The 115,343-nt window shown below is 60.4% G+C and carries 99 protein-coding genes, 6 tRNA genes and 2 pseudogenes (1 of these 107 running past the window's edge); 46 read left to right on the top strand and 61 right to left on the bottom strand.

Translation table 11 applies throughout. The annotated features are described in order from the left end of the window. Together araG and AACQ95_RS16455 are read right to left on the bottom strand one after the other, a co-directional pair. Window positions 1-919 carry the 5' portion of an L-arabinose ABC transporter ATP-binding protein AraG gene (araG, locus tag AACQ95_RS16460; protein WP_241279081.1) on the bottom strand. Its footprint begins 578 nt before the window's first position, so only the first 919 of its 1,497 coding nucleotides appear in the window; it begins with the start codon at window positions 917-919; its stop codon lies beyond the left edge, outside the window. A gap of 74 nt (window positions 920-993) precedes the next feature. Then, on the bottom strand, window positions 994-1,977 hold the full coding sequence (locus AACQ95_RS16455; protein ID WP_011705778.1) for an arabinose ABC transporter substrate-binding protein: 984 nt from the start codon (window positions 1,975-1,977) through the stop codon (window positions 994-996). 361 nt (window positions 1,978-2,338) lie between these two features. On the opposite strand from AACQ95_RS16455, the gene AACQ95_RS16450 reads away from it, so the two are divergent. Genes AACQ95_RS16450 through araA form a run of 3 tightly spaced genes read left to right on the top strand, consistent with a single transcriptional unit; the run spans window position 2,339 to window position 6,238 of the window. Further along, window positions 2,339-4,030, top strand: coding sequence for a ribulokinase (locus tag AACQ95_RS16450; RefSeq protein WP_241279080.1), 1,692 nt, complete (start codon window positions 2,339-2,341; stop codon window positions 4,028-4,030). Then, window positions 4,027-4,725, top strand: a complete 699-nt coding sequence (locus tag AACQ95_RS16445) for an L-ribulose-5-phosphate 4-epimerase (protein WP_241279079.1) — start codon at window positions 4,027-4,029, stop codon at window positions 4,723-4,725. Before AACQ95_RS16450 ends, AACQ95_RS16445 begins: the two co-directional genes overlap by 4 nt. A 13-nt stretch (window positions 4,726-4,738) precedes the next feature. Further along, window positions 4,739-6,238, top strand: coding sequence for an L-arabinose isomerase (gene araA, locus AACQ95_RS16440; RefSeq protein WP_241279078.1), 1,500 nt, complete (start codon window positions 4,739-4,741; stop codon window positions 6,236-6,238). 7 nt (window positions 6,239-6,245) lie between these two features. Here the strand turns inward: araA and AACQ95_RS16435 are convergent, their stop codons facing one another. Beyond that, window positions 6,246-6,449, bottom strand: a complete 204-nt coding sequence (locus tag AACQ95_RS16435) for a hypothetical protein (RefSeq protein WP_241279077.1) — start codon at window positions 6,447-6,449, stop codon at window positions 6,246-6,248. Window positions 6,450-6,458: 9 nt separating this feature from the next. Here AACQ95_RS16435 and AACQ95_RS16430 point away from each other — a divergent pair, with 9 nt between their 5' ends. The 4 genes from AACQ95_RS16430 to AACQ95_RS16415 all read left to right on the top strand — a co-directional run bounded on the left by AACQ95_RS16430 (window position 6,459) and on the right by AACQ95_RS16415 (window position 10,275). After that, window positions 6,459-7,019, top strand: coding sequence for a transporter substrate-binding domain-containing protein (locus AACQ95_RS16430; protein ID WP_241279076.1), 561 nt, complete (start codon window positions 6,459-6,461; stop codon window positions 7,017-7,019). A 263-nt stretch (window positions 7,020-7,282) separates the two neighbouring features. Next, on the top strand, window positions 7,283-7,999 hold the full coding sequence (locus tag AACQ95_RS16425; RefSeq protein ID WP_241279075.1) for a metallophosphoesterase: 717 nt from the start codon (window positions 7,283-7,285) through the stop codon (window positions 7,997-7,999). Between the two features lie 189 nt (window positions 8,000-8,188). Continuing rightward, window positions 8,189-9,616, top strand: coding sequence for an exodeoxyribonuclease I (gene sbcB, locus AACQ95_RS16420; protein ID WP_241279074.1), 1,428 nt, complete (start codon window positions 8,189-8,191; stop codon window positions 9,614-9,616). Window positions 9,617-9,768: 152 nt separating this feature from the next. Further along, on the top strand, window positions 9,769-10,275 hold the full coding sequence (locus AACQ95_RS16415; protein WP_241279073.1) for a hypothetical protein: 507 nt from the start codon (window positions 9,769-9,771) through the stop codon (window positions 10,273-10,275). A gap of 72 nt (window positions 10,276-10,347) precedes the next feature. Here the strand turns inward: AACQ95_RS16415 and AACQ95_RS16410 are convergent, their stop codons facing one another. Next, window positions 10,348-12,057, bottom strand: a complete 1,710-nt coding sequence (locus tag AACQ95_RS16410) for a glycoside hydrolase family 36 protein (protein WP_241279072.1) — start codon at window positions 12,055-12,057, stop codon at window positions 10,348-10,350. A 191-nt stretch (window positions 12,058-12,248) separates the two neighbouring features. Here AACQ95_RS16410 and AACQ95_RS16405 point away from each other — a divergent pair, with 191 nt between their 5' ends. The 3 genes from AACQ95_RS16405 (at window position 12,249) to cdd (ending at window position 14,369) form a co-directional block, all read left to right on the top strand. Beyond that, window positions 12,249-12,605: a CidA/LrgA family protein gene (locus AACQ95_RS16405; RefSeq protein ID WP_042035460.1), complete on the top strand. Its 357-nt coding sequence runs from the start codon at window positions 12,249-12,251 to the stop codon at window positions 12,603-12,605. Continuing rightward, on the top strand, window positions 12,602-13,288 hold the full coding sequence (locus tag AACQ95_RS16400) for an LrgB family protein (protein ID WP_241279071.1): 687 nt from the start codon (window positions 12,602-12,604) through the stop codon (window positions 13,286-13,288). The genes AACQ95_RS16405 and AACQ95_RS16400 overlap by 4 nt, the downstream gene beginning before the upstream one ends. 187 nt (window positions 13,289-13,475) lie before the next feature. After that, window positions 13,476-14,369 (top strand): cytidine deaminase, encoded by an 894-nt coding sequence (gene cdd, locus AACQ95_RS16395; RefSeq protein ID WP_241279070.1) that lies wholly within the window; start codon window positions 13,476-13,478, stop codon window positions 14,367-14,369. A gap of 67 nt (window positions 14,370-14,436) precedes the next feature. On the opposite strand, the gene AACQ95_RS16390 is transcribed toward cdd, so the two are convergent. From AACQ95_RS16390 to AACQ95_RS16380, 3 genes are all read right to left on the bottom strand, one after another. After that, the gene (locus tag AACQ95_RS16390) at window positions 14,437-16,101 is read right to left on the bottom strand and encodes an AMP-binding protein (protein ID WP_241279069.1); all 1,665 of its coding nucleotides are present in this window, start codon (window positions 16,099-16,101) and stop codon (window positions 14,437-14,439) included. 97 nt (window positions 16,102-16,198) lie between these two features. Continuing rightward, window positions 16,199-16,477, bottom strand: coding sequence for a YfcL family protein (locus tag AACQ95_RS16385; protein ID WP_042872229.1), 279 nt, complete (start codon window positions 16,475-16,477; stop codon window positions 16,199-16,201). A 123-nt stretch (window positions 16,478-16,600) separates the two neighbouring features. Further along, a complete protein-coding gene (locus AACQ95_RS16380) occupies window positions 16,601-17,716 on the bottom strand; it encodes an ATP-NAD kinase family protein (protein WP_241279068.1) in 1,116 nt (371 codons plus the stop codon). A 108-nt stretch (window positions 17,717-17,824) separates the two neighbouring features. Here AACQ95_RS16380 and AACQ95_RS16375 point away from each other — a divergent pair, with 108 nt between their 5' ends. Beyond that, window positions 17,825-18,556: a TerC family protein gene (locus AACQ95_RS16375; protein WP_043136098.1), complete on the top strand. Its 732-nt coding sequence runs from the start codon at window positions 17,825-17,827 to the stop codon at window positions 18,554-18,556. Between the two features lie 59 nt (window positions 18,557-18,615). On the opposite strand, the gene AACQ95_RS16370 is transcribed toward AACQ95_RS16375, so the two are convergent. The 12 genes from AACQ95_RS16370 to pspA form a co-directional block, all read right to left on the bottom strand. After that, complete coding sequence (locus AACQ95_RS16370; RefSeq protein ID WP_098983874.1) at window positions 18,616-19,104, bottom strand: OmpA family protein; 489 nt, start codon at window positions 19,102-19,104, stop codon at window positions 18,616-18,618. Between the two features lie 2 nt (window positions 19,105-19,106). Beyond that, complete coding sequence (locus AACQ95_RS16365) at window positions 19,107-20,375, bottom strand: diguanylate cyclase domain-containing protein (RefSeq protein ID WP_241279067.1); 1,269 nt, start codon at window positions 20,373-20,375, stop codon at window positions 19,107-19,109. Further along, entirely contained in the window at window positions 20,372-20,920 is a 549-nt protein-coding gene (locus AACQ95_RS16360) for a YfiR family protein (RefSeq protein WP_241279066.1), read from the bottom strand. The genes AACQ95_RS16365 and AACQ95_RS16360 overlap by 4 nt, the downstream gene beginning before the upstream one ends. Window positions 20,921-21,120: 200 nt before the next feature. Then, window positions 21,121-22,668, bottom strand: a complete 1,548-nt coding sequence (tyrR, locus tag AACQ95_RS16355; protein WP_043136086.1) for a transcriptional regulator TyrR — start codon at window positions 22,666-22,668, stop codon at window positions 21,121-21,123. A 134-nt stretch (window positions 22,669-22,802) separates the two neighbouring features. After that, window positions 22,803-22,895 carry a 4a-hydroxytetrahydrobiopterin dehydratase gene (locus AACQ95_RS16350; protein WP_420866512.1) on the bottom strand — a complete coding sequence of 31 codons (93 nt, stop codon included), beginning with the start codon at window positions 22,893-22,895 and terminating at the stop codon, window positions 22,803-22,805. A gap of 28 nt (window positions 22,896-22,923) precedes the next feature. Continuing rightward, on the bottom strand, window positions 22,924-23,262 hold the full coding sequence (locus AACQ95_RS16345; RefSeq protein ID WP_277604380.1) for a 4a-hydroxytetrahydrobiopterin dehydratase: 339 nt from the start codon (window positions 23,260-23,262) through the stop codon (window positions 22,924-22,926). 53 nt (window positions 23,263-23,315) lie between these two features. Further along, window positions 23,316-24,110 carry a phenylalanine 4-monooxygenase gene (phhA, locus tag AACQ95_RS16340; RefSeq protein WP_241279065.1) on the bottom strand — a complete coding sequence of 265 codons (795 nt, stop codon included), beginning with the start codon at window positions 24,108-24,110 and terminating at the stop codon, window positions 23,316-23,318. Window positions 24,111-24,274: 164 nt separating this feature from the next. Next, a complete protein-coding gene (locus AACQ95_RS16335) occupies window positions 24,275-25,318 on the bottom strand; it encodes a YcjF family protein (RefSeq protein ID WP_241279064.1) in 1,044 nt (347 codons plus the stop codon). A gap of 65 nt (window positions 25,319-25,383) precedes the next feature. Continuing rightward, on the bottom strand, window positions 25,384-26,790 hold the full coding sequence (locus tag AACQ95_RS16330; protein WP_241279063.1) for a YcjX family protein: 1,407 nt from the start codon (window positions 26,788-26,790) through the stop codon (window positions 25,384-25,386). Window positions 26,791-26,904: 114 nt separating this feature from the next. Continuing rightward, window positions 26,905-27,309: an envelope stress response membrane protein PspC gene (gene pspC / locus AACQ95_RS16325; RefSeq protein WP_043136068.1), complete on the bottom strand. Its 405-nt coding sequence runs from the start codon at window positions 27,307-27,309 to the stop codon at window positions 26,905-26,907. Then, window positions 27,306-27,542, bottom strand: a complete 237-nt coding sequence (pspB, locus tag AACQ95_RS16320) for an envelope stress response membrane protein PspB (RefSeq protein ID WP_241279062.1) — start codon at window positions 27,540-27,542, stop codon at window positions 27,306-27,308. The genes pspC and pspB overlap by 4 nt, the downstream gene beginning before the upstream one ends. 3 nt (window positions 27,543-27,545) lie before the next feature. Then, window positions 27,546-28,220 (bottom strand): phage shock protein PspA, encoded by a 675-nt coding sequence (gene pspA / locus AACQ95_RS16315; RefSeq protein ID WP_042872202.1) that lies wholly within the window; start codon window positions 28,218-28,220, stop codon window positions 27,546-27,548. Between the two features lie 194 nt (window positions 28,221-28,414). On the opposite strand from pspA, the gene pspF reads away from it, so the two are divergent. The 6 genes from pspF to AACQ95_RS16285 all read left to right on the top strand — a co-directional run bounded on the left by pspF (window position 28,415) and on the right by AACQ95_RS16285 (window position 35,064). Next, the gene (gene pspF / locus AACQ95_RS16310) at window positions 28,415-29,446 is read left to right on the top strand and encodes a phage shock protein operon transcriptional activator (protein WP_241279061.1); all 1,032 of its coding nucleotides are present in this window, start codon (window positions 28,415-28,417) and stop codon (window positions 29,444-29,446) included. Between the two features lie 209 nt (window positions 29,447-29,655). Beyond that, window positions 29,656-31,251 carry an ABC transporter substrate-binding protein SapA gene (gene sapA, locus AACQ95_RS16305; RefSeq protein WP_172955437.1) on the top strand — a complete coding sequence of 532 codons (1,596 nt, stop codon included), beginning with the start codon at window positions 29,656-29,658 and terminating at the stop codon, window positions 31,249-31,251. Between the two features lie 2 nt (window positions 31,252-31,253). Beyond that, window positions 31,254-32,213: an ABC transporter permease gene (locus tag AACQ95_RS16300; protein WP_043556854.1), complete on the top strand. Its 960-nt coding sequence runs from the start codon at window positions 31,254-31,256 to the stop codon at window positions 32,211-32,213. Window positions 32,214-32,248: 35 nt separating this feature from the next. After that, window positions 32,249-33,142: an ABC transporter permease subunit gene (locus tag AACQ95_RS16295; protein ID WP_043556853.1), complete on the top strand. Its 894-nt coding sequence runs from the start codon at window positions 32,249-32,251 to the stop codon at window positions 33,140-33,142. Window positions 33,143-33,224: 82 nt separating this feature from the next. Then, window positions 33,225-34,223, top strand: coding sequence for a peptide ABC transporter ATP-binding protein (locus AACQ95_RS16290; RefSeq protein ID WP_043136052.1), 999 nt, complete (start codon window positions 33,225-33,227; stop codon window positions 34,221-34,223). A gap of 55 nt (window positions 34,224-34,278) precedes the next feature. Then, the gene (locus AACQ95_RS16285; protein WP_043556852.1) at window positions 34,279-35,064 is read left to right on the top strand and encodes a peptide ABC transporter ATP-binding protein; all 786 of its coding nucleotides are present in this window, start codon (window positions 34,279-34,281) and stop codon (window positions 35,062-35,064) included. 157 nt (window positions 35,065-35,221) lie between these two features. Here AACQ95_RS16285 and miaE read toward each other — a convergent pair whose 3' ends face one another. The 8 genes from miaE to lrp all read right to left on the bottom strand — a co-directional run bounded on the left by miaE (window position 35,222) and on the right by lrp (window position 45,391). Then, window positions 35,222-35,980 carry a tRNA isopentenyl-2-thiomethyl-A-37 hydroxylase MiaE gene (gene miaE, locus AACQ95_RS16280; RefSeq protein WP_241279060.1) on the bottom strand — a complete coding sequence of 253 codons (759 nt, stop codon included), beginning with the start codon at window positions 35,978-35,980 and terminating at the stop codon, window positions 35,222-35,224. Window positions 35,981-36,180: 200 nt separating this feature from the next. After that, complete coding sequence (purF, locus tag AACQ95_RS16275) at window positions 36,181-37,701, bottom strand: amidophosphoribosyltransferase (RefSeq protein ID WP_042869861.1); 1,521 nt, start codon at window positions 37,699-37,701, stop codon at window positions 36,181-36,183. A 21-nt stretch (window positions 37,702-37,722) separates the two neighbouring features. After that, a complete protein-coding gene (locus AACQ95_RS16270) occupies window positions 37,723-38,211 on the bottom strand; it encodes a CvpA family protein (RefSeq protein WP_042869859.1) in 489 nt (162 codons plus the stop codon). Window positions 38,212-38,398: 187 nt separating this feature from the next. Beyond that, window positions 38,399-39,694 (bottom strand): serine--tRNA ligase, encoded by a 1,296-nt coding sequence (serS, locus tag AACQ95_RS16265; protein WP_241279059.1) that lies wholly within the window; start codon window positions 39,692-39,694, stop codon window positions 38,399-38,401. A gap of 386 nt (window positions 39,695-40,080) precedes the next feature. Then, window positions 40,081-41,418 carry a replication-associated recombination protein A gene (locus tag AACQ95_RS16260; RefSeq protein ID WP_241279058.1) on the bottom strand — a complete coding sequence of 446 codons (1,338 nt, stop codon included), beginning with the start codon at window positions 41,416-41,418 and terminating at the stop codon, window positions 40,081-40,083. A gap of 76 nt (window positions 41,419-41,494) precedes the next feature. Further along, window positions 41,495-42,103, bottom strand: a complete 609-nt coding sequence (lolA, locus tag AACQ95_RS16255) for an outer membrane lipoprotein chaperone LolA (RefSeq protein ID WP_241279057.1) — start codon at window positions 42,101-42,103, stop codon at window positions 41,495-41,497. 72 nt (window positions 42,104-42,175) lie between these two features. Next, window positions 42,176-44,698 carry a DNA translocase FtsK gene (locus tag AACQ95_RS16250; RefSeq protein ID WP_241279056.1) on the bottom strand — a complete coding sequence of 841 codons (2,523 nt, stop codon included), beginning with the start codon at window positions 44,696-44,698 and terminating at the stop codon, window positions 42,176-42,178. A 201-nt stretch (window positions 44,699-44,899) separates the two neighbouring features. Then, on the bottom strand, window positions 44,900-45,391 hold the full coding sequence (lrp, locus tag AACQ95_RS16245) for a leucine-responsive transcriptional regulator Lrp (protein WP_005300047.1): 492 nt from the start codon (window positions 45,389-45,391) through the stop codon (window positions 44,900-44,902). Window positions 45,392-45,541: 150 nt separating this feature from the next. Here lrp and ald point away from each other — a divergent pair, with 150 nt between their 5' ends. The 3 genes from ald (at window position 45,542) to AACQ95_RS16230 (ending at window position 49,094) form a co-directional block, all read left to right on the top strand. Continuing rightward, window positions 45,542-46,657 carry an alanine dehydrogenase gene (ald, locus tag AACQ95_RS16240; protein WP_241279055.1) on the top strand — a complete coding sequence of 372 codons (1,116 nt, stop codon included), beginning with the start codon at window positions 45,542-45,544 and terminating at the stop codon, window positions 46,655-46,657. Window positions 46,658-46,838: 181 nt separating this feature from the next. Next, window positions 46,839-47,789, top strand: coding sequence for a thioredoxin-disulfide reductase (gene trxB / locus AACQ95_RS16235; protein ID WP_241279054.1), 951 nt, complete (start codon window positions 46,839-46,841; stop codon window positions 47,787-47,789). 57 nt (window positions 47,790-47,846) lie between these two features. Continuing rightward, window positions 47,847-49,094 (top strand): diguanylate cyclase, encoded by a 1,248-nt coding sequence (locus AACQ95_RS16230; protein WP_043135955.1) that lies wholly within the window; start codon window positions 47,847-47,849, stop codon window positions 49,092-49,094. A 104-nt stretch (window positions 49,095-49,198) separates the two neighbouring features. Here AACQ95_RS16230 and AACQ95_RS16225 read toward each other — a convergent pair whose 3' ends face one another. Further along, entirely contained in the window at window positions 49,199-49,669 is a 471-nt protein-coding gene (locus tag AACQ95_RS16225) for an outer membrane lipoprotein (RefSeq protein ID WP_241279053.1), read from the bottom strand. A gap of 19 nt (window positions 49,670-49,688) precedes the next feature. Between AACQ95_RS16225 and aat the strand changes: the two genes are divergently transcribed. The 3 genes from aat (at window position 49,689) to infA (ending at window position 51,396) form a co-directional block, all read left to right on the top strand. Then, window positions 49,689-50,396 carry a leucyl/phenylalanyl-tRNA--protein transferase gene (aat, locus tag AACQ95_RS16220; RefSeq protein WP_241279052.1) on the top strand — a complete coding sequence of 236 codons (708 nt, stop codon included), beginning with the start codon at window positions 49,689-49,691 and terminating at the stop codon, window positions 50,394-50,396. Next, window positions 50,393-51,109, top strand: a complete 717-nt coding sequence (locus AACQ95_RS16215) for an arginyltransferase (protein WP_241279051.1) — start codon at window positions 50,393-50,395, stop codon at window positions 51,107-51,109. The genes aat and AACQ95_RS16215 overlap by 4 nt, the downstream gene beginning before the upstream one ends. Before the next feature lie 68 nt (window positions 51,110-51,177). After that, the gene (infA, locus tag AACQ95_RS16210) at window positions 51,178-51,396 is read left to right on the top strand and encodes a translation initiation factor IF-1 (protein WP_005300033.1); all 219 of its coding nucleotides are present in this window, start codon (window positions 51,178-51,180) and stop codon (window positions 51,394-51,396) included. 67 nt (window positions 51,397-51,463) lie between these two features. On the opposite strand, the gene clpA is transcribed toward infA, so the two are convergent. Both clpA and clpS read right to left on the bottom strand, forming a co-directional pair. Further along, on the bottom strand, window positions 51,464-53,716 hold the full coding sequence (clpA, locus tag AACQ95_RS16205; RefSeq protein WP_043556842.1) for an ATP-dependent Clp protease ATP-binding subunit ClpA: 2,253 nt from the start codon (window positions 53,714-53,716) through the stop codon (window positions 51,464-51,466). A gap of 60 nt (window positions 53,717-53,776) precedes the next feature. Next, on the bottom strand, window positions 53,777-54,094 hold the full coding sequence (clpS, locus tag AACQ95_RS16200) for an ATP-dependent Clp protease adapter ClpS (protein ID WP_005310725.1): 318 nt from the start codon (window positions 54,092-54,094) through the stop codon (window positions 53,777-53,779). A 229-nt stretch (window positions 54,095-54,323) separates the two neighbouring features. Here clpS and cspD point away from each other — a divergent pair, with 229 nt between their 5' ends. After that, entirely contained in the window at window positions 54,324-54,542 is a 219-nt protein-coding gene (gene cspD / locus AACQ95_RS16195; protein WP_005300025.1) for a cold shock-like protein CspD, read from the top strand. A 110-nt stretch (window positions 54,543-54,652) separates the two neighbouring features. Here the strand turns inward: cspD and folD are convergent, their stop codons facing one another. After that, window positions 54,653-55,516, bottom strand: coding sequence for a bifunctional methylenetetrahydrofolate dehydrogenase/methenyltetrahydrofolate cyclohydrolase FolD (folD, locus tag AACQ95_RS16190; protein ID WP_098983861.1), 864 nt, complete (start codon window positions 55,514-55,516; stop codon window positions 54,653-54,655). Window positions 55,517-55,719: 203 nt separating this feature from the next. Between folD and AACQ95_RS16185 the strand changes: the two genes are divergently transcribed. The 4 genes and pseudogenes from AACQ95_RS16185 to AACQ95_RS16170 all read left to right on the top strand — a co-directional run. Beyond that, window positions 55,720-55,796, top strand: a tRNA-Pro gene (locus AACQ95_RS16185). Between the two features lie 37 nt (window positions 55,797-55,833). Beyond that, window positions 55,834-55,910, top strand: a tRNA-Arg gene (locus tag AACQ95_RS16180). Between the two features lie 52 nt (window positions 55,911-55,962). Next, window positions 55,963-56,038, top strand: a tRNA-His gene (locus AACQ95_RS16175). A gap of 83 nt (window positions 56,039-56,121) precedes the next feature. Next, a pseudogene (locus tag AACQ95_RS16170) lies at window positions 56,122-56,814 on the top strand (integrase core domain-containing protein); the annotation flags it as partial. A 164-nt stretch (window positions 56,815-56,978) separates the two neighbouring features. Here AACQ95_RS16170 and AACQ95_RS16165 read toward each other — a convergent pair. Continuing rightward, window positions 56,979-57,494, bottom strand: a complete 516-nt coding sequence (locus tag AACQ95_RS16165; protein ID WP_157774635.1) for a hypothetical protein — start codon at window positions 57,492-57,494, stop codon at window positions 56,979-56,981. 27 nt (window positions 57,495-57,521) lie between these two features. Between AACQ95_RS16165 and AACQ95_RS16160 the strand changes: the two are divergent. Next, a pseudogene (locus AACQ95_RS16160) lies at window positions 57,522-57,659 on the top strand (IS5/IS1182 family transposase); the annotation flags it as partial. Window positions 57,660-57,781: 122 nt separating this feature from the next. On the opposite strand, the gene AACQ95_RS16155 reads toward AACQ95_RS16160, so the two are convergent. The 27 genes from AACQ95_RS16155 to dauA form a co-directional block, all read right to left on the bottom strand. Next, window positions 57,782-58,180, bottom strand: a complete 399-nt coding sequence (locus tag AACQ95_RS16155) for a hypothetical protein (RefSeq protein ID WP_156995020.1) — start codon at window positions 58,178-58,180, stop codon at window positions 57,782-57,784. A gap of 5 nt (window positions 58,181-58,185) precedes the next feature. Next, the gene (locus tag AACQ95_RS16150; protein ID WP_157774634.1) at window positions 58,186-60,873 is read right to left on the bottom strand and encodes a glycoside hydrolase family 19 protein; all 2,688 of its coding nucleotides are present in this window, start codon (window positions 60,871-60,873) and stop codon (window positions 58,186-58,188) included. Window positions 60,874-60,912: 39 nt separating this feature from the next. Next, complete coding sequence (gene tssI, locus AACQ95_RS16145) at window positions 60,913-62,961, bottom strand: type VI secretion system Vgr family protein (RefSeq protein WP_098983860.1); 2,049 nt, start codon at window positions 62,959-62,961, stop codon at window positions 60,913-60,915. A gap of 11 nt (window positions 62,962-62,972) precedes the next feature. Beyond that, window positions 62,973-63,260 (bottom strand): type VI secretion system PAAR protein, encoded by a 288-nt coding sequence (locus AACQ95_RS16140; protein ID WP_042869831.1) that lies wholly within the window; start codon window positions 63,258-63,260, stop codon window positions 62,973-62,975. A 291-nt stretch (window positions 63,261-63,551) separates the two neighbouring features. Next, window positions 63,552-64,982: a VasL domain-containing protein gene (locus tag AACQ95_RS16135; protein ID WP_241279050.1), complete on the bottom strand. Its 1,431-nt coding sequence runs from the start codon at window positions 64,980-64,982 to the stop codon at window positions 63,552-63,554. Between the two features lie 44 nt (window positions 64,983-65,026). After that, window positions 65,027-68,524 (bottom strand): type VI secretion system membrane subunit TssM, encoded by a 3,498-nt coding sequence (tssM, locus tag AACQ95_RS16130; protein ID WP_241279049.1) that lies wholly within the window; start codon window positions 68,522-68,524, stop codon window positions 65,027-65,029. Window positions 68,525-68,565: 41 nt separating this feature from the next. Then, the gene (tssA, locus tag AACQ95_RS16125; protein ID WP_241279048.1) at window positions 68,566-69,996 is read right to left on the bottom strand and encodes a type VI secretion system protein TssA; all 1,431 of its coding nucleotides are present in this window, start codon (window positions 69,994-69,996) and stop codon (window positions 68,566-68,568) included. An 8-nt stretch (window positions 69,997-70,004) separates the two neighbouring features. After that, complete coding sequence (vasI, locus tag AACQ95_RS16120) at window positions 70,005-70,634, bottom strand: type VI secretion system-associated protein VasI (protein WP_241279047.1); 630 nt, start codon at window positions 70,632-70,634, stop codon at window positions 70,005-70,007. After that, window positions 70,634-72,172: a sigma-54 interaction domain-containing protein gene (locus AACQ95_RS16115; RefSeq protein WP_103470579.1), complete on the bottom strand. Its 1,539-nt coding sequence runs from the start codon at window positions 72,170-72,172 to the stop codon at window positions 70,634-70,636. Before AACQ95_RS16115 ends, vasI begins: the two co-directional genes overlap by 1 nt. A 2-nt stretch (window positions 72,173-72,174) precedes the next feature. Then, a complete protein-coding gene (gene tssH / locus AACQ95_RS16110) occupies window positions 72,175-74,817 on the bottom strand; it encodes a type VI secretion system ATPase TssH (protein ID WP_241279046.1) in 2,643 nt (880 codons plus the stop codon). Window positions 74,818-74,838: 21 nt separating this feature from the next. Next, a complete protein-coding gene (gene icmH, locus AACQ95_RS16105) occupies window positions 74,839-75,618 on the bottom strand; it encodes a type IVB secretion system protein IcmH/DotU (protein ID WP_241279045.1) in 780 nt (259 codons plus the stop codon). Between the two features lie 22 nt (window positions 75,619-75,640). Continuing rightward, window positions 75,641-76,975, bottom strand: a complete 1,335-nt coding sequence (gene tssK, locus AACQ95_RS16100; protein ID WP_043556105.1) for a type VI secretion system baseplate subunit TssK — start codon at window positions 76,973-76,975, stop codon at window positions 75,641-75,643. A gap of 2 nt (window positions 76,976-76,977) precedes the next feature. Further along, entirely contained in the window at window positions 76,978-77,493 is a 516-nt protein-coding gene (gene tssJ / locus AACQ95_RS16095) for a type VI secretion system lipoprotein TssJ (RefSeq protein ID WP_042869816.1), read from the bottom strand. Next, the gene (gene tagH / locus AACQ95_RS16090) at window positions 77,493-78,731 is read right to left on the bottom strand and encodes a type VI secretion system-associated FHA domain protein TagH (protein WP_241279044.1); all 1,239 of its coding nucleotides are present in this window, start codon (window positions 78,729-78,731) and stop codon (window positions 77,493-77,495) included. The genes tssJ and tagH overlap by 1 nt, the downstream gene beginning before the upstream one ends. 40 nt (window positions 78,732-78,771) lie before the next feature. Further along, the gene (gene tssG, locus AACQ95_RS16085) at window positions 78,772-79,770 is read right to left on the bottom strand and encodes a type VI secretion system baseplate subunit TssG (RefSeq protein ID WP_098985110.1); all 999 of its coding nucleotides are present in this window, start codon (window positions 79,768-79,770) and stop codon (window positions 78,772-78,774) included. Then, the gene (tssF, locus tag AACQ95_RS16080; protein ID WP_241279043.1) at window positions 79,734-81,500 is read right to left on the bottom strand and encodes a type VI secretion system baseplate subunit TssF; all 1,767 of its coding nucleotides are present in this window, start codon (window positions 81,498-81,500) and stop codon (window positions 79,734-79,736) included. Before tssF ends, tssG begins: the two co-directional genes overlap by 37 nt. Before the next feature lie 3 nt (window positions 81,501-81,503). Then, window positions 81,504-81,935: a type VI secretion system baseplate subunit TssE gene (tssE, locus tag AACQ95_RS16075; protein WP_241279042.1), complete on the bottom strand. Its 432-nt coding sequence runs from the start codon at window positions 81,933-81,935 to the stop codon at window positions 81,504-81,506. A 6-nt stretch (window positions 81,936-81,941) separates the two neighbouring features. Continuing rightward, window positions 81,942-83,420, bottom strand: a complete 1,479-nt coding sequence (gene tssC / locus AACQ95_RS16070) for a type VI secretion system contractile sheath large subunit (protein ID WP_241279041.1) — start codon at window positions 83,418-83,420, stop codon at window positions 81,942-81,944. Window positions 83,421-83,457: 37 nt separating this feature from the next. After that, window positions 83,458-83,961 (bottom strand): type VI secretion system contractile sheath small subunit, encoded by a 504-nt coding sequence (gene tssB / locus AACQ95_RS16065; protein ID WP_042869806.1) that lies wholly within the window; start codon window positions 83,959-83,961, stop codon window positions 83,458-83,460. A gap of 692 nt (window positions 83,962-84,653) precedes the next feature. Then, entirely contained in the window at window positions 84,654-86,024 is a 1,371-nt protein-coding gene (locus AACQ95_RS16060) for a tetratricopeptide repeat protein (RefSeq protein WP_241279040.1), read from the bottom strand. A 138-nt stretch (window positions 86,025-86,162) separates the two neighbouring features. After that, window positions 86,163-86,708 carry a DUF6630 family protein gene (locus AACQ95_RS16055; RefSeq protein ID WP_098983848.1) on the bottom strand — a complete coding sequence of 182 codons (546 nt, stop codon included), beginning with the start codon at window positions 86,706-86,708 and terminating at the stop codon, window positions 86,163-86,165. 122 nt (window positions 86,709-86,830) lie between these two features. Then, window positions 86,831-87,820: a PoNi-like cognate immunity protein gene (locus tag AACQ95_RS16050; protein WP_241279039.1), complete on the bottom strand. Its 990-nt coding sequence runs from the start codon at window positions 87,818-87,820 to the stop codon at window positions 86,831-86,833. Between the two features lie 9 nt (window positions 87,821-87,829). Continuing rightward, complete coding sequence (locus AACQ95_RS16045; protein ID WP_241279038.1) at window positions 87,830-89,149, bottom strand: hypothetical protein; 1,320 nt, start codon at window positions 89,147-89,149, stop codon at window positions 87,830-87,832. Between the two features lies 1 nt (window position 89,150). After that, window positions 89,151-91,382 carry a type VI secretion system Vgr family protein gene (gene tssI, locus AACQ95_RS16040; RefSeq protein WP_241279037.1) on the bottom strand — a complete coding sequence of 744 codons (2,232 nt, stop codon included), beginning with the start codon at window positions 91,380-91,382 and terminating at the stop codon, window positions 89,151-89,153. A 284-nt stretch (window positions 91,383-91,666) separates the two neighbouring features. Further along, window positions 91,667-92,185 carry a type VI secretion system effector Hcp1 gene (gene hcp1, locus AACQ95_RS16035; protein ID WP_043141097.1) on the bottom strand — a complete coding sequence of 173 codons (519 nt, stop codon included), beginning with the start codon at window positions 92,183-92,185 and terminating at the stop codon, window positions 91,667-91,669. Window positions 92,186-92,914: 729 nt separating this feature from the next. Then, window positions 92,915-93,002, bottom strand: a tRNA-Ser gene (locus tag AACQ95_RS16030). A 183-nt stretch (window positions 93,003-93,185) separates the two neighbouring features. Then, window positions 93,186-94,922: a C4-dicarboxylic acid transporter DauA gene (gene dauA / locus AACQ95_RS16025; protein WP_241279036.1), complete on the bottom strand. Its 1,737-nt coding sequence runs from the start codon at window positions 94,920-94,922 to the stop codon at window positions 93,186-93,188. 580 nt (window positions 94,923-95,502) lie between these two features. On the opposite strand from dauA, the gene AACQ95_RS16020 reads away from it, so the two are divergent. From AACQ95_RS16020 to AACQ95_RS15965, 12 genes are all read left to right on the top strand, one after another. Further along, window positions 95,503-95,578 (top strand) — tRNA-Asn (locus tag AACQ95_RS16020). A gap of 2 nt (window positions 95,579-95,580) precedes the next feature. After that, window positions 95,581-95,656, top strand: a tRNA-Asn gene (locus tag AACQ95_RS16015). 213 nt (window positions 95,657-95,869) lie between these two features. Then, window positions 95,870-96,334: a hypothetical protein gene (locus AACQ95_RS16010; RefSeq protein WP_192895780.1), complete on the top strand. Its 465-nt coding sequence runs from the start codon at window positions 95,870-95,872 to the stop codon at window positions 96,332-96,334. 231 nt (window positions 96,335-96,565) lie between these two features. After that, complete coding sequence (locus AACQ95_RS16005) at window positions 96,566-97,051, top strand: YqhA family protein (RefSeq protein ID WP_241279035.1); 486 nt, start codon at window positions 96,566-96,568, stop codon at window positions 97,049-97,051. Between the two features lie 121 nt (window positions 97,052-97,172). Further along, complete coding sequence (locus AACQ95_RS16000; protein WP_241279034.1) at window positions 97,173-97,622, top strand: hypothetical protein; 450 nt, start codon at window positions 97,173-97,175, stop codon at window positions 97,620-97,622. Between the two features lie 4 nt (window positions 97,623-97,626). After that, the gene (locus tag AACQ95_RS15995; protein WP_241279033.1) at window positions 97,627-100,605 is read left to right on the top strand and encodes a hypothetical protein; all 2,979 of its coding nucleotides are present in this window, start codon (window positions 97,627-97,629) and stop codon (window positions 100,603-100,605) included. Next, entirely contained in the window at window positions 100,605-101,429 is an 825-nt protein-coding gene (locus AACQ95_RS15990) for an FTR1 family iron permease (protein ID WP_241279032.1), read from the top strand. The genes AACQ95_RS15995 and AACQ95_RS15990 overlap by 1 nt, the downstream gene beginning before the upstream one ends. A gap of 108 nt (window positions 101,430-101,537) precedes the next feature. Next, window positions 101,538-102,956, top strand: coding sequence for an NAD(P)/FAD-dependent oxidoreductase (locus tag AACQ95_RS15985; protein ID WP_241279031.1), 1,419 nt, complete (start codon window positions 101,538-101,540; stop codon window positions 102,954-102,956). Between the two features lie 33 nt (window positions 102,957-102,989). Further along, window positions 102,990-103,550, top strand: coding sequence for a hypothetical protein (locus AACQ95_RS15980; protein ID WP_241279030.1), 561 nt, complete (start codon window positions 102,990-102,992; stop codon window positions 103,548-103,550). Window positions 103,551-103,750: 200 nt separating this feature from the next. Then, window positions 103,751-105,022, top strand: coding sequence for a hypothetical protein (locus AACQ95_RS15975; protein ID WP_241279152.1), 1,272 nt, complete (start codon window positions 103,751-103,753; stop codon window positions 105,020-105,022). A gap of 117 nt (window positions 105,023-105,139) precedes the next feature. After that, window positions 105,140-106,786: a 6-pyruvoyl-tetrahydropterin synthase-related protein gene (locus tag AACQ95_RS15970; protein WP_241279029.1), complete on the top strand. Its 1,647-nt coding sequence runs from the start codon at window positions 105,140-105,142 to the stop codon at window positions 106,784-106,786. 157 nt (window positions 106,787-106,943) lie between these two features. Then, window positions 106,944-108,134 carry a Bcr/CflA family multidrug efflux MFS transporter gene (locus tag AACQ95_RS15965; protein WP_043556132.1) on the top strand — a complete coding sequence of 397 codons (1,191 nt, stop codon included), beginning with the start codon at window positions 106,944-106,946 and terminating at the stop codon, window positions 108,132-108,134. 110 nt (window positions 108,135-108,244) lie between these two features. Here the strand turns inward: AACQ95_RS15965 and AACQ95_RS15960 are convergent, their stop codons facing one another. After that, the gene (locus AACQ95_RS15960) at window positions 108,245-108,712 is read right to left on the bottom strand and encodes a DUF4357 domain-containing protein (protein WP_043141117.1); all 468 of its coding nucleotides are present in this window, start codon (window positions 108,710-108,712) and stop codon (window positions 108,245-108,247) included. Window positions 108,713-108,909: 197 nt separating this feature from the next. Between AACQ95_RS15960 and AACQ95_RS15955 the strand changes: the two genes are divergently transcribed. From AACQ95_RS15955 to AACQ95_RS15940, 4 genes are all read left to right on the top strand, one after another. Next, a complete protein-coding gene (locus AACQ95_RS15955) occupies window positions 108,910-109,590 on the top strand; it encodes an ABC transporter ATP-binding protein (RefSeq protein WP_241279028.1) in 681 nt (226 codons plus the stop codon). A 27-nt stretch (window positions 109,591-109,617) separates the two neighbouring features. Next, window positions 109,618-112,053: an ABC transporter permease gene (locus AACQ95_RS15950; RefSeq protein WP_241279027.1), complete on the top strand. Its 2,436-nt coding sequence runs from the start codon at window positions 109,618-109,620 to the stop codon at window positions 112,051-112,053. Continuing rightward, window positions 112,050-113,117 (top strand): lipocalin-like domain-containing protein, encoded by a 1,068-nt coding sequence (locus tag AACQ95_RS15945; RefSeq protein ID WP_241279026.1) that lies wholly within the window; start codon window positions 112,050-112,052, stop codon window positions 113,115-113,117. The genes AACQ95_RS15950 and AACQ95_RS15945 overlap by 4 nt, the downstream gene beginning before the upstream one ends. 314 nt (window positions 113,118-113,431) lie before the next feature. After that, the gene (locus AACQ95_RS15940; RefSeq protein ID WP_241279025.1) at window positions 113,432-113,797 is read left to right on the top strand and encodes a hypothetical protein; all 366 of its coding nucleotides are present in this window, start codon (window positions 113,432-113,434) and stop codon (window positions 113,795-113,797) included. An 80-nt stretch (window positions 113,798-113,877) separates the two neighbouring features. On the opposite strand, the gene AACQ95_RS15935 is transcribed toward AACQ95_RS15940, so the two are convergent. Next, window positions 113,878-114,819, bottom strand: coding sequence for a hypothetical protein (locus AACQ95_RS15935; RefSeq protein ID WP_339357911.1), 942 nt, complete (start codon window positions 114,817-114,819; stop codon window positions 113,878-113,880). A gap of 58 nt (window positions 114,820-114,877) precedes the next feature. On the opposite strand from AACQ95_RS15935, the gene AACQ95_RS15930 reads away from it, so the two are divergent. Continuing rightward, window positions 114,878-115,252, top strand: coding sequence for a hypothetical protein (locus AACQ95_RS15930; RefSeq protein WP_241279023.1), 375 nt, complete (start codon window positions 114,878-114,880; stop codon window positions 115,250-115,252). The last annotated feature ends 91 nt before the right edge of the window (window positions 115,253-115,343 follow it).

The raw sequence follows: 115,343 nt of genomic DNA, 5'->3' as shown, positions 1-115,343 counted from the left end.
CCTTCTCGGCGCCGAAGATGAGCTTCATCAGCTCGCTGCGACCAGCTCCCACCAGCCCGAAGATGCCGAGGATCTCCCCCCGTTTCACCTCAAACGAGATGGGCGCCTTGAGGCCAGGTCCCATCAGGTTCTCCACCTTGAGGCCCGCCTCGCCGAGCGGCCTTGGGCTGTAACCATAGATGTCGGTCAGCTCGCGCCCCACCATGGTCTTGACCAGCAGATCCCGGCTGACCTCTGCCATGGAGGCGAAGGTGCGCACGAACTGGCCATCCTTGAAGACGGTGATGGCGTCGCACAGGGCGAAGATCTCGTCCATGCGATGGGAGACGTAGAGAATGACCTTGCCCTCGTCGCGCAGCTGACGGATGACTCTAAACAGCTGCTCAATCTCGCGGGACGAAAGGCTGCTGGTCGGCTCGTCGAAGGCGATGACGCTGGCATCCCGGGTCAGGGCCTTGGCGATCTCCACCATCTGCCATTGCCCGAGCGACAGGTACTTGAGCGGCGTCTCGGGGGAGACATCCATGCCGAGGCGCGCCAGCTGCCTGGCCGCATCCTGATAGAGCTTCTCCCGGTCGATGACTCCGCGCCGGGTCGGCAGCTGACCGAGGTAGATGTTCTCGGCGATGGTCATCTCGGGCACCAGGTGCAACTCCTGATAGATGATGGCGATCCCGCACTCCAGCGCATCGACCGTGCTCTGAAAGACCCGCTCCTGGCCGGCCAGCTTCACCACCCCTGTGGTGGGGGCCTGAAAGCCGCTCAGGATCTTGAGCAGGGTGGATTTGCCCGCGCCGTTCTCCCCCATCAGCGCATGCACCGAGCCCTGCTGGCAGGAGAAGGAGACGTTTTGCAGCGCCTTGACGCCTGGAAACTCCTTGCTGATGCCGCAAAACTCCAGATAAGGAACTTGATTCATGTGTTCACTCCAGCCAACCGGCATGACGCCACTGCGTCATGCCGGTATCGATGTCAGGGGTTGGACGGCGCCTGTCACAGACCTTTCTTCTGCAACTCGACCTTGAAGTTGTCGCGGGTGATGAGCACAACATCGGTCACCTCGGTGAACTTGGCCGGCTCTGCGCCATTGACCACCCAGTCATGGAGCATCTGGATGCTCTTGTAACCGTGCACGTCCGGGCTTGGCAGCAGGGAGCCGAGGAAGCCGGTGGCGCTGGACTTGGAGAGCTCGTTCACCGCATCCACCCCGTTGATGCCGATGCCGATGACGTTCTCGGCCTTGAAGCCCTGCCCTTCGGTCGCGCGCACGCCGCCGAGCACAGTGTTGTCATTCATGCCGACGATGAGCCAGTTCTTCACCTCGGGGTGCTGCACCAGCATGGAGTTGGCGGCATCCAGCGCCCCCGGAATGTCGTTGGCCTTGGTGGGTGAGCGGTAGATCTGCCCCTCGGGGAAACCGGCGGCCTTGAGCGCGCTCAAGGAGCCCTCGACCCGGCGACGGGCGGTGTCGAGCTCGTCGGCGGTGATGGCGAGCACCCCGGTCGCCTTCACGTCCCACTGACGCTTTTGCATCTCCTTGTAGAGCTCCTGGCCCTGGCGTTCACCAATCTTGGTGGCGGCCATCATCACCAGCGGCACCTGCTCCATGGGCTGGCCCTTGGCGTTGACGAACTGGTCATCCACAGTGATGACCTTCAGATCCATGCTGTTGGCCTTGGCCATGATGGCGGCCCCGAGCTTGGGATCCGGGGTACAGATGACGAAGCCCTTGGCGCCATTGGCCGCCAGGCTGTCGATGGCATTGAGGGTCTTTTCGCCATCGGGGACGGCTATCTTGATCACCTCGAAACCGAGATCCTTGCCCGCCTTGTCGGCGAAGTTCCATTCGGTCTGGAACCAGGGCTCCTCCGGCTGCTTGACCAGATAACCCAGCTTCAGCGCCTCGGCCGAGAAAGCAGAATTTGCCATACCGAGGGCAAACCCCATTGCGATCATGCTGTTAACGATTTTGTTCATGCGAGTGTCTCCAGGTGTTCTATCAATCCATGTATCCACGCAGTGCTGCTCCTTGAGTCAATCAAGTCGCAGCCATATAAAAACATGCTTAAACAGGACGTTATTGTTGTTGCTAGTTGAGCGAACCAAGTTGTAATCGTTTTCACATGGAAAAATGGAGAGCAGGATCACGCCATGAAATTGCAGCCGTTTTGTCTATGTTTTCAGCAAAATAATCACATAGCCGATCTTCGATGGCCGTCACCCTCTTGCTGGCATAGCGTTTAAATCCATATTTCCAGCAGCCAATGGCTAACCGCCCGTGCGGTCCATCTCCTATGGTTCCTCACCAGTCACCCCTCATTGATGGTCAGGAGCACTTATGTCTGAGCACCCCAGGTCCGAGCAGATCACCATCGGACTCGATTTCGGCAGCGATTCGGTCAGGGCACTCGCCGTGCGCTGCCAGGACGGCGCCGAGCTGGCAACCCAGGTCGTCTATTACCCGCGCTGGCAGGCCGGTCGTTACTGCCAGCCGGTCACCAACCAGTTCCGCCACCACCCCCTCGACTATCTGGAATCCATGGAGCAGGCGGTGGTGGCAGTGGTGAGCCAGCTCACCCCGAGTCAGCGCGCCGCCGTGCGTGGCATAGGGGTGGACAGCACAGGCTCCACGCCGGCCCCCATCGACAAGGAGGGGCGTGTGCTGGCCCTGCGCCCGGAGTTTGCCGACAACCCCAACGCCATGTTCGTGCTGTGGAAGGATCACACCGCCATCGAGGAGGCCGAGGCCATCACGGCGCTGTGCCACGGCGGCCAGTTCCCGGACTACAGCCGCTACATAGGCGGGGTCTACTCCTCCGAGTGGTTCTGGGCCAAGATACTGCACGTCTCCCGCAGTGACGCGGCGGTGCGCGCCACCGCCTGCAACTGGGTCGAGCTGTGTGACTGGGTCCCCGCCATCCTGAGCGGCACCCAGGCCCCGGCCGACATCCGACGCGGACGCTGCGCCGCCGGCCACAAGTCCCTCTGGCACCCGAGCTGGGGCGGCCTGCCCCCCGCCGATTTTCTCAACGCGCTGGATCCGCTGTTGACCCAGGAGCTCGACTACCCGCTCTTTACCGACAGCTGGACCGCCGATCTGCCGGTCGGCACCCTGACCCCCGAGTGGGCGGAGCGACTGCACCTCTCCTGCGAGGTGGTGATCGCCGGCGGCGCCTTTGACTGCCACATGGGCGCGGTGGGGGCCGGGGCCGGCAACAATGCGCTGGTCAAGGTAATAGGCACCTCCACCTGCGACATCCTGATCGCCGACGAGGCCACCATAGGTGATCGCGCCATTGCCGGGATCTGCGGCCAGGTGGACGGCAGCGTGGTGCCGGGTATGGTGGGGCTGGAAGCGGGACAATCAGCATTCGGCGACATCTATGCCTGGTATCAGCGCCAGCTCGGCTGGCCGCTGGAGAGCCTCGCCGCCCAGTACCCCGAGCTGCGCACCGCCATCGAGGCCCACAAGCGGGAGCTGCTGCCAAGCCTCGCCGCCGCCTGGGAGCAGCAGCGCGATCTGGCCCACCTGCCGGTGGTGCTCGACTGGTTCAACGGTCGCCGCACCCCTTACGCCAACCAGCGCCTGCAAGGCACCCTCACCGGGCTCAACCTCGGCACCGATGCACCCGATCTGTTCGGTGCCCTGGTGGCCTCCACCGCCTTCGGGGCCCGCAGCATCATGGAGTGCATGACCCACCAGCAGGTGCCGGTGGAGCAGGTGATCGCCCTTGGCGGCATAGCCCGCAAGTCGGCCACAGTGATGCAGACCTGCGCCGACGTGATGAACAGGCCCATCCAGGTGGTGGCCTCGGATCAGTGCTGCGCCCTGGGGGCGGCCATCTTTGCCGCCGTGGCGGCCGGGATCCACGCCGATGTGGCCAAGGCCCAGCGCCACATGGCAAGCGCCGTGGAGCGCACCCACCAGCCTGACCCTGAGCGTGTCGTCGAATACGAGCGCCTCTACCAGCGCTACCTCGCCTGGGGCGCCGCCGCCGAGCCGCTCTACAACCGGGGAGCACAGGCATGAACCTCAAGACGCTCAAGGAACAGGTGCTCGTCGCCAACCTGGATCTGCCGCGCCACGCGTTGGTGACCTTCACCTGGGGCAACGTCAGCGGCATCGACAGAGAGCGCAATCTGGTGGTGATAAAGCCGAGCGGCGTCAGCTACGAGCGGATGCAGGCCGAGGACATGGTGGTGCTGGATCTGGCCGGCAAGCAGCTGGAAGGCGCCTTGCGCCCCTCCTCCGACACCGCCACCCACCTGGTGCTTTATCGCGCCTATCCGGAGCTTGGCGGCGTGGTGCACACCCACTCCACCCACGCCACCGCCTGGGCCCAGGCAGGGCGCCCCATTCCCATTTTCGGCACCACCCAGGCCGACTACTTCCACGGCGAGATCCCCTGCTCGCGCCTGCTCACCCCGGGTGAGGTGGAGGAGGATTACGAGGGGCTGACCGGTCATCTCATCGTTGAGACCCTCAAGCAGACCCCCATCCTCACCATGCCGGGGGTGCTGGTGGCCAACCACGGCCCCTTCAGCTGGGGCAAGAGCGCCGAGGACGCAGTACACAACGCCGTGGTGCTGGAAGAGGTGGCCCGCATGGCCTGGCTCACCGGCCAGATCAACCCCGCAGCCCGCCCCCTGCCCGATTACCTGCTGGAGAAGCACTACCAGCGCAAACATGGCAAACACGCCTATTACGGCCAGACAAAAGCATAAAGAGGACACCAAGATGGAATTGATGAAACAGCTGGAAGTGTGGTTCCTGGTCGGCAGCCAGCACCTGTATGGCGCCGCCACCCTGAAGCAGGTGGCCGATCACGCCCACACTATCACCAGCCAGCTCAACGAGCGCGCCGGCCTGCCGGTCAAGATAGTGCTCAAGCCCACCGGCACCACCCTCGACGAGATAAGCGCGGTAGCTCGCGATGCCAACCACGACCAGCGCTGCATCGGGCTCATGGTGTGGATGCACACCTTCTCCCCCGCCAAGATGTGGATCCCGGCCCTCAGCCAGTTGCAAAAACCCCTGTTGCAGTTCCACACCCAGTTCAACCGGGATCTGCCCTGGAGCGAGATCGACATGGACTTCATGAACCTGAACCAGACCGCCCACGGCGGCCGTGAGTTCGGCTTCATGGGGGCCCGGCTGCGGCTGCCACGCACCGTGGTGGTCGGTCACTGGCAGGATGAAGAGGCCCACCGCAAGCTGGGCAACTGGATGCGCGTCGCCGCCGCCATTCACGACAGCCGCCACCTGAAGATCGCTCGCTTTGGCGACAACATGCGCAACGTGGCGGTCACCGAGGGCGACAAGATTGAGGCCCAGATCCAGTTCGGCTATCAGGTAAACTACCACCCGGTCGGCGATCTGGTGAAGGTCATCGACGCCGTGCCAGCAAGCGACATCGAGACGCTGCTGGCCGAATACGAAGAAACCTACACCCTGACCGAGGCGGTGCAGGCGGGCGGGCCGCTTCGCACCTCCCTCTATGAAGCGGCGCGCCAGGAATTGGGGATGAAGAAATTCCTCACTGACGGCGGCTTTGGCGCCTTCACCACCACCTTTGAAGATCTCCATGGCCTGCACCAGCTGCCGGGGCTCGCCTGTCAGCGCCTGATGCAGCAAGGCTTCGGTTTCGGGGCGGAGGGGGACTGGAAGACCGCAGCCCTGCTGCGCACTCTCAAGGTGATGGGGCATGGTCTTGCGGGCGGCACCTCCTTCATGGAGGACTACACCTACCACCTGGAGGCGGGCAACAACCTGGTGCTGGGGGCCCATATGCTGGAGGTGTGCCCCTCCATCGCCGCCGACAAACCCGTGCTGGACGCCCAGCATTTAGGGATAGGCAAGAAGGCCGATCCGGCCCGCCTGCTGTTTGCAGCCCCCGTCGGCAAAGCGGTCAATGCCAGCCTCATCGATCTCGGCAACCGCTTCCGCCTAGTGGTCAATCAGCTGGAGGTGGTGGATTTGCCAGAGGCCATGCCCAAGCTGCCCGTCGCCAGCGCACTGTGGAACCCCATGCCGGACCTGCAAACCAGCGCCGAGGCCTGGATCCTGGCGGGCGCCGCCCACCACTCTGTGTTCACCCAATCGGTGGATATAGCGCAGCTGCGCACCTTCGCCGACCTCATGGGCATAGAGTTAGTGGTGATCGACGAGCACACCCGGATCCCCGAGCTCAAGCAGAGCCTGCAGTGGAACGAGGTCTACTACAAGATCTGCCGCTAACGCCTTCTTAGGCCAGCGGCCACCAGCATGACAACAGCCCCGCCAGCGGGGCTGTTGCTTTGCTTGCGCGGACAGATGTCACCCCGCCAGACGAGGCGCTGACAGCGATCAGGGCGCTGACCCCCTCCCCCATGCGAGCCAGTCCCTCTCCGATGAAGGGCAGCAGCCGCTCGGCGGCCGGGGTCAGGCTCAGGCAGCGGGGGCCGCGCACGAACAGCAGATGACCGAGGCGGGCCTCCAGCTGGGCAAGTACGACGCCATCATGTCCTCCATGAACATCACAGACGAGCGGCGCCAGAAGGTGGACTTCAGCCAGGTCTATTACATGATGCAGAACCGCTTCGTGGGGCGCAGCGACAAGGCCACCACCTTCGCCGACGACCAGGCGCACTTCAAGGACAAGGTGATAGCGGTGCAGGAGGGGACGCCCCAGGACAACTTCATCACCGCCCGTTACGGGGAGGTGGCCAAGATCAAGCGCTACGTCAACGCCCAGTCCCCCATGCTGGATCTGCAGTCCGGCCGCGCCGATTACACCTTCGGCAACATAGTGCAGCTGAAGGTCGTCTTCCTCGACAAGGAGATGGGCAAGCAGTTCGCCTTCGTCGGCCCCCAGTTCAACGGCACCCAGGACAAGACCCTGGGTGAAGGGGTGGCGGTGGCGCTGCGCAAGAACGACGCCAAGCTCAAGGGCCAATTCGATGCCGCCATCGACAGCGTCAAGGCCGATGGCACCTTCGACCAGTTGCTCAAGAAGTACCAGCTCGAAGACCTGCTCTGATCCCGACGCCGGGCATCCGTCAGGCCATACCTTGCATGCCAGTCGACACCAACTGGCATTTTTTACCCGGGTTCTGCCGGCAACGCGGCAAACCGCCCTCCTTTATGCGGCCGCCTGTCACCTCGACGGGGGAGAGCCTCCCCCACCTGCCTCTACTATGGCGAGGCAGAGCATGCCATGCTGCACTTGTCCACGAGCCCCCGATCCCCCATCGGTCATCCGGCGGCGCCGCGAGCCGGTCACACCAGACAAGGAGGCAAGCCATGAACCCGTCCCCGCTGATCAGACGCTTCGCCCGCAATTCTCTGGGGCGGGATCTCGCCGTCGGCGATATCCACGGCTACTTTTCGCGGCTGGAACAGACCCTGAACCAGGCGGGATTCGATCCCGCTCGGGATCGCCTCTTCTCAGTGGGGGATCTGACGGATCGCGGCCCCGACTGCCCCCAGGTGCTCGAGTGGCTGGCCAAGCCCTGGTTTCACCCTGTCTGTGGCAATCACGACGACTACGTCTGCCGTTACGAGAGCTGCGATCGGGAGAACTGGATCCAGAACGGCGGCGGCTGGTTTCAGCAGCTGACCCCGGACGAGCAGAGGGCGTTCGCCGCCCACTACCGCACCCTGCCTATCGCCATCGAGGTGGCCACTCCGGCCGGCCCGGTCGGGCTGCTCCACGCCGATTGCCCCTTCTCCTCCTGGCAGGGGCTGCTGGACCAACTGGATGCGGGGGTAAGCGGCGGCCAGCTTAGGGCCATCAAGAACGTCTGCCTCTGGTCAAGGCGCCGCATCGAGGGGCTGGACGAGAGCGGCGTCGAGGATCTTGTCGCCCTGGTGGTGGGCCACACCCCTGTGGGCCGCCCGGCCCGCCTTGGCAATGTCTACTACATAGACACAGGCGGCTGGTATCCCGACGAAGGCGGCTTCTTCACCTTGCTGGACCTGCACACCCTGATGCCGTTGCCCCCGGGTACAGCCCGATAAGCCCCCATCCAGCCGCAATCATGCACAGCCCCCCTGGGCCGACGTCCTTGAGCGTTCAATAAACCGGCAGCCAGGGCGCCCGGGCTTCGCTCTGCCTGCGCTATGGTTTACCATGCTGGCAACTGCGGTGCATGGCACCGCCCACCCAGGCGCCATGGCGCCGCCATCGGACATCTCACCTCGAGCAACATGAGCGAAATAGCACAGCCCGGCAGCGAGCCCACCTTCTACTTCCACGATTACGAGACCTTCGGCATCAGCCCGGCCAAGGACAGACCGGCGCAGTTCGCCGGCATTCGTACCGATGCGGATTTCAATCTCATCGGCGAGCCGCTGGTCATCTATTGCAAGCCGCCGGCGGACTATCTGCCGGAGCCGGAGGCCTGCCTCATCACCGGCATCACGCCGCAAAAGGCGATGAAGGACGGGCTGTGCGAGGCAGATTTCATTGCCCAGATCCACGAGCAGTTTGCCACCCCGAATACCTGCGTGCTGGGCTACAACAGCATCCGCTTCGATGACGAGGTGACCCGCTACACCCTCTATCGCAACTTCTACGACCCCTACGCCTACAGCTGGCAGAACGGCAACTCCCGCTGGGACATACTCGACATGCTGCGGGCCTGCTATGCCCTGCGCCCGGAGGGGATCGAGTGGGCCTTTGACGAGGAGGGCAAGCCGAGTTTCAGGCTGGAGAAGCTGACGGTGGCCAACGGCGTGGCCCACGCCAATGCCCACGATGCGCTCTCGGACGTGCTGGCCACCATAGAGATGGCCAAGCTGGTGAAAAAAGCCCAGCCCAAGCTGTTTGGCTATCTGTTTGAGCTTCGCAACAAGAACAAGGTCAAGGCACTGATCGACGTGGTGACCATGAAGCCGCTGACCCATGTCTCCGGCATGTTCTCCCCCTGGCAGGGGTGCGTCAGCTGGGTGTCACCGCTCGCCTGGCATCCCAGCAACCAGAACGCGGTGATCATGGTGGATTTGACCCGCGACCCCACCCCGCTCATCGAGCTCACGAGCGACGAGATCCGCGAACGACTCTATACCCGCAAGGACGAGCTGGGGGATCTGGCGGCCATTCCGGTCAAGCTGGTACACATCAACAAGTGCCCCGTGCTGGCGCCGGCGGCCACCCTGACCTCCGAGCGTGCCGACGAGCTTGGCATAGACAGGGAACAGTGCCGCAAGAGCCTGAACCTGCTGCGGGCTCACCCCGAGGTGCGGGAAAAACTGGTGGAGGTGTTCAATCAGGAGTTTGCGGGCAACAACGACTCGGATCCGGATACCCAGCTCTACGCCGGCTTCTTCGGTCACGGCGACAAGGCCACCATGGATCTGGTGCGTGCCACCCCGGCCGAACTGCTGGGGGAGCGGGAATTTGCCTTCACAGACGCGCGTTTGCCCCAGATGCTGTTCCGCTACCGCGCCCGCAACTGGCCGCACACCCTGAGCGAGGCGGAGCAGAAGCGCTGGCGCCTGCACTGCAGCGACTACTTCAGCCGCCGCCTGCCGGACTACGCCCCCCGCCTCGAGGCGCTGGCCGAGCAGAATCAGGGTAACGAACGGAACTTTGCGATTCTCAAGAGCCTCTATCACTACCTCGAAGATCTGTGAGATGTGATCGGTTTCACAGTTAAATGTCGGTATGCTCCCCTCGCCCAAGACATAATGGGAGGGGGAGCAAAGACTCCTGAAGTTTCAATTATTTGTGCGCTAACATTGCATTAACGGCCTTTGGCTATCGACCCTTGGGGATGCCTCATCTGATGCGTTCAGGATTATCCGGTTTCGGTTTGCTCGTCTGCTCCCTGCTGCCTTCGGCCAGCATGGCGGGCGTGCGTTTTGATGTCCCCGACTATTTGCTGCAATTGCCGCAACAGACTTATCAGCTGATCGAGAGCAACTTCAGCCGCCTCTATCAGCAGACCGACTTCACTCCCCAGATCACCAACAGCTATTTCAACCGATCTGATCTCTACAACTTCGTCGGTGTGCCGCTGGCCATCACCCCCCAGGCGGGTTTTCAGCTGGAAGTGTTCGGTCAGCTTTTCAATCGTGCCTCCCAGAGCTATGTACACATGAGCCAGGACATGTCGCTCTATCGGATGATCCGGGCCGACATGATTGGCAACACCAACGATGAAGTGGCCATCGGCATGGGGCTCGGCATTCCCCTCAGCCCGCAGCTCACCTTCAAGGCGCTGCTCTCCAGCAACGAGATCCCGGGCTATGGCGCCGCCAACTACGCCATCGGCTTCGAGTGGCGTTACTGATCCACTGCATATTTGCCCCTCTACGAATAACTCAGGCTCCCATGGGAGCCTGAATCATGATCGTCAGCGTGCTCAGCGGTAGCGGATCACCCGCCCCTCGCCCCCTTGCAGGGTGATCGCGGTGCCGACCGCACCCTCATCCCAGAAATCCTGGCCGCCCGCCGGCAGCAGGAACTCCTGAGGCTGCCCCTCCCAGTTGAAGAGGCAGAGCAGGGTACCGCCCTCGGGCAGGCTCACTTCCCCACAGGCAAACTCCATCGACTCGAAGCGGGCTGAAGGGGCCCGGGCCGCGCACAGGGCCAGCAATTTGTGCAGTTGCGCCGTCTGTGCTGCATCGAGATCCTGCAGCCGGTCACCGGCCAGCATCATGCCGCCGCTCGCCACCAGCGCCGCCAGATGAAAGCGGTACTCTGCCGGGCTGGCCTGCTGACTCGGCAGATCCCGCAGGCAGATGCAGTCGGGATCCAGCGCCCACAGCCGGTCGTTTTGCCAGGCGCGGCAGAAGGCCTCGCGGGCAATCTGGCGAAAACGGTGGCCATTGCGCTCCACGTCATCGCTCACCCGCATGCCGTGCACCAGCCCCAGGCTCGGCCAGATGGGGGCGTTGCAGCCGAGCAGGAAGGCGCCCTCGCCCGCCCCGCGCAAGATGGCGGCCATGCCGCGCCGATAGGCTTCGACCCGGGTGGCGGAAGAGTCATGGAAACGGCCGCCGTGAATGGCGCCCCAGAAGTTGGCATCCAGCTTGAAGTAGTGAATGCCCCACTGCTGGCGCAGGGTGCGGAATACCTGCTCAAGGTGAGCCTGCACCTCGGGGTGGGTGCCGTCCAGCACATACCAGGGGGTGCAGCGCCAGCCGCCATAAGTAACCCGCTCTGAGGGGAGCGGCAGACCGTCATCCCCCTTCACGAACCAGTCGGGGTGCTCCTGAAACACCTGTGAGGTCGGCTCGGCAATAAAGGGGGCGACCCAGAGCGCGGGCTCGCAGCCGGCACTGCGGATCTCCGCCGCAAGGGCCGCCACTCCCTGTTCGAACTTGGGCGAAGGGGTGAGCCAGTCCCCCATCTTCGCCTGATAGCCATCGTCGATCTGCACGTAGCGCAGGGCCGGAAAACGCTCGGCCCGCACCGCCAGATTCTCGCGAATATCGGTGGCGCTCACCTGTGCATAGTAGTGATACCAGGAGCACCAGCCGCTGGGGCGGCTCGCCACCTCGGCGATCAGGCTGCCGTGTTCGGCCTCGATCATGCTCGCCAGTTCGGCCAGCAACGCCTCGCGATCAGCCCCCTCCAGACAGATCAGCGCCTCGCTCTGCCAGTGCTGGCCGGCAGGCAACAGACGATCTTCGCAGTTCATCAGGATTTGCAGACGACCATCGGGATAGAGGCGGAACTCGCCGCCAAAACGGTGGCAACTGGCGAAGGCGAGCAGCAGCCAGCCCTTGCCGTGTTCCACCAGCAACAGGTTGTGGACCGTGTGATAGCCGTCGTCGTCGCTGATGCGATAGACGCCGGCATCGGGACAACGGCCAACCGGCTGCGGGGCCTGCCAACTGCCCATGGTCTGAGCCAGCATCTGGAATCCTTCGCCATAGATAGCGCACGCAGGCGAGAGGCCGAGCTTGCCGTCAAACAGCACCCAGCGGCCGACCGGCACGGCCTCAGGGCCTGTGTTGTCGAGCCTGACCCGGCACGCAGACCCGTCCCACTGACGGGTTTGCAACAAATCCGGGGGCAGGCCGCTATCGGCCGCCAGTTGACGCACGCGGGACAAGAGGGATGTCATGGCTACTCCTTGTAATTCATAAACAAAACAAACAGTTCAGAACCTGGTCGTTCGAAAAGTGCATCGAGTCAGAAAATCTTCAATCAAATCAGCTTCAAACGAACTGATTTCAGCTGTTATTGTTTTAATGCCGCGCCCCTGCCTCTCTGGTAAACTGCCAGTTCATTCACAGTTACCAAGTTGGGGCTCACGTGATCGCGCAACGTGCCTTGCTGTACCTTCGTGACTTCATGGTCATAGTCGCCTGCCTGCTGGCGGGCAAAACCCTGGCAGCCATACTGCCGTTCGCCTTCCCCGGCAGCATCATCGGCATGCTGCTGCTGTTCGTGCTGCTCTCCTTGCAACTGGTGAAATTGCACTGGGTCGAACTCGGCGCCGGCCTGCTGCTGCGCCACATGGGCGTGCTGTTCGTGCCGGTGGCGGTCGGGCTGGTGGCCTGGCTGGAGCCGCTGCGCCAGTCGTTCGGCCTCATCATGCTCTGCATAGTGCTCGGGATAGTCTTGATCCTCGGCACGGTCGGCCGGCTCTACCAGAGGATGAACCGATGATCTTCTGGCTTGCCATCCCCCTGACCCTGGTGCTCTACTTCGCCACCCGGGCCCTCTATCGCCGCCTGCCCTGGCCCATCATCAATCCCGTGCTGGTGCCCACCGCCGTCATCATAGGCCTGCTGCTCTGGCTCGATCTGCCGCTGGATCAGTACGAGAGCGGCACCCGCCCCATCACGGCCCTGCTGGAACCCGCCGTGGTGGCGCTGGCCCTGCCGCTCTACCAGCAGGCCCGCCAGATCCAGGCCAGGCTCAAGCCCATCCTAATCAGTACTCTGGCCTCCGTCTTGATCTCGGTCTGCACAACCCTGCTGATCGGTCATTTTATGGGCGCCGATCCGGCATTGCTGGCCTCGCTCGCCACCAAGTCCATCACAACCCCGCTCGCCATGAGCGTCAGCCAGTCCCTCGGCGGCATTCCGGCCATCGCGGCGGCCGTGGTGGTGGTGGTCGGGATTGTAGGCGCCCTCATCGGCTACCCGCTGCTCAAACTGATGCGGGTGACCGACCCCGAGGCCCAGGGGCTGGCCATGGGAGCCTGCGCCCATGCCATCGGCACCGCCACCTCCGCCGAGAAGGGCATTACCCAGGGGGCCTTCTCGTCGCTCGCCATGGTGGTGTGCGGCATCCTCACCGCCGCCGTGGCCCCCCTGCTGTTTGCCATTTACCACTGGTTGAACTGAGTCGTACCGATTTTCGGTTGTGCGGGCCTGGCGGCCCGCCACAGTGCGAGCTGACGCACAGTTTGCGCAAGACAAACGTTTCCTTTACCATCCCCCTCCTTTTGCCCGTCAGGGCGTGAGCGCGCTCACACATTTTGCCGAGCTTGCTCCCTACAATGGCCCCCCAATTGGCCTTTGAGGACACACTATGCATCCCCGTTTTGCCAAGCCACTCGATACCCTGCCCGCCCCGCTCAAAGCGGCGCTGCTGCCCATGCTGGATCCCGAACAGGGCGGCGAATTCAATGCCCGTTTTACCCCTGAACAAGTGGCGACCCTGAAAGCCGCCACAGGTCTCGATGATCGCTCCCTGCGCCTGGCCCTGCTGCCACTGGCCGCGTCCTGCTCTGTGGCCCCCATCTCCAAGTTCTTCGTCGGTGCCATCGCCTGCGGCCTGAGCGGCACCTGGTATTTCGGCGCCAACATGGAGTTCGCAGGACAAGGGCTGTTCCACTCGGTCCATGCCGAGCAGTCCGCCATCTCCAACGCCTGGCTGGGCGGTGAGACAGGGATCAGCGAGATCACCGTCAACTACACCCCCTGCGGCCACTGCCGCCAGTTCATGAACGAGCTGAGCACCGCCAAGATCCTGAAAGTCTCTCTGCCGGACGACCTGAGCGCCCTGCAATCCTTCCTGCCCCACTCCTTTGGCCCGGCGGATCTCGACATCACGGACGCGCTGATGAGTCCGCAAGCCCATGACGAGCTGACGCTTGAGAGCGAGGATCCGCTCTGGCAGGCCGCGCTGGCCGCCGCCCGCCAAAGCTATGCCCCCTACAGTCAGGGCTATGCCGCCGTGGCGCTGCAGTTTGCCGATGGTCGCCTCTTCTGCGGCCGCTACGCCGAGAACGCCGCCTTCAACCCCAGCCTGCCGCCGATGCAGATGGCCTGTGCCCATGCGGTGCTGAACGGTGAAGATCTCGCCACCATCCGCCGCGCCGTGCTGCTGGAGAGCAAAAACGGCCAGATCAGCCAGCGGGACTCCGCCCAGTCCACCCTCAAGGCGCTGGGGTCGGTCGAGCTGGAATACCAGGCCGTCTGAGGTCAAAAACGCCCAACAACAAGGGGAGCCACCGGCTCCCCTTGTTGTTTATGCTGCTAGCTGAGACTCAGGATTCCCAGATGATGCTCTGGGAGGAGGACCAGGCCTCGCCGATGTCCGCGTATTTCTGCTCCAGCAGGTGGCGGCGGATCTTCATGGTGGGGGTGAGCACGCCGTTCTCTATGTTCCAGGGGCTCTTCACCACCAGGATACCGCGAATTCTGGCGTGGGATTCCAGCTGCTCGTTGACCCGGTTGCGCGCTGCCTCCAACTGGGCGTTGATGGCATCCCGATTGCCCTTCATGGCACTCTCGGCCAGTTGCACCAGGGCAACCGGCTGGGGCATGCCGTAACCTATCACGCACAGCTGCTCTATGATGGGTTCCTGCCCCAGCAGCCCCTCGATGGGCACAGGCGCCACGTACTTGCCCTTGGCGGTCTTGAACACGTCCTTCATCCGGCCCGTGATGGTGAGGTAGCCCTCCCTGTCCAGCTTGCCCATGTCGCCGGTGTGGAGCCAGCCATCACCGTCGATGGCCTCGGCGCTGTGCTCGGGATCCTTGTAGTAACCCAGCATCATGCCGTCGCAACGGCAGAGGATCTCCCCCTCATCCGAGATGCGGATCTCGACCCCGGGCCCCGCCTTGCCGACCGTGCCTATCTTGTCGGCGCGGAAGGGACAGTTGAGGGTGGAGAAGGCGTGGTTCTCGGTCATGCCCCAGGCTTCGGTGATATTGACGCCTATGCTGTAGTACCACTGCAGCAGGGCAGGTGACACTGGCGCCGAGCCGCAACCCAGCACCCGCGCCTGATCCAGCCCCAGCCCCTTTTGCAACTTGCGTTTGATGAGACCCGAGACAAACGGGATCTTGAGCAGCAGCTCGAGCTTTTTCTGGGGCAACTTCTCGTGGATCTTGATGCGGAACATGGCCCACAGCCGGGGCACAGAGATAAAGACGGTAGGACGGCAACGCTTGACGTCATCGATAAAGGTGTCGAGGGATTCGGGGAAGGCGATGGTGGCGCCGCTAAACAGGCTGCCACCATAGATGTAGACCCGCTCAGTGATGTGGGCGAGCGGCAGATAGGAGAAGCCGCGATCGGCGGCGGTCAGCCCCACCGCCTCCACCAGTTTCTCGCACGACCAGGCATAACGCTCGACGCTCAGCATGGCGCCCTTGGGCTTGCCTGTGCTGCCGGAGGTGTAGACCAGGCTCAGCAGGGCGTCCGGCACCTGCGCCGGGCTGTCAGCAATGGGCTCGTGCGCCTCCAGCAGATCGTCCCACTGATGGCTGGCGGGCATGGTCTCATAAGGCAAGGCGATGCGCATCAGATCGGCAGGCACGCCAGCCTCCTGGCTCTTCCAGTCATCCAGCTTGCCGACGAAGATCGCCTTGGCCTCGCTGTGGCGCAGCACATATTCGATGGTGTCGACGTTGGCGGTCGGGTAGATGGGCACGCTCACATACTGCCCCATCTGCATGGCCAGATCGGCGATGAACCACTGGGCGCAGTTCTTGGAGAGCAGGGCCACCTTGTCACCGGGCACCAGCCCCAGATGACGCAGTGCCGTCACCATGCGGCGCGCCTCGTCGGCGACTTCACCCCAGGTGAAGTCGACGTATTCGCGGTGGATGGTTTGACGAAGGTAGACTCGGTCAGAACACTGCCGCTCCCAGTGATAGAGCATCTCGAGCGGCAGTTTGTTGGCAATGCGTGATGAGGAGGCCATAGTTTAATCCCTGAAACAAAAGGCGAAACTTATTATTAACCTTTCACTAACTTCAGGGAAGAATAAACTCAAACTTCTGTTTGAAATGTGTATCCGATCAAGCTTCTGCTTGTTGCTGCAAACGAATCCACATTGCCTGTACCAGCTTCTCATCTTCTTCGGAGAGCTCACCCTCCAGAATGGCCTCGTTCAGGCTGCGCAGCACATAGCTCTTCACATCCCGCACCAGGTTCTTGCCCTCCAGCTCGGCGCGCGCCACCGCCAGCGAGATGTGGCCGCGCAGATAGCCCCCCGCAAACAGCTCATCTTCGGTCGCCGTGGCCACCATGCTGTCTATCAGTCCCAACAACTTGTGCTCAAAATCATGAATCGTCATGTAACGCAGCCTCATTTTCAGAGTGGCTGGCAAAAAATTGCCGGCAAAATAATTCGGGGGAGTGGAACCGCGATCCGGTTGATCACGGCTCTCTGGCGCCAGGCCAGCCGCATCCTTGATGCCCTATTCCGGGTTGGCCACCGGGTAGATGACCTGATCCTTGTATCCCGTGGTTATGCGCAGATAACCACTTAACGACCGGTTCAGTGCCGGGTCATCGGTGTCCACCAACAGTGGCCTGCCCGCGAGGGCCGCCAACTTGGCCTTGGTGGCCAGGACCTGGATCTGGTCCCGCCCGACAGCCCGGATCACCTCTGGACTCAATTGCTGATTTCCGCGCCCGAACAGATGTCCCTGTCCGCCGATCAGGGTAATGATCAGCCGGCAGTGACGACCGCGGATCCGGGTCAGGATCTCGGCGGCGGACAGATCCTGCCCGATAAGCTGGCCGTTTTCCACCAGATCCACACCGAGCAAGGTATTTTCCAGGCCTAGCTCTGCCATGCAGGCGGCGACCGTGCTGCCCGACCCCATCAGGTAGAGGGTGTCGGGTTCCATCTGCTCGACCACACCGGCGGCGAGATCCGCCAGCACCAGCTCCTCGGACTCCCGCCCTCCCTGCTTGACCGCCTGCACGTAGCGCAGATCGCCGGGCACCAGCAGCTGGCCGTAATGGCGAGCCCGCACCTTGCCAGCCCGAAACGCCTCCTCGTCTATGTCCATCACCTCGGCATCCACCAGGCTCAGCAATTCGCCGGCGATCATCCGCGCCACCACCCGACCGCTGGCGGCCGGGGTGACCCCATAGACCCCGGAGTGGATTTTGCAGCCCGCCGGAATGCCGAGCACATGGCACGACTCCCCCACTGCCGCACAGATGTCACGCGCCGTGCCATCGCCACCGGCGAACAGCAACAGGTCGACACCCGCCTCCCGCATCCGCTCGGCGGCGGCGCGGGTATCGGCCGCCGTGGTGGTGCCGGCTGCTGGCCGATAGACGATACGGCAAGGCAGCTGGAGCGACGCCGCAAGATCGGCACCCATTTCGCCTGCGACCGTCAGCAACTCGAATGAGTCGGCGAGATCGCACAGGGGCAGCAGGGCTTGCCGTGCCCGCTCCTGCGCTCTGGGCACGGCGCCCAGCGCCAGCGCCTCGGCGACCACGCCATCGCTGCCCTTGAGACCGACCGCGCCGCCAATGCCGGCAACCGGGTTAATGATGAGTCCTAAACGAAACATAGATTTCTCCCTCAAATCGCCCGCCATTTTATCTTTTCAAGGCGCTGGGACAAGCCATGTTGCGCCTGCTAGAATGCGCTGCTTCAATTTTTTAACCAAGGTTCAATCATGCTGGAATGGGTTCTTGATCCCTCTGCCTGGGTTGCGCTCGCGACCCTGACCCTGCTCGAAATCGTGCTGGGCATAGACAACATTATCTTTATCTCCATCCTGGTCGCCCGCCTGCCGGAAGCGCAACGCCAGAAGGCGCGGATCCTGGGTCTGGGCCTCGCCATGGGCACCCGCATCCTGCTGCTGCTGTCGCTCGCCTGGGTGATGCGCCTGACCGAGCCGCTGTTCACCGTGCTGGGTGAGGCCATCTCGGGTCGCGATCTCATCCTGTTGCTGGGGGGCCTGTTCCTCATCGGCAAGAGTGCCCACGAGATCCACGCCACTCTGGAAGGGGCGGCGGAGCCAGAAGGCTCAATCGCGGTTGCGTCCGGCTTCGTCAGCACCCTGATCCAGATCGCCATCCTCGACATCGTCTTCAGCCTGGATTCTGTCATCACAGCCGTGGGCATGGCGGATCACGTGCCCGTCATGGTGCTGGCCATCATGATCGCCGTCTTCATCATGATGTTCGCCGCCAAGGCCATAGGTGACTTCGTCGATCATCACCCCACCATCAAGATGCTGGCCCTCTCCTTCCTCACCCTGGTCGGCTTCGCGCTGATGGCCGAGGGCATGGATCTGCACATTCCGAAGGGTTACATCTACTTCGCCATGGCCTTCTCGCTGACGGTGGAGATGATCAACATCCGCCTGCGCAGTCACCACGACCGCGAGAAGCTCGAGCAGTAAATGCCAGAGCCACAAAAAAGAGCGCCATCAGGCGCTCTTTTTTTATCCACACAACCGGCTTATTCGTTGCTTATGACGATGGCAACACGGCGGTTCTCGGCCCGCCCGGCAGCGGTCTTGTTGTCTGCCACCGGATCCCGCTCACCGCGACCACGGATGTCCAGGTTGGCCGGCTGCATGCCGACCGACACCAGCACCTCGGCCACCGATTTCGCCCGTTTCAGGGAGAGCTGATCGTTGTAGAGCTCAGGCCCGTTGGAGTCGGTGTGACCGTCGATGCGCGCCTTGTTCAGGCCGACACCCAGCAAGGTCTTGCCCAGCTTTTCCACCAGAACACGGGTCTTGGGGTTGAGGGCCTCCACGTTGTTGGCAAACAGCACCCGGTTGGAGAAGTCCAGAGTCCAACCCTCATCGGTCAGGCGAAAGCCCTGCTCCTTGAGTACGGCGATCTGCTCTGCCGTCAAGCCGTGGGGGGCGCTTTGACAGCCCACCAGCACGCTCAACAACAGGCCGATCAGGCCGGTTTTCATCAGGACATGGATCTTCATTGTTATTTTTCCTCTGCAGAAACATCAAATTCCAGCTGGTCATGGAGTGCAAGCTCCCGACGCAGCCGCTTGGATTGGTACATGGCGTTGTCGGCCTGCTGCAACAGCTCGCCAGCGGTCAGCCCCTGCTCCGGATAGAGGGCCGTGCCTATGCTGATGGCCGCCACCAGCTGGCGACCATCCCCCAGCACCACGGGGTCGGCCATGGCCTGCTGGATGCGGGATACCACATCCTGCGCCTCACTCTCTTGCAACACAGGAGTCAACAGGATGGCGAACTCGTCTCCCCCCAGCCGACATACCAGATCCATCGGCCGAAGCTGATGTTGTACCCGTCTGGCCAAGGCGATAAGCACGTCATCCCCGGCGGCATGGCCCAGGGTATCGTTGATCTGCTTGAAGCGATCACAATCGAGGTAGAGCAGTGCGAAACGCTCTTCATGCAAGCGACCCGTGGTCACGGCTTGATCCAGACGAGCCTCAAAAAGAGCACGATTGGGCAGGCCGGTCAAGGCATCGTGGGTGGCCCGGTGCAGCAGGCTGGCGTTCTCCCGCCGCTGATGAGCCTGCCAGGCTTCCAGCTCGTCGAGCAGGGAGTTGAAGTCCCGACCGAGCTCATGCAGCTCGGCGATATGCGCCTCGGGGACCCGCATGGCCAGGATGCGTCGACGGCTGACACTGTGAGCCACCTGCGCCAGCTCCTTGAGTGGCACAGTGAGGGAGTTTTGCATCCAGCGCGCCACGTAGAGCGCCCCCAGCGCACTGAGGATGAGACAGACCAGCATGGCCAGCAGGGTTTGCAGCAGGAACAGCAGCAGATATTGGCCGTGGCCGACCAGATGGATGCGGGCTATCTCCACCCCGCCCCGCATCATGGGCTGATCGACCGGGCCCGGCAGTATGAGCCTGGCCAGATACTGCTCCAGCCCAGACCAGGGGGTGCTCATGGCCCGGCGCCAGCTGGCCAGCGGCTGACCCGTGGGCAGATAGATGCTGGCCTGCGCCACATCCTCATGGGTGACTATGGCTTGCAGCGCCTCCTTGGCGGCCTCTTCGTCATGGAACACCACGGCCGCTTCACTGGTGTAACTAATGGCGCGGGCCACCAGCTCCAGGTTGTGATCCGCGTAGAGGCGCAAGGCCAGCAGAGCGATACCGGTCAGCAGCACACCGGCCATACAGACAGCGGTCAGGGACGTCACCAGGTGGGTGCGTCCCAGACTCTGTCGCAAGGTGAGCCGCTGGGTCGGTGGACGAAAGAGCCCTATCATGGTGTCTCCTCATCCGCCTTGGCCAGCTTGAGCACGGCAGGATGCACCCGCACCCCGCTCCTGGCCAGGGCATCCAGATTGACCCGGAACCGCACGCGATCCAGCCCGACCCGCAGACAGAACACGGCGTCGGCGACACACTCGGCGCTCTGCTCGCTGATGCTGAGAATGGGGTGTTCCCGCAGTCGCTGGAACAGGGACAGCCGCCGCTCCGGCGCCAATATCCCCAGGTAGAGCACGTCACAGCGCCGCCCCAGCGCCTCATCATCCACGTCGTAGCGATGGACGCTGACCGGCCGGCCATTGGCTTGCTGCTTGATGGAAAAGAGGGCGGTGGCATATTCAGTCGGCGCCGTGATGCACAGGCGCAGCTCAGCGGGCTCGGTCGGCCAGCGGGTATAGCTCAGAATGTCGAGGACCGTCTGGCGTACCTGCTCGGCACGCACCTCGGCAGAGGTGGGGAGAACAGGCTCGGTGGCGAGGGCCAGCGAACAGATCAGCGGCGTCAACCACGCCAGGATTCGAACCAGTGAAAGAGAGTGCATCGTGCCTGCGCTTATGCCCACGCCAGCGCCCGCGAAGGCCTGACGCCCAGGAAGGGTGAGCCGGATAGGAGTAGTATTGAGCTTATCAGCAGCATGACAAGGCACCGCCAACAGAACAAGCACATACGTCACTAAATGTCGCAACAATGGCAGGGGCCCACCCTGGTGTGAGCCCCAAGATCCTACCTGCATTCATCTGCTTACTTCTTGCTGATCCCGTATTCGCGCAACTTGTTGGCGATGGCGGTGTGCGACACCCCCAGCCGTTTGGCCAGCTGACGGGTGGAGGGGAAGGCCGGATAGAGCCGCTCCAGCAGCCGGCTCTCGAAGCGCTTCACCGCCTCGTCCAGGCCCCCTTCGAACCACTCGTCGATCAGCGGCATGGCATCGGCCGCTACCGGCAAGTCGACGTGCTCCGGCCCAATCTCGTCCCCTTCCAGCAAGGTCATGGCCCGGTAGAGGCAGTTGCGCAGCTGGCGCACGTTGCCGGGCCAGCGGTAGGCGGTCAGGTACTCGGCCATGTTGCGGGTAAAGCGCGGGCGCGGGCGCTGCAATTCGCTGGCGAAGCGGGAGACGAACTGCTGGGCCAGCGCCATGATGTCCGCCTTGCGCTCGCGCAGGGGCGGCAACGCCAGACTCAGCACGTTGAGGCGGTAGTAAAGATCTTCGCGGAACTTGCCGTCGTGCACCAGATCCAGCAACTGCTTCTGGGTGGTGCAGATGAAGCGCACATTGACCTTGACCTCCTGCTCGTCACCCACCCGGCGGAACACGCCATCCTGCAACACCCGCAGGAACTTGGTCTGCAGATGGGGGGACATGTCGCCGATCTCGTCCAGCATCAGGGTGCCACCGCTGGCCAGCTCCAGCACGCCGCGCTTGCCTTCGGTGTTGTTGCCAAAGGCACCGGGGGCGTAGCCAAACAGCTCGCTCTCGGCCACGTTGTCCGGCATGGCGGCGCAGTTGAGGGCCATGAAGGGGTGGCTGGAGCGCAGGCTGGCGCCGTGGCAGGCGCGGGCCAGCAGCTCCTTGCCGGTGCCGGTCTCGCCGACGATGAGCAGCGGTGCGTCCTGCATCGCCAGCTTGCTCGCCTCCGTCAGTACCTGCTTCATCTTCTGGCTCTCGGCCTGCAGGTGCTCGAAGCCCCCCACTTCCACCGCGTGCAGCGCGCTGAAGTGCATGCCGACCCGACGGGCGGATTTGAGTACCACTACGGCGCCGGCCAGGGCCTGACGGCCCTTCTCTTCGGCCACGAACAGCGGCATCAGGTCCGCCAGATACTCTTCGCCATTGAAGCTGAGCTTGCAGGTCTGCGGCTTGATCTCGCTCGCCTCAAGCCAGCGGCTGAAGGAGAAACCCTTGACCAGGGAGCCCAGGGCCACGCCGCGAATCTCTTCCACCGGCAGGGCCAGGGTGGTGAGGGCGGACTGGTTGGCCTGGGTCACCTTGCCCTTGGCATCGAGGGAGAAGACCAGATCCGGCAGCGCCTTGAGCAGGGCCTCAATCTCGTGGTGCTCGCGCTCGGAGGGCATGTAGGGGATGGTCTTGACGTCATAGACGCCGGGAATGCGGCGGATCTCCGGCATCAGGTGCTGGAAATCACGAAACTCCAGCTCGGGAAAGTTGAGATAGATGATGCCTGAGGTATCGATTTCGATGCCGCGCAGATCGATGTTGTGCTCCACCAGACGGTCGAGCAGTTCCCGGGTCAGGCCCAGGCGGTCTTCACAGCTGACTTCAAGACGCATTCGGGACACACTTCCTAGCTAACTCTATGAATGACCGGATAATACAGACTCGATCCCGCCAGTGCGAGCGCCAGCCCATAAAAATGCGGGCCCGCCCCGCTTTCGCCGGACAGGCCCGAGTCATCTTCTAGCGTTTATTTGATCAGCTGATCGGTGCGCGCCGCCATGATGAAGTCGTTGCGATGCAAGCCGCCTATCTTGTGGGTCCACCAGCTGACAGTCACCATATCGCCCACTCGATGAGTGATGGCGTCTTCACTTCAGCAACTCATCCGTGCGCGCCGCCATGATAAAGTCGTTGCGGTGTAATCCACCAATTTTGTGGGTCCACCAGCTGACGGTCACCCTGCCCCATTCGGTCAGGATTGCAGGATGATGAAACTCCGCCTCCGCCAGTTCCCCCAGGCGGTTGGTGAAGGCCAGCGCCTCCTTGAAGTTACGAAAGGTGAATTCGCGCCTCAGCTGCAGCTCCCCTTTCACCACCAGCGGCTGCCAGTCGGGGATAAGCTGCATCAACTCGGCGAGTTCCTGTTCGCTCACCTTGGGGGCATCGGCGCGGCACGCTTCACACTGCTGGCTGGCCAGTTCGGACATGGGGTTCTCCTTGTTCATCAATGGGATCGGATAACGAAATGGGTCTGATCAATTCAGCTCGCCTGTTTGCCGCCGGCGGGGGCAAAGCGGGGCGGACGCAACCCCAGCCGGCGGGCATCGGACACCATGGCCATGATGTCCTGCTCCGCTAGACGGTAGAGATCGGCCAGCTCGGGCAGCACGAAATAGGTGGGCTGCATGATGTCGATGCGATACGGGGTACGCAGCACTTCTATGGGGTCGAAGGGTTGCAGCACCGGCTGACCGCCGAGGGCATAGGCGGTCTCGCCGATGGAGGAGAGAATGCCGCCGCCGTAGATGCGCAGCCCGGCAGGGGTATTGAGCAGGCCGAACTCCACGGTGAACCAGTAGAGCCGCGCCAGAAAGACGCGATCCTCCTTGCCCGCCTGCAGGCCGAGCTGGCCATAGACATGGGTGAAGTGAGCGAAAGCCGGGTTGGTCAGCATGGCGCAGTGGCCGAAGATCTCGTGAAAAATGTCGGGCTCTTGCAGATAGTCGAGCTCGTCCCGGCGGCGAATGAAGGTGGCCACCGGAAACTGGCGGTTGGCCAGCAGGGCAAAGAAGCGATCGAACGAGATAAGCGCAGGCACGGCGGCCACCGACCAGCCGGTGGCGGGTTGCAACACGGCGTTGATCTGGGCCAGCTGGGGGATGCGATCCCGGGGCAAATTGAGGCGAGTCAAGCCAGCCAGATAGTCGTCACACGCCTTGCCTTTGAGCGCTGCGAGCTGACGCTCGATCAGGATCTGCCAGGTGCCGTGCTCCTCATCCGTGTAATGGATGAGGCCCTGAGGGTCCGGCTGGTGTGCTGTGTAGAGACTTGCCATTAAGGGTTCCATCCTGTCTGCCCGCCCGGTAACCCAAGCAGCGGCGACTCACGTTTGACTGATGGGATCACTGTAACGGTTTGTCCCCTAAAAAAGCAGCCGACCCCGGGGTCGGCTGTTTTTGACAATTGTAAATAATTTGTGACAACCACAATCGAGGCTCGTCACCCCTTGTTGAGATAGCCAGCCAGCTGGCCGATGAGCCGCTTGCGCAGCTCGCCGAGCCTGGGCTTCTCGTCCGCGCACCAGGGCAGCGGGCGGCACGCCTCCATGGTGCGCAGGCCAAGACGCGCAGTGAGCAGCCCAGCCCCCACCCCTTGCGCGGCGCGGGCGGAGAGCTTGGCGGCGAACTCTGCCCCCAGCAGATCCATGCCCACCTCGGTCACCAGCTCGGTGGCCCCGGCATAGAGCATGTTGCGAAACACCTGCCGAATGAGACGGATGCGGCTCCAGTAGCCGAGCTCGATGGCATAGACGTCGGCGATGTCCTCGATCATCCGCAGGTTGCGCCACAGCATCAGCATCATGTCGACGGTGGCGAGCGGGCTCAGGGCCACCAGCACGGCGGCCTCCCCCGACCATTTGGCCACCCGCGCCTGGGCCAGCTTGTCCCGCTCGGTCAGCACCAGCTGACTGTAGAGGGTCAGCACTTCCCGATCGCTGTGGCTCTCGTCGAGCTGGGACAGCCAGTTGTTGTACCCCTCCCGTCCCTTGTCGCCACTCTTCTCGGCGAGCGCCTCGCAAAAAGCCTGCCCCTGCCCGACGCCCTGACGGGCCAGCAGATCGTCGGCCCGAGAGCGCACATCCTGGCGCCGCTTGAGGGTGCGCAGCCGCAGCCACTCGCGCCCCACCACACCTGCCGTGCCTACGGCCACCAGACCGGAGGCCAGCAACCAGGCGCTGCCCCAGAGCGGGGTGGTGAGCAACTGGTCGTAGAGAAAGGCGCCATACTGGCCCAGCGACAACAGGCCAACCGCCCCCAGTCCCCAGCCGAGCAGCCGGTGCCGCCGGCGCGGCTTGATGGTGAGAGCGGGCTCCACCTCGGTGAATGCCTCCAGCTCGTCGAGGCGCTCGAAACTCGCCTCTTCCAGCCGCTGGGCGGGAGCTGGCGGTCGCTCGTCGCTGGCCACAGTCAAGGCGGGCTCCAGGATCACCTTGCCCTGCAGCGGGGCCGGTTCGGCCACCGTCGGTTTTCTCTGATCGTTCATCTTTTTGCTTGCTCCTCCACGCGGCCGTGCAGCCATGCCTTGCCTGCATTGCCGCACAGCCTGGGTTATTCGAGGTGATCCCCGAGCAGAAACTCCAGCGCAGCGTCGAGCCGGATATGGGGCAGCGCCTGATGGGCACTCATGGGCAGGGGGCGAAACGCTTGGAAATCAAAGCCCTGATTGTTCCACCACTGGGCCGGTGGAATATGAGGCGGCACCTCCCCCGGGAAGAGCAGCAACGGCTCGCCGGCGAGACTGGTGCCACGGATGGCGGGAAACTCACGGCCATTGGCCACCCCCTTGCCCACCTCGGTCGCCTTGATGGCGGCGAGCGCCAGACACTCAGTGGTGATCCCCTCAAAGCGCGCCTGACCCCGACCGCTGCGCACCAGATGCTGGAGCAAAGAGACCAGGGGGCCGTGCTGCTCTGGGGTGACGTGATCGGCCTTGCTCGCCACAAACAGCAGCTTGTCGATACGCGGCGAGAAGAGCCGGCGCCACCAGTTGCTCTTGCCGTAGGCGAAGCTTTCCATGATGCGGGCGATGGCCTGCTGCATGTCGCCAAAGCTGGCCGCGCCGGCGTTGAGGGGCTGCAGGCAGTCCACCAGCACTATCTGGCGATCGAACCCCGCAAAGTGCTGCTCATAAAAACCCTGTACCAGGTGTTGCTTGTACTGCTCGAAGCGCTGCTTGAGGGTGGCGTAGAGGGTGCCATCGGCGGGCTCGCCGGCGGGCATATCCCACACCCAGGGCACGAACTGCAGCAGGGGCGCACCGGCATACTCCCCCGGCAGCACGAAGCGACCAGGTTGGATGAGGTGCAGCCCCAGCTCTCGCTTGCAGGCGTGCAGATAGTCGGTGTAGCGCTCGGCAAGCTGTGCGACCGGCCGCTCCTCGAAGCCCTGATCCGCCTGCCACTCGGGTGCCAGCCAGCCAGCGGCAAGCGCCTGCAGCTCGGGGCGGCGCAACTGATCGCTCACCTGCTCGCTCCACTGCTCGTAACTGAGTTCCAAGAGCGGCAAGTCCAGCAGCCACTCCCCCGGGTAATCCACCAGATCCACGTAGAGGGTGGAGAGCTCCCCCAGATGCTTGCGCAGGGGATGGCGGGTGCGATAGCGAATTTCGAGGCGCACCTCGGCCACCCCGCGGGTGGGCTCGGGCCAGGCGGGCGGATCGCCGAACAGGGCGTCGAGGCCGCGCTCGTAGGCAAAGGTGGGAATATGGGCGTTTTGCTGGGGCACCCGACGGGCGCCGAGAATGCGCCCCTGACGCAGGGCATCCCACAAGGGCAAACGGCCATCGATGGCCGCGTGTTCCAGCTGGTTCACCAGCGCCGTGATAAAGGCGGTCTTGCCACTGCGGGAGAGGCCGGTCACCGCCAGCCGCAGATGACGATCCCGTACCCGGTTCACCACGTCTGTGGCCCTGTGCTGCAAGAGCGACCACTTTTGTTCCAGTGTGTTGCGTATCAAGGCTTGTTCAATCCCTCAATTCGATCGTCGGTTTCAGGTGTGCCCGCCATGTCGGGTCTTGGGAGCCCGTTCAAGAGAGGGGCCTCGCTCATTCGGCGAGGCCCGGGCCAGAGGTCACAGCTTGCTGAACTCCCGCTGCAGGGTGAACTCCTTGGAGGTCACCAGCTTCTCGATGCGCTGCAATCTCGGCTCCAGGGTATCTAGCTCCTGTGCGATGCGCCCCAGCGCCTGATGAGGGGTGACACCTGCCTGCCAGCTGCGCGCCTTCATCCGCACCTCGGCAAACTCTCCCTCTTCGTTTTCATAGAGAGTGACCGGCCGCTTGTCGAGCAGAAACCAGGCGGCAATATAAGCGGTGAAGGTAATGAAACCGGCGAAGATGAGACCGCTGATGGCCAGCAACCGCACTATCCAGGTCTCCACCCCGAAGTAGTCGGCAAGGCCGGCGCAGACGCCCGCAATCTTGCCACGCTGAGGGTCGCGATAGAGATTGCGCCCCTCCCGATTCGATGGACTCATACCTTGCTCCTCCAGCCCGGCACTTCCGCGTCCAGAATGGACTCCAGCGCCCCAACCCGCTCCTGCATCTTCTCGGCCCGCACCAGCAGCCCTTGCAACTGTTCCCGCTCGCTATCGGCCAGGCCGACGCCTATCCGCCCCTTGGCTCTGTAGTGCAGCACCAGCCAGATGGGGGCCACCACCACCATGAAAACCACCATGGGGACCATCAATACGCCCAGCAGATCTTCCATCTATTACTCTCCCTGTTTGCCTTCGCCCTGGCCCAGCTTCTGGCGCATGGCCTCGAGCTCTTTGCTTATCTGATCGTCGACTTCCAGCTCGGCAAACTGCTGGGCCAGTGCCTTGTCGGACTGCCCCAGATCAGCGCGGGCCTCCATCTCGTCGATGCGACGCTCCATGCGCTCGAACTTGCTGACCACCGCCTGACTGTCGCCGCGGGCGACCTGACTCTGCACGTTGAGGCGGCTGCTGGCCGCTTCGGTGCGAATGGCCATCGCCTTTTGACGGCTACGGGCATCTTCCAGCTTGGCTTCCAGCTGACGTATTTCGTCACCCAGCTTGTCGATGCCGCTGTCCACCGCCTGCTGCTCGCGATAGAGCGTCTCGGCCAGCTCGGTCTGCTTCTTCTTCTCGATAAGCGCCGCGCGGGCCAGATCTTCACGACCCTTGGCCAGCGCCAGTTCGGCCTTGCCCTGCCACTCGTCAACCCGCTCCTGATGGCGGTTGACCTGACGGCCAATCTCTTTCTGGCTGGCGAGGAAGCGGGCCAGATTGGAGCGCTCCTTCACCAGTTCGTCTTCCATCTCCTGGATGATCAGGCGCACCATCTTCTGGGGATCTTCTGCCTTGTCGAGCAGGGCCGTCAGGTTGGAATTGATGATGTCGGCCAGACGGGAAAAAATACTCATGATAGAACTCCTGTGGTTGGCATGCGTTGTTTCTCCATTGACAATGGCAACTTGTGTGCCAATCTGGAACAGAATTTAACTTGTTGATTTATATGGGCTCATGCGTCGAGTTTCAAGACGCCCCGCACAAATGATGATAAGAATCACCAACTTTTGGTAAGATTGACCAGCTTTTACAACGGACAGGGATCACTATGACCACGGCCACGGAAAGCCTGTTGGGGGAATCCAACGCATTTCTCGAGATCATTGAGCAGGCCTCACGGCTCGCCCCGCTGCGCAAACCCGTGCTGATCATCGGCGAGCGCGGGACCGGCAAGGAGCTGATCGCCCATCGCCTACATTATCTCTCGGCGCGCTGGGATCAAAGCTTTGTCACCATCAACTGCGCCACCCTGAGCGAGAGCCTGCTGGAGACAGAGCTGTTTGGTCACGAGGCGGGCTCCTTCACCGGCGCCGCCAAGCGCCATCAGGGCCGCTTCGAGCGCGCCGATGGCGGCACCCTCTTCCTCGACGAGCTGGCCACCACCAGCGCCCGGGTGCAGGAGAAGCTGCTGCGGGTCATCGAATACGGCGAATTTGAGCGGGTGGGCGGGGCCAAGGCTCTCAAGGTGGATGTGCGGCTGGTGTGCGCCACCAACGAGGATCTGCCGGCACTGGCTGACAGAGGGGACTTTCGCCACGACCTGCTGGACAGGCTGGCCTTCGATGTCATTACCCTGCCCCCCTTGCGGGAGCGGCGGGAGGATATCTTGATGCTGGCGGAGCATTTTGCCCACAGCATGACCCGGGAGCTGGGTTATCCGCTGTTTGCCGGTTTCTCCCGCAAGGCGACCCAGTTGCTGCAAGATTACCCCTGGCCCGGCAACGTGCGGGAGCTGAAAAACGTGGTGGAGCGCAGCATCTATCGCCAGGGCAACCCCCAGTTGCCGCTGTCCGAGCTGGTGCTCAATCCGTTCGACTCCCCCTGGCGCCCCCGTTCCCGGGCAAGTCTGGCCGTGACCCTCGAGGAGCCCACCCAGCTGACCACCCAGGCCCCTCCCGCCCTGCCGCTGGATCTCAAACACGCGGTGGCGGAGTACGAGATAAATTTACTCAAGCAAGCCATGCAGCAATCCCAGTATAATCAGCGCAAAGCCGCTCAATTGCTGGCCCTGAGCTATCACCAGTTTCGCGGCATGCTGCGCAAATACCAGTTGCTGGACAGTGACAACGATGCAGATTAATGCCCGGAGCAGCCAGGTTCAGGCCGATGCCGGCTCAGGTGCCGGCCCTGAGCTATCGCCCGTTTCGTGGCAGGCTGCGCCAATACCGGTTGCTGGACAGTGACAACGATGCAGATGAATACCCGGGGCAGCCAGGTTCAGACCGACTCCCGCAACTCGCCAGCCTTGACGCTGGCACATTCGTATAAAAACATGGTTCTACAATGAGAATGTTCAAACCCTTGCTGCTTGGATTGCTGGTGCTGGTTACCGGTTGTCAGAAACAGGACGACGCTTCCAGGACGGGTCTCATCTATTGTGCGGAAGGCTCGCCCCAGACCTTCAATCCCCAGGTGTCCAACTCAGGGGTGACCCTGGATGCCAGCTCGCGCCCGCTCTACGATCGCCTGCTGGAGGTGAACCCCAACACCCTGGCGCTGGAGGGGGGACTCGCCACTCGCTGGACCCTGAGCGAGGATGGCCTCTTCTACACCCTGACCCTGCGCAAGGGCGTGACCTTTCATCACACCTCCTGGTTCAACCCCTCGCGCACCTTCAACGCCGATGACGTGCTGTTCACCTGGCAGCGCCTGCTGGACAAGCAACACCCCTATCACGACGTCTCCGGCGGCGAGTATCCCTATTTCTACAGCCTGGGGCTGGATCAGCTGATCAAGCGGGTCTATAAGAAGGGGCCCGAGCAGGTGGTGTTCGAGCTGAACCGGCCGGATGCCTCCTTCCTCGCCACCCTGGCCAGCGACTACGCCATAGTGCTCTCCGCCGAATACGCCGGCCAGCTGCAAAAAGCCGGCACCCCGGCCCTGCTCGACAGCCGCCCCATCGGCACGGGGCCGTTCAGCTTCAAGGAGTATCGCCACAACGAGTACGTGCGCTACTTGCGCCACCCGGGTTACTGGGGCGGCGAGGCCAAGATAGAGCAGCTCATCTACGACATCACCCCCAAGTCTTCCAAGCGGCTCGCCAAGCTGCTGACCGGCGAGTGCGACGTGATGAGCACCCCGTCCGCCAGCCAGCTGTCGGTGATCGACACGGACCCGGATCTCAGCCTGTCGGTGCAGTCCGGCATGAACGTTGCCTTCCTGGCCCTCAACACCCGCAAGCCGCCGTTCAACAAGGTACAGGTGCGTCAGGCCATCGCCAGCGCCATCAACATAGACAACCTGCTGCAGGCGGTCTATTTCGAGACGGGCCAGGCCGCCAACAGCCTGCTGCCGCCCCTCTCCTGGGGCTACAATCCCTCCCTGCCGATGCGCCAGCCTGATCTGAAGCGGGCGCGCCAGCTGCTCAAGGAGGCGGGGTTCGAGCAGGGGTTCGAGATGCAGGTGCTGGTACAACCTGGCTCACGCCCCTACAACCCGGACGCCCTCAAGACAGCCCAGCTGATGCGAAACGATCTGGCCAGGATAGGCATCAAGCTGAACATAGTGCAACAGGAGTGGCCCGTCATCGAGGCCCGCCTCGCTCAGGGCCAATATGACAGCCTGCTCTCTGGCTGGATTGCCGACAACGCAGATCCGGACAACTTCTTTCGCCAGCTGCTGAGCTGCGCCGCCGTCGAGCGGGGCAACAACTACAGTCGCTGGTGCAGCCCGGCCTTTGATCAGCTGCTGGACGATGCGGTCACCACGCCCCAGCTGGCGTTCCGGCTGCGTAACTATTACTACGCCCAGAGCCTGCTCAACGAGCAGGTGCCGCTCATCCCGCTGGCCCATGCCCTGCGCACCCAGGTCAGTCGCAGCGACATTCAGGGGCTCTCCCTGATGCCCTTTGGCGGCACCGTCTTCAACCAAGCCCACAGGGAGTAAGCATGTTTCTCTACATACTGCGTCGCATCAACCTGCTGCTCATTACCCTGCTGGCGCTGACCTTCGTCGCCTACCTGCTGGACTTTCGTCTCATCGGTCAGCAGGCCAGCTTCTGGAGCGGCTATCCCGATTTCCTGCGCCGCATTCTGGATGGGGATCTGGGGCTCTCCAGCGTCTCGGGCCTGCCGGTGCTGGAGGAGATCCGCCACTACTTCCCGGCCACCCTGATCCTCTGCATGGCCGCCTTTGCCATCTCGCTGCTGGTGGGCATTCCGCTCGGCACCCTGGCGGCGCTCTATCAGGGCAAGCCGCTGGATCTCTCCATCATGACCGCCGGCCTCATCGGTTATGCGGTGCCCGTCTTCTGGCTGGCGCTGCTGGTGGTGATGTTCTTCTCGCTGGATCTGGGCTGGCTGCCCGCCTCTGGCCAGATCAGCCTGCTCTATGACGTGCCCTCCATCACCGGCATAGCCGTGTTCGACGTGCTGATGAGCCACGAGCCATGGCGCCAGGCGGCGCTGCACGATGCCCTGCGCCACCTGATCCTGCCCTCCCTGGTGCTGGCTGTGGTGCCCACCACAGAGGTGATCCGTCACGTGCGCAGTTCGCTGATCGACGTGATGAAGCAGAACTACATCAAGGCCGCGGCGAGCCGTGGCCTCTCCCGCCGCCAGATCGTCTGGCGCCATGGTCTCAAGAACGCCCTGCCGCCGGTATTGCCGCTGCTCGGCCTGCAGCTGGGCAGCGTGCTCACCTCCGCCATGATCACCGAGGTGGTGTTCGAGTGGCACGGGATCGGCCGCTGGCTCATCAACAGCATTGCCCTGCAGGACTACGCCGCCATCCGGGGGGCCACCCTGGTGGTCGCCGGCTTCGTCATCTTCATCAGCGTCAGCACCGAGCTGCTCACCACCCTCATCTATCCGGCGCGGCGCAAAGAACTCTATGCAAAACAAGACTGAACGTGCTCATGGCATGACCTGGAGCCAGGAATCCTATGCAAGACAAGAATAACCTCTACCCCGAGCTCAAGATCCTCTCCCCGCTGGAGCAGACCTGGGCCTCCTATCGCCGCAATCCGCTGGCCATGGGCGGACTCTGGTGCTTCGTGATCCTGCTGCTCATCACCCTGTTCGGCCCCCTGGTGGTGCCCTACGGCATCGACGAGCAACACAGCGGCCGTCTGCTGCTGGCCCCCTCCTGGGCCAACAGCGGCAATATCGACTACTTCCTCGGCACCGACGATCTGGGCCGCGACATCCTCTCCCGTCTGGTGGCGGGGGCACGGCTCACCTTCGGCAATGCCCTGCTGGTGGTGATGATCGCCATGGTGGCCGGCACCGCCATCGGCATCCTGGGCGGCATGAGCAAGGGGCTGAAATCGAGCGTACTGCACCACCTGCTCGATACCCTGCTCTCCATCCCCTCCCTGTTGCTGGCCATCATCATGGTCGCCATCCTGGGACCTGGCCTGTTCAATACCCTGATCGCCATCACGCTGGCGCTGATCCCTCCCTTCATCCGGGCGACCTACAACGCGGTCCATACCGAGATGCAGAAGGAGTACATCATCGCCAGCCGCCTCGACGGTTCGCCACCGCTGCGGATCATGCGTCTGGCCATTTTGCCAAACATAGTGGAAACCCTGGTCGCCCAGACCACCCGTACCCTGTCGGCGGCCATTCTAGATATCTCGGCGGTGGGTTTTCTCGGCCTCGGCGCCCAGTCACCCCAGCCGGAATGGGGCGCCATGCTGGCCGATTCGAGCGATCTCATCTATCTCGCCCCCTGGACAGTGACCCTGCCAGGCATGGCCATACTGTTCAGCGTGCTGGTCACCAATTTAGTGGGTGAAGGCATTCGCGAAGCACTCAAAGAGGGGAACGATTGATGATCTTGTTGCTCTATACCATCAAGGACGGCATATCCCCGATGCAGCACGCCGTGCCACACCCTCATGAGGAGCGCAACTGATGCCCTTGCTCGATATTCGCAACCTCACCATCGAGATCGACACGCCCCAGGGCAAGGTCAAGGCGGTGGACAGGGTAAGCCTGACCCTGACCGAGGGGGAGATCCGCGGCCTGGTGGGTGAGTCGGGCTCTGGCAAGAGCCTGGTGGCCAAGGTGATCGTCGGCATCCAGAAGGACAACTGGACGGTGCGTGCCGACCGGATGCGCTTCAACGACATGGATCTGCTGACCATGGCCCCCAAGGAGCGACGCCGGATCATGGGTCGCGAGATCGCCATGATCTTCCAGGACCCCATCAGCTGTCTGGACCCTTCCGAAGAGATAGGTACCCAGCTGGAAGAGGCGATCCCGACCGATTCGTTCGAGGGCCAGTTCTGGCAGCGCTTCCAGTGGCGCAAGAAGAAGGCCATCGCCCTGCTGCACAGGGTCGGCGTCAAGGATCACCGCAAGGTGATGCGCGCCTATCCCCACGAGCTGTCGGACGGCATGTGCCAGAAGGTGATGATCGCCATGGCCATTGCCAACAAGCCGCGTCTGCTGGTCGCCGATGAACCCACCAGCGCCATGGAGTCCACCACCCACTCCCAGATCCTGCGGCTGCTGGACAAGATGAACAAGCTGGGCAACACCACCATCCTCATCATCAGCAACGACATAGCGGCCATCGCCAACCTGACCGACACCATCAACGTGATGTACTGCGGCCAGATGGTGGAGGTGGGCACCCGGGAGCAGATCCTGACCTCGCCCCATCACCCCTATACCGATGCCCTGCTCAAGTCCATTCCCGATTTTGACAAGCTGGTGCGCCACAAGTCGCGGCTCGAGACCCTGCCCGGGGTGATACCGCCGCTGCAGCACCTGCCCATAGGTTGCCGGCTCGGCCCCCGCTGCCCCTATGCCCAGAAGCAGTGCGTACAGACGCCACTGATGAGCAAGGTCAAGGGTCACCAGTTCAGCTGCCACTTCCCGCTGAACATGGAAGAGCCGAAGAAATGAATCCAAGACGTTATCAGCCCGTGGCCGCATGCTCTGCCACCAAGGAGCCAGGACAGTGATCGAACCCTCCCTGCTGCAGGTCAGGGGCCTGTGCAAGACCTACCAGAACCGCACCGGCCTGTTTCGGCGTCAGGCGGTCGAAGCCATCAAGCCGCTCTCGTTTGACCTCGAAGTCGGCCAGACCCTGGCCATCGTCGGCGAGGCCGGCTCAGGCAAGAGCACGCTGGCGCGGATCCTGGCGGGCATGATAGAGCCGAGCGGTGGCGATATCGCCATCGAGGGCCAGACCCTGATCCACGGCGACTATCAGACCCGCTGCAAGCTGCTGCGGATGATCTTCCAGGACCCCAACTCCTCGCTCAATCGCAAGATCCGGGTCGGCCAGATCCTGGAGACGCCGCTGCGGCTCAACACCGAGATGAGCGACGAGGAGCGTCACGACAAGGTGGTACAGACTCTGCGCATGGTGGGCATGCTGCCGGATCACGCCCTCTTCTATCCGCAGATGCTCTCCGCCGGTCAGCAGCAACGGGTGGCGCTGGCACGGGCGCTCATTCTCAACCCCAAGATAGTGGTAGCCGACGAGGCACTCTCCACCCTGGACATCTCGGTGCGCTCCCAGATCATCAACCTGCTGCTGGAGATGCAGGAGACCATGGGGCTGAGCTATGTGCTGGTGGCCAACGATCTGGGAGTGGTGAGCCACATCAGCGACGAGGTGCTGGTAATGCACGAAGGACGGGTGGTGGAACGTGGCAAGACCCTCAAGGTGTTTGCCGATCCCCAGCACGAGGTGACTCGCCGTCTGATCCAGAACTACAACAACGAATACCGCCGCTGATCCCCGGGCCGGTGCCGACCCCGGCCCCGGCCAACCCTCTTCGTCCTCTGCTGGAAAAAGCGTAAAAAAATCCCGGCTCAGGGGCCGGGAATTGCGCTCAAAAGTGAATGCGTCGCTCGTAGTAGGAACATGGCCATGGTAGGCAGAGCCTCTTGCGTCAACAACTGTCAGATCTGACAGGCAGCCCGCTATGGAATCTGAACTGCGGATCCGGCGAGCGGATAAGCTCGGCTTCGAGTTTGCCAAAATAAGCCACCCGCTCGCTGATATCCTCCCCCGCGTATTGCTCGGCCAGCGCCAGATAGTCCTGGTAGTGGCGCGCCTCCGAGCGCAGCAGGGAGACATAGAAGCGACCCAGCTCCTCGTCCAGATGAGGCGCCAGCCTGGCAAAGCGCTCGCAGGAGCGCGCCTCTATGTAGGCACCGATGATCAGCTTGTCGACGATGGTGGCCGGCTCGTGGGTGCGTACATGCTGCATCAGGTTGCGCGCATAGCGGGAGGCGGTCACGGGGCCATAGGGAATGCCGCGCACGGCCATCAGTTCCAGTACCTGCTCGAAGTGGTGCAGCTCCTCCTGGATGAGCCGCACCATGGGAAACAGCAGCGGATTGCGGGCCAGTTCCTCGAACACGGTGCGATCGGACTCCCCCATGCTGCGCTTGCCCAGGATCTCCGCCTTCTCCGGGATGGCATCCAGCTCCCGATAAAACTCCAGCTTGGGCAACAGATGGCGCTTGCCCTTGGGCAGGCAGTAGCGCCGCACCAGGCTGTGGGCGGTGAGGGCGGCCTTGTTCTCGCAGTTGGCGTGATCGATGAGCAGGGTCGGCAACCAGGCGGGATCCCGCGCCATCTCCACCCAGGCATCCGGGGTCTCACACTGCAAAAACTGGCGCACGGGGGCTAGCAGGTCATCCATCTGAATTCTCGTCTGTTCTGGTTGATACGGCGGCGCGATGGGCGCGCGGCTGCCCATGCTAGCGGATCCCGCCGCCGCTGCCCACACCCGGCGGTATAAGTGATTATTTTTAAAGCAGATAACAGCCCTACCCCGCCGCCCGGACACGACAATGGGGGCCGGGGCCCCCATCTCATATCTGTCATATCAAGCGAAAACGTTTAACTGCCTTCGTTAAAAATTTCCAGATTGCTGGTGCCTTCCTGCCACTCACGCACCGCCTTGTTGTCGTCGCTGCGCAGGGCGTTGAGGTGATCCAGATAGGATTGATCCACGTCCGAGGTGACGTAGTGACCGTTGAACACCGAAGTCTCGAAGTGACGCAGCTCGGGGTTGATCTCCCGCACCGCCTCTTCCAGATCTTCCAGATCCTGGAAAATCAGGCCATCGGCACCGATCAGCTTGCACACCTCTTCCACTTCCCGACCGTGGGCGATCAGCTCGTTGGCGGTGGGCATGTCGATGCCGTAGACGTTGGGGAAGCGGATCTCCGGTGCCGCCGAGGCGAAGTAGACCTTGGCCGCCCCTGCCTCACGGGCCATCTGGATGATCTGCTCCGAGGTGGTGCCGCGCACTATGGAGTCATCCACCAGCAACACCTTCTTGCCCTTGAATTCGGAGCTGATGGCATTGAGCTTGCGACGCACCGACTTCTTGCGCTGAGTCTGGCCCGGCATGATGAAGGTACGGCCTATGTAGCGGTTCTTCACGAAGCCCTGACGGTACGGCAGGTCCAGGGTGTGGGCTATCTCCAGCGCCACGTCGCAGGAGGTCTCCGGGATGGGGATGACCACATCCACGTCGAGATCTTCCCACTCACGCGCAATCTTCCGGCCCAGCTTGCGACCCATGTTGAGGCGGGCGGCGTAGACGGAAACCTTGTCGATGCACGAATCGGGACGGGCGAAGTAGACGTATTCGAAGATGCAGGAGCTCATCTGCGGGTTTTCCGCACACTGCTCGGAGAAGAGCTGGCCCTGCTCTGTGATGTAGATGGCTTCACCGGGGGCGACGTCACGCACCGTCTCGAAACCTATGGCGTCCAGCGCCACGCTCTCGGAGGCGAGCATGTACTCCACCTGGCCCTGCTCATCGGCCCGACGACCCAGGATCAGCGGGCGAATGCCGTTGGGATCGCGAAAGCCGATGAGACCGTGACCTATCACCAGCGAGACCACGGCATAGGCACCGCGGATCTGCTGGTGCACCTTGCGCACCGCCGAGAAGATGTCTTCCGGCCGCAGCGCCATCTTGTCGCACAGATCCAGTTCGTGGGCCAGCACGTTCAGCAGCACTTCGGAATCCGAGGTGGTGTTGATGTGGCGACGGGCCACCTTGAACTGCTGCTCCTTGAGCTCCTTGGCGTTGGTGAGGTTGCCGTTGTGGGCCAGCACCATGCCGTAGGGGGAGTTCACGTAAAAAGGTTGGGCTTCAGCGGCACTTGAGCTGCCTGCGGTGGGATATCTGACATGACCTATGCCGATGTTCCCTTGCAGACGCTGCATGTGGCGCACTTCAAACACGTCCTTCACCAGGCCGTTGGCCTTGCGTTGCCGGAAGTTTCCACTCTCTATGGTCACGATCCCGGCGGCATCCTGTCCCCTGTGCTGCAACACCGTCAAGGCGTCGTAGAGGGCCTGATTGACGGGGGTGGTGCCAACTATACCGACAATACCACACATGTCTTTGCTACCTCGAAGTCACTATACCTGTTTAAGAAAACTGGACGAGTTCAACATGAACCCGAAAAACCACTGGATCACCGGCTTGAACTCGGGAACCAGTTTGGACGCCACCCACCAGTCGCTCTGGGAGAGGCTGGTGAAGGTATCCATAAAAAACAGCAGGGCACTGACGATCAGTACCCCGCGAATGGCGCCGAAACAGATGCCGAGCACCCGATCCGTTCCTGACAGGCCGGTCTTTTCCACCAGCAGACCCACCACGTAGTTCACCACGCCACCCAGGATCAGGGTCGCCACGAACAGGGCTGCGATGGCCAGGCCGTTGCGTACCAGAGGGTCGCTGAACGAGGTGAAGTAGATGGCGAGATCGGGATAGAAATGGCTGGCGATGAAGAAGGCGATAAACCAGGTGACGAGCGACATGGCTTCCTTGACGAAGCCGCGCACCAGGCTGATGAGGGCGGAGAAACCGACGATGCCGATGATGGCGTAATCAATCCAGACCATAGGAAAAAGTGTCCTGCGAAATTGCGGCGCAGTCTAACAAAAACGATTGCGCAATGCTTGATAAAAATGTGTTAAATGTTCAGCCGGGGGCCGGATGAAGCACCTTTTTCGGCGCCAGCACGAGGATTTGGCGCCCAAACGCACAACGCCATGGCATGGCCATGGCGTTGTGTTGATGCGAGTGTGCTTAACCTATGTGGGTCAGGCCACCCATGTAGGATTGCAGCGCAGCCGGGATGGCGATGCGGCCATCTTCCTGCTGGTAGTTCTCCATCACGGCCACCAGGGTGCGACCCACGGCCAGGCCGGAGCCATTCAGGGTGTGCAGCAGCTGGGGCTTGCCGTCGATACGCACGCGAGCCTGCATGCGGCGCGCCTGGAAATCGGTGCAGTTGGAGACGGAGGAGATCTCGCGGTAGGTGTTCTGGGCCGGCAGCCAGACTTCCAGATCGTAGGTCTTGGCGGCGCAGAAGCCCATGTCACCGGTGGCCAGCGCCATCACGCGATACGGCAGCTCCAGCAGTTGCAGCACCTTCTCGGCGTGACCGGCCATCTCTTCCAGTGCTTCCCAGGATTTTTCCGGGTGAACCAGCTGCACCATCTCGACCTTGTCGAACTGGTGCATGCGGATGAGACCGCGGGTGTCACGACCATAGGAACCGGCTTCGGAACGGAAGCAGGGGCTGTGGGCCGTCATCTTGATGGGCAGCTCCTGCTCGTCGAAGATCTCGTCGCGGGCCATGTTGGTGAGCGGCACTTCGGAGGTCGGGATCAGGGAGAACTTGCGCAGCTTGCCCTCTTCTTCCCCTTCACCCTCGATGCCGGTGTTGAACAGGTCTTCGGAGAATTTCGGCAGCTGACCTGTGCCGTACAGGCTGTCCGGGTTCACCAGATAAGGCACGTAGCATTCGGTGTAGCCGTGCTGCAGAGTGTGCAGGTCCAGCATGAACTGCGCCAGGGCGCGGTGCAGACGGGCAATCTGGCCCTTCATCACCACGAAGCGGGCACCGGACAGCTTGACGCCGTTCTTGAAATCCACGCCCTTGGCCGCTTCACCCAGATCGATGTGATCGCGCACCGGGAAGTCGAACGCGCGCGGGGTACCCCAGCGACGCACTTCCACGTTGTCGTTCTCGTCGCGGCCCACCGGCGTGGTCTCGCTCGGCAGGTTGGGGATGGCGTCGGAGATGGATTTGAGATCGCGCAGCAGCGCTTCGAGCTCAACCTTGCTGGTTTCAAGCTCGTCGTTGATCTTGGTCACCTCGGCCTTGAGCGGAGCCACATCTTCACCACGACGGGCAGCCTCACCGATGGACTTGGAGCGGGCGTTGCGCTCGGCCTGCAGCTCCTGGGTACGGGACTGCAGATCCTTGCGTTTCTCTTCCAGAGCATTGACAGCCGCTACGTCCAGAACGTAGCCACGTGTCGCCAGACGAGCGGCAGCTTCGTCAATCTCGCTACGCAGATATTTGGGATCCAGCATGGTTTACCTACTTTTTTAAAATGGGATCTGGGCCTGGGTCATCATGACCGGGCGAGAGAACAGATCCGGAAGTTAACATCGGTTGGCGCACCCCTATCGTCTTCAGGATCGAGCCTTCAAAAACAGGCCTTCGAAATCAAGAAGATGGCGCAAGGCCGAGACAAGCGGGGTCAGAGGGCCAGTGTATCAGACCGCCCCCCCGCCCGAACAGGGACTATTTGTGTCGTTTTCACGGACCTTGCCGGTCGGCAAGGCTCGGGATACTCCCTCACTCCCCATTCCTGACCACAGCGGCAAACCGGTACCTGAACTGCCTCATTTGAACAAGTACATTCACCGGCCACCCCTCTGCCAACCGGGCTGTTCGAGGCGCCAGCGCCAGCCTGCTACTTGCCCCTTTGTTGCGGGCTCTGCCGGTCCAGCTCATGGAGGTAGTCAAGCTTCTGGGCTATCTGCTTCTCAAGACCGCGATCCGTGGGCTGGTAGTACTGCTTGCCCGCCAACTCCGGCGGCAAATACGCCTCGCCGGCGGCATAGGCGCCCGGCTCGTCGTGGGCATAGCGATACTCAGCGCCATAGCCCAGCTCGCTCATCAGCTTGGTGGGGGCGTTGCGCAGGTGCGGCGGCACCTCGAAGTCGGGCAGATTTTTGGCATCGTTGAGCGCCGCCTTCCAGGCGGTGTAGACCGCATTGCTCTTGGGGGCGCAGGCAAGGTAGACGATGGCCTGGGCGATGGCGCGCTCCCCTTCGGCCGGGCCGATGCGGTGGAAGCAATCCCAGGCCGCCAGCGCCACCTGCATGGCGCGCGGATCGGCGTTGCCCACGTCTTCCGAGGCGATGGCCAGCAAGCGGCGGGCTATATACAAGGGATCGCAACCGGCGCTCACCATGCGGGCATACCAGTAGAGGGCCGCATCGGGGGCCGAGCCGCGAATCGATTTGTGCACCGCCGAGATGAGGTCGTAGAAGTGATCGCCACCCTTGTCGAAGCGCGCCACGTGCTCCCCCACCACGGCGGCGAGCAGAGCGCTGTCGATCACTCTCTTCCCTTCGCCATTGGTCTCGGCCATGTCGGCCAACAGCTCCAGATAGTTGAGGGACTTGCGCCCGTCCCCATCCACGGCTTTGGCCAGCGCCGCCTTCGTTCCCGGTGCGAAGGCCAGGGTCGGATCATTGAGACCGCGCGGATCCTGCATCGCCTGATCGATCATGGCGAGTATGTCCTCCTCTTCCAGCCGCTTGAGCAGATAGACCCGGGCCCGGGAGAGCAGCGCGTTGTTGAGTTCGAACGAGGGGTTTTCGGTGGTGGCGCCGATGAAGGTGATGGTGCCGTCTTCGATGTGGGGCAGGAACACATCCTGCTGGCTCTTGTTGAAGCGGTGCACCTCATCCACGAAGAGGATGGTGCGTACCCCGCGCCAGCTGTTCTCCTTCGCCTTGTCGATGGCGGCGCGGATCTCCTTGATGCCGGAGGTGACCGCAGAGAGTCGCTCCACCTCGGCCTGGCAGTAGTGCGCCATCAGTTCGGCCAGGGTGGTCTTGCCGGTGCCGGGAGGGCCCCACAAAATCATCGAGTGGCAGTGGCCGGCCAGTATGGCTTTGCGCAGGGGCTTGTCAGGCCCCAGGATATGCTGCTGACCTATGTACTGGTCGAGGTTTTGCGGCCGCATCCGGGCCGCCAGCGGGCGAAAATCCGACGAGAAATCCAGCGACAAGTTGCTCATCTGCGGTGACAGTCCCGTACCACGTCGATCGCCAGTGGAAGACGGTTCGACGATAAATCCAAAGAGAGATGGCTCATCAGCGCTGGTCGTCCAGCTCGACCCCCTTCGGGATCTTGAACACAAACTCATTGCCCTTGAGCGCCGGCTTGCGATTGAAGCTGCTCAGGGTGAACTCGCTCCACTGCCCCTGGGCCTCTTTCACATCAAAGCGGCTGATGTTGTTGTCGCGATCGAAGGTGACGCGGAAGGAGGCGATCAGCTCATCCTTGTTGCGGCTGGTGACTGTGTAGACGTCCCCCTGCTGGGTCACGTCGTAGTTTTTCCAGAACTTGTCGTCGTTGCCGGCGATCAGGATGAAGGGGGTGTTGAGCACCGCATCCTTGAGTTTGAGGGCGGTCACCTGCTCGACGAAGGGATCGTAGACCCAGACGTCCTTGCCATCGGCCACGATCAGGCTCTCATCCGGCGAGGTGGTGTGCCAGTTGAAGCGATTGGGACGCTGCACCAGCAGGTCGCCACCGGCCTTTTGCAGCTCCTTGCCCTTGCTGTCATAGACGGTCTGGGCAAACTTGGCGGAGAAGAGGCTGACACCCGCCAGCTTCTGCTTGAGGTCGCTGGCCGCATCGGCCCACACCTGGCTGCTGGCGACCAGCAGTACGGTTCCCATCAACAGTTGTTTTTTCATCATGCTTTTCATAACGACGATCTCGATAAAAGGCCACGCCGCGAGGGCATGGCCAGGATAGTGGGATGAGGCTTAGTCTCGAACCGGGGGCGGTGCCAGCACGTCGCGCTGACCATTGCCACCTGGCGAACTGACGATGCCCTGGTTTTCCATCTGCTCGATGAGACGAGCGGCCCGGTTGTAACCAATCTTGAACTTGCGTTGCACGCTGGAGGTGGAACCACGGCGGGACTCCACCACGAAGGCCACCGCCTCGTCGAACAGGGGATCCAGCTCTTCATCGCCGCCCCCGCCAAATTCGCCGCTGCCACCCTCGCCGCCCGACTCGCCGGAGAGGATCTCCTCTATGTAGTTCGGCTCGCCGCGCAGTTTCCAGTCAGCCACCACCTTGTGCACCTCGTGGTCATCGACGAAGGCGCCGTGTACCCGGGTCGGGTTGGAGGTACCGGCCGGCATGTAGAGCATGTCGCCCATGCCGAGCAGGGATTCGGCGCCGCCCTGATCCAGAATGGTGCGCGAGTCGATCTTGCTCGACACCTGGAAGGAGATGCGGGTCGGAATGTTGGCCTTGATGAGGCCGGTGATCACATCCACCGAGGGACGCTGGGTCGCCAGAATGAGGTGAATACCGGCAGCCCGTGCCTTCTGAGCGATCCGGGCGATCAGCTCCTCCACCTTCTTGCCGACGATCATCATCATGTCGGCGAATTCGTCCACAACCACCACTATGTGGGGCAGTTTTTCCAGCTCCGGCGGCATCTGATCCATGGAGTCACCCGGACGCCACAGCGGATCCCGCAGGGGTTCGCCCTCGGCAGCCGCGGCCAGCACCTTGTCGTTGTAGCCCTTGAGGTTGCGTACCCCGACCGCCGACATCAGCTTGTAGCGACGCTCCATCTCGCCCACGCACCAGCGCAGCGCGTTGGCGGCATCCTTCATGTCGGTGACCACCTCGGTCAGCAGATGGGGGATCCCTTCGTAGACCGAGAGTTCCAGCATCTTGGGGTCGATCATGATGAAACGCAGATCGTCCGGGGACGACTTGTAGAGCATGGAGATGATCATGGTGTTCACCCCCACCGACTTGCCCGAACCTGTGGTACCGGCCACCAGCAGGTGCGGCATCTTGGCCAGGTTCACCACCACCGGCTCGCCGGCTATGTCCTGACCCAGGCCCATGGTGAGCGGGTTGCGACTGTCACGGAAGGCCTCGCAGTCGAGAGTCTCGCGCAGGTAGACGGTCTGGCGCACCCGGTTGGGCAGCTCGATGCCGACGAAGGTCTTGCCCGGGATCACTTCCACCACCCGCACGCTGCTGGCGGAGAGGGAGCGAGCCAGATCGCGCGACAGGTTGGTGATCTTGCTCGCCTTCATGCCCGGCGCCAGATCCAGTTCGAAACGGGTGATGACGGGGCCCGGATAGACACCGACCACCTTGGCCTGCACGTTGTAGTCGGCGAGTTTTGCCTCCACCAGACGGCCCATGCGGTCCAGCTCGTCCTTGCTCATCATCTGGGTCTTGGCAGGCGGCCTGTCCAGCAGCTCCAGGCTCGGCAAGGGCGCCATGCCTGGCTGTGGACGACGCTTGGGCTTGCTCGGCGCAACGGCGACTGGTGCGGCCACGTCGTCATCACCCTCGGCCCAGGGCAGATCAAACTCTTCATCCTCGTCATCGGCCGTACTCAGGGCCGGCTGGCGACGGGCAGTGACAGCAGCGGCACGCTTGGGCTTGGCCACGGGCGCCGGCTCGTCGTCTTCATCATCAAATTGCGGATCGAACTGGAAGGTGTCGTCATCGAGCTCGGGCAGCCACTCATCGGACTTGGCCTTCTGGCCCTTGCCCGCCTTGTCCTTGGGATTGCGGGTCCAGCTGGTGTGAGGATCGTCCTCTTCATCTTCTTCCAGCTCGATGGCACCCAGGCCCCCTTCCAGCAGGGGATCCGGCTCCTCAAAACGGGGCTGGCGCCAGCCGCCGGTCAACCAGCGACCCAGGGTGGTGGGGAAGTGGTAAACCGCGCTGACCGAGCCAGTGCAGGTGGCACCGATCCGCTCGACTATGGTGAGCCAGGACCAGCCGGTGAACAGTGTGATGCCGGTGGCCACGAAGCAGAGCAGCATCAGGTTGGCCCCGACGCCGCCAAACAGCGGCACCACGGCGGAGGAGATCACATCCCCCACCAGGCCGCCGGCGGAGAAATTCTGCATGTCGTTGAAGTTCATGCTGGCAATGGCGGACATGCCGAGCACGGTCAGCACAAAACCCACTATCCGTACCGACAGGGTAAGGTAGTCCACGTCCAGCAGCCGGCTCGGACGCCAGAACAGGCTCCAGCCCAGCAGGACGACCAGGGGGGGAACCAGATAGGAGAAGGCCCCAAAGGTGAACATGGTGATGTCGGCGAGCCAGGCCCCCGCGCTACCGGCGAGGTTCTTCACCTCCCCTTGCCAGGAGGTCTGGGACCAACCGGGATCGGCCGGGTGATAGGACAACAGGGCAAGCAAGAGATAGGCAGCCATCAGGGTGATGGCGATCAAGACGGCTTCGAAGATCCGTTGTGTACCTGATAAAGGAGTAAACAGCTTTTTATCGGCCAAACTCCGGCTCCTTTCTGAAAACATGTAATGCAGGGGATAAGGGGGCCTAGTATCCCTGAAAAGCCCACCGATTGTCAGCCAGTGCCTGATGGGCTGGGCCATATTCACAACCAACGCGATAAGAAGAAACGAGCGGACCGGCCGCTCGTTTCTGACTGTCGTGACTTGTCATAAGCCTGGCAAGCCACAGCATAACCCAACTCAACGGGTGCTGATCACCAGACGACTGCTCTGTTTGACCTCTTCCATCACCACGTAGGTGCGGGTGTCATTGACACCGGGCAGTCGCAGCAGGGTTTCCCCCAGCAGGCGACGATAGGCCGACATGTCGCTGACGCGGGTCTTGAGCAGATAGTCGAAATCGCCGGAGACCAGATGGCACTCCTGGATCTCTTCGAGCACCTGAACAGCCTTGTTGAACTGTTCAAACACATCCGGTGCACCGCGATTGAGGGTAATTTCCACGAACACCAGCAGAGACGCGTCCAGATAATGAGGGTTCAGAATAGCGGCATATCCCTCGATATAACCTTGTCGCTCGAGGCGACGAACCCGTTCCAGACACGGTGTAGGACTCAGGCCAACTCGTTTGGACAACTCAACGTTCGAAATCCTGCCATCCTTTTGCAGCTCATTCAGAATGTTGCGGTCAATCCTGTCCAAATCCTTTAGCCGACTCTTAGCTTCCATCATTTTATTCCATCCTTTGGCTATTTTTTGGTAAGAATCACCAGTCATTTTATAATTATGGTCACAAATCCTGTCAATACCTGAATATACTAGGCGCAAATGTTGCTTAACATTTTTGCAACATAAAACACCAATCGATAGACGAGGGATAGCATGATTATCGGTGTACCTAAAGAAATAAAAAACCATGAATATCGCGTAGGCATGGTTCCGGCCAGTGTACGTGAACTAACAGCACGAAACCATACTGTTTTCGTCCAAAGCGGCGCCGGAAACGGCATTGGCTTCGGTGATGCAGATTATCGCGCTGCCGGTGCCGAAATTTTGGCCTCCGCCGCAGAGGTTTTCGCCAAAGCCGAGATGATCGTCAAGGTGAAGGAGCCCCAGGCCGTCGAACGCGCCATGCTGCGCCCGGGCCAGACCCTCTTTACTTACCTGCATCTGGCGCCCGACCTGCCCCAGACCCTGGAGCTGATCAAGAGCGGAGCCATCTGCATCGCCTACGAAACCGTCACCGACGGCCGTGGCGGCCTGCCCCTGCTGGCCCCCATGTCGGAAGTGGCTGGACGCATGTCTATTCAGGCGGGTGCCCAGGCGCTGGAAAAATCCCGTGGCGGGAGCGGCATGCTGCTCGGCGGCGTACCCGGGGTCGAGCCGGCCAAGGTGGTGATCATAGGGGGTGGCGTGGTGGGTTCGAACGCAGCCCGCATGGCCATTGGCCTGCGTGCCGATGTGACCATACTCGACAACAATGTCGACACCCTGCGCCGCCTCGACAGCGAGTTCCAGGGAGCCGCCAAGGTGGTCTACTCCAACCGCGAGACCCTGGAGCGCCATCTGCTGGCGGCGGATCTGGTCATCGGTGGCGTGCTGGTGCCCGGCGCCACTGCGCCAAAACTTGTCAGCCGTGACCACATTGCCCTCATGAAACCGGGTTCTGCCATCGTCGATGTGGCCATCGATCAGGGCGGCTGTGTGGAGACCTCCCACCCGACCACCCATGAAGATCCCACCTACCTGGTCGACGAAGTGGTGCACTATTGTGTCGCCAACATGCCGGGGGCGGTAGCCCGCACCTCAACCGTGGCCCTCAACAACGCCACCCTCCCCTTCATCATCAAGCTGGCGGAGCAAGGCTATCGGGAGGCACTGCTCAAGGATGCCCACCTGCGCCACGGACTCAACATCATGGCGGGTCACGTCACCTGCAAAGAGGTGGCCGAGGCCCATGGCCTGGCCTGCACAGATCCGCTGACCTTGTTGAACTGATCGCCGCCCCGCCCGGGGAGTCGATGAGTCAGAATCCGCCCGCGATGGGCGGTTTTTTTATGCCCAAATGCACGCCAACCCGCACCGACGGTCGATTGCCACAATCGACTCACTGGCCTTTGACCCTGGATCTCGAATTACCTACAATCGCGCAAACTCATCACGTCTCGGAAATCACATCATGAGCCAAGTCACTCACAGCAAACTGCTGATCCTGGGATCAGGCCCGGCCGGTTACACCGCCGCCGTCTATGCGGCCCGCGCCAACCTCAATCCCCTGCTCATCACCGGCATGCAGCAAGGCGGTCAGCTGACCACCACCACCGAAGTGGAAAACTGGCCCGGTGATCCAGAGGGGCTGACAGGTCCGGCCCTGATGGATCGCATGAAAGAGCATGCGGAAAAGTTCGACACCCGCATCCTGTTTGATCACATCAATGAGGTGGAGCTGACCCAGCGTCCGTTCCGCCTCAAGGGCGACAGCGCCGAGTACACCTGCGATGCGCTGATCATCGCTACCGGTGCCTCCGCCAAGTATCTGGGGCTGCCTTCCGAAGAGGCCTTCAAGGGCCGCGGCGTCTCCGCCTGCGCCACCTGTGACGGCTTCTTCTATCGCAACCAGGAAGTGGCCGTGATCGGCGGCGGCAACACGGCAGTGGAAGAGGCGCTCTATCTGGCCAACATCGCCAAGAAGGTGCACCTCATTCACCGCCGCGACGAGTTCCGCGCCGAGAAGATCCTGATCAAGCGTCTGCACGACAAGGTAGCGAGTGGCAACATAGTGCTGCACACCCACCAGACCCTGGACGAAGTGCTGGGCGATCAGATGGGCGTGACCGGCGTACGTCTGCGCAGCACCCAGGATGAGACCACCTCAGAGCTGCCGCTGATGGGGGTCTTCATCGCCATCGGTCACCAGCCCAACACCCAGATCTTCGACGGTCAGCTGGCGATGCAGAACGGCTACCTGAAGGTACGCGGCGGACTGGACGGCTTTGCCACCCAGACCAGCATCGAAGGGGTCTTTGCCGCCGGGGACGTGGCCGACCACACCTACCGTCAGGCCATCACCTCTGCCGGCACCGGCTGCATGGCGGCCCTCGACGCCGAGCGATATCTGGACGCGCAATAAGCGCAAGGGATATAAAAGGCATGCCGTGAGGCATGCCTTTTTATTTTAAGGAGCCGGATGAAACAGAAAATATTGATTGTCGAAGACAGTCTGACGATCCGCCGCATGTTGATCCAGGCCATAGCACAGCAAACCGGTCTGGAAATCGATGCGTTCGATACCCTGGAGGGCGCCCGCCATTGCCAGGGGGAAGAGTATGTGGTGGCCCTGGTCGATCTCACCCTGCCGGATGCCCCCAGCGGGGAAGCCGTCAAGGTGCTGCTGGAACTGGGCCTGCCGGTGGTGATCCTCACCGCCGACATCAGCGAAGACAAGCGGGAAGCCTGGCTGGAGGCCGGGGTGCTGGATTACGTGATGAAGGATTCGCGCCACTCACTGCAATACGCGGTCAGTCTGGTGCATCGCCTCTATCTCAATCAGAAAATTGAGGTCTTGGTGGTCGATGATTCACGCACCTCCCGCCATCGCACCATGGCCCAGCTGCGCAAGCAGTTGCTGCAGGTACATGAGGCGAGCCATGCCCGCGATGCCCTGGCCCAGCTTGAACAGAACCCGGCCATCCGGCTGGTGCTGGTCGACTACTACATGCCGGAGATCGACGGCATCAGCCTGGTGCGCATGCTGCGGGAGCGCTACAGCAAGCAGCAGCTCGCCATCATAGGGATCTCTGTGTCGGACAAGCGCGGCCTCTCCGCCCGCTACCTCAAGCAGGGCGCCAACGACTTTCTCAACCAGCCGTTTGAACCGGAAGAGTTGCAGTGCCGGGTCAGCCACAACCTGGAAGCCCTTGAGCAGTTCAACAGCATTCAGGAGTCGGCCAACCGCGACTACCTGACCGGGCTCTATAACCGGCGCTACTGGTTCAATGAGGGACAGAAGTGGTTTGAGGATCATCAGCGCCAAGAGACGCCGCTCGCCCTCTGCGTGCTCGACGTGGATCACTTCAAGCAGGTCAACGATCACTGGGGTCATGCCATCGGCGATCAGCTGCTTTGTCACCTGACCCGGTTGCTCACCCAGTTCTTCCCCGATGCCATGATCGCCCGTTTTGGCGGCGAGGAGTTTGCCCTGATGGTGCCCCATTGCACCGTACCTGTGCTGCTCAAGCGGCTGGAGGGGCTGCGCCAGCAACTGCGTCAACAGCCGTTGTCACGGGAGATCCCGCTGTTTGCTCGCGCCAGTTTCGGGGTGATCAAGGTCGGGCGCGTCTCCATGGACGAGGCACTGAGCGAGGCGGATCGCCTGCTCTATCAGGCGAAGAACACAGGTCGCGACAAGATAGTGTCTCAGGACTCATCGGCCTGAGCAGACCTCGGCAGATGAGCACCGTGTAGTACCGCCCGACGGATCCTCACTGTGGATGTCGTCGGGTTGCTCCCCCTCTCCCCCTACTTCCTTCCTGGTTCCACTCAATAGGTCTTGTCGACCCGCACCCCATCGTTGAAATAGAGGATGCGCACCTTGTCGCCGCTCATGAATACCATGGCCGGATCATAATCCTGAATGACATTGATGAGCCCGTTCTGCTCGTTGCGAATGAGCAGCTCCACCAGCTTGTTCTCCACCACAGTGCCGCCAGACTGATACTGCTGCGCCGCAGCCGCCCCGGCCAGCGCGCCGACTGCTGTGGCAATTTCACGACCGTGGCCGCCGCCAAACTGGTTGCCAAGCAAGCCGCCCAATACGGCGCCCCCCAGGGTTTTCCAGCCGGAGTGCTCGGACTCCAGGATCTGACGCTGGGTGATATTGCGCACCGTCTCGACCTGGCCAAACACCACCTGATCCACGGGCCGCGCCGTGTTGCGCTCGTAGACCTGGGCCCAGGCGGGCGCAGTGACAAAGCAGAACAAGCTGGATACTATCAGGATAATGGCCTTCATCTGTGAACCTCTTCGCCTTATGTCTCGCTATCTTACCCAATTGGATGATGAGCTGTGCTGGTTTCCCGACCCCGAGCACGCCCTGGAAGAACCCAACGGCCTGCTGGCGATCGGGGGGGATCTCTCCCCTGACCGATTGCTGGCAGCTTACCACAAGGGGATCTTCCCGTGGAATGAGCCCCACCAGCCGCTGCTGTGGTGGTCACCGGATCCCAGAGGGGTCATCATTCCGGAACAGTTGCACGTCAATCGCAGCCTGCGCAAATTTATCCGCCGTACCTCATTCGATATTTCCATCAATCGCGCCTTTAATGAGGTAATAGCGGCCTGCGCCGCCCCCCGTCGCAGTGCCAGTGGAACCTGGATAAGCACGCCCATGATCGACGCCTATCGACAACTTCACCGCCTTGGCCATGCCCACTCAGTCGAGATCTGGCAGGATGGCCAGCTGCAAGCCGGTCTCTATGGTCTCTCACTCGGCCGCCTCTTCTGTGGCGAGTCCATGTTCAGTCGCATCGATAACGGCGCCAAACTGGCCATGATGGCGCTTTGCCAGCACTTCGCCCGCCATGGCGGCGCGCTGATAGACTGTCAGATGCAAAATGACTTCCTGGCCACCATGGGGATCCAGGAATGGCCGAGGGCCACCTTCTTGACGGCCCTGGCCCAACTGAGCCGACAGCCATTGGCGGAGAACTGCTGGCAACCGGGGAGCATCATCCTATGACAGAAGAAGTGATCCTCAAGGTAGGGCTGACCCCCAAGCATCAATGTAGCTATCTGGGCCATGAGCAGGAGCAACTGCTGGTATTGATGGACCACAACCTGCTCAATGCCAGCGGCTATGAGCGGCTGCTGACGGCAGGATTTCGGCGCAGCGGCAACGACATCTATCGACCTCACTGCCCCGCCTGCAGTGCCTGCCAGTCCCTGCGCATCCACAGCGAGCGTTTCGTGCCGAGCCGCAGCCAGAAGCGGATCCGCCAGTTGAATCAGGACCTGGAACTGGTGCTCAGCTACGACGACAAACCTGAATATTATCAGCTCTACGAGCGCTACATTCGCCAGCGCCACCATGATGGCAGCATGTATCCCCCCAGCCGAACCCAGTACAAGGGCTTTTTGCACTGTGACTGGATGCCGCCCCTCTATCTGGAGATGCGCAAGGACAGCCGCTTGATCGGGGTCGCCACCACAGATCTGCTGCCCCACAGCATGAGTGCCATGTATACCTTCTTCGATCCGGCCCATGCCGATCGCTCCCTCGGCACCTTCGCCATCCTGAGTCAGTTGGAACTGGCCAGACGTACGGGTCGCACCTGGTTGTATCTCGGCTATCTGGTGGAGGAGTGTCGCAAGATGAATTACAAGCGCCAATACCTGCCCCACGAGCGCCTGATCCAGGGGGAATGGAAAAATATCGACACCAAGCCCGAGTAAACTTTACACATAGCCTTAAATCCGGCATGATCCAGCGGATTTTTGTTGTGGCTTATCAAGAGGATTCAATGGCTAAAGAAGACAGTATTGAGATGCAGGGCACCATTCTCGAAACCCTGCCCAATACCATGTTCCGTGTGGAACTGGAAAATGGTCACGTGGTTATCGCTCATATTTCCGGCAAGATGCGCAAAAACTACATCCGTATCCTGACTGGGGACAAAGTAACGGTAGCTCTGACTCCGTACGATCTCTCCAAGGGACGTATTGTTTTCCGCTCTCGCTAAGCCAGGAATTCAGCAAAAAACCCCAACCTCTCGGTTGGGGTTTTTTGTCGCTTTCTAACTATGGTGCTTAGTGGGAGACAGCTTCAATATTGACCTGAAAATCAAAGCTGAGGCTGTCATTTACCAACTCAACCTTCACTACCCCCCCATCAACCAGTGATCCGAACAGGATCTCATTGGCCAAGGGTTTCTTGAGGTGTTCCTGGATGACCCGTCCCATGGGTCTGGCTCCCATGGCCCTGTCATATCCCTTCTCGGCCAACCAGTGGCGGACACCCTCGGACACTTCAAGAGACACGCCCTTGGCATCCAGTTGTACCTGCAACTCGACAATGAACTTGTCGACCACCTGATGGATCACCGTCATGTCCAGATGGTTGAACCAGATGGTGTGATCGAGCCGGTTACGGAATTCCGGGCTGAACGTCTTGTTGATCACCGCCATGGCATCGTGGCTCATGTCTTGCTGCTGGAAGCCGATGGACTTGCGCTGGGTCTCCTGCACGCCGGCGTTGGTGGTCATCACCAGGATCACGTTGCGAAAATCCGCCTTGCGCCCGTTGTTATCCGTCAGGGTCCCGTTGTCCATCACCTGCAGCAACAGGTTGAACACATCCGGGTGTGCCTTCTCGATCTCGTCCAGCAGCACCACTGAGTGCGGATGCTTGAGCACCGAGTCGGTCAACAAGCCGCCCTGTTCAAAGCCGACATAACCGGGAGGAGCGCCAATCAGACGTGAGACTGTGTGTCGCTCCATGTACTCGGACATGTCGAAACGCAGTACTTCCACCCCGAGTGCCTTGCCAAGCTGCTGGGTGACCTCTGTCTTGCCCACCCCGGTCGGGCCGGCAAACAGGAAGCAACCCACAGGACGGCGTTCATTGCCAAGGCCCGAGCGTGACAGACGGATGGAGTCGGTCAGCACAGAGATTGCCTTGTCCTGGCCAAACACCACCATCTTGAGGTTGCGCTCCAGGTTCTTCAGCACTTCCTTGTCGGAAGAAGAGACTGACTTCTCCGGGATGCGGGCTATCTTGGCGACTATGGCTTCGATCTCCGGCACATTGATCACTTTCTTGCGCTTGCTCACCGGCAGCAGCCGCTGCCCTGCCCCCGCCTCGTCGATCACGTCGATGGCCTTGTCAGGCAGATGACGGTCATTGATGTACTTGGCCGACAGCTCAACCGCAGCCCGGATCGCCTTGACGGTGTAACGCACGCCATGGTGCGATTCGTAACGACTCTTGAGCCCCATCAGGATGCGAGTGGTGTCATCCACACTCGGCTCGACGATATCGATCTTCTGGAAGCGACGGGCCAGCGCGCGGTCTTTCTCGAAGATCTGGGAATATTCCTGGTAAGTCGTCGACCCGACACAGCGCAGCAAACCATTGGAGAGCAACGGCTTGATGAGGTTGGCCGCATCCAGCTGGCCACCTGAGGCAGCCCCGGCCCCTATGATGGTGTGGATCTCGTCGATGAACAGGATGGCCCCTTCCTGGCGCTCAATCTGTTTGAGCAGCACCTTGAGGCGCTTCTCGAAGTCACCACGGTATTTGGTGCCCGCCAGCAGGGAGCCCATGTCGAGTGAATAGATGGTGCTGCCGGCAATCACCTCGGGTACATCACCCTTGACGATGCGATAGGCCAGTCCCTCGGCGATGGCGGTCTTGCCTACACCCGCTTCGCCTACCAGCAGCGGGTTGTTCTTGCGGCGACGGCACAGTACCTGGATGGTGCGGCTCAGCTCCTGATCGCGGCCGATGAGCGGGTCGATACGCCCCTCCAGCACCAGCTGGTTCAGGTTGGTCGCAAAGCTCTCGATCTGGGCGGCAGAGACATCGTCATCGGACTCGGCGTTGTTACCGCTGTTATCCGGCTTGCTGTCTTTGCGCACCCCGTGGGAGAGGAAATTGACCACATCCAGCCGGCTGATCTCGGCTTTCTTCAGGAAATAGGCAGCCTGGGACTCCTGCTCGCTGAAGATGGCGACCAGCACGTTGGCGCCGCTGACTTCAGTATTGCCAGAAGATTGGACATGGAACACGGCACGCTGCAGCACCCGTTGGAAGCCAAGCGTGGGTTGGGTTTCTCTGTCTTCATCATCGCGGGGAATCAGCGGGGTTGTTTGACTGATGAATGCGCTGATCTCTTTGCGCATCAGTTCCACATCAGCACCACATGAACTCAGCGCCTCATGGGCTGAGCTGTTATCCAACAGGGCTAACAACAGGTGCTCGACGGTCATGAATTCGTGGCGCTCGTCACGGGCCAGTTTGAAAGCCTCGTTCAGCGTCTTTTCTAGATCTTTATTCAACATAGGCACCTCCCCTCAGTACAGCAACAATGTGGTGTCGTCATCGCCATCAAGTCATCAGATTCAAGCCTTTTCCATGGTACACAGCAGTGGATGTTCGTTGTTACGTGAATAGGTGTTGACCTGGACCACTTTGGTTTCGGCAATCTCGGCGGTAAACGTGCCACAGACTCCCTTACCACTATAATGCACACTCAGCATCACCTGGGTGGCCTTGTCCAAATCCATACCAAAGAACTTTTGCAGCACCTCCACCACAAACTCCATCGGTGTGTAGTCGTCGTTGTTCAGGACGACCTTGTACATGGGTGGCGGTTGCAGCTTCGTTTTCTCTGCTTGTGCAATCTCTTCATTAGCAAAGAGTTCTTTCTGCTTGCTCATAATCGCGCTTCGGTACCTCTAGATTACTACCGTCTAACACAAGATTGTCAATAGACTTGTTAACCAGATCACATCAGTTGTTAACAACTCCTTGACTCGCTCAAAAGTTAGACTAGATTGGTTACTTGCTAATCGGCGCCCGTCTGCTATGGGCTTATGCTACTAGTTATAAAGGGCTGGCGCAGGTTACTCAACGACTTCAGGGTAATCAATAAAAGGATGTAGATGTATGGCAACCGGAACAGTCAAGTGGTTTAACAACGCAAAAGGATTTGGGTTTATCTGTCCGGAAGGGGGTGGTGAAGATATCTTCGCCCACTACTCCACGATACAAATGGAAGGTTACAAGACCTTGAAAGCAGGTCAGGCAGTCAACTTCGAACTGCAGCAGGGGCCGAAAGGAAATCACGCCTCTGTCATCGTGCCAAACGAAGCACAGAACATGTAAGAGTCGAACTGGATAAATAAAAAACCCGGCTAACCGCAAGGTCGCCGGGTTTTTTATTGCACTGCGCGATTGCGAGCGTGAAGCCCGTCAGACGTGGGCTTCATCGACCATCACAGGGCTTGGTCGTGGTAGTCCTGGCAGGCACTCAGAGTGTTTTCCATCAGGCTAGCCACCGTCATGGGACCAACCCCCCCCGGAACCGGTGTGATGAAGGAGGCGTGATTACGCGCCGTCTCGAACTCCACATCCCCCACCAGAGAACCGTCGGCCAGACGATTGATGCCCACGTCGATCACCAGGGCCCCCGGCTTGATCCACTCCCCCGGAATGAAGTTCGGCTTGCCCACGGCCACGACCAGCAAGTCGGCGCGACGCACCTGATCTTCCAGATCCTGAGTGAAGCGGTGACAAGTGGTCGTGGTACAACCGGCCAGCAGCAGCTCCAGCGTCATCGGGCGCCCCACAATATTGGATGCCCCGACCACTACCGCATGCAGGCCGTGTGTCTTGACACCCGTAGCCTCAATCAGCGTCATGATGCCCTTGGGCGTACAGGGGCGCAGCGCCGGAATACGTTGCGCCAGACGGCCCACGTTGTACGGGTGGAAGCCATCCACATCCTTGTCGGGACGGATACGCTCCAACACCTGAGTCGTATCACAATGGGCCGGCAGCGGCAGTTGCACCAGAATGCCGTCTACGTCCGCATCATCATTGAGCCGATCGATCAGAGCCAGCAGCTCTTGCTGGCTCGCCGTCGCGCTCAGATCGTAAGAGCGGGAGATAAACCCCACCTCTTCACAGGCGCGGCGCTTGCTGCCGACATAGACCTGAGATGCCGGATCCACTCCGACCAGGATCACCGCCAGACCTGGCGCCCGTTTCCCTTGTGCCAACCGCTGTTGGACTTGCGCTGCGACCTGATTGCGAATCGTTTGCGCAACCTGTTTTCCATCAATGATTTTGGCAGACATCGTTCTTCACTCACCATGTGTTCAACTGCCGCGCATTGTCGCATTTTTTTGGCGCGGGTGTTAGCAGCGCTCGCTCGGCGGGCAATAAGTAGGCACTTGAATTTACTAGCGGAAAAATACGTTGACGCTGCCTTTCCCGCTTGGGTATGATGCCCGCCCGTTGCCCAGTACCGCCGCTATCGGTATGCTGGACACGAAATTTTCGGTGATTAGCGCAGCCCGGTAGCGCATCTGGTTTGGGACCAGAGGGTCAAAGGTTCGAATCCTTTATCACCGACCAAGTTCATCGATGAGCCACCTTGGCTGATCGATACAGAGCGCCCTTAGCTCAGTCGGATAGAGCAACGGCCTTCTAAGCCGTGGGTCGCAGGTTCGAATCCTGCAGGGCGCACCATTAATGAATCCTCCCTCCCCGGGATGGATGGTATTAATGGAAATTTTCAGTGGTGGCTGTAGCTCAGTTGGTAGAGTCCCGGATTGTGATTCCGGTTGTCGTGGGTTCGAGCCCCATCAGCCACCCCATTTCCCCCTTTCAAAAACACCCTATTTAAATCCAGTAGAAATAAACCCCCTCCTTGTGTGCTGACGGTTGCCTGCAAAAATGCCCGCTGCGGGGCTCACAGGTACTCACCCTAAAAGGCATCAGCGTTGGTGCTGGCGATTTCTGTGGCGTGCATTTGCTCTCTAAACTCAACCGCTTGTTACACCTCGCATAAACCATCGAGAATAGGCGATTGGGCTTAACGATGAGCAAATTCACCTGCTTGAGCACTTCAGTCCGTAGTTTCGAGAACGCCAGCTAGAAATCCACTACATCGAGGAACTGGTGACGGTCGACACCTTCTTCATCAGCAAGCTCAAGGGGTTGGCAAGGTGTATCTGCACACCGTGCTGGACTGCTACAGCCGCCACGCCTGAGGACAGCTCTACACCAGCAAGCTGCCAGTCACCTCAGTCCATGTGCTCAATGCAACGATACTGTCGTTCTTCGAAACTCATCAAGCACAGGTTTATACCGTCCTGTCGAACAGCGGTCGTGAGTTCTACTGGCGCGCAGACCGCAGAGCAACGGGTTTATCGAGCGGCTGCATCGAACCTTGCTCGATGAACACTTCCGTATCAAGGGGAGGACGACCTGGTATGAGTCAGTGGGGCAGATGCAGACAGGCCTGGACAGCTACCTTTACAACACCCAGCAGCCACATCAGGGCAGAATGATGGAGGGGCAGACCCCCTATACCATGTTCAAGAAGGGTCTGAAATTGATACCGAAGGAAGTGCGCACTAAAGTAGCGTAAACAAGACACCGGTTTGAGACCGGTGTCAGGTGGTAACTATATTTGTTCATGCTACTACCAGCTTATCAGCTGCCATCAATGATCTTTAACATGCAGCTAAACAGCTATGAACAAGGTGTGCACCCCATATTTTTACTGGATGTCTATTGCACCTTACCAAACTCTTAACCATATTTTTCTTTCATATACTTCTTTACCGATATTGCATTGTTAAACTTATATGTTCCATCACCGGCACCATCCTCTGTGCCACTTAAAACTGGATCCAAAGTCTTTGCTTTATCAAAAGTATATTCTCCACCAGCGTTCTTTTTATAAATATTAACTTCAAAATTTGTCTCATCAATCCCTTCTGCCTGATGCTTACTATGCCATGAAACTATAGTTCCTATATGATTCACACCTTTCAGAGTAAAGAAAAAAACGCTCCTAAGATTTGGGTAATCGCCGTTCTCACATATTTTATCCAGCTCATAATGTGATGATTTATCATAAATGACCATAGATAATGGACAATTTATGTCATCTTTTTTCTCAATTTGAACGCTCGCTGTATCATTACTTATCCTATAGGGCCCTTGAATAATATCAGCCGCGCTCACAAACAAAGTGGGGGAAATTAAATTTAAAATGAAAATTAAAAAACCATACTTCCTCATTATAACCTCACGAATTTGCACTCACTATTATCAATACCTACTGGGTGATATCGGTTCAAGCAGTTGCTGGCGGGGAAAATCTGTCTGCGTAACTACAACGGCCAAGTGGGAGAAGTCATGGCGTATGTAGGTGCCATAAACAAACTGAATACCCTGGGTCTACCTGTCAGAAAGCCCCGAGTGTAGCGGTCACCCGGGGCTGGGGAAGTGATGACTTGATGGTTGATTTGGGCAACAACGCCGTCAGGTGATAACTAGATCTGTACACCCGATGAATGAGGTGCCTCAGTATTTCACAACCACCGTAATCAAAAACAATCCTCATAATTTTCTAATGCCTGAGAGAAATCAAATTTCTTTCCTTTAACATTTATATAAAACACATTGTCAAAGTTAGCACCTTGGTAACCAAAGTGATACCGTCCATTTACCTTGCCATCAACTATTTCAACCCAGTCACTATTAACAGCATATGGTCGACCTTCGTCATTCGTCTCTTCTTCATAATTCACTTGGACTATAGTTATTTTATCTTTATTTTTCCCATATTGAACATATCCTCCAACCCAACCTACAGTGGAGGCCCACATCATTCTCATTTTAATTTTACCATTGGGACTAACAAAGCATCGATAGTCTACGCCAACATCTTCAGCACGGCAGACAGAAGACAACAGAATAAAAACTAAGACCAAATATTTATTCATTTAAGTTACTCTAGAGTTATAATACGCTGCTCAACAAAACCTCGCCAATCTCGACAAAGCCGTCCATACCACTTTTTACCCATCTCCTGCTGAGTAAATGGTTGAGTATCTAGCAGGGTCAAAAAGCGTCTATATCCTGCCAGAGCTTTTTGAGAACTATTATTCGCACCACCCTTACCAGATCCTTCATCATTCCACAGCCCCCACGCCAACGCTCCCTTTCTAATATTATAAATTTCACTACTTTCAAATTCATACTCTCCATTTATATTTTTGACAAATTCGTTTGGATTCGCAAAACTTCCAATGGCCAAGTTGATTTTAAGCTGTCTATCTATATAGTGAGTCAAACCACCATTCACCAAGAAACTACTATGCAACAGGTCATCTTTTTCAAACGCCTTTTGACATGCAGGGCGACCAACATATATATACCAATATGCTGATTTTACCGCATGAGGAGCAACACTAAGTTTTTCTCTGCACTCATCTGAGCTGATAAAGTCCTCACCTACATAATCACCATATGCTTGATAATTATCTCTAAATGTGACTTGTATAAGACCTCGACCATACCAAGGACTATAGGATTTTGTATTCCCCCCGATCTCTTTGGTATAATAAAGGTTGCCACTTTCATGAAAAACTTGTGCTAAAAAGTGTGCTTTCCCCACGCAAGTAGTTACTGAATAGTCGCAAAATGATTTATTAAATGTATCAAGATAAGACTGTAATCGTTCATCTGAAATACCTCTTGCTGGTTTAAGCGACTTAAGTTCATCTAATGTTAAATCGCGATTACATGCACAACCAGTATGTTTATCTTCAATAAGCCCCATCATCCCAGTCGGATGAATAAACCAAGGTTTTGTATCACCTACCACAGCAGCAGTTTCTTCTATCCAGGCCATTTCATTGGTCACTTCCAGTACGTATTTGTACAGGTTGGGCATGTTTTTCAGCTCTTGCTCGAGCCTTGGCCACGTATCGCGCTTTACCCATTCACTTTCGTGCTTGATAAACAGCTTTCGCACTTTGTCTGCGACCATTTTTTCAGCCATCGCCGTCTTAATTTCATCGGCACTGATACTGCCATCGCCATCCCGATCTGTCACCAGCTCTTCGTAAAGGGAGCTGAAAAACTCTCCCCCCTCCTTGCCGTCAGTATCAGCCTTGTCCAGGAATCCGTCGGGATCCGAGCCGCCATCAACCAATGTCACACCCAGTCTGGCCCACTCATGCTGGCTCACCAATCGGGTATCACCACTGATAAGCACATGCTGATCTTCGGCCACCTTCACAAATTTGTCGGCACCATGGGTCACAATATCCTGAGTATTTATCGGTTTGGGAGCATCCAACGGACCAAAGTCTCCCACCTTGCTGTAACCGATTTTATTACTCTCATTGGTCAACGTATAAGTATCTGCTTGCTCCCCCTCTTTGAGCAGCAAATACTCTTGTCCCTTGGCCAATTTTCCTTCATTGCTAATGCATTTACCAAGAGCCTCCTTGTCACTCTCTGCAACAAATATCTCCATATGTACTGCTTTACGATCTTCATTGAGAACAAAACCATTGGCTGTCGGTTTCGGTGTCTCATGCTCCCCCCAATGGCCGACAACCTCGCCTGCCGTGACCGGAATGGGATTGGTATGTCGCAACTCCACTTTGTCGTAAATAATGGGAGTATGCCGAATGGCATCGCTGGGTTGACCCAGCATCTCTTTGGCAACCCAATAACGATCACCTTTCGAAGCATTGGGCACAACCTTCCCTTTACCATCGGTCAGCTTGCCTTGGGCAACCTCCCAGACCTCAATCTCGAGATACTCCTTCATATTGGAAAATACGACTGGCTGAGCTGTGGTTCGTGCTACTTTGCTCGTTTTTGGCAATCCTGCAGTCACAGCTTCACCCTGATCTTTACTTTTACGCAGATAGCTGTTGCGACTGACAGGATAGAGACAAGGAATATCTTGCTTGGCCATCATCCAGCCGGGCTCAATCTTGCGTTCTTCCTTGATAAATTGTGAAGCTACATAAAACTCTGACGGATCATCGTTCTTTGGGGTCGCATAGCTGACTAGCTGATAAGAATAAGGCTCATTATTCAGATTCATCCGCTCTGATGGTGCCCCAATCAAGGTAACTTCGGCCCCCTTGCGGGCCGTACCCAACCGGTCCTCTTTTTGAAATTGCAGATTCGCTGTGGCCTTGTATATAGCGACACCGCTCCCAGTCAGAACATGACGTTCAGGATCACCCTGATAAGCGTTCTTGCAGGCTATATGCATATAGAGGCAATAAAAGGTTAGAGCATTTCGTTTTGGCTGCTGTCCGGAAACTTCTTCTGTGGCCTTATAACGATGCCGGACCAAGCAGAATGAAGGAGAGGTACGCAAGGTGATTGCCTCACCCGGCTTCCCCTCTTCCGGCTCCAGCTTCACGGCAACGGGATCGGACGCGATGCGGTAGGCCACTATCTCTCCATTAGCAATAGCTCGCACTGTACCTTGCGGATGCCAGCCTCCCTTGTCGCTTAAATGAATTCCGCCATGCCAGATACGATTGCCGCCGAGCAGGAAGGTGCCACCCGGCTCACCATTGAGCTTGCCGATAAATTCTTCAAGTGAAGCAACTTCTTTGGGAGCGTCACCGCCTCCCACTTGCATTGGATATAGGATTTTCATCTTCTTCTTTTCACTCGTGATCGCACAACACTGTTGCCCTTAGCGGGATGGCACAAAGAAGACCTGTCCAGGATCTTGCTCTTTCAAGAGTGCCTCCATCGCCTTCTCGGTGGGAATGGCCTTGATGAGTTCGACCAGTTCGGGAGCCTTGACCACTTCTACCCCCTTGGGCACAACGGGGGCCTGACCCGCCCAGCCGGAGCCTGAACCTGCGCTACCGCCGGCGTTGAGCTTGATGGCGGGACCCACCAGCTTGATGCCACTCGGGTCAACTTTCACAAAGCTGCCCCCCCCCTTGAGGGTGATTTCTGAACCCGCCTCCAGTACCAGCTTGTCGCCCACCTTGATATGCACCTCCTGACCGGCTTCCACCAGCAGGGACTGCCCCAGCTTCTGGTGTATGGATGCATCGACGGTAAGGGAATAATCGGCCCTGATCTGGTCGCGCTTCTCCCCTTCCACCGTCAGGTGGTCGTTGGCCTTGATGCGGGTCACCCGCTCGTTGTCGATGTCGCTGTGCTGGTCGTGTTTGATATGCCAGGCCGCATCATTTTCGATGAGTACGTTCAGGTCTTTCTGGCCGTGGATATAAATCTCTTCCTGCCCGGCCTGGTCTTCAAAGCGCAGCTCGTTGAAGCCCTCACCCTGATGGGTTTCGGTGCGCAGCACGGTACGGGTCTTATTGGCCGGCAGCTCGTACGGTGGCCGGTTGGTGGCATGGAAGGTGCGGCCAGTGACGATGGGCTGGTCCGGGTCCCCTTCCAGAAAGGAGACGATAACTTCATGGCCGATGCGCGGGATGGCCATCATGCCGTATTGGCCGCCGGCCCAGCCCTGGCTTACCCGTACCCAGCAGGAGCTCTGGTCGTTGGAGCTGCCGTAGCGGTCCCACGGGAACTGCAGTTTGACCCGGCCGTGTTCGTCGCAGTAAATCTCCTCCCCCTCGGGGCCGACCACCACGGCGATTTGCGGGCCATCCACCATGGGCTTGTGGGGGGCCTGTGGGCTGCCTATGCGCGCCCGCCAGCTGGTACTGGCTTTGACCACATCAAATTCGTTGTGGTAGACGGTCGGGCCGCTGCCGCCTTCTTCCTCCAGCGCCTGGGGCTGCAAGCCGGTGTGGCTGATGCGTACGATTTGCCAGTCGGTATTGAGTGTCCCGTTCGGGTGCTCGGTCAGCGAAAAATACTGACCCGGCAGCAGGGCAGCGCTGTTGGACTTGCCACTGCCGGCCACGGCATCATTGCGAAGGGCATCGAGCCTGTGCTGGGCAAACGCCTTGCCGCTGCCGTCCTGCTTGTAGCGGCCTGGGAAATCGAAGTGCTGGTAGGTGCCCCGCTGGTGTTCCAGCTCAGCTCCCACCTTCTTGTGCGAGAGGCCATAGGCCGGGGTCTTGAAACTGTAGTCTTTGAGCTCCACATCGCTGGGGCGCACCGCCTCGCGGTAGTGGAACTGGCGCACATAGGCTCCCTGCTCCAGCGAACGGTTACCGAGGTTGAAGAAGAGCGCGGGGCCGGCGGTCAAGGCCGCCGCATCGTCGGCAAACACGATGCGGTGTTTGCCCGCGTCGAATTCATGGAAATAGAACAGCCCCTCTTCGGCGGCGAGCCGGTTGACGAAATCGAGGTCGGTCTCCCGGTACTGCACGCAGTATTCCCGCTGGGCATGCTCGTTTTTCAAGGCGAAGGCGTAGTCTGTGATGCCGTGCTCTTGCAGCAGGATGGAGAGGATTTCATCGGGCTTTTGTGCCTGGAAGATGCGCGAATTCTGGCGAAGCGAGAGCCGCCACAGCGCCGGCTGCACCCGCAGCTGGTAGCGGGTGCGGCGAAAGCCGCTGTCCCCTTGCGCAAAATCACTCACGACCCCGCACACCCGCCGCTGCAGCTCGCCGTTGTACCACACCAGCAGCTCGCACGGCTGGTCCAGCACGGCACCGAAGTCGACGTCGGGCTCTGGGCTCGCCAATTCCAAGCGCAGCTGGAAAGGCCCGTTCAGCGCCTCTTCCAACGCAAACTCGGCCACCACGAAGGTGCTCTCGGGCAGTGCCCCCACCTTGACGGTAAATTGTAATCCTGTGCTGTCTGCCATAACGCTGTTCCTTATCCTGCCTGTCCGCTGCCCGAGCCAATAACAACGCCACCGCAACCTATGGCGGTGCCGGTCACGGCGATGGGCTTGCCGTTGACCAAAACGGAGCCGACGCCCCCCGAGATGCTGCGCGGATGGGGAGGATTGTTGGGTTTGACGTGAGGGGCCAGCGGATCGCCCTGCCGGGCCACCGGCTTGCCATCGAGGAACACATCAGGGCTCGCGGCAATCACGGGGGATGGGTGGAACCCATCGTGGTCGGTGCCTATGTCACCGAGCAATGCAATAGAAGGGCACATATGAATTCTCCGTGTGGGCAAGGGAGCCGCCGTCGGGGCTCCCGCCATGGCGCAGGCTCACCATCATGAGCCGGGACGCAGATACAGCAGGGGTAGCAACCCAGCAGCCTCCATGCCATGACTGAGCGACCATTAATCACGTTTAAAATCAGTGAATTGCGATGATGACTCACACAGTTGGGCTGCGTTTCTGCAACGAATTGCGCAAGACAGGGCAAGCGACACGGCAAACCTTGCTCTGCCAGTCAAATTTGCTGCCGCTTGCGCAACTCATTGCTCAATGCAGCATGATCAACTGCCGGCAGCACCCTGTTGCAACTGATAGAGCCGGATGTTGAGCGCTTTCAGGTCATTTTCCAGACTCTTCAATTCGGCGGCCGTGATGGGCTCCTGGGAGGCTTTTCTCGCCTCCAACTCGCCGAGGCGCAGGCTGAACGGGATGTTCTGCATCAGGTTCTTCTGCACCTCGTAGAGCTGGGATTTGAGGTAGGAGATGGTCACCGTCTTGCGTTGGCGCTCCAGCTCCAGCAGCTGATCGAGCAGGGCATCCACCCCGGCGCGGGCATCCAGGTAGGTGGGCACGCTGATGGCGTCCCCCTGCTGGCCGACCAGCGCGCTCTGCCACTGCTTGTCAAGCGCCTTGACCGCCAGCGAGTCGGGATAGAGCATCTGCAACGAGTTGCGCAGTCCCTCACCGTAGCGATACCAGTAGAGCGGTGACGTCTGCTCCAACCGGGCCAGCTGGCTCTGATAACGGGCCACCAGATCGCTCTCCATGCTCTGCAGGGTCTGCTCCCCCAGCACTATGCGTGCCTGGCGAATGTCGTCATAACTGAGGGCTCGCGGCAGCTCGGTGGCCGGCTGTACCAGACGCTGGGCCGCCACGGTTTTCTCCTGCTGCTGATGTTGCCAGCCAAGCCAGCCCATCACCGGCAGGGCGCAGCTGAGCAGACCGCAGCCAAACCAGAACCAGGCGGGCCGCTGCTTGCGGTGCTGTTCAATCTTGAGCACGGTCGGCTTCATCTGTCCCTTCTCGCGCCCCACCAGAATGCTGCCCTGTGGCAGGTGCGGGGTCGCCGCCCCGGCAGAGGCGCCGTGATCGCTCTCCATGTCGGATTTGAAGAACACCATGGGCGGGATCTGCAGATCCTCCTTGAGGCCGGGCTCATCGGAGACGATGACAATCTCGGTCTCATCGAACAGATGGGTGTAGCCCTCGATGAAGTGCACCAGATTCTCGACCCGGGGAATGCGGCTTAAGCCCACGTTGTGCAGCTTCTCGCTGATGAGTTGCAGCGCCCGCTCGCAGCGATAGATCAGCCGCTTGTCTTCGTGGCTGATCTGGTACTGGCGAATGACATCGCTGATGCGGGCGATGAACCAGTCCAGCATCTCGATGCGGGCCCGCTCCTGATGCACCGGCGGCCAGAAACTCTCCCACTGGGTGACGATCAGGTTGGCGAGAAACTCGCAGCCTTCGGTGAAGCCGCTCAGCCCCTGCAAGCGAGAGCGCGCCAGGGTGAAGTAGATGGCGGTCTGCAGATCCACCCCGTGCTTTTCGAAGATAAGGCTGGCGAGCTGATGGATCTTGCGCCAGTCCACCTCGGGGCGTGAGGCGTGGCTGAGCTTGTTGATTTCGGCCCGCAGCGCCTCGTATTCCGGCAGCATCCTGGGGTCACGCCCCACTTTCAGCGCCTGCTGACCTTGTTGATTCTGTGACATATCGGCTTCCAAAATGCGGGGGGCACAGTGTCCCCCCGACATGATCAATAGAGGGATTCAGGCAATCTGAACTGGCTGAACAGGCCGCCGGTGAAGGGGTTCTGCGCGCTGTCGGTATAGACGCGATAGGTCATGGACCCCTGATCCACCGGGAAGCGCACATCGAAGGTGGCCTCATTGACCTGGGTCAGCTCCCCCTTGTCCATCAGGCGGAACATGGCCCAGGGGCCGACAAAGCCTTCGCTGCGCGGCGAGCGCTCGCGGGCGGCTGGCACCAGGGTGATCTTGCTCTCGGCCCCGTCACGCATGGTGTTGGGCCACACCAGCGGGATCTTGGTGCGGCGGCCATGGGCATACTCCAGCAACTGGCCATCCAGGTTCAGCACGCTGCGCCGCTTGTTGGCGGTGAGCTCGATGGGCTCGAGGGCGAACTGCACCTCCAGGTTGCCCTGCTGGCTGAAGAAGATCTGGCGGATGCGGGCGGCTCTGTCCAGCTGCTTGACCAGCTCGGCCTGCATGGGCGAGCTGAACTCTCCCTCCATCAGGCCGCTCTCCACCATGGGTTTGAGGTTGACCTGATAGAAGCTGTCCAGGGTGCCGCCCGGCGCAAAGAAGCGCTCCATCTCGGAGAGCGGCACGTCCTTGGCTGAGCCCGGATCGAACGGATAGCGACCGGCCAGCTGGCTGTTGAAGGGCGCCAGCACCTTGTCCTGCCACTCCTGATTGAGGGAGGACATGGCCAAGTCGATCACCAGCCGCGAGCTCTGCTCGGAGAGCTGACCCACCCAGCGATCCAGCGGGGCCGGCAGGCTGCGGGCATATTGCTGCAGGGCAAACACGGGATCGGCGTACTTGTTGGTCAGACGCAGCTGCACCGCCTTGAGGGCCGACTGACCCGGCTCGGTGGCGTTGACGATGAGCTCCAGATAGTGCTGCAGCTCCACCAGCTTCTGATTGACCTCCTGAATGAGCGGTCCCTGCTCGCCACGGCCAGCCAATGCGCCATTAGTGGCCATAAAGGGACGCCCGATGCGGGCCGTGATGGCCTGGGCAGGATCCCCTTCCACATCGGAGATCTTGCGAATGCGGGTGTTGTCATCCAAAGAGGCAAGCACCCGCTGGAACGGCTGATCGTTGCCCGTGATGGCAGAGAGCACGTCGAGCGCCTGCTCCGGGCTCTCCAGGGTCTGCACGTCCAGGTTGGTCAGCAGTTTTTGCCACTGGTTGACGTAGTCGGTGACATAGCGATCGTTGACCTGACGGGCGATCTCCTTGCGATCGGCCTCGCTCAGCTGGCTCAGCTTGCGCTGGCCCAGCACCCAGGCATCCATGGCGGTGAGATCGATCAGTGCCTTGTCTTGTTTCAGGAAGAAGTCGTTGAAACCGGGCCAGGTCAGCAGCCGCGGTACCTGGCCTGCGTTGTCGCTGCGCAGGGCAAACACTGTGTCGAAGGTGGGACCCACCTCGTCGCGTACGTTGAGATCCGGCGGCAGCACGTCATTCGCCTTCACCACCAGGTTTTGATACACCCGCTGATACATGGGCAGCTTGCCCAGCTCGCGCTGGGCGCCGTAGACAGGCTCCTTGAACGGTATGAAGGCGGTGATGGCGGCCGGATCCCGGGCGGCCCGGGCACCATGCCAGTCGGTGTGGTCGAGGGCGTAATCCAGGTGCCCCATCAGTTGCTCCTGCACAGCCCCCTGCCCCGGGAAGGCCTGCTGCCAGCGGCTGGCCATGTACTGAGCCACCAGCTCCTTGTTGCGACCCGACGCATCGTCCAGCATCCGCATCACCCGCAGTATGGAGAGCTTCTCCTCACTGCCGGCCGGTGCCTGCTCGAGATCCGCCAGCAGCCCCTGCATCTGGGCCGGCAGGAAGCGCAGGCTCAGCAGTTGCAGATAGGAGCCTTCCACATAGGGACCAATCTCGTCCCCCTGATAGAGGCCCAGATCGGCCACCAGCGGGGTCCGTTCACGGTAGTTGCCAAAGGAGAGGGTCGCCTCGCGGATGAGGTTCAGACGCGGCAGCTGGCTCACCCCGAAGGCGTGGGCATCGGCCACCTCGTTGGTCTCCATGAAGGCCTGGGCCTTGGTCAATACGTTGCGACCCGCCTCCTCGTTGACCCGGTAGAAGTAGTGCCAACCGCCGATAAGCGCCGCCGAGAAGAGCGACAGGCAGCTCAGGCCGATGGCCATGCGGCGACGGCGATAGAGGGTGTGCAACCGGTTCTCCCCGGCCAGATGGGCCTCGGGGAAAATGATGGTGGAGAAGAGCTTGCGCACGAAATAGGTGTTGGACTCCCCGCGCAGGGCCGAGTAAATGGGCTCTGGCAGGTTGTAGCGGCGGGACGCCGCCTGGGCAAACGCATCGAACGGCACCCCCTGCTGATAGACGGAGCTGATGTAGACGCCGCGTACCAACAGCGGCTTGCTCTCCTCGATGGCCAGGGTCTCGTCGAGCAGGCTGGTCACGTAATCCTTCAGCCCCGCCAGTTGACGTACGAACGAGAAGAGGGCGTTGCGCTGGGCAGCATCGAGCCGGGCCAGCATCAGCTCGGGCAGATTCTGGTTGAGGTTGTCCACCCACTGGTCCCAGAACAGGGCCAGCTCCTGCTGCCAGGATCTGCCCTGGCTGTCGCCCGGGTTGAAGGTCACCCCCAGCACGGCCTCGCGGGCCTCCTTGTCGAGCTGCTCATAGACCACATCAAAACCGCGCAGCAAGTCGAGCTTGGTGAAGGTGACATAGAGCGGCAGCCGGGTGTTCATGGTGGCCGACACCTCCTGCAGGCGGGAGCGCATCAGCTGGGCATAGGCCTTGCGCTCGGCCACGCTGGCATGGGAGAGCCAGGCCAGATCCACGGTCAGCACCAGGCCGTTGAGAGGCTGGCGGCGACGGTGTTCGTTGAGCCAGTTCAGCAGGTGCAGCCAGAGCCGCTCATGCTTGCGCGCCTGCGGATCCAGCTCGGGTTCGGATTGGGACAAGAGCTCGCCGGCAGGATCCAGCATCACCGCCTGCTCCCCCAGCCAGCAGTCGACAAGCTGATCCTGCGCCACGTCCCGCAGTTCGGTGTCGAGCCTGGGGTTGAGCTTGTTGGCCGGGTTGGCGCGGTGAATAAGGCTGCTCTTGCCGCTGCCGGGCAGCCCCAGCACCAGATACCAGGGCATGGCGTAGAGTGCCCCCTTGCCCAGATGGGTGTTCAACGCTTGCAGCCAGCGATCCAGGAACAGCGCCTGCCTGTCGATGAGCCCCTTGACCGGATCCTGCTCCAGCACCACCTCGTGCTGACGCTCGGCCTTGAGTTGCTGCATCTTGCGCCAGACGCGCCAGGAGAGGACCCCCAGCATCAGCCATAGCCAGAGCAGGGTGAATACCACCCGCCCCCACAGCGGCTCGAACGGCTTGGCGCCACGGATCTCGATACTGGGCCCCAGCCACCACACCAGGATGAGGGCGACGACCCAGAGCACCACACAGAGCAGGGGCCAGGAGGGTTTCAGTTTCGGCAGCTGTTGCCGCAGAAAGGTAAAGATGGTTTTGAACATAAAATGTGATCCAACTCCGACTCAATGACTCATTTCGGCACTTATTTCGACAACGGGGCCGCCTGGCTTTCCAGACGACTGACCAGCCCGGGCTCCCAGTGCGACAACCCCAGGCGACTCGCCTCTTGCCACAAGTGTTGATAGTGCTGGCGCGCAAGCGCCTCCATGCCTTCCTGCGCCAACAGCTCCGCCTGCACCAACTGGGCATGGAAGCGGGCTCTTGGCTCTTTCAACTGCGTCATCCTTTCATCCAGCAGGGTGAGGGCCGCGGCCACCCCCTGCTCCCCATGACGCAAGGCCACCTCTTCGGCCAGGCTGGACTCCCCGTCGCCCCCACCACCCAGCTTGGCTGGCTGCAACCAGCGGCTGCACTCGGGAGGCAGAAACGGGCTGCCATCGCTGAAGGCGAGATCCCGCAAGGCCGGCACGCGCTGCAAGAAGCCGTCGAGTTCCTGCGCTATGGCCTGGGCCACGGCGCCAAATCCCAGCTTCTGCGCCACCTCGGCCGAGAGCCTATGCCCCTCGAACCAGTAGGGCGCCAGGGTCAGGCTCTGTTCGATGCGCTGCCAGAGCGCCAAATCCGGCGCGGCCCGCTCCAGCGTGGCCAGGGCGGCGCGGTACTCATCCACCATGTCCGTCGACATGGGGGCCAACTGGGTTTTATGGCCCTGGGCACTCATGGGCGGAGTGGTGATCCCGGCCCAGATGGCGTGACGGCGCAGGCGATAGCCCACCGCCGCCTCCGGCTGGCGCTCGATCAAGAGCTCCGCCACCTTGAGCTGGGTCTGTCGCCAGGCCCTGTCATTGGAGCTGTCGATCTCGATGCCAGATCCCTTGGCGCTGCCACTGAGCAGCATGGATCCCGCCATGCTGGCCGCCGTGGCCACGGGCACGCCGCTCTCTGGTTTGGCATCGGCCTGGGCTTGCGCCACCTGCTGGCGCTGGGCCCGCTTCAGCCCCATCAACAAGGGCTCAAGCAGCTCGCCCTTGTCCGGGCACTGGGCTCGCCAGCAAGCCTCAAGCTGCTCGGCCTGGGCCAGCAGCTGGACCAGCTCGGCCGCCGAGGCGCTTTCACTCACCCGCGGCAGGGCCCCCTCGAAGCGCTTGACGATCTGCACCATCAAGCGCTGCTTCTGGCTGGCATTGCCGGGCCAGGCCAGCAGCCAGTAAGCCTGGATCCAGGCTTCCAGCAAACTGAGCGCGGCCCCCAGAGGGGTTGCCTTGGCCGGGTGTTGCAGACAGCGCAGCAGCTGGGCCAGCACCCGCATGTCCTTGGTGCGGCTCTCCAGCAGGCCGAGGCACGCCTCGGCCACCGCATTGAGATCGACCTGGCTGTGGGCGAGGGATCCCAGCTTGACCAGCTCGGTCTCCACATAATCCCAGCGCGGCTCGTCGGCCAGCACGGCGCCTCTGATCTGTTCATCCGGCAAGCTGGTGAGCAGCCGGGCGCACCAGGGGTGTTGATAGCTCATGGCGCCCCCTACCAGCGACACTGCTGGCGCAGCGGCGCCAGCGCCTCTTTCAGCCCGCTCAAGTCGACCCGCAGCACGACGCCGTTCGCGGCCCGAGCCTGAGTACCGTTGTCGGCCCGAACCTGCAGCTCGCGATGGCCAATCCAGCGCTTGAGCTCCTCGATGGCGGGCAAACCGCGGCCATATTCGAGCAACAGACCCTGATCCCGGATAAACCAGCTCTGGGAGCCGGCACTCGGCTGACCATCCAGCTCGACCAGCACCTTCTCCCCTGCCCAGGGGCTGTCCAGCCGCAGCCGGATATGGGTGATGCTGTCGACACAGCCGATGGAGAGCGTCGCCCCGCGCAAGGCGGGACGGGTGAGCGTCTCGCTGTCACGGCCCTCATCGCGCTGCAACAAGAAAGGAGGGCTGTCCGGCGTGCGGGCCTGCTCCTGTGCCCAGATGGCCTGCCAGGCGGCAGACTTGGTAGCCCCCCCCTCACTCGTCTGGGTCAGACCATTGCCTATGGCGTCGTAACAGGCGAGCCGGATCAGCGGCGATGGCTCGCGGCGGCACGCCTGCCAAGACGCCATATCGAGCGGGGCCACTGCACCGCTGGTGGCCAGCAACAGCGGCAACAAGCCGAGGATGCTCATCAATTCACCTCCAGTTTCTGGCACTTGTGATCCAGGGTGCGCTTGGGAATATTCAGGCTCTCGGCCACCAGCATGCGATTGCCCTGGAAATAGCGCAGGCGCGCCTCGATGACCGAGGCCTCGTACTGCTGCATGGCCCGGCGCAGATCCCGGATGTGGTTGTAGTCGTCCATGGAGCCGGGTAACTCGACACAGACCCGCTCTTTAAGCTCGGGGGGCAAGGCCTCCAGCACCACCTCTTCTCCGTGACGGGTGTGGGCGCAGGCGACCTCCAGCAGATTGCGCAGCTCGCGCACGTTGCCGGGGAAGTCATAACTTTGCAGCTGCTTCAAGAACTTGCGCTGCAACCCTGCCAGGGTCTTGCCATCCTGGGCGGCAAACTGGGCCATGAAGTGCTGGCACAAGAGCGGCACGTCGTCCATGTGCTCCCGCAGGGGGGCGATGAGCAGCAGACACTGGCAGAGGCGGTGATAGAGATCGGCCCGGAACTGCCCCTCCTCCACATGACGGGTGAGCGGCTGATGAGTGGCGGCTATGAGGCGAAAATCGGAGTGGCACTCCTGCTCGGCCCCGAGTGGCCGGTAACTGCGGGTTTCGAGCACCCTGAGCAGCTTGGCCTGCATGGCGGCGGGCATGTCGCCCACCTCGTCCAGAAACAGGGTCCCCCCATTGGCCTGGGCCACCAGCCCGGTCTTGTTGGCAAGGGCGCCGGAGAAGGCCCCCTTCTGATAACCGAACAGCTCGCTCTCGATGAGGTTTTCCGGAATGGCGGCGCAGTTGATGGCCACAAACGGCTTGGCCGCGCGATCCGAGCACTGGTGCACCAGCCGGGCGACCACCTCCTTGCCACTGCCGGTCTCCCCCTGAATGAGCACGGTCAGCTTGTGCTGGCCCGCCAGGCTTATCTGCTCGCGCAGCCCGCGGATCACCGCCGACTGGCCGATCAGCTGATCGCCCAGCAGCTTCTCATGCTGGCGCAGTCGCTCCCCCTCCCCCTTCATCTGGCGCAGAGAGTCGCGCAGCATCCCCTGATCCCGCCGACTGCGCCCCAGATCGCGGATCAGGGTGAGCTGGTTGCAGAATACCTGTGACAACAGGGCCAGTTCGGGGCGCTGTGTCCACTCCTGCAACACATCGCCGCTGTCCATCATGGCCAGCACGGCAAACGGCTTGCCGTTGCCATCGTTGAGGGGAAAGGCGTGCAGGCCGCACTGCTGACCCAGGTTGGCCAGCAGGGTGCGAAACGCGGCGTGCTCGATGCGGGCACCGCCGTGCAGGGAGTCCCAGGTGCGGGACTGGGCCTTGTGCAGCACATAGGCGAGCGGGTGGGAGAAATCATCCACCGCCAGCGCCAGCGCCACCTTCTGCCCCTTGACCCAGCCGGTGCATTCGAGCTGGCGCCCGCTCACGTCCAGCATGCCAAGCAGTATCCCCTTGGGCTGAAAGCTGGCATTGAGGGTCGAGGTCCACCAGTGACACAGGTGCTGCTCATCGCGCTGCTGCGTCAAGGCGAGGGCAAATGCGAGGGCTTGTTCCATGGTCAGCCCTCCACCTCGGCCACGAACTGGCGCTCGCTCACAGAGAAACGTACCCGCTTGATGGGCTCACCGGCCGAGAGGCGCTGCAGCAGTTGCAGGGAGACAGGCGGCAGCAGGGCACCATCGATGACGGATTCCAGCATGCGGGCCCCGTTCTCGCTGCGATTGGCGCGGCGCAGTATCTCCTCGGCCACCTCGTCTTCCAGCACCACTTCGGCGCCGAAGCGATCCTTGAGCAGCTTGACCAGCCGGTTGAGCTTGCCACCGACGATCTGCACTAGCGTGTCGTGACCCAGCGGCAGGTAGGGGATCACCTCCATGCGCGCCAGCAGCGCCGGCTTGAAGAAGGCGGCGAGCTCCGGATAGAGCACATCTAGCAGCACGTCCGGCTGCTCGGCGTGATCGACTATGGTCTGGAAGCCGAGGTTGGAGGTGAGGAAGAAGACCACGTTCTTGCAGTCGATGATGCGCCCTTCCCCGTCGGCCAGCTCGCCCTTGTCGAACGCCTGATAGAAGAGGTTGAGCACGTCCGGATGGGCTTTTTCCACCTCATCCAACAGCACCACCGAATAGGGCTTCTGACGAATGGCCTCGGTCAGCACGCCCCCCTCGCCAAAGCCGACATAGCCGGGAGGCGACCCGATCAGGCGCGATACGGTATGTTTTTCCTGATACTCGGACATGTTGATGGTGGTCAGGTACTGGCGACCGCCGAACATCAGCTCGGCAATCTGCAGCACGGTTTCTGTCTTGCCGACCCCGCTCGGCCCCACCAGCAGGAAGGCACCCAGCGGACGGCCCGGACGGCGCAAGTCGGCGCGAGCGGTCAGCAGGTGTTTGTGCAGATGGGCCACCGCCACATCCTGCCCCTTGATAAGCTCGCCAAGGTATTCCGGCAACCGGGTCACCACGTCCAGCTCCCCCTGGGAGATGCGATTGAGCGGCACCCCGGTCCATTCGGCGATCACGGCCGCCACCTGGGTCTTGTCGACGTGGGCGGAGACCAGCACTTCACCCTGTTGCAGGGCGGCCAGCTCGCGCTCCAGCTCGGCCAGCTTGTCGGCGGCCGCTTGTGGATCCAGCGGCGCATCGGCCAGATCCAGCGCCTCTCTGGTCAGCAGCTCATCCTGTTGATCGGCGAGCAGGGCGGCGCGCAGTTCGACAATCTGGTGCACTAGCCCCTGCTGTTGCTGCCACTGGGCCTCCTGCTCGGCCAGCGACTCGCGGCAGCTCTGCTGGGCGGCCTGTAGTTCGGCGAGGCGCTCGTCATTGTCACCGAGACCTATCAGACTCTGGCGCTCCAGCTGACGGATCTCCAGCTCACGCTGGCGCAGCGCGTTTTGCAAATGGCTGACGGCGCGCGGCGGCGTGGTCAGGTTGATGGCGACCCGGGCACAGGCGGTATCGAGCACGTCGATCGCCTTGTCCGGCAGCTGACGGCCGGAGATGTAACGGGCGGAGAGCTGGGCGGCGGCTTGCAGCGCCTCCTCGTCGATCAGCACACCATGAGCCTTCTCGTAGATGCTGCGCAGGCCGCGCAGTATCACTGTTGCTTCATCGGCATTGGGCTCACCCACCTTCACCAGCTGGAAGCGGCGCGACAGGGCTGCGTCTTTCTCCACGTATTTCTTGTACTCGCCCCAGGTGGTGGCGGCTATGGTGCGCAGCTCGCCCCGGGCCAGCGCCGGCTTGATGAGGTTGGAGACATCCAGCCCGCCGGCCTGATTGCCGGCCCCGATCAGGGTGTGTGCCTCATCGATGAAGAGGATGACAGGACGCACCGAATCCTTGACCTCCTGCATCACCCCCTTGAAGCGTTTCTCGAACTCCCCCTTGACCGAGGCGCCCGCCTGCATGGCGCCAAGATCCAGCGTCATCAGCTCCACCTCGCGCAATTTCTCGGGCACCTGACCCGCTACGATACGCAGGGCCAGCCCCTCGATGAGGGCACTTTTACCAACGCCCGCCTCCCCCACGACTATGGGGTTGTTCTTGCGACGACGAGAGAGGATGTCGATCATCAGATCGATCTCGTGATCCCGGCAGAGCACGGGATCCAGGCTGCCCTGACGGGCCTGTTCGGTGACGTTGACGGTGAAGCGGGCCAGCAGGCTGGCATCGGCCGGCAAGGCGGCCTGGGTCGAGGTACCGTTTGCAGAAACAGTCACTTGGGTCTCGGCAGATTCTTTGACCCACTCATCGAACTGCTGGCGCAGCAGCTCGCGATTGACGTTGGCCAAGAGCCGGGTCACAGACCCCGGCAGGTAACGCTGCGGAGTCATCAAGAGCACCAGCAGCATGACGCCGCTGCGAAGCTGGGCGTGTTGCAGCTCGGCCGAGGCCAGCAGCCAGCTGTCTTGCAGCCACTCCACCAGCAGTGGCGAGAAGGAGGGATAAGCCTGGCCATAGCCAGTATCCGCCGCCGAGGGTTGCAGCAGGGTTCTGAGTGCATCGACTTCCACCTCGGCCACTTTCAGGATCTGGCGCACATCACTGAGTGGGGTTTCCAGCATCTTGAGCAGCAGGTGCTCGATGCGGATCTCGGCCCCCTGATGGTTGACACAGAGGGCCGCAGCCTCCTCCAGCATGTGACGGCAGATGGGGTTGAGTCTTTCCACCAGTACGGGTAGCTCTATACGAATCAAGGCGTGCTCTCCTCAGAATAATTATTTTAATAATTCGCCCAGTTGACGCAGTACGTCCTGGGTCTGGTTATTGAGTTGGTGGTGATAGAGGCCAAAGATGATGGCCAGGATCAGGGCCCCGCCCATGAACAGGCTGCGCAGGGAAATCTGCTTGCGCAGCTGGTAACGGGAAGCCTGACGGCCGAGGTCGAGGTGAAACACGCTGGGGGCCTCACCGCCCGCCTCGGGGGCAAGCTGCTTGTGCAGCTGTTTGACGATCCGCTCAAACTCCCCTTGTCCCTTGCTCATCACCTTGTAACGCCCCTCGAAACCGAGGCACAGGCACAGGTAGATGAACTCCAGGATGTCGCGGTAGCGCACCGGATCTTCCTGCAGACGGGTGAGCAGCACGAACACCTTCTCGCCGCCCCAGGTCTCGTTGTGAAAGCGGGTCAGCAAGGAGTGTTCGGACCACTCGCTCTGGCTGCCCCAGTCGCGGCCCATCACGGCCTCGTCGATGAAGGTACAGAGGATGTAGCGAAACGAGAGGACGACGCCGTTCTCGTAACCCTGGGCCATCAGCTCCTGTTCGATGGCCTGGATCTCGGTCACCACCCGCTGATAGAGCTCGGGCACCCTGTCGTAGCGCGACAGCAGGCGCACCCGCTGCACCAGCCCCAGCAAGGGGGTCACCGCATCTATCATGGGGTTGATGCTCTGGCCGCGCAGGCGGAACCAGTAGTCCGAATCCATGTCCAGCTGCTCGGCATGATCGAACAGCAGGTCGCTGAGTTGCTCGTTCTTGATAATGTCCGTGGTCATCTCTGCTTATTCCTTGATGCGATCACTGGCTGCGAATGGCCCAGAGCTGCATGTCGAGCTCCGGGAAATCGCCGGCGATGTGGAAGGCGAGCGTGTTGCTGACCGCCAGCATCTGCCAGGCAGGGCTCTGACGGTCGAGCTGGAAGTAGCTGTAACCGGCGTGATAGGGCAGCTGACGCGGCGCCACCGGCAGCGGCAACAGCGGAATGCCGGGCAGTTGCAGGCTGATGAGCTCGCGGATCTTGTCGCTGGAGGCCACCTTGGTCTGCTGCAGCAACTGCTTGCGCAACTGCTCCTGCGGCATGCGGGCACGCACCGCCAGCACGAAGTCGGCGCTTTGCATCAGCTCGCTCTCGTTGACCATGGCCACCATGACGCCGTACTGGTGCTTGCGCAGCTGGATGGAGACGGCGCGCGGCGACAGCACGGTACTGAGCGCCTGACGCAGGGCCAGCATCACGGGCTCGAAGCTCACCTGCTGATCGTCGTGACGATAGGCGGCAAACTCGGGCGGCAGGCGGGACTCGTCGGTGAAGGTCATCAACTCGCCACACAGCTGCACCAGCGCCTCATGCAACCGCTCCGGGTGCAGGGTGCCAAGACGCGAGAGGTGCGACAGCTGGGGCTGGGCCCGGTTGAGCAGTTGCAGCATCATGAACTCGGCCACATCGGCGACCCCCTGCTGACCCGGCGCGGCAATGCGCTGGGAGAGGCTGCGGGCCCGCTCGGCCACCAGCCCCGCCGATTCGCCGAGGAAGCGCTTGAGGGTCGGGATGGCGGAGACGCTGATGCTGCAGGGCATGAAGTTGGGATCCAGCACCAGACCGCCGTCCGGGCGCTTGTCCAGAATGCGGGCGATGGCGAGCGAGGCATAGGCGCTGCGATCTTCCCGCTCCAACATCAGCCGCAGGCTGACCCGTCCCACTTCCAGGGAGACCACATCGCCCCCCTCGCTGTGCAGATCCCGCACATCGTGGCGATGGGCCTGCAGGCGGGTAGCGACCTGGCCGCCCTGATTGACCTCGTTGACCCCGCTCACCGACAGCGGCAACGCCAGATAGACCTTCTGGTTGGCGACCGAGGCATCGGTGATCTCCAGGGGCGCCGGCAGCATGTCGTCATTGGGAATATTGAAGACGGTGCCATCGGGCAAAATGCCGGTGGCCCCCACCAGGGCGATGCGGCCAAACCCCAGGTAATCCTCGTTGATGGCCAGCGACTGCAAGCCATAGAAATAGTCGGACAGCGCGCTCAGGCGAGCGTGCAGCGCATACTCTGAATGTCTTTGTTGTTGCTGGAAGTGCTGGGGCTTGATGAAGAGCCCCTCACGCCAGATAACCCGATTTCGACTCGACATGGTTATTCTTCTTCTTTTTGCAGTTCCACTTCATCCAGACGCAGATGAACCAGAATTTGATAGGCACGGCCCATGCTCTTGACCTTGATGACCTTGCGCCACTCGGCACTGTCCGGATCTGCGTAACGTGCGATCACCCCGATGTAACGGGTCTTCTCATCGAGCTTGATGGGCGGCAGATACTTGAACTGGCCGGGCAGCAATGTGTAGTCCTGATGATCCAGGTAGTTCTTGCCAAGGGCCTTCTCCACATCCGCCGTCACCTGGTCATAGTCGGTGGCGAGCAGCTTGGAATCTTCGGCCAGCACCACCACCTGAAACTCGATGGGCGCCGCCTCCCCGCTCTCGTTGGGGTTGACGTCCGGCTCCGCCAGCAGGCTCAGCCCCAGGGTGGAGGGTTGGTCGCCATTGCTGCCCACCTGAATATCCGGATCCATGGCCACGTCGGCCATCTTGCCCATGGTGGTACACCCGGCCAGGGCCAGCAGACAGGCCCCCAGCATCAGCGCACGTATCATCAAATCAGTCCCTGTTGCTGACGCACGGCTTGGTCATACGCCTGGGCATAGACCTGATGGAACAGCTTGTCGAACCCCTGCTGACGGGCAGAGGTCAACTCGCGGTAGTAGTGCTGGTACATGTTCCAGGCCCAGCCTTCGTCGGCCACACCCGGTGTACCGGTACGACGATAGTGTTCGAACCGCCCGAGCAGCGCCTCTGGCGAAAACGCCTGCAATATGCTGTCAAGGGCCGCACCTATGGCCTGCTGGTTTGCGACGTGATGAATGCGCACATTGCGCAGACTCTCGGCCACCGCCGCCGGGGCGGTCAGATGCACCGGGCTCTTCTGCTCGGCGAACATCACCGCCAGGGTCTCGTCATAGTCGAGCCCGAGCCGCAACGGGTTGTCCTCGATGGGGCGCAGGTGCCGATCTGCCAGCGCTGCCTGATCGGTCTGCAACTGCAGCAGCCCTTCCACCATGGCACGCACCGTCTTGCCCATCTCTTCGAGCATGTCGTGGGCCTGCTGGGTATCCTGCAGCTGCAAGGACTGACCCAGGCCGCGCATCAAGGGGGTCAGCGCCACGTGATCCACCCCATCCAGCTGAGGGTGGTAGTCGGGGTGATTCTCTATGGCGGGCATATCCAGAAATTCTTGGTTCATGGTGTTCTCGACGGCAGAAAAAGGGGCGAGGGATACGGCATCCATATCCGGTTGTGAACGCAGGGGGGCCTGCAGGCGGGAATCCGCCAGCGGGGACGGCGCCGAGCGCTCCTGCTGCAACGCCAGCAAGGGGTCGACGGCCAGGGTGTGCGGATCGGCCATGGTCTGAGCGCCGTGCTCGTCGCTGGCCAGCCACTCATCGAGCTGCTCGGAGGGGCGGTTGCCCAGCACCTGTTGCAGGCTCTGCTCGGGGGAGATGGCCCCCAGGTAGGCCCGCATCCGGAACGGGCCGACGATCAGTTCGTCACCCTGCTCGAGATGCACCTTGCGGGCCCGCCCTATGGGCGAGGTCGCACCGTTGATGTAGGTCTGGCCACTCAGATCGCACAGGCAAAAGCGACCGTCGTTGAGCTCGACACGGGCGTGGGCCGGCATGACGGCCCCCAACCTGTCCCTCAGTTGCCAGTCGTCCTGCTCGGAGGCGCCCAGGGTGCCCCCCATCTCGTCGAAGCGGTACTGCACCTGCTGGCTGCCATCGAGCTGCTCGCTGTTGAGCACCACCAGGGAAAGTTGCTGGTTAAAGTCGTCCACATTCACTCCTGCACTGATTCCGACACTGAATTTCCTGCGCTTATTCCTGTACACAGATAGTCACAAACGGGTCACTCGGCGGTTGGCCGAGAAAGGTACTCCAGCCCAGGCGCGCACTCTGCTCCTCCCCCAATCGCAACCCCCGGGCCTGCTCCTGGCCGAAGCCGAGTCGCAGATCCCAGGCCAACTGGTCGCGCAGGATGAAGGAGACAAAAGTCACCAGGGCGTGAAAGTGCTCCCCGTTCGGGAGAAACCCGAGAAACTGGCCAAAACTCAGGTTGTTGATCTTCAATAAGAACTTGCCGGCGCAGTCGTTCACCTTGTCACCGATGACAAAGTCGCTGCCCAGGGTGGCGCAAGCGCCGCCCAGCCGGTTTTGCTGATCCTGCTGTATGGGCACCTTGCGCCACTGCCAGGCACTCACCTCCACATCCGCCAGATCGAAACAGTGCGCCACCAGACCGGCGACCACCTCGGGGGAGCGACTGGGGCTGGCCAGCATGCCTGCATAAGAGAGCATCTTGGCGCGGTTGACCGGCAGGCTCTGGCAGACCGCCTCGTTGCCGAGCCCCACCAGGGCGAACATCAGGCGGGAAAATCCATCCTCGCCGTTGTCCTGAAAACGGACGTGATAGCGATACTTGCGCCAGATCCTGTGCAGCAGCGTCAGCAGACGGTGATGGAAGAAGTCCAGAAACAGACCCAGCTTCGGCTCCCCCTGCGCGTACTCCCACGCCAGCGAGTCCAGGTAATAGCCGGGCATGGGAGACTGGCTGCCATGCAGGCCGAGGAAGGCCACCTCCAGCTCGTGGCGCCCCTTGCCATCTCTACCTATCTGCAACACGTCGCTGGTGGGAAATCCCAGGGACGCGGTCGCCTTGAAGCGGATGTTCTCGTCACTCGGCAGATGGTCGAGGCCGCGCTCCTGATCGGCACCGTCCAGCCGGTTGAGCAGCTCAACCAGCTGGAAGAAGTTGAAGCGAGGCGCGTCCCTGGCGGACGTCACATCAGGGAGTGCTGACCGATCTGGACTGGCCATTGATAGCGCTCCTTGTTGTCGAGATTGACCACCTCAAGCAGGTGGAAGGCGTTGACGCTGGCATACAGCGAGAAGAAGTGCGCCAGCACTGTGCTGAACAGGTAGAGCTCCCCTTCGCTGCCAAAGGCGGACTGGCGAATGGAGAGCACCGACTTGAGTCCGCGCACCGGCATGCCCCGTACCAGACGGTCGACCGGGGTGGTTTCGATCTCCTCGATCCCCGCCAGCCGCTTGCGTGACGCCTGCTCCGCCTGCTTGTCATGCAGCGCGGGGAAATCGTAGGTGCGCAGCACCTGCACCAGCGCATCCCGCCGCAGCAGGGAGACATAGTTGAGCGACAGGTTGGAAATCAGCGTCCAGTGCAGACTGCCATCCAGTGCAGGGCGCAGTGGCCGGGTCGGCCTGATCAGGTTGCGAAAGGTGGCAAACGAGGGCGAGCTGCCGGTCGGCACGCAGATGCTGCCGACCTTGAGACGAGCGGCGCGGGAGCGATTGGTGCAGGTGAGCGTGACCGAGATCGACTCATCCAGATCGACAGTGGTGGTTTCATCACCCCGCACGAACGAAAGGCTGTGCTCGAAACCATCGCCGCTGACCGACTCTCTGACCCGCACCCGGTAATAGAGCGCCAGTCTGTGCTTGGCACGTTCAATCTGGTGCTGAAAACTTTCGAACGGCTGATAGATGCGCGGCGTGCCGCGGGAGCGGCCCAGATTGCCCTCAACCCAGCCCTCAACCTGATCCACCGAGAAGATCTCGAAACTGTCGGCATGGCGATAACTCGCCTTGAGGGGATACTCCGCCTGACGGCCATTGAGATTGACCGGCTCGCTGTCGTGCCGGAACAAGTTGATGGCCGGCACGCAGTTAAGCATGAAGGAGTCGGGACGGATCTTGAGCTCCGCCGGCAGGGGCCGATCGAAGCAGAAGTGGATCTTGAACTCGCTCACCGGCAACGGCTGTTTGGGCCACTCGCCACCCGAGAGTTCAAAGAAGAGGAAGCTTTCCGGAAAGCAGAAGTACTCCTGCAGGATCCGGTAGCCGGAATAGACGTTGTTCGGGTAAGGCAGGAGCGCATCATCGCGCTCGAAGCCGACCGATTTCAGCGCCTTGGCCTCCTGGCGAAAGCGCTTGCCATCGATCTCCAGCTCTATGTGGGAGAGCTGGTTGGAGAGCCAGAAGTAGAGTTCATAGGCGGTATAGCTGTCGCCACCGAGGAAGAAACGCAGCTTGTCCAGCTGCAGTTCGCTCAATGGCAGGGGGGCATGCAGGGCAATATCCAGCGAGATGGTGGAGAGATCGTTACCACTTTGCGCCGAAATATGATGGATATCTGCCGGATAGACCCAGGTATCGTGACAGGTCTGAAAATGACAGGTCACCTCGTCGATGGGCAGGCTGTCGAGCTGGCAACCCTGCCTGACCAGCGCCGGTTGGGCTATGGCCCCCGGAATGACCGAAAACTGCATTATGGTCATGCTGGGTACGGGACGCAGATAGTTGGGCCAGAGCATATTGAGCAGACCATGGGTCAGCTCGGGGAACTCATCCTCGATCTTGGCGCGCAGATTGCCCGTGAGAAACGCAAAGCCTTCCAGCAGGCGTTCCACATCCGGGTCGGTATTCTGCTCCGACAGAAAACGGGTGAGCTCGGGATAGGCATCGGCAAATTCGCGCCCTTGCAGGCGCAAAAATGCCAACTCATCCCTGAAGTAATGTTCCAGCGACATTGATCAGACCATGCGGTAGTGACGGTGACTGTCCATATGGACATTGAACGAGGTAACCTGCTCGATATGCTCCAGCCTCACGTGGGCCGTCACCTGAAACGACATCTCAAGCGGACTCGCCTGATGGTCGGGTGAACGCACATCCACTTGAATGATCCGCGGTTCATAACGACGGATGCATTGCCGGATCGCCTCACGGATCCGCCCCTTGATGTCCGCACTGCCCTGCGTGGCGTCATTGAGATCGATGACACCCAGATCGGGAGCACTGCGGCAATTGCCGGGACGGGTGTTGAGAATTTGATCGAGCTGCCGCTTGACAGAATCGACCAACTCATCAACTTCCGAATGGGGGGAAGAGCCAAGCCCCTCCCCCCGGATACGATCAAACAGACTGGCCGCATTTCCTCTATCCCAGGAAGAGAGATACGGCATCGGGCATTATTCCTTGTCCAGTCGACCTACCAGAGACAGCTCGAAGCTGGCCCCCATGTACTTGAAGTGCGGACGCACGGCCATGGCAACCTGGTACCAACCCGGCTCACCTTCCACGTCCAGCACCTTGATCTGGGCGGCACGCAGCGGGCGACGGCTACGTACGTCTGCCGGCGGGTTCTCTTGATCGGCAACGTACTGCTTGATCCAGCCATTCAGTTCACGCTCCAGATCCTGACGCTCCTTCCAGGAGCCGATCTGCTCGCGCTGCAACACCTTGATGTAGTGTGCCAGGCGATTGATGATGAACATGTAGGGCAGCTGGGTGCCCAGCTTGTAGTTGGTCTCCGCTTCCTTGCCTTCCTTGGTGTTCGGGAACACCTTGGGTTTTTGTACCGAGTTGGCTGAGAAGAAGGCCGCATTGTCACTGTCTTTTCGCATGGTCAGGGTGATGAAACCCTCTTCTGACAACTCATACTCACGACGATCGGTGATGAGCACCTCGGTCGGGATCTTGGCTTGCAGCTGACCCATGGCCTCATAGACATGCACCGGCAGATCGTGGATGGCACCACCGCTCTGCGGACCTATGATGTTCGGGCACCAGCGATACTTGGCAAAACTGTCGGTCAGGGAGGTTCCCATCAAATAGGCGGTGTTGCCCCACAGGTAGTGGTCGTGATCCGAGCTGATGTCTTCTTGATAGTTGAAACCCTTGATGGGATTTTCGGTCGGGTCGTACGGCAGCCGGGCCAGGAAACGCGGTGCGGTCAGCCCAAGATAGCGGGCATCCTCCGACTCGCGCAGTGAACGCCACTTGGTGTAGGACGGGCCTTCGAAGACCGATTTGAGATCCTTGATGGACGGCAGATCGGTAAAGCTGTCGACGCCGAAGAAGGCGGGTGCAACCGAGGAGATGAAGGGGGCATGGGCCATTGCACCAACGGCACTGACATACTGCATCAGCTTGATATCGGGTGAACTGTGAGTGAAGGCATAATCACCTATCACGGCACCGATGGGCTGACCGCCAAACTGACCATAACCTGTCGAGTAAACATGCTTGTAGAGGCCGGATTGGGTGATCTCTGGTGAGAATTCGAAATCTTCCAGCAACTCTTCCTTGGTCGCATGCAGTACCTGGATCTTGATGTTTTCACGAAAATCGGTGCGATCCACCAACAACTTGAGTGAACGCCAGGAAGACTCCAGCTCCTGCAATTCTTTGGCGTGCAGGATCACGTCCATCTGCTTGCTCAGCTTCTTGTCGAGCTCGACAATCATGCTGTCTACCAGCGCCTTGTTGACCGGATCGCTTGTGGTGCCGCTATCCAGAATATTGGCGATCAAGGCGGCAACACCTTGCTTGGCAACACTGTAGCCTTCATCGACCGGGGTGATGCGAGCCTGTGCCATGATTTCGTCCAGCAAGGACGAAGGGGCAGCACTCGCCCCCGTTTGAACCTGTTCTTCGACCAAAGACATGTTTTTTCCTTTCTCGTCAATCAATCCAACCAGCCGATCACTCGGCAGGCTTAATCAAATCCAGCTCCTTGAGCAGTTGCTCACGAGCCTCATCACTGGACAGCAGGTCCTGCAAACGATTGCGGAAGGAGGGAATATTTCCCAATGGCCCCTTCAGTGCAACCAAGGCTTCACGCAGCTCCAGCAGCTTGCGCAGCTCGGGAACTTGCTGGGCAACACTGTCAGGGGTGAAGTCTTCCAGAGACTGGATCTTGATCGAAACCGGCATTTCGTCCTGGCTGTTCTCCTCCAGGCGATTGGGAACGGAAAACTTCAGTTCCAGTGCCGATTCTTTCATGACGGAAGAAAAATTATTCTTGTCGATGGAGACGGTCTGACGCTCCTCGAGAGGCGTTTCCTCAGTACGTCCCTTCATATTGCCTACCACCATCATGGTCAGCGGAAGCTCTATCTCCGCCTGTTGACCACCGGTTGCCGGCACATATTTGATATTGATACGTTCTTTGGGCGCAACAGTAGCGCCGTCAATTCCTTTTCCCATGCTCTAAATACCAAGTTAAGGGTCAACCAAGACCCTAAAGCTTATAGCCAACGCCCTCACCAGCAACTGTAAGAAATGACAGTTGACTGAACCACCTGTAGTCACAAGGTGGGAGAAACATCAGCCGACGATGCATTTTTGACATACCAGAGTCAAAGCTCTAATCATCAAAAACACAATATGCATCTTGTTATCTATACAACCCTATCATGCCTCTACTCTTTGTTAGAGGTCATATTGGCTTAAGAGCCATTTGCGCCGCATGGTATATGCGAGCATTATGTCAAGTCAATTAATTCTTAATTAATGATATATTTAAAAAATACCACAACAAAATAAAACACAATAAAAACAATAACTTAACTTCATTGTCGCTTATCGAAAATCAACATTTACATGTTCTATGAAGTACGTTTGAAACTGAATCTAGGCATCCTCCAAGAGCATTTCATTATCATTTACTCTTGTCATTTACACGCTAACGACAGAACCAGACGTGACAATATAAGAAAATATGTAACAAAAGGTGACATAGCGAACACAAAAAGTCCCTTCATCATATTGAGTAATGAAGAGACTGACGAACACTTGACTGTTTAAAGAATGTTGCCAACAACAATGGTGTATATATTGGGTTTATGCGTTAATGGCATTAAGTCATCACACACAACCTATTTCTTATTGTTCACTCACTAACTCTCCAATTTTTTCCCTTGAGCGAGTGTCACGAACCAATGCTGGGCCAGCTTCTGACCGGCACTCTTTTCCTTCTCCGACATACCTTTTTCCAGCTCATCACGTGCCTTGGTTGCATCATGATTGCCATCCGTAGCCGCGAGCAGATACCACGCATAAGCATGCAGTCGATTGCGAGGTGCCCCCAATCCCTGCTCACGCATGATCCCCATGCGATACTGGGCAGATCTATGATGCGCGTTGGCAGCCAATCGATACTGTTTGAGGGCTTGCGCATAATCCTCTTTGCCGCCCAGCCCCAACCGCAGCATCTCACCATAGGCATAGTAGGCATCGACATTGCCCTGCGCTGCCGCCTGCGAAAAACGCTGGCGAGCGGCGGCGAGATCCCCGCGCTCTTGCAGCCATTGCGCCAATGCAAGCTGAGCCTGGCTAAAACCGCCCTCTGCGGCACGCGTCAACCAATGCTCTCGCGCCGTAGCATCGCTCTGCTGCAGGCTCAACTGATATTCGGCTTCATGAGAACCATTGCCAGCAGCCAGCTCCAGCCAATAACGACCCAAGGCAAGATCCTGAACGACCTTTTCTCCTGCCAGATAAGCCTGCCCCAGCCACAGTTGAGCTGGCGCAGACCCTGCATTGGCAGCCCGCTGATAGAAACTGAACGCCTCCTCAGGTGCGGCCTTGCGTGCCAGGATCAGCAAGGCATCCGGTTGCTGCTGGGCAGCTGCCTTCTCAAACCAGCGCAGCGCCACATCGCTCCGTTTACTTACCCCCTGCCCCTGCTCGTAGCGCAATCCCAACTGATATTGCGCGTCGCGATTGCCTTGCTCGGCGGCTTTCTCCAACCATTTGACGGCATCCACATCGGCTCCAGGCTGCTTGGCATACCATTGCCCCAGGATCAGTTGCGCTTCGGCATGATCCCGTTTGGCTGCCTGCTCGAACCAGTCGAGGCACTCGCTTACCAGCTTGCCTTTGTGCTGCTGCTGACAATTCCTCCCCAGCTGATAACTGGCTTCACGGTTGCCCAGCTTGGCCGAGCGCTGCCACCAGTTCTCGGCCAATTGAGGATTCTTTGGCTCGCCAAGACCCACCTGATACCAGCTTCCTACCTGCAGAGCCGCTTTTCCCCGAATGTCGGCATCCGCAGCCAAAGGCCCTGTTTGATCCGCGGCCTGCTTCATCCAGTGCATCGCCTCGGGATAATCGGGCTTGGCGGCCAGGCGATTGGCCAGTTCATATTGCGCCTTACCCTGCCCCTGGTGGGCGGCTTGAGTCAGTTCGGATTCGGTCTGTAACGTCGTTGTAGTACAAGCGGCGAGCCAATGGGTCGCCAGTACCAACCATAATGTGCGGTATGTCATTGTTTGTATCTGCGAATAATTAAGATGGTAGGGTGGCTGTGTACATAATTATTTCTTACAACCAGATAGACTTTCTATTGCTCATCAACTTTCTTTAAATAGACCTTATTATGGTAATTTCCGTGCTGCCTAAGAATATTATTGCTCGTTCACATGATCCAGCTTGACCAGGTCCAGACCCAGCTTGCTTCCCTCATTTAACAGTTTGTCGAGAATATCGGTTCGACAAATAAATCCTGTATATTGATCTGCATCTATATCCCAAAGCACAACTTCATATCCTCGCGCTTGCAGCCACAAGTCATAAAGCACCAACATGCTCCAAACCGATGCCTCCTCACCCGGCTCTGAACAAGTGAAGTGATCCTTCAAGCCGTGAATATCCGCCAATGCATTGCCCTGTAACTCAACCTCCTCAACGTCTCGCCAGTCAATATTGAGACACACCCAATGTTCATTAGAGTTGAATTCAACAAGTGCTGACACAATGCCGCCCTGTAGCTCATCGGCATGGGTATTCATCAGCGCGTTCAATCTGCTGGCTCTGATCTCTTCAGGCAGAGGGGATAGTAAAATTGATAGAAGCCATTTCTTTCTTCGTCTTTCGACATAGACCATGAGAATCAACAGGGGCGACAAGATAATGACGGAGAGGAGCAGGAATAGTTTTTTTATCGCCTTCACCTTTCTTTCTCGATTTTTTCATACAGAGCCAAGGGTGCCAAGCAACACCGCCGCAGCACCAAAACGATGCTCGGTTCGCGATGTATCGATCACGCAGGCAACGCATGATCGATAAAAGCAAACTACTCCTGTACCCAGAACAACATGTCGTCCTTGTTGACATGGGTTTGGGAAGGTAAACGCTGCCCTTTGCGAAGCTGCCACTGCTCATCGGTCAGGTTGCAGCGCCAGTTGCCATCCTGCTCCACCATTGAACCCGGCATGGCAATAGGATGTTGGGCTACTCGCAATGCCTGCCATTTCTCTGCAATACCATTGGCTCTGGCATAATCCACCAGATCCTTGGGGTAATAGCGCATGTCTCGATAGCTGCTGTCATCCAGCTCATAAAGCAGGGTGACCAGCGCCGCTTCAAAAGCCCAATAGCCAAAGTAGATGGCATGCTTTGCCTTGTGCCTGTCGTGCCAATAGCACTCTTTACACCCCTTGTACCATCCTTTGAGGTATTGTTTGATGCTCGCCTGACGCTCAACCTTGGTGGGATTTACACCATCTCCCTTGATGGCATCAAATAGCGGGCGATACACCTCGGGAATATAGGATTCTGGGCCTCGAGGGAAGCCAGGATAACCCAAGCGGGCCAACAACATGCTCCACAGTGGGTCGTCGTCCCCTTCCGGATTCTTACTGATATAACGCACCAACTCGGGCAACATCTTATCCTGGCCATAGAGGATGCTTAATGAAAACATCCAGAGCAGATATTGATAGGCATCTTGCTCCCAGTAATAAAACTGTTCATCTGGAAACTCTTTTTTATGGCGTAAAAACTCTTTAGTGACGACGCCTAGCTGAGCAATAACCTCTTCATGAGAGACCCCGCCAGAATAAAGCAAGATCAGATGTTCAAGATTATCCATAAACATGCCAGCACTGGCACCAGAGCGAGTAGGCAATCCTGCTGGGTCACTCCAGCGTTCATGGTGAGGATCATTTATCCAGCTCCACCACTCCTGGTCAAAATAGAGCGATTCTTTGTAGTCTTCTAGCTGAACCAAGAAGAGATCCTCAGATAATAGTGGATCTCGACGCTGCTCAATAAACGAACTCATTCTCTACTCCTACTTGACCGGGATAGTACCGATAGCATCGGCATTCTTATTCAACTTGGTGATCTGAATCACCTCACCAGACTCATCGACGATCATCAACCAAGATTCATATTTTTGTTTTCTGATATCCGCCAATAGCTTTTTATCTGCTATTTCATCCGGTAATCGCCTTTCTATCCACAAATTGCTCATCTGCTTGCCCGACCCCTTGGTCATCGACAACAACTGGGTGCTCTTGGTGCCATCCTCGTCGATATACTCCCCCCCTGCCGTCCGAAACTTGGTCTCGGTCACCACGTAGGGAGGCGGAGGATTGGTGTTCTTGTAGATACCATCGATGCCCCGCCCTCTGGGCTTGTCATTCAGGCTACGTACCCGGCGATGTTCTGGCAACAGGTTCTCGAACTTGTGATTTGCCATCCAGTTGTCGCTGATGATCTCGCCATAAATCCCTTTCTTGGAGCGGCTCAGGATCTTGAGATCCACTTTGACGACATCATCCGGCAGCGGGTGGATAACGGTGCCACCGGGCACGGCCTTGTAACCTGGGGCATGCTTGACCGCCTCTTTCTCCAATCCCGCGGCAATCTCATCGAGGGATTTGAGCACGGGTCCCATGGCAGCAGGCAACATCTGACCTGCCTGTGACTGCATCTGCAGCACCAGGCGCTGGGATTGTTCCAGCCAGATCCTGACCGATGCTGGTGCCAATCCTTTTACCTTGCCGATCAAACTGGTCAGCGATCTGACGGCATCGTCCAGATAGCCCAGCAGCACGCTGACAGCGATCTGCCCTCTCAACCCCCTGATCTGACCGGCAAATCCTTTCAGAACCTTGTCGAGGCGCGAGATACCCAGCACTTTCTTGACCTTGGGGTCACTGAGAAACGTCAACACGGGTACCATGGCGGGTCTGATCGCCTTGGTGGCATCACCGCCCGCCTTACGGACAAACAGGAAGATGATTTTCAACACCCCCTTGAGCGCAGAACCCAGTGACGGGATCAGACCTATCAGGGTAAAGCTGAGGAAAACCCATTTCTCCGGCTGCTTGGGATCACGGGAAATATCCCGGGCATTGGCAATAAGGTCGCGACAATCCAACACCTGATCGACCACGGGAATAAGACCCAACACCGCATTGGCGGCGATTTGTCCCGCACTTTGGTTGGGATTGAAATCCCCCTGGAGGGCCTCCCAAATCCACTGCAGGCTGGAAGCAACCCCCTTCTTTACCGCCTCTGCACTTTGTTTGACATAGGCAGCGCCGCCGGACACAGCTTTATCCAGGTGGTCATAGAGCTGCTCAAACAGATCGTTACCGAACATATCAGCCCTCGTCACTCAGACTGTCGAGATGGCCGGTGAGGGCCGAGATGGGCTCACGGGGCAAATCGACAAAGTTGTCCTGCACGTCATAGCTCACAGAAGCAGTACCAGCGGGCACCTCCTCAAGCAGCGCCATACCTTCACCATCCAGAGTGCCCTCCCTCACAGAGCCATCGCTCAACACCGCTTTATAGGGGGTACCTGCCAAGGGCATCAGTTCGGAGTCGAGGTGATAGAACTTCATCCAGTGTTTATTTGGGGCATCCAACATCTCCTCTAAACTCTTGGGGATCTGGCCCGCCCAGCCGGAGCCGGAGCCTGGACTGCCGCCCGAGTTCATCTTGATGGTGGGGCCGACCAGAGTGACGCCACCGCCATCGACCTTGATAAAACAGCCACCGACCTTGACGGTAATTTCAGAGCCCGCCTCCAGCACCACCTTGGCACCCGCCTTGACATGCACCTCCTGCCCCGCCTGGGTAAGCCAGCTCTGACCGAGTTTTTGATGCATGGACGCATCCACAGTCAGCGAGTAGTCAGCCTTGATATGATCCCGCTTCTCCCCTTCAACGGTCAGATGGTCGTTGCCTAGACTGGGCGGTGCCCCCTCCTCACCCGGCACCTTTCTGACGCGAGTGACCCGCTCATTGTCGATATCGGTGTGCTGGTCGTGCTTGATGTGCCAGGCCGCATCGTTCTCGATGAGTACGTTCAGGTCTTTCTGACCGTGGATGTAAATCTCTTCCTTGCCCGCCTGGTCTTCGAAGCGCAGCTCGTTGAACCCTTCACCCTGATGGGTCTCGGTGCGCAGCACGGTACGGGTCTTGTTGACCGGCAACTCGTAGGGTGGCCGGTTGGTGGCGTGGAAGGTGCGACCGGTGACGATGGGCTGGTCCGGGTCCCCTTCCAGAAATGAGACGATAACTTCATGGCCGATGCGCGGAATCGCCATCATGCCGTATTGGCCGCCGGCCCAGCCTTGGGATACACGCACCCAGCAGGAGCTCTGGTCGTTGGAGCTGCCGTATCTGTCCCACGGGAACTGTAGTTTGACCCGGCCATGTTCATCGCAGTAAATCTCCTCCCCTTCGGGGCCGACCACCACGGCGATTTGCGGGCCGTCCACCATCGGCTTGTAAGGCGCCTGTGGGCTGCCGATGCGCGCCCGCCAGCTGGTGCTGGCTTTGACCACCGCAAATTCGTTGTGGTAGACGGTCGGGCCGCTGCCCCCCTCCTCTTCCAGCGCCTGCGGCTGCAAGCCGGTGTGCTGGATACGCACGATTTGCCAGTCGGTGTTGAGGCTGCCGTTGGGATGTTCGGTCAGCGAGAAGCTCTGCCCTGGCAGCAGGGCTGCGCTGTTGGACTTGCCACTGCCCGCCACGGCATCATTGCGAAGGGCATCGAGTCGGTGCTGGGCAAACGCCTTGCCACTACCGTCCTGCTTGTAACGGCCCGGGAAATCGAAGTGCTGATAGGTGCTCCGCTGGTGCTCCAGATCGCTCCCCGCCTTCTTGTGCGAGAGACCGTAGGCCGGGGTCTTGAAGCTGTAGTCTTTGAGCTCCACATCGCTTGGGCGCACCGCCTCGCGGTAGTGGAACTGGCGCACATAGGGGCCCTGCTCCAGCGAGCGGTTGCCGAGGTTGAAGAAGAGCGCGGGGCCGGCGGTCAAGGCCGCCGCATCGTCGGCAAACACGACGCGGTGTTTGCCGGCGTCGAATTCATGGAAGTAGAAGAGCCCCTCTTCGGCGGCGAGCCGGTTGACGAAATCGAGGTCGGTCTCGCGGTACTGCACGCAGTATTCCCGCTGGGCGTGCTCGTTTTTGAGCGCAAAGGCGTAGTCTGTGATGCCGTGCTCTTGCAACAGGACGGAGAGGATTTCGTCAGGCTTTTGCGCCTGGAAGATGCGCGAATTGTGGCGAAGCGAGAGCCGCCACAGCGCCGGCTGTACCATGAGCTGATAGCGGGTACGGCGAAAACCGCTGTCCCCTTGTGCAAAATCACTCACTACCCCGCACACCCGGCGCTGCAGCTCGCCGTTGTACCACACTATCAGCTCGCACGGCTGGTCCAGCACGGCACCGAAGTCGACATCGGGCTCGGGGCTCGCCAATTCCAAACGCAGCTGGAAAGGCCCGTTCAGCGCCTCTTCCAGCACAAACTCGGCCACAACGAAGGTGCTCTCGAGCAGTGCCCCCACCTTGACGGTAAATTGTAATCCTGTGCTGTCTGCCATCGGTGAGCGCCCCTGAGATGTCATGCGGCCCCTCATATTCGGGAGCCATTCAAACCGAGTGAGAGATCCGCCATCGCCCCGGCGTTGCTGACACCATGGCTACCGCACGCCCTTGACGGCGTGCGGCAAGACGTGAACTCGTCTTTTTTCTTGTGTCCGCTTGTGCAGAGCAAACGGACACAAGAAAAAATCGCTGGGATGGAAAAATGGATAGCAGGCGGGAGATGCCCGTCAAACACGCAGATGGCAAAAGGGCACCGCAAGCAGTGCCCTTGTGTATACGGTTACGCTTCGATCGGAGCGCGCCAGTCGTCCGCACCCGAGGTGCCGGCCACTGTGTGCTCCCAGTCAATCTTGCGATAGGCCAGAGAGACCTGGATCAGCTGGGTGAAGTCAGACTTCGCCGGATCCTGGCAGTGGGGCATCTGGCAGTCGATGTCAACTATGGTGGCGTCGGTCAGCACAGTGCTGAAGAAGTGCTCCTGCTTGCCTTCGACCGAGGTGCGATACCACTTCAGGGTCACTTTCGGCAGCATCTCGCCGGAGGCCAGGGAGTTGTACATCAGCGGCACGGACTTGTTCAGGGCGACGGTGAACTTGAACGGCTTGTGGACGCGCTGGCCGGCAGGCTGACCAGATTGCGGATCGGTCGGCACTGTGACGACGTGTTGGAACTCTTGCACCAGCATCTCGTCTTCGTGGCCTTGCACGAAGATGTTGCCGACGGAGTCGGAGGTGAAGGCACCGGCGGTGATGTTGCCCTGAGTCTTACCTTCGATGCTGATATAACATGGAGTTGGCATGGGTATGCTCCTGATAGATTGGTGAAATGAGATAGCACTCGACCAAACCCTTAGCAGTGACCATGCCAAACATTTTTTAACTTATAAAACATATAGTTAAAGACAAGCCACACGCCATTCTCACCGACGAAGCGCAATTAGTTGCGTGATTGGAATATATCCCTACAAAATATTGCACCCTTGGCACTTATAGCTAAATAGGGCGCAACTTGTTGCTCATGACAGAACTTACACCTGTCATAGAGCACACTCATCCATCACAGTGTCGCAAATGAATTGAAGGATGAAGCAAGATGGGCGCCCCCGAAGACCGCCGTCCGGGTTCAGGCAGGAGGAGAGATGAGTGGGAAGAAAAGCAATGGATGCCATGTCAAAGCAAACACCCCGAGCACTCGGATTGCTCGGGGTGTTGCCATGCATGAGATGACAAGGCGCTTTGCCACTGGGTGGTGCCCTGCCAGATGAAGGACATTGCGCCTGACGAAAGATTCTGGGTGAATGCGGCCCGCGAGGAGACTCTGGCCTGACAACAAAAAAACCGGCCATAGGGTCGGTTTTGGTGGCATTCGGCCGGGATGCGCTCACCGCCAGCAGGCTCTCGCCCAAGGGGCACTCTTGGCGGCCCGGCATGGCTGGGCCTATCTGCTTGTCGACCCCGGAGATGTGTTGCACCAGCAAGTACAGGAAAAACAAAAGGGCCTGTCTTTCGACAGGCCTTTTTGTTTTATTTGGCGGTGAGGGAGGGATTCGAACCCTCGATACGTTGCCGTATACACACTTTCCAGGCGTGCTCCTTCAGCCACTCGGACACCTCACCAAATTTTTTCTCACATTTTCAGGTGCCTGAGTTACACCATCGCTTGCGAACCATGCCGCAGCGACGGGGCGTAATGTAAGGGATGCATTGTGTTGGGGTCAATGCAATTTTGCGGTTTTCAATCTGTTTGCTCAAGAACCGAGCCAACTGCGCAAAATCTTTCCACCTCTGCATCCCATACCATCAACTGGCGGCCTGTTCGTGACTCTGCTCGCCTTTCAATGCCTCTTCCAGAGAGCCATAAAACTCCAACTGACCCGGCACAGGGCGCACCTTGGCACGCGCCAGTGTCTTCAACGGCTGAAACTGCAACTCGGCCACCCGCAGCTCCACTCCAGCCTTGGCCATCTGCTTTTCAAACTGCAGGAAAGCAGAGAGTCCCCCGGCATCCAGGATGGAGACAGCCTCCATCTGCAATACCAGCAGCTTGTGCCCCTGAACCTGAGCCACCAGCTCGCCAAAGACACGCTCGGCTGCCGCAAAAAACAGCGGGCCGTTGATCTTGTAAAGCAAGGCATTCGCCGGCACTTCGTGGGCATAGCGCTTGTGATCGGCCAAATCGTGCAGCCTGGTCATCTTGGCGATTTCACGCATGAACAGCAGGGAGGCGAGGATCACCCCGAAGGTGATGGCAATCACCATGTCGAAGATGACGGTAAGCGAGAGACAGACCACCAACACCAGCACATCGGACTTGGGCGCGCGACGCACCAGCTCCACCACCTTGTGTGCCTCACTCATGTTCCAGGCCACGATCAGCAACAGCGCGGCCATGGCCGAGAGCGGCAACCAGGAGAGCCAGGGGGCCAGCACCAGAATGGCGGCCAGTACCACAAGCGCATGCACTATGCTGGAAACCGGCGAGGTGGCACCTGCCCGTACGTTGGCGGCGGAACGGGCAATGGCCGCCGTTGCCGTAATACCACCGAAGAAAGGCGCCAATATGTTGCCCAACCCCTGCCCCACCAGCTCGGCATTGGAGCTGTGTTTGCGACCCGTCATGCCATCGAGCACCACGGCGCAGAGCAGCGACTCAATGGCCCCCAGCATGGCCATGGAAAACGCAGCCGGCAGCAAGCGCTCGATGGCCGCCAGGTTCCATTCGACCGGTGAACCATCCGGCCCCGGCAGTGCCCAGGGCATTACCAGAGTCGGCGCTATGGGCGGGATCCCCATGCCTTGTGTCCCATCTGCCAGGGTATAACTGAACTTGCTGCCAATGGTGGCCACATCGACACCAAAGTAGTGCAGACCAAACCCCAGCCCCACCCCCACCAGCACGGCGGGTAAGTGACCGGGCACCGGCAAGCGCAGCCGTGGCCAGAGCAATAACACGGCCAGGGTAGCAATCCCGACCAACGTGTCACCCCATTGCCAGCTTGGCAGGGCATGTACCAGCGCCTCTACTTTGCCTATGTAATTTTCCGGCATATCGGGCACATGCAGGCCAAAGAAGTCCTTGATCTGCAAGGTGGCTATCACGATGGCGATCCCGCCGGTAAAACCCAGGGTCACTGACGGCGGAATGTATTCAATCAGGCGCCCAAGTCGGGCCATCCCCATGGCGACCAGAAAGAAGCCCGAGATCAGGGTCGCCATCAGCAGGCCACCGACCCCGAATTGCTGGGCCACAGGGTAGAGGATCACCACGAAGGCGGCGGTCGGCCCCGACACGGAGAAACGGGATCCACCGGTCACGGCAATGACGATACCTGCGATGATGGCGGTATAGAGACCATGTTGCGGTGGCACGCCGCTGGCAATCGCCAGTGCCATGGCCAGCGGAATGGCGATAATGCCGACCGTGACGCCGGCGATCAGGTCACGGCCAAAGCGAGGGATGCTATAGGGTTCATCAATACAGGATTGGCGTAAAGCAATGGCCAGCTTCACGCTTTGCAAGGGAGCTTGGTTGTGCATGTATATCGTAATACCAGAAGAGGGAGACAAAGGCCGGATTGAACCGGCGCCCGATCATCATCAAGGGCCGGCAGAGCTGTCGACACGGCGATGGTATCCTGAGCAACCATACCCCAGCCGATGAAATATTTCGATGGGCGGGATCAATGAATGGCCGTTACCACGCAAAATTGCCGTTTATTGTCCACATATTGCCGCCTTTTCTCACCATTACGCCGAACTTTCACTTCGCCTGCTAACTAAATCCTGACGCATCCACATCGCTCACCTTATCCGTCACGCCTCTCCCTGAGTCAGGGCTCCAGTTCTCCGGCGTGCGGCGCCACTGTCACCCGCCGTTCAGCAAGCCTGCCGTGTGACTCGCCATCGAGGGCGGCCTGCTCCCGGCCAGCCGCTAATGTGCCAAAACGAAAAAGTGACAGGCAAAACGCCGTCTCAAGCTGCTGATTGTGCTGAAAATAGTCCACAATGACCAAGTTTTGGACAAACAGGGCGAAATTCCATTTTTTGCGCCGGATCGCGGGTTGACACCCGGCCGACAGGCTATTAATATCCGCACCGTCTCAACGAGACAGGCAATTCCTCCTTAGTTCAGTCGGTAGAACGGCGGACTGTTAATCCGTATGTCACTGGTTCAAGTCCAGTAGGAGGAGCCAATTCCCTCGTAGTTCAGTCGGTAGAACGGCGGACTGTTAATCCGTATGTCACAGGTTCAAGTCCTGTCGAGGGAGCCAAATTTCAAAGCCCAGTCTCAGGACTGGGCTTTTTCATGTCTGCCACATCCTCCACTTACTCACCCTCTTTTCTTCTCCATCACGGCTCGCACCCTATTGCAAAGCTGGCTCTCGCCTCCCGATCAGGAGACAGACACAAGCAGGTAGCCCTTGGTCGCACGCAGTACTAAAGTGGATGAGGTGAATAACCTGACAACAGAAGCGAGCAATATGATGCACAAAACCATGATTACGGCGGCAGCGCTGGCCCTGCTGATCCAGTCCCCTGCCCACGCCATCAGTGCCAAATACCGCCAACAACTCGAAAACTCCGGCTGCACCCAGGCCTCCGAGTTGCAAGGGTGCGATATCACCAAGAGCAAGGCCGAAAATGCCAAGGCTGGTTTTGGCGAGGCAGCCACTCCCGCGAGCACGGAGGCCGCCGCAGACACCACACCCTATGCTGGGCAATGGGTGGCCAAAAGCAACGAAGGAGCCACAGTTGCCACCATCCGTATCGATGGCAAAGAGCAGGTTTGGGTCAATGGCAAACAGGTCAAGGCAAAGCGGGCTGACGGTGCACTGCTGTTCAAGCAGGGCACCATTACATTTACCATTCAGGGCGATCGCCGTCTGAAGGGGGAAGATGTCTGGATCGACAGTGATGCGGGCACCAAGGGCCCCATCAATATCGAGTAATAACCGAGGTGCCCGGCCCACAACCGGGCGCCCGTTCTGCATTCTGACTGCATTGCATCAGTACCGAGCGCTTGCCATCTGTGACAGTGGCACATCGACTGTCAGAGCAGGCCCCATCAATGCGACACCTTCTACCGAGCAAGCGGCCATGCAGGCTTTATCAGTAAAACATGCATTCGTCGCCTGACTCAGGCGATAATCAGCCCAATCTCACCCTACTCAGGAGTTCTCATGCGTCGGTTCAACTTTATGCTCAATGGCAGCCGGTTGATGATGTTCCCGTTTTATGTGTGCATTCTGGTGTGCGTGGCGCTCTTGATGGTGAAGTTTGCCATGCAGCTCTATACGCTGTGCCGCGACATCATCGACATCCATTATCTTGACCTCATCACAGGGGTGCTGACTCTGGTGGACTTCGTACTGGTGGCGCAGATGCTGATCCTGGTGGCCATCTGCGGCTATGTGCAGTTTATTCAGACTCAGGAGCAGCGCGAGGCGCTCGGCAACAACTGGCTCAGCAAGATCAACTTCGCCTCCCTCAAACTCATCGTCATCAACTCCCTGGTCACCATCGCCGGGATCGAGGTGCTCAAGGCCTTTCTGGACGATGGCACCGGCAATGAAGTCGAGATGAAGTGGTCTGTGATAGTGTTTCTCGCCTTCTCCACCGCGGCGCTCATCTACGCCATCACGGAACGGCTGGCAGATCACAAATGACCCAACCCTGTTTTCATTCAGGATTTATTCATCAAGAGCGGAATTGATAACTCTTTTCATTACCTTTACTGCATTGTAAACTTGCTCCCCCGGGCTGGACTGCCCGGGCGCTGGAGCACCTATGACAAGCCTTTCTCTCTCACCCCGACACTGCTGGCAGTGGCTGGCCTATCACCATCAGGCCGCTGAGGGCTCCCTCTATCTGATGTTCTTCTCCGGCCTGTTGCTGTGGGAGCAGCTGACCCCGCTCTGGGCGCTGGCGCGCTGGAATCTGTTTGTGCATGTGATGCTCTCGCTCACCCTGTTCCCCCTGCTGTTTGGCGCCTTCTGGCTCTCCCATCGCAGCCTGCTGAACAAGAGCCACAAACCATTTTTGCGCACCACGGGGCGGATTATCGAAGCCCTGCTGCTGGTCTGTCTGACCAGCGGCCTGCTGCTGGTGCTGCACGGCACCCCGGGCGACAGCATGGGCAGCCTCGCCAGCTGGGCCCACTGGCTAAGCGCTTTGGCGTTAACTCCTCTGGTGCTGCGCCACGCCTGGCGCTGGACCATCTTGAAATGGCGCTCCTGATCCCATGCTGAAGTTGCTGTTTTCCTGCCTGCTCACCACAGCACTGCTGCTGGGTACCCATACTGCCGCGGCCCAGCAGATGGGCGCGGCCATGATCGCCTATGACGAGGGCGAGACCCATCGCCTCGTCACCGCCAACCTGAGCGCAGGATCTGTCACTCTGCTGGCACGAGACAACGGCAAGCGGCTCAAAGAGGCCCGCTTTGGCGGTGATCTGCGCCAGTTGGCCCGCGCAGGCGACGGCACCCTGCTGGTCACCGATTACAGCGGCGATCGGTTGCTGCTGCTGGATGAGGATCTCGACCTTGCGAAGGTGATCCCCACCGGCCATAGACCCTATGGGGTCATCTTCGATCCCAAGCGGCAGTGGTTCTGGGTCACGCTGTTTGAGGCAGGCCGCCTGCAGGCCTACGACACCTCAGGCAGACTGCAGCTGGATGCGGCCAGTGCCGAAACCCCGCGCGGGCTGGCGCTGACCAACGACGACCGCCTGCTGCTCACCCACGCCATGACGGGCCAGCTCGCCATCTATGATCTCGGCAAGCTCGAGAGCGGAGCCAACGGCACCACCCTGCCCAAGCCGCACCTGATCACGTTGGCCGAGACCCACAGCGATACGCCGAGCGACTCCCAGGGCTTGCCGCGCCTGCTCGATGGCATCACTATCTCCCCCGATGGCAGCGAAGCCTGGCTGCCACATGTGCTGTGGAGTTTCGACCACCCCTTCCAGTTTCAGAGCACCGTCTTTCCGGCCGTCTCCATCATAAATCTCGATGAGGAGAAAGAGCGGGTAGATGAAAGAAAGCAGCTCTTTTTGCAGATCAACCTGCCGAGCGTCGGCAACCGCAGCCAGATCGTCTCCAACCCGTTCGCGGCGCGCTTCGCCGCCGACGGCAAGCGGATCTACCTGACCCTGGCGGGCTCGGAGGATCTGCTGGTGTTCGACCTGTCGCGCAGCGGCAAGCAGAACAGCAACCGCCACCGCCGCAAGAAGTTTCAGGGGGGCGCCAAGGCGACCCAGCTCCTTCGCCATCTGCCGGGCCAGAATCCGCGGGATCTGCTGATCGATGGCGACCACCTACTGGTGCACAACGCCATGGGGCAGGATCTCACCCGTCTCAACACCGGCGGCAGCGGCCCCTTCGCCCGGGTCACCGTCGATCAGCCGCACTTCGCCAAACTGGTGGAGACGGATCCCCGCCCCGAGGCGCTCAAGCGCGGCGAGCGGCTGTTCAACTTGGGCAACACAGCTTCCAACTCACGCTTCCCCATGGCGGGGGACAACTGGATGAGCTGCAACTCCTGCCATCTGGACGGGTTCAACTTCACCAACCGCTATCTGATGGCCGCCCATCGCCAGCAGAGCAGCGATAACGCCATCAATGGTCACGCCAACCTCGCCAACATGGTGGCGGGGGACTTTATCGGCGAATACCTGCGCATGACCCAGCAGACCCAGGGCGGCATGGGCCATGACACCCGCGATGGCGCCGAGGCAGTTGACCCCGCCAGGCCCCAGCCCGAGGTGAAGGCCATGATGGAAGACTTGCACGCCTTCGTGACCGCCGATGGCAACCTCCCCTATCTCGCCAACTGGCTGCGGCTCGATGCCCCGCGCACGGATCCGGCCAAGGCGCCGACCACCCATCCCAAGGAGTGGCTCAACTCCGCCTCCTGCCAGAACTGCCACCAGCAAGCGTTCCAGGATTGGAGCGAGAGCAACCACAGGCTGATGGGCAACTCCCACCCCTACTACAAGGTGGTGCAGGCGTTGGCCCGCCAGACCGAGGGCGAAGCGTTCGGCCAGTGGTGCCAGGGCTGCCACATGCCCCAGCAGGTGATGAACGGCCAGCAGGATATGCCCAAGGGCTCCCATATGTTCGAGCAGGGCGGCGCCTCGCTGATCGCGGCCCACCAGAAAGGCGAGCCCGTGGTGGAAGAAGGCACAAGCTGCGTGCTCTGCCATCGCATCACCCGGCTCGAGGATGCCGGTGGCAACAGCGCCTTTACCGTGAATTTGAAAGACCGCGAGAGCTATGTGTTCGAGGATGCCGCCGGCGGCAGCCTCAAGCACTGGCTGGCCGAGCGGCAGATCAACGCCCGCCCCGCCATGCACAAAGCCTCCTACCAGAAGGATTTCTACCGCGATGCGGCCCTGTGCAAGTCCTGCCACAACGAGTTTGCCCCGGGCACAGGCGCCAATATCGTCAACACCTGGGATGAGTGGGAGAACTCCAGCTTCGCCAAGGCGGAGGATCCCGCCAAGCGGCGCAGTTGCATCGACTGTCACATGGACCCGGAGCCGGGCAACGGCGGCGCGCCGGTGGCCGGCCAGTCCACCGAAAACGGCACAGTGAAAGAACGCCTCTATCGCCACAACTTCACCGGTGCCCAGCACCAGTTGGTGGGACTGCGCAACCCTGAACTCGAGCAGGAGAGCCTGGCGCTGTTGCGATCCAGCGCCACCCTCTCAGCCCGCATCGAAGGGGCAGTCGATCGCCGCCAACTGGTGGTGCGAGTTGCCAATACCGGCGTGGGCCACGCCCTGCCCACCGGGGTCGCCGATTTTCGCGAACTCTGGCTGGAGCTGACCGTCACCGATGCCAGCGGCAAGCGGGTACTCCAAAGCGGCCAGCCGGTGGCTGGCGCCGTGCCCGAGGACGCGCGGCTGTTCAGAAAGGTGTTTGGCGATGCCGACGGCAAACCGGTGGGGCTCAAGTTCTGGCGTTACGCCAAGCTGCTGGCAGATACCCGCATCCCGGCCGATGGCTGGCGCGATGAAGCCTGGCCTCTGCCGGCGGATGCCCGTGGGCCCTTCCAGGCCGACATCAAACTCAATTTCCGCACCTACCCCAAGTGGGTCAATGATGCGGTGCGCGCCGCCGAGCCGAGCCTCCCGGAGCCACCCATAGTGCTGCTCAACCGGTTGCAACTCACCTTGCAACCCACCTCCCCTACGCCTGACACGGAGCCTGAATCCTGATGTTTGCAAGTTTTCTCATTACCCTGCGCGAGGGGCTGGAAGCCTTTCTGCTGGTGGGCATCTGCCTCTCCTATCTCGCCAAGCTGGGGGCGAGCCGCTACAACAAGTTCATCTATCTGGGGGTGGGGTTGGGCCTCGTCGCCTCTCTGGTGGTGGCCTTCCTGTTCCAGGTGGTGGTGAGCCAGTTCGAGAGCGAGCGCTACAACCACCTGCTGATGGCGGGGATCCTGATCTTCGCTACTCTGGTGCTCACCTACATGGCGGTCTGGATGCAAAAGCAGGCCAAGTCCCAGGTCGGGGCCATGACGGCGCGCATCGATGCGGCCATCGATGGCGGCAACCTCTTTGGTCTGGTGCTGCTCGCCTTCCTCGCCGTGATGCGCGAGGGCTTTGAAACCGTGCTCTTCTTCTCGGCCCTGGTCTACTCAGGGCAAGGGGTGGATCTGCACGAGGGGCTGATGGGGGCACTGGCGGGACTGCTGATCTCTGTGGTGCTGGTGTGGGGCCTGCTGCGCTCTACCCGCAAGGTGGCGCTGGCCCCCTTCTTCCGCTGGACCGGCCTGCTCATCATCATCATAGCCGCAGGTTTGCTGTCGTCCGCCGTCAACATGTTGCAGGCGGCGGGGGTCATCACCCTCTGGACGACGCCGGTATTCAACATCAGTCACATTCTCGACGATCAGGGGGTATTCGGTACCTTCCTGCGCGCCCTGTTTGGCTACAATGCCTCACCGGCCGGCTTGCAGTTGCTGACCTGGGCCAGCTACCTGGTGATCTTCGTCACCATCTGGCATCGCAACTATCGCCACAAAGTCCAGGGGTAAGCCCGCCTCTTTGCGAGATATGAATACGGCAAGGCGGCTCACGGGATGGGCCGCTTTTTTCACCCTCTTCCCCTTTTCTCTTCAGCCAGATTTTTCGGATACACAGTCATGAGCGACAGCAAGAAGATTGCAGTACTGGGCGCAGGCCCTGCCGGTTTGATGGCCGCCTGGCGTCTTTGCCAAGCCGGTTTTGCGGTCACCCTGTTCGAGCAGGAGCCCGTGGTGGGCGGCATGTGCGCCACCCAGACCTTTGCCGGCAAGGATGGCGACTATCGCTTCGATTACGGCGGTCACCGCTTCATCACCAAGAACCCCGAGCTGCTCGCCTTTATCGACGAGCTGATGGGGGACGATCTGCTCCACGCCGATCGCAAGAGCGTGATCCGCTTTGGCGGGCGCACCTATGACTACCCCTTGAACCTCACCAATCTGATCAAGACAGCCCCCCTGCCGCTGATGGCCGGCGCGGTGAAGGATCTGCTGCTGTTGCCCTTTGCCAAAAAGCCGGAAGACTTTGACAAGGCGAGCTTTGCCGAGTGGATCCAGAGCCACTTCGGCCGCACCCTCTATCGCCAGTTCTTCGAGGGCTACACCGGCAAGCTGTGGGGCATCAACCCGGACCGGCTCTCCGCCGACTGGGCCGGTCAGCGCATCAGCCTCATCGATCTCAAAGACGTGGCACGCCGCCTGCTACCAAGGCGCAAGGGCAACCTCTCGGTGCGTACCTATGCCCGCAAGTATCGCTATCCAAAGTATGGTTTCGGCCAGATCTTCGCCACCCTGGGTGAGCGGCTGGTGACCGAGGGCGTCGAGCTCAAAACCGGCGCCACCATCACTCGCCTTGAGCAGGCTGATGGCCGGATTGAACGGGTTTATTGGCAACAGGAGGGTGTTGAGCAAAGCGAATCCTTTGATCAGGTGATCTCTACCCTGCCGCTGCCGCTCACCTGTCAGCATCTGGGCTTGCCGTGCGATCTGCACTACCGCTCGCTTCGCTTCGTCAACATGCCCCTCAATCAGGAGAACCTGTCGGACAACACCTGGCAGTACCTCTCGGACCCCCATATCCTGGCCACCCGCTTGCAGGAGCCGCGCCGGCGCAGCCCCTTTATGGCGCCGGTGGGGAAAACATCCGTGATGCTGGAGATCCCCTGTAATCCGGGAGACGCCACCTGGCAGGCGCCGCTGGCCGAGCTGCGCGGCCGGGTCACTGCCGATCTCGCCAGCCTGGGGGTGGATACCGCCAAGCTGGGGGATGAGACCTTCGAGGCGCGCAGCGAGTACGCCTATCCGCTGATGGATCTCGGCTATCAGGCCCGCCGCAACGAAGCCATCAAGGCGCTGATGCCGATAGGCAACCTCATCATGACCGGCCGTCAGGGGACATTCCGCTACATCTTCACCGACACCGCCATGGAGATGGGCATGATGGCCGCCGACATGGTGATCGACGGGGTGGACAGACGCCACGCCATCTTTAACCATCGCAACGAAAATACCGTGATCGAGACCCAGAGCGTGGCCTGAGGGCCGTGCCGTAAGCACAACAAGGAGAACAGGATGATCATACGCCCGGGTTTACTTGGCCTCACCCTACTGCTGACCCTCAGCGGCCAGGTACAGGCTTACTCCTACGCCGCCGCCGGCAAGGAGCCGCTGATCGATGCACGCGAGGCGCTACTCGGCGCCGCCACTGACGGCAAAGATGCCAGCGCCACCTTGAGCGACATCGCCGAGGAGCTGACCTATCTGGAAGAGCACCACAAGGTCGAGCTGCAAGCGCCGCTGGCTGCCGCCATCAAAGCCAAGGATGCGGCCGCCACTGCCGCCCTGCTCAACCGCGCCTACAAGGCCGAGATCGAGCGTCGCCTAGAGGGGGCCAGCCAGAACCTTGGCGACTACCAGACCGCCAAGGTGCTGGTGGTCAAGAGCAAGCGCTTCCTGGATTTGATCCTCCCCTCTCTCAGTGAAGGGGATCGCAAGGCCGCCGAGCAGGCGCTGGCCAGGGTGCTCGATGCCATCGGCAACCCGGGTGTCTTCGGGGTGGGTGCCAAGCCTGCCGATGCCACCGCCTTCGCCGACGCCGAGAAAGCCCTGATGACCGTGCTGGCTCCGCTCTGATGACCCTCTGCCCATCATTGCGCCATCTCGCTGTGACAAACCGTGGGTTTCGCTTCGCTCCACCCACCCTACGCACAGCCTGCCGATAAATGCACCCGGACGTCGGTTTTCCCCCTTCTCCCCCATCGGGAGAAGGGGTGGGGATGAGGGGGAAGGCAAGGTCTCGGCGCTGGACTTCCCCTGACTCATCCCCCCTCTGGCTGCTTGCTCTGCTGCAATTGGCCTGGCTTGGCTGGTTGCTGGCCTTTCCGGTGGCGCTCGATTCCGACGATGCCCTGAACTTTGCCCACGGGGTGACGCGCTTCAGCGTGCTGGAGTTCTCCCCCCACTTTCCTGGCTACCCCGCCTTTATCTGGCTGGCGCGGCTTATCAATCTTTTGGTAGACGAACCGGCCCGCGCGGTGCAGTGGGCAAGCTTGATGGGTACAGGGCTGCTGGCACCACTGGCTGCGCTGCTTGCGGTCAGGTTGTGGCAGCGGCCGAGCCTGCTGACGCCGGTCTGGCTGCTGATATTGGCCCTGCCGCTCACCCCGACCCTGGCGCTCTCCGGCCTCTCGGACGGGCCTGCGCTGGCGGCATGGCTCGGGGCTCTCTTGGCCTTGCAGCATCGCAAGATAACGCTGGCCGGCCTGCTGGTAGGGCTGCTGCTGGCCCTGCGCCCCTCCTATTTCGTGCTGGCATTGCTGCCGCTTTGGCTCGGGATGCAACACAAGGGGGAACGACTCAGATTTATACTCCCCATTGCGCTGGTAGGATTTTCCAGCCTGCTGTTTGTCTGGCAGGCCGATGGCCTGGCCTATTTCAGCGAAGGGCGGCGCTTTACCGACGGCCACTTTACCCTCTGGGGCAACACGGCGGCGGCCCATGGCGACCGGCTTTTGAGCTGGGCCCGCACCTTCAATGATCAACTGACCCCGCTTTGGCCCTTGGCAATCGGGCTGTTGCTGATACCGCTCTGGCCTGCGGTTCGGTGCAAGGCCGCACCTGCCAAGCAGGTCTGGTATCTCGGCTGGCTGGCCCTGCTGCTCTGGACCCTGTTTGGCCAGAACCCGGACAATCCCCGCCATCTGGCGCCCCTCACCCTGCTCGGCCTTGTGCTGCTGGCGGGCAGGCTGCCGCGCCGGGGCGAGCTGCCGGCCATGCTGGGAGCCCTTGCGCTGCTGATGACCACACTCACCCCGCCCCTGCCGCCCGCCATGGTCAAGGCGACTCAACTGGCCGAGCGGGTGTGCCCGGCGCTGGTGACCCAGTGGGGGGTGAGGCTACTGCGAGAGACCACGGCCCTGCCCGTCACCGACGGCTGGTACCAGGGGGATGCCCGCCTCGCACTGGCGCAAGGGGCTTGCCGCCTCAGCCGACGGCCCATCCTGGCTGGCGATCTGCCCGCACCAAACCGGCAGATCTGGCTTGCCCCCCGCTTTCACGCCGAACCGGGCCTCTGGCTCGGGATACAAGAGCCTGTCTCCCCCTAGCCGCCCTCTGGCTCGAGCTACAGGTACCCATCGCCCCCTAGTCAGCCACTCGACCCACCTGCCAGGCGGCCAGCGTCGACTACACTCACTTCGCATCCGTGACAAGTGAGTCTGTTTATGAAGAAGCCTGGCGAATGGTATCTCATCCCTCTGACGCTGGTGCTGGCCTGCGGGGTCTTGCTGCTGCCGCTCTGGCTGCGGGGGGGCAGCCAGGGGCATGATCTATTTCATCATCTGCTTTCCGGCCACTATTTTGCGCTGCAACTGTGGCAGGGGGAGCTCTACCCGCGCTGGCTGATGGCCATGAACGGCGGCTTTGGCAGCCCCACCTTCTTCTTTTATCCCCCCTTGCCCTACTACGTCAGCGCTCTGTTCGCTGGCCCCCAGCCGCTCGCCCATCAGGCCATCTACCCCCTGCTATGGAGCGCCAGCCTGGCGCTGCTGCTGTCCGGTCTCTTCGCATACCTCTGGCTGCGCCGCTTTAGCGCCCCCGGTCGCGCCCTGGCCGCCAGCCTGCTCTACCTCGCCCTGCCTTATCATCTGGCCCTGGATCTCTATGCCCGCTTCGCCCTGGCGGAATTCTGGGCCTTCGTCTGGGCCCCGCTGGTGCTGCTGGGCCAGGATCTCGCCGGCCAGCGCCGGCGAGGCGGCTTCCCCCTGCTGACATTGGCGCTGGCCTTGCTGGCATTCACCCACCTGCCCAGCCTGCTGTTGATGCTGGCGCTGATCACGCTGCGGGCGCTGCTGCAAACCTGGCGCTCACGCACGTCGTTTCCGATCCGGATCACCCTGGCCGCACAAGTGCTGGGGCTGGCCATGGCCGCGGCCCTGCTGCTACCCGCCCTGCTGGATCAGGGGGCCATCTCCATGGAGCTGATGCGTGGCGGCATGTTCGACTTCAGGCGCAACTTTCTCGACCGCTTGCCCTCGGGCTGGGGCGACTGGCGCTTTCGCGGCCATCTGGCCTGGCAAAGCCTGCTGACCATGGGGTTGCTGCTGCTCGCCTGGGCAGCGGCCCGTGAGCCACGCCACCCCGAGCTCCTGTGCTGGGGGGTGTTGGGGGTGGGTGCCTTCCTGATGATGCTGCCCCTCAGCCAGCCAATCTGGCACCTGCTGCCACCGCTGCAGCGGCTGCAATTTCCCTGGCGGTGCAATCTGATCCTCACTCTGGCCACGGTGGCGGTGGTCGCGCTGGGAACCCCGGTCAAGCAGCCATGGCAAGGGATCTGGTGGAGCCTGCTGCTGATCACCCTGGTCTCCAGCCTCGCCTATGTCTATTACGCCCCCCTCACCCAGGCACCGCTCAAGACGGTGATCGATGCCGAGTTCGACAGCAAGCGCAGTGCCCGGGAATACCGCCCCATTCAGGTGCCCAGTGGCCGGTTCACCCCGACTCTGCTCGCCTGGAAGGAGGAGTTTCAACCCCCGGTCACCACTGAGCAGCAAGGCGCCGAGTGGACGCTGGTACGCTGGCAACCCAGATGGCTGGAACTGACGGTGAGGACACAGAGGCCCACCAGGCTTATCTTGCACCAATATGACTACCCGGGCTGGCAGGCCAGACTGGATGACTCGCTGACGCTGGCGGTCAGCGCAAACCGGCAGGGGCTGCTGCAAGTCTGGGTGCCTGCCGGCCAGCACAGGCTCAGCCTGAGGCTGACTGCCCGCTGGCCAGAACGGTGGGGAGGCGGGATTTCCCTGCTGGGCTGGCTCTGCTGGCTACTGCTCGCCTATCGAGGCTGTCAGGCCCCGAAACGGCAGTGATCCGGCAGCCCGGACCGCAATTCGCCGCCGGGCATCACAGCCAGAGCGTGACGGGGGACGGCATAGCCCTGCCCAAACCAGCCAAAACCAGCCAAAACTGATAGACTGACTACTTGTTACTTTTTTTCACGCGAACTTGCTCACGATCGGACATCCTATGCCCCAACCCGCAGCCCTCTCTCCCCGTTTTCTGTTTATCCTGCTCGGCGCCCTGGCGGGCCTGACCCCGCTGGCGGTGGACATGTACCTGCCCGCCATTCCGGCCATCGCCCGGGATCTCGCCACCAGCATAGACGGTGCCCAGCTCACCATCAGCGCCTTCCTCGGCGGCTTCGCCATCGGTCAGCTGTTCTACGGGCCGCTCGCCGACAGCTATGGCCGCAAGCCGGTGATCCTGGCGGGTCTGGTGATGTTTGCCATCGCCTCGGTGGGCTGCGCCATGGCGGACTCTCTGCCCGAACTGCTGGCCTGGCGCATGCTGCAGGCGGCGGGCGGTGCGGCCGGTTCCGTGGTGGTCAATGCCCTGTTGCGCGACCTGTTCGAGAAGGATGCGTTTTCTCGGGCCATGTCGTTCGTCATCCTGGTGATGACGCTGGCGCCCCTGGTGGCCCCCGTAATAGGCGGTTACATCAGCGCCCACAGCGACTGGCGGGTGATCTTCTGGCTGCTGGTGGGCATCAGCCTGCTCATCTGCGTGGTGATGCAGTGGAAAATTCAGGAGACCCTGAAGCCTGAACACAGGCAGCCGCTCAGGCTGGGGCAGGTGCTGCGCAACTACTGGGGCGTGCTCTCCCATCGCGGCGCCATGGGCTATGTGCTGTGTGGCGCCCTGTCGAGCTCGGGCATGTTCGCCTTTATCAGCGCCTCGCCCTACGTCTACATCGAGTATTTCAAGGTGCCGACCGAGCACTACGGCTGGCTGTTCGGCCTCAATATCCTGCTGATGATGGTGGTCACCTTCGTCAACAGCCGGCTGGTGAAAGGAGTGGGCGCCGAGCGCATGTTGCAATACGGTCTGCTGATGCTGCCCTGTGCCGGAGCCCTGCTCATCTACAACGCCTGGAGCCAGACCGGGGGCCTGTGGGGCATCGTCATCCCTGTGGTGCTGTTCGTCGGTCACATCAGCCTGGTGGGGGCCAACGCCATGACGGGCCTGATGGGTCACTTCCCCCAGTCGGCAGGCACGGCCTCGGCCCTGGCCGGCACATTGCGCTTTGGCATAGGCGCCCTGGTGGGCATTCTGGTCAACCTCAATCCGCCCGAATCGCCGCTGCCCATGGCCATCGCCATCGCTGGCTGCGGCTTTGGTTCGGCCATCAGCTACTGGCTGCTGACCGGCAAGAAATAAACGCCTGACAAAAAACGCCGCCCTCCTTGATCACCAAAGAGGGCGGCGTTTTCATGTCCGTTGTGCAGTCCCCGCAAGCGGCAGGGAGGCGCAGCTGGCGTGCCGGGGAATTACTTCTTGCCGAAACCCGACTGCTTGAGGGTGTAGCCGGCGCTGTTTTGCCAGGCATCCAGGCCGCTGCGGTTGTTGCCCGCCACCAGGCTGGCGGCCAGGCTCGGGCTGTTGAACAGCTGATCGGCGGTGAACACAAACCCTCCTTCACTGCGAGGGGCCAGGATCCCCTTGCCCAGCAGCTCCTGGCGCAGCTCGATCACGGCTTCACGCAGGGAGGCGGCATCCTCGCCATTGGCGGTGGAGCCCGCCAGCACCATGAAGCCGGGATTTTGCCGCTTGCCCACCGGATAACCGTGGGCCTCGGCGCCCTTGCCGTTGAAGTGGTACAGCTCGCGCTCCCCCGGCTTGTTGTCGGAGAGCGCCTTTTGCAGGGTCATCAGCTCGTTATAAATCTCGATGGGGACGACGGCAGCCTGCTTGTTGCCCTTGCTATCGATGATAAAACTGACTTGCTTGTGTAACATCCTTGCTCATCCTGTGACCCATGGAAGCCCCTATTCTAACCACCTCTGGCAAGCGGGATCCAGCGAGGATCCTCACCTCTTTTGCAGGCTTGATCACTAACTTGCCCTCTTGATCCGTCGCGAGGCGTGTTGATCATTCCCGCCCGTGGTAGCCTAGATGGCATGATGAAAGCTATTGACCATCAAGCGGTTATCCCATGCTGACCCTGCGCAACCTCTGCAAGAGCTTCGATAACGGCAGCGAACGCCTGCCGCTGTTCCATCATCTGGATCTCACCCTAGCCGCTGGCGAGATCACCCTGCTGCTGGGGCAGAGCGGCTGTGGCAAGTCGACCCTGCTCAACCTGATCGCCGGGCTCATACCCCCGGATGAGGGGGAGATCTGGCTGGGGCAGACCCGGCTCGACAACCAGTCCCCGGACGATCGGGCCCGCCTGCGCGGTCGGCATTTTGGCATCGTCTATCAGGATTTCAATCTGTTGCCGACCCTGAACGTGGAGGAGAACCTCTGCCTGCCGCTCGCCATCAACGGCCTGCCCCGCCCTGAGACAACCCTTGACTCCCTGCTCACCCGGCTCGATCTCGTCCACAAGCGCCACGCCTGGCCGGAGCAGCTCTCCGGCGGCCAGCGCCAGCGGGTGGCCCTGGCCCGCGCCCTCATTCACCAGCCCCAGTGGCTGCTGGCCGATGAGCCCACCGGCAGTCTCGATGAGCACAACGCCGAGCAGGTGATGGCGCTGATGATGGAGGCGGTGCGCGAAACCGGCGCCGGGCTCTTGCTGGTGAGCCACAACCCCGCCTATGGCGCCCTGGCCGATAGAGTGCTGCGCCTCGAAGGGGGACAGCTTGTCGAGCTCAAGGGCGCACGCCATGAGTGACGCCAGCCGCGATCGCGAGGCCGCCTCATGCTGCCGTTGAAGGCGCTGCTGCGCCTCTATCGCACCCATCCCTGGCTGCTGCTGATGAGCCTGACCGGGCTCATGCTGGGGGTCTCGCTGGTGGTGGCCATAGAGCTTCTCAACCACAGTGCCAGCACCAACTTCGTCGCCGCCCGCAGCCAGCTGGCGGGGGATGCCAACTACCGGCTGGCCCCGAGCGGCGGTCTGGATGAGCAGCTTTACGTCAAACTGGTACGCAGCCAGCCGAGCCTCAATGCCATGCCGCAGTTGCACGCCTGGCTCAAAGACGAGCAGGGGCGCAGTTTTCAGCTGCTGGGGATGGATCTGTTCAACCCCGGCCCCCTTCGCCGGCTGTTTGGTGAAGGCCCATCCAGCGAGCCCGCCTTTTCGCTCAACCGCGCCGACAGCGTCTGGCTGGCGGCGCCGGAGGCCAGGCGGCTTGACTGGCAACCGGGCCAATCCCGCACCTTTGTGCCGGGTGGCGAGGGTGATCGCCCGCTTATCCTGACCCTGGCGGGCACCTTCGAGCCAGGCGCCGTGCCCATGGAGCGGCTGCTGGTGACCGACATAGGCCTAGCCCAGTCCCTGCTTGGCAAGGAGGGTCGACTCGATCGCATCGTCTTCCAGCTGAGTGACGCCGAGGCCCGCGCCCTGCAAGCCCTGCTGCAATCCTATCGCCCCCATCAGCCGCTCTGGCTCGAGCCCATCAGCCCGGCGCTCGATGCCAGCCAGCTCGGCGATGCCCTGGCGCTCAACCTCACCGCCCTCTCCCTGCTCGCCATGGCGGTGGGACTGTTTCTGGTGTTCAACGCCCAGCGCTTCGTGCAGAGCGTGCGTCGCCCTCAGCTGGCCCAGCTGATCATTCTGGGGCTGCCGCCGAGCCGGCTGCTGCGCTGGCTGGCGCTGGAACTGCTGATCCTCGCAACCCTGGGCACCTTGCTCGGGCTGCTGCTCGGCAGCCTGCTGGCCCTGGCGCTCATGGGGCAGCTGACCCAGGCGCTGGCCGATCTGTATGGCCCCAATCCCATCGATCTGCTGCGCCTCTCCCCTCTGAGCCTGCTCAAGGCACTGGTGATAGGCCTTGCCGGGACGCTTGCCGCCAACCTGCCCGGCTGGTGGCAACTGCTGCGCCAATCCCCCCTTGATCTTCGTGAGGGCAACAGCCGCCCACCGCGACATACCTGGCGCCGCCGGGGGCTGGCCATCGCCATACTGCTGCTGTGCGCACTTTGCCTCTGGCTGCCACAAACCGGCCTGGGTGGCGCCCTGTTTGTGGCCGGGGGCTGGCTGCTGGCCATGGCACTCTGGCTGCCGGACGCCCTGCGCTGGCTGCTGGGGCGGCTGCGCCACGCCATGGGGGCGCCGGATCGTCACCACCTCCTGACCGCCCGGCTCGGGGTGGCCGAGACCCAATACCATCTGGATCGCACCGCCATCGCCGTGATGGCGCTGCAGCTGGCCATAGCCGCAGCCATCGGCATAGGGGTCATGGTGTCGAGTTTTCGCTCGAGCGTGGAGATCTGGCTGGGCCAGCGTCTGGCCGCCGATCTCTATGTCACGGCCCCCAAGGGGGTGGCAGGCAACAAGGGTGTCCTGAGCGAGGCAACCCTGGCCGCCATTCTGACCGAACCTGAGGTGGCGCAAGCATCGCGCCGCGCCGTGCACCCCGCCCGCTGGCAGGGCCAGCCCATAGAGTGGGCGCAGATGGACTTTATCCCCGAGCTTAAAGCCGCCTATCCCCTGCTGGCCGGGCGCTGGCCCGAGGGCCCCGACGAGGTGCTGGCAAGCGAGCCGCTGACGGTGCGCCTCGGGGTCAAGGTGGGCCAGACGCTCAGCATCACAAGCGAACAGGGACCAAGGCGGCTCACCGTCACCGGCGTCTATCAGGATTACGGCAGCGACAAGGGGCAACTCCTGCACGCCTTCGAAGAGGGGGCGGTGCAATCCCTCGCCCTGTTCAGTGCCAGCCCCGAGCAGCTGGCCGACCGGCTGCGCGCCCGTTTTGGCGAGGGGGTCAACCTCTTGCCCGCCCCCGCCATCCATGCCGCCGCCCTCAAGGTGTTCGATCAGACCTTTGTGGTGACCGAGTTGCTTAAATTGCTGATTTTGGGCATCGCCTTCGTCGGCATAGGCTCGGCCTTCATGGTGCTGGGGCTGGCCAGGCGCAGTGAATTGCAGACCTTGCAGAGTCTGGGATTGAGCCCGCGTCATTGTCGCCGCCTGCTGGTGTGGCAGGGAGCTGGCCTCGGGTTGCTCACCGCGCTGCTGGCGCTGCCGGTAGGCTATGGGCTGGCCTGGGTGCTGATCGAGGTGGTCAACCCCCGCGCCTTTGGCTGGCGCCTCGCCTTTGAGGCCGCCCCCTTGCATGCCGTCACGGCTCTGCTGCTGGCGCCTGTGTGTGGCGCATTGGCGTCCTGGTTTGCCGCGAGGAAACTGGTATGAAAAAACGCAATGTCTGGCTACTGCTGCTCACCTGCACCCTTTATGGCGGGGCGGCCTGGGCCAACGATCTGGGCGCCATACTCGGCGGCGGCAGCGATCAGTTCAAAAAGGCCCTGCCGGGCCAACCCATCCGCTTGCCCGCCGATCACAGTGCCCACCCCGACTACAGATCCGAGTGGTGGTATCTCACCGGCAACCTCAAGGATGAGCAGGGGCGCGACTATGGCCTGCAGTGGACCCTGTTTCGCCAGGGCATAGAGCAAGCGATAACGTCGAACAACCCCTGGCTCACCCCCCAGCTCTGGTTGGCCCAGTTTGCCATCACTGACCTCGGCAAAGGCAGCCACCAACAGGATGAGCGCACCAGCCGCCAGGGACCGGGGCTCGCGGGTGCCAGCGGCGGCGAATATTGGCTGCGGGAATGGGGGCTGGCCTCACAGGGGAAGGCACTCTTCCCCGCCACCCTCAAGGTGCAGAGCAAGGCGGGGGATCTTGATCTCAAGGTGAGCGCCGCCAAGCCGGTGGTGCTGCAGGGCAAAGCAGGTTACAGCGAGAAGAGCCCGGGCAACGCTTCGTTTTACTACTCCTACCCGCGCCTGACGCTCACCGGCACTTTGACCCTCGATGGCGAGGCCCGCACCGTGACCGGCCAAGGCTGGTTCGATCACGAGTGGAGCAGCTCGGTGTTGGCCGACTGGCAGTCAGGTTGGGACTGGTTCTCGCTGCAACTTGCCGATGGCCGCGAGCTCATGCTGTTTCGCCTGCGCACCAAATCGGGCCGCGCCGAGCCCGAAAACCGCTACGGCATCCTGATTGAACAGGACGGCAGCAGCCGGGTGCTCTCCCCTGACGCCATCACACTGACTCCAGGCAAGACCTGGCGCGGCCCCAAGGGCCAGCCCTACCCCGTCGAATGGCAACTAAGCGCCGGGGATCTCAACCTCACCATTCGTGCCCGCCAGCCCAATCAGGCCATGACAGGCCGCTTTGACTACTGGGAGGGGGCGGTCACGGTATCAGGGGATGCCCAAGGGCTGGGCTATCTGGAGATGACGGGGTATTGAGTCGAGCAGATATTTAGCATTGCGATTGTGTATCAGGTTTCGGGATGACTTTAGCTTCACCATAGCCAATAGGCTGATAACAAAGCTATTTTCAGTCATGGGATAAAGTAGCAGAGATTTCCAATATGCAAAGTGTCAAACTTTGCAGTTGATAATTACATATAAAATGTGGAACATCTATCGGCCATTAGATATATAGCTAGGTTTTTGCATTTTTAATTTTACCAGCTTTTTTGATAGTGATTTAAGGTTTCCATCAGGTCACTGCGAAATAAAATACATAGCATCATAACTAAATTTGAGAGGGTAATAATATGGGAAGTTTAACCATAGTGAATGCCTTGGGTGTTGATGTAGAAATTATCGAAGCAAGTCCGTACCAATTCATGACCCTGACCATCAAGAACGGCCAATCTGCGGTTGCAAATGTAGCAACCAGTTTTGAACGATTCATATTGAAAATTAGAGTGCTGGGGAATATATATTATTACGATCTTAATAAAGGACACTGGTATGGTGGTGATGGTGATAACCACTACCCTAACCCAGGCAGCAAGGTAAATATCATTTTGACTGGCGATCGTGGCAGCTATATTGAGACCAGCTACAACTATGCAGCTGATAACACAACTGTCATGTGCAAATACGCATCAGACACCAAGGCATTGGATAAAGTCTAAATCCTTCCCTCAAATCTTTTAAGATTGTGCCAAATAGACCCTAGGCATATCCTAGGGTCTTGATTAAAAACGTAATGCTGTCAGAACTTTTCGCCCATCACCATCAGGCCGTTTTGCTCGGGGAAGCCCACCACCAGGGTCGCCTTGCGGGTACCCGGCATCTCGAACGCAGCAGCGTAGGCCTGTGCCCCATCCCTGGCCTTGGCCAGACTCAGCACCCACTTGTTCTCGAGCGGGCTGAGATCGCTTGACGCCTTGAAGCTGCACTTGCCAAACCCGCTCAGGCTGAGCTTGCTCAGACCTTTGCCAAGCTCGGCATTGCCCTTGCCGGTCAGGATGCAGCCGGCCCTGGGGAACTCGATATCCAGTGTCAGGGTGCCGCCGTTGTTGGTGCTGCGGATCAGGCCCACCATGGCATCGGCAAGGCCGGCATCATCTTCCACCAGCCAGCTGTCGCTGGTGATCGTCCGGGTGGTCAGCTTGCTCACGGCAAGATGACCGCTCCAGTCGCGATAGAGGGCTGTGCTCTGATCCGGATCCCGGAACTGGGTGCCGACGCGGGTAAAATCAAAGGTCCAGCGCTTGACCTCCTTGCCAGCCAGATCGGTTACCGATTTGTCTTGAAAGCTGATGAGGTTGTGGTCGTTGCTCTGGGCATCGAGCCGCTTGCCCCGCACTGAGGTGCGCTCCAGCAGCACCGGATAGATGCCATCCTTGTTCTCCTTCTGGGCCGCCTGACCGGTCCATTGGGAGCTGGTGACCGGCTTGCCGTCGTTCTCGACCCAGACGCCCCAGCGCTGCTCGCTGTCGCCCTTGGGGTAGACCAGCGCCAACCCGCTCGGCCCCTTGATCATCTTGAACGGCCCCTGATCGCCGTCGCGACTGAGCAGGTTCGCCTCATAGACACCGACATCGGGCAGTGGCAGCGGCGCGCGCTTGGCGATGCTGTTGGCCGCCTTCTCGCTGTCGCAGGCGGACAGGGCGGCGGTGCAGGCGATGGCCAGCATGGCTTTGTAGTGCATTCTCATTGATGCTTGTTCCTTGCAATTGCTTTGTTATGTGAGGTGCATTCAATCGGCGATGAATTTACTGGAGGGAGTGTTCGCCGGTCGACTCAAGATCTGTAACCAGCTGTTACAAGGCACTGAAGGACAAGGGAGATCACCGGGCTTGGTTGATCGGGTGGTGCAGCAACAAGAAGAGAAGCCATCTCCCCTCCCCCCGTTTCTCTCGACCGTTCCACGTCAAAATCTGACCGCCATCAATATTTCATTCAAAACCCACGGGTTGGCTGTGTTTTCACTCAACAAAGTGGGTCTGCGTTTGATAGGCTACTCATCCGGCCCTTACAGTTCCAAAGGCAGCCAAGGAGTGGCGATTGTTTACATTTCTTCTAATCCGGTTAACAGCAGCACTCTGGGAGCTGTGACCCCGTGCGGTAGCTATCGTATTTAACCTAATCAGTTTTGGAAACACACAAAAATATCAATATATAAATATATATATGTCTTGTCTCGTATACCCATCTCCGAGCCAACGAGTAGAT

Origin of the sequence: Aeromonas sp. MR19, assembly GCF_963899305.1 — a bacterium.
Classification (GTDB): domain Bacteria; phylum Pseudomonadota; class Gammaproteobacteria; order Enterobacterales; family Aeromonadaceae; genus Aeromonas; species Aeromonas bestiarum.
The sequence above is the reverse complement of the archived record's forward strand: the minus strand, read 5'-3'. Positions and strand labels throughout refer to the sequence as shown.

Bases quoted from the DNA above. Each gene is read 5' to 3' on its own strand.
- AACQ95_RS16455 (WP_011705778.1), bottom strand. From the start codon at position 1,977: ATGAACAAAATCGTTAACAGCATGATCGCAATGGGGTTTGCCCTCGGT.
- AACQ95_RS16450 (WP_241279080.1), top strand. From the start codon at position 2,339: ATGTCTGAGCACCCCAGGTCCGAGCAGATCACCATCGGACTCGATTTC.
- AACQ95_RS16445 (WP_241279079.1), top strand. From the start codon at position 4,027: ATGAACCTCAAGACGCTCAAGGAACAGGTGCTCGTCGCCAACCTGGAT.
- araA (WP_241279078.1), top strand. From the start codon at position 4,739: ATGGAATTGATGAAACAGCTGGAAGTGTGGTTCCTGGTCGGCAGCCAG.
- AACQ95_RS16430 (WP_241279076.1), top strand. From the start codon at position 6,459: ATGACCGAGGCGGGCCTCCAGCTGGGCAAGTACGACGCCATCATGTCC.
- AACQ95_RS16425 (WP_241279075.1), top strand. From the start codon at position 7,283: ATGAACCCGTCCCCGCTGATCAGACGCTTCGCCCGCAATTCTCTGGGG.
- sbcB (WP_241279074.1), top strand. From the start codon at position 8,189: ATGAGCGAAATAGCACAGCCCGGCAGCGAGCCCACCTTCTACTTCCAC.
- AACQ95_RS16415 (WP_241279073.1), top strand. From the start codon at position 9,769: ATGCGTTCAGGATTATCCGGTTTCGGTTTGCTCGTCTGCTCCCTGCTG.
- AACQ95_RS16410 (WP_241279072.1), bottom strand. From the start codon at position 12,057: ATGACATCCCTCTTGTCCCGCGTGCGTCAACTGGCGGCCGATAGCGGC.
- AACQ95_RS16400 (WP_241279071.1), top strand. From the start codon at position 12,602: ATGATCTTCTGGCTTGCCATCCCCCTGACCCTGGTGCTCTACTTCGCC.
- cdd (WP_241279070.1), top strand. From the start codon at position 13,476: ATGCATCCCCGTTTTGCCAAGCCACTCGATACCCTGCCCGCCCCGCTC.
- AACQ95_RS16390 (WP_241279069.1), bottom strand. From the start codon at position 16,101: ATGGCCTCCTCATCACGCATTGCCAACAAACTGCCGCTCGAGATGCTC.
- AACQ95_RS16385 (WP_042872229.1), bottom strand. From the start codon at position 16,477: ATGACGATTCATGATTTTGAGCACAAGTTGTTGGGACTGATAGACAGC.
- AACQ95_RS16380 (WP_241279068.1), bottom strand. From the start codon at position 17,716: ATGTTTCGTTTAGGACTCATCATTAACCCGGTTGCCGGCATTGGCGGC.
- AACQ95_RS16375 (WP_043136098.1), top strand. From the start codon at position 17,825: ATGCTGGAATGGGTTCTTGATCCCTCTGCCTGGGTTGCGCTCGCGACC.
- AACQ95_RS16370 (WP_098983874.1), bottom strand. From the start codon at position 19,104: ATGAAGATCCATGTCCTGATGAAAACCGGCCTGATCGGCCTGTTGTTG.
- AACQ95_RS16365 (WP_241279067.1), bottom strand. From the start codon at position 20,375: ATGATAGGGCTCTTTCGTCCACCGACCCAGCGGCTCACCTTGCGACAG.
- AACQ95_RS16360 (WP_241279066.1), bottom strand. From the start codon at position 20,920: ATGCACTCTCTTTCACTGGTTCGAATCCTGGCGTGGTTGACGCCGCTG.
- tyrR (WP_043136086.1), bottom strand. From the start codon at position 22,668: ATGCGTCTTGAAGTCAGCTGTGAAGACCGCCTGGGCCTGACCCGGGAA.
- AACQ95_RS16350 (WP_420866512.1), bottom strand. From the start codon at position 22,895: ATGGTGACTGTCAGCTGGTGGACCCACAAGATAGGCGGCTTGCATCGC.
- AACQ95_RS16345 (WP_277604380.1), bottom strand. From the start codon at position 23,262: ATGTCCGAACTGGCCAGCCAGCAGTGTGAAGCGTGCCGCGCCGATGCC.
- phhA (WP_241279065.1), bottom strand. From the start codon at position 24,110: ATGGCAAGTCTCTACACAGCACACCAGCCGGACCCTCAGGGCCTCATC.
- AACQ95_RS16335 (WP_241279064.1), bottom strand. From the start codon at position 25,318: ATGAACGATCAGAGAAAACCGACGGTGGCCGAACCGGCCCCGCTGCAG.
- pspC (WP_043136068.1), bottom strand. From the start codon at position 27,309: ATGAGTCCATCGAATCGGGAGGGGCGCAATCTCTATCGCGACCCTCAG.
- pspB (WP_241279062.1), bottom strand. From the start codon at position 27,542: ATGGAAGATCTGCTGGGCGTATTGATGGTCCCCATGGTGGTTTTCATG.
- pspA (WP_042872202.1), bottom strand. From the start codon at position 28,220: ATGAGTATTTTTTCCCGTCTGGCCGACATCATCAATTCCAACCTGACG.
- pspF (WP_241279061.1), top strand. From the start codon at position 28,415: ATGACCACGGCCACGGAAAGCCTGTTGGGGGAATCCAACGCATTTCTC.
- sapA (WP_172955437.1), top strand. From the start codon at position 29,656: ATGTTCAAACCCTTGCTGCTTGGATTGCTGGTGCTGGTTACCGGTTGT.
- AACQ95_RS16300 (WP_043556854.1), top strand. From the start codon at position 31,254: ATGTTTCTCTACATACTGCGTCGCATCAACCTGCTGCTCATTACCCTG.
- AACQ95_RS16295 (WP_043556853.1), top strand. From the start codon at position 32,249: ATGCAAGACAAGAATAACCTCTACCCCGAGCTCAAGATCCTCTCCCCG.
- AACQ95_RS16290 (WP_043136052.1), top strand. From the start codon at position 33,225: ATGCCCTTGCTCGATATTCGCAACCTCACCATCGAGATCGACACGCCC.
- miaE (WP_241279060.1), bottom strand. From the start codon at position 35,980: ATGGATGACCTGCTAGCCCCCGTGCGCCAGTTTTTGCAGTGTGAGACC.
- purF (WP_042869861.1), bottom strand. From the start codon at position 37,701: ATGTGTGGTATTGTCGGTATAGTTGGCACCACCCCCGTCAATCAGGCC.
- AACQ95_RS16270 (WP_042869859.1), bottom strand. From the start codon at position 38,211: ATGGTCTGGATTGATTACGCCATCATCGGCATCGTCGGTTTCTCCGCC.
- serS (WP_241279059.1), bottom strand. From the start codon at position 39,694: ATGCTGGATCCCAAATATCTGCGTAGCGAGATTGACGAAGCTGCCGCT.
- AACQ95_RS16260 (WP_241279058.1), bottom strand. From the start codon at position 41,418: ATGAGCAACTTGTCGCTGGATTTCTCGTCGGATTTTCGCCCGCTGGCG.
- lolA (WP_241279057.1), bottom strand. From the start codon at position 42,103: ATGAAAAAACAACTGTTGATGGGAACCGTACTGCTGGTCGCCAGCAGC.
- lrp (WP_005300047.1), bottom strand. From the start codon at position 45,391: ATGATGGAAGCTAAGAGTCGGCTAAAGGATTTGGACAGGATTGACCGC.
- ald (WP_241279055.1), top strand. From the start codon at position 45,542: ATGATTATCGGTGTACCTAAAGAAATAAAAAACCATGAATATCGCGTA.
- trxB (WP_241279054.1), top strand. From the start codon at position 46,839: ATGAGCCAAGTCACTCACAGCAAACTGCTGATCCTGGGATCAGGCCCG.
- AACQ95_RS16230 (WP_043135955.1), top strand. From the start codon at position 47,847: ATGAAACAGAAAATATTGATTGTCGAAGACAGTCTGACGATCCGCCGC.
- AACQ95_RS16225 (WP_241279053.1), bottom strand. From the start codon at position 49,669: ATGAAGGCCATTATCCTGATAGTATCCAGCTTGTTCTGCTTTGTCACT.
- aat (WP_241279052.1), top strand. From the start codon at position 49,689: ATGTCTCGCTATCTTACCCAATTGGATGATGAGCTGTGCTGGTTTCCC.
- AACQ95_RS16215 (WP_241279051.1), top strand. From the start codon at position 50,393: ATGACAGAAGAAGTGATCCTCAAGGTAGGGCTGACCCCCAAGCATCAA.
- infA (WP_005300033.1), top strand. From the start codon at position 51,178: ATGGCTAAAGAAGACAGTATTGAGATGCAGGGCACCATTCTCGAAACC.
- clpA (WP_043556842.1), bottom strand. From the start codon at position 53,716: ATGTTGAATAAAGATCTAGAAAAGACGCTGAACGAGGCTTTCAAACTG.
- clpS (WP_005310725.1), bottom strand. From the start codon at position 54,094: ATGAGCAAGCAGAAAGAACTCTTTGCTAATGAAGAGATTGCACAAGCA.
- cspD (WP_005300025.1), top strand. From the start codon at position 54,324: ATGGCAACCGGAACAGTCAAGTGGTTTAACAACGCAAAAGGATTTGGG.
- folD (WP_098983861.1), bottom strand. From the start codon at position 55,516: ATGTCTGCCAAAATCATTGATGGAAAACAGGTTGCGCAAACGATTCGC.
- AACQ95_RS16155 (WP_156995020.1), bottom strand. From the start codon at position 58,180: ATGAATAAATATTTGGTCTTAGTTTTTATTCTGTTGTCTTCTGTCTGC.
- AACQ95_RS16150 (WP_157774634.1), bottom strand. From the start codon at position 60,873: ATGAAAATCCTATATCCAATGCAAGTGGGAGGCGGTGACGCTCCCAAA.
- tssI (WP_098983860.1), bottom strand. From the start codon at position 62,961: ATGGCAGACAGCACAGGATTACAATTTACCGTCAAGGTGGGGGCACTG.
- AACQ95_RS16140 (WP_042869831.1), bottom strand. From the start codon at position 63,260: ATGTGCCCTTCTATTGCATTGCTCGGTGACATAGGCACCGACCACGAT.
- AACQ95_RS16135 (WP_241279050.1), bottom strand. From the start codon at position 64,982: ATGTCACAGAATCAACAAGGTCAGCAGGCGCTGAAAGTGGGGCGTGAC.
- tssM (WP_241279049.1), bottom strand. From the start codon at position 68,524: ATGTTCAAAACCATCTTTACCTTTCTGCGGCAACAGCTGCCGAAACTG.
- tssA (WP_241279048.1), bottom strand. From the start codon at position 69,996: ATGAGCTATCAACACCCCTGGTGCGCCCGGCTGCTCACCAGCTTGCCG.
- vasI (WP_241279047.1), bottom strand. From the start codon at position 70,634: ATGAGCATCCTCGGCTTGTTGCCGCTGTTGCTGGCCACCAGCGGTGCA.
- AACQ95_RS16115 (WP_103470579.1), bottom strand. From the start codon at position 72,172: ATGGAACAAGCCCTCGCATTTGCCCTCGCCTTGACGCAGCAGCGCGAT.
- icmH (WP_241279045.1), bottom strand. From the start codon at position 75,618: ATGACCACGGACATTATCAAGAACGAGCAACTCAGCGACCTGCTGTTC.
- tssK (WP_043556105.1), bottom strand. From the start codon at position 76,975: ATGTCGAGTCGAAATCGGGTTATCTGGCGTGAGGGGCTCTTCATCAAG.
- tssJ (WP_042869816.1), bottom strand. From the start codon at position 77,493: ATGATACGTGCGCTGATGCTGGGGGCCTGTCTGCTGGCCCTGGCCGGG.
- tssG (WP_098985110.1), bottom strand. From the start codon at position 79,770: ATGGCCAGTCCAGATCGGTCAGCACTCCCTGATGTGACGTCCGCCAGG.
- tssF (WP_241279043.1), bottom strand. From the start codon at position 81,500: ATGTCGCTGGAACATTACTTCAGGGATGAGTTGGCATTTTTGCGCCTG.
- tssE (WP_241279042.1), bottom strand. From the start codon at position 81,935: ATGCCGTATCTCTCTTCCTGGGATAGAGGAAATGCGGCCAGTCTGTTT.
- tssC (WP_241279041.1), bottom strand. From the start codon at position 83,420: ATGTCTTTGGTCGAAGAACAGGTTCAAACGGGGGCGAGTGCTGCCCCT.
- tssB (WP_042869806.1), bottom strand. From the start codon at position 83,961: ATGGGAAAAGGAATTGACGGCGCTACTGTTGCGCCCAAAGAACGTATC.
- AACQ95_RS16060 (WP_241279040.1), bottom strand. From the start codon at position 86,024: ATGACATACCGCACATTATGGTTGGTACTGGCGACCCATTGGCTCGCC.
- AACQ95_RS16050 (WP_241279039.1), bottom strand. From the start codon at position 87,820: ATGAGTTCGTTTATTGAGCAGCGTCGAGATCCACTATTATCTGAGGAT.
- AACQ95_RS16045 (WP_241279038.1), bottom strand. From the start codon at position 89,149: ATGTTCGGTAACGATCTGTTTGAGCAGCTCTATGACCACCTGGATAAA.
- tssI (WP_241279037.1), bottom strand. From the start codon at position 91,382: ATGGCAGACAGCACAGGATTACAATTTACCGTCAAGGTGGGGGCACTG.
- hcp1 (WP_043141097.1), bottom strand. From the start codon at position 92,185: ATGCCAACTCCATGTTATATCAGCATCGAAGGTAAGACTCAGGGCAAC.
- dauA (WP_241279036.1), bottom strand. From the start codon at position 94,922: ATGCACAACCAAGCTCCCTTGCAAAGCGTGAAGCTGGCCATTGCTTTA.
- AACQ95_RS16010 (WP_192895780.1), top strand. From the start codon at position 95,870: ATGCACAAAACCATGATTACGGCGGCAGCGCTGGCCCTGCTGATCCAG.
- AACQ95_RS16005 (WP_241279035.1), top strand. From the start codon at position 96,566: ATGCGTCGGTTCAACTTTATGCTCAATGGCAGCCGGTTGATGATGTTC.
- AACQ95_RS16000 (WP_241279034.1), top strand. From the start codon at position 97,173: ATGACAAGCCTTTCTCTCTCACCCCGACACTGCTGGCAGTGGCTGGCC.
- AACQ95_RS15995 (WP_241279033.1), top strand. From the start codon at position 97,627: ATGCTGAAGTTGCTGTTTTCCTGCCTGCTCACCACAGCACTGCTGCTG.
- AACQ95_RS15990 (WP_241279032.1), top strand. From the start codon at position 100,605: ATGTTTGCAAGTTTTCTCATTACCCTGCGCGAGGGGCTGGAAGCCTTT.
- AACQ95_RS15985 (WP_241279031.1), top strand. From the start codon at position 101,538: ATGAGCGACAGCAAGAAGATTGCAGTACTGGGCGCAGGCCCTGCCGGT.
- AACQ95_RS15980 (WP_241279030.1), top strand. From the start codon at position 102,990: ATGATCATACGCCCGGGTTTACTTGGCCTCACCCTACTGCTGACCCTC.
- AACQ95_RS15970 (WP_241279029.1), top strand. From the start codon at position 105,140: ATGAAGAAGCCTGGCGAATGGTATCTCATCCCTCTGACGCTGGTGCTG.
- AACQ95_RS15965 (WP_043556132.1), top strand. From the start codon at position 106,944: ATGCCCCAACCCGCAGCCCTCTCTCCCCGTTTTCTGTTTATCCTGCTC.
- AACQ95_RS15960 (WP_043141117.1), bottom strand. From the start codon at position 108,712: ATGTTACACAAGCAAGTCAGTTTTATCATCGATAGCAAGGGCAACAAG.
- AACQ95_RS15955 (WP_241279028.1), top strand. From the start codon at position 108,910: ATGCTGACCCTGCGCAACCTCTGCAAGAGCTTCGATAACGGCAGCGAA.
- AACQ95_RS15950 (WP_241279027.1), top strand. From the start codon at position 109,618: ATGCTGCCGTTGAAGGCGCTGCTGCGCCTCTATCGCACCCATCCCTGG.
- AACQ95_RS15945 (WP_241279026.1), top strand. From the start codon at position 112,050: ATGAAAAAACGCAATGTCTGGCTACTGCTGCTCACCTGCACCCTTTAT.
- AACQ95_RS15940 (WP_241279025.1), top strand. From the start codon at position 113,432: ATGGGAAGTTTAACCATAGTGAATGCCTTGGGTGTTGATGTAGAAATT.
- AACQ95_RS15935 (WP_339357911.1), bottom strand. From the start codon at position 114,819: ATGCACTACAAAGCCATGCTGGCCATCGCCTGCACCGCCGCCCTGTCC.
- AACQ95_RS15930 (WP_241279023.1), top strand. From the start codon at position 114,878: ATGAATTTACTGGAGGGAGTGTTCGCCGGTCGACTCAAGATCTGTAAC.